Origin of the sequence: Enterococcus malodoratus ATCC 43197 (assembly GCF_000407185.1) — a bacterium.
In the GTDB taxonomy this organism is placed as follows: Bacteria; Bacillota; Bacilli; order Lactobacillales; family Enterococcaceae; genus Enterococcus_A; species Enterococcus_A malodoratus.
Genome location: NZ_KE136483.1, coordinates 1 through 115,343, shown reverse-complemented (window position 1 = coordinate 115,343; position 115,343 = coordinate 1). Strand labels below are relative to the sequence as shown.

The 115,343-nt window shown below is 40.9% G+C and carries 91 protein-coding genes, 25 tRNA genes, 1 rRNA gene, 1 other RNA gene, 1 riboswitch and 1 other annotated feature (1 of these 120 running past the window's edge); of the genes, 23 read left to right on the top strand and 95 right to left on the bottom strand.

Annotated elements, in window-relative coordinates; translation table 11 throughout:
- On the bottom strand, positions 1 to 672 hold the 5' end (the start) of the coding sequence (locus tag I585_RS16035; protein WP_010740997.1) for a vWA domain-containing protein. Its footprint begins 1,155 nt before the window's first position; the window shows 672 of its 1,827 coding nt (coding positions 1-672); it begins with the start codon at positions 670 to 672; its stop codon lies beyond the left edge, outside the window.
- Between the two features lie 487 nt (positions 673 to 1,159).
- On the opposite strand from I585_RS16035, the gene I585_RS16025 reads away from it, so the two are divergent.
- On the top strand, positions 1,160 to 2,461 hold the full coding sequence (locus I585_RS16025) for an IS1380 family transposase (RefSeq protein WP_010740998.1): 1,302 nt from the start codon (positions 1,160 to 1,162) through the stop codon (positions 2,459 to 2,461).
- 389 nt (positions 2,462 to 2,850) lie between these two features.
- On the opposite strand, the gene I585_RS16020 is transcribed toward I585_RS16025, so the two are convergent.
- From I585_RS16020 to I585_RS15985, 8 genes are all read right to left on the bottom strand, one after another.
- Positions 2,851 to 4,344 (bottom strand): AcpB/EbpR/MafR family transcriptional regulator, encoded by a 1,494-nt coding sequence (locus I585_RS16020; RefSeq protein WP_010740999.1) that lies wholly within the window; start codon positions 4,342 to 4,344, stop codon positions 2,851 to 2,853.
- Between the two features lie 686 nt (positions 4,345 to 5,030).
- The gene (locus tag I585_RS16015) at positions 5,031 to 8,276 is read right to left on the bottom strand and encodes a SpaA isopeptide-forming pilin-related protein (RefSeq protein ID WP_010741000.1); all 3,246 of its coding nucleotides are present in this window, start codon (positions 8,274 to 8,276) and stop codon (positions 5,031 to 5,033) included.
- A 316-nt stretch (positions 8,277 to 8,592) separates the two neighbouring features.
- Complete coding sequence (locus I585_RS16010; protein WP_010739320.1) at positions 8,593 to 9,912, bottom strand: IS1380 family transposase; 1,320 nt, start codon at positions 9,910 to 9,912, stop codon at positions 8,593 to 8,595.
- A 960-nt stretch (positions 9,913 to 10,872) separates the two neighbouring features.
- A complete protein-coding gene (locus tag I585_RS16005) occupies positions 10,873 to 12,396 on the bottom strand; it encodes an AcpB/EbpR/MafR family transcriptional regulator (protein WP_010741001.1) in 1,524 nt (507 codons plus the stop codon).
- 369 nt (positions 12,397 to 12,765) lie between these two features.
- The gene (locus I585_RS16000; protein ID WP_010741002.1) at positions 12,766 to 14,259 is read right to left on the bottom strand and encodes an AcpB/EbpR/MafR family transcriptional regulator; all 1,494 of its coding nucleotides are present in this window, start codon (positions 14,257 to 14,259) and stop codon (positions 12,766 to 12,768) included.
- A gap of 1,261 nt (positions 14,260 to 15,520) precedes the next feature.
- Complete coding sequence (locus tag I585_RS15995) at positions 15,521 to 18,745, bottom strand: vWA domain-containing protein (RefSeq protein WP_010741003.1); 3,225 nt, start codon at positions 18,743 to 18,745, stop codon at positions 15,521 to 15,523.
- Positions 18,746 to 19,280: 535 nt separating this feature from the next.
- Complete coding sequence (locus I585_RS15990; protein WP_010741004.1) at positions 19,281 to 20,711, bottom strand: 6-phospho-beta-glucosidase; 1,431 nt, start codon at positions 20,709 to 20,711, stop codon at positions 19,281 to 19,283.
- Between the two features lie 21 nt (positions 20,712 to 20,732).
- The gene (locus I585_RS15985) at positions 20,733 to 22,124 is read right to left on the bottom strand and encodes a 6-phospho-beta-glucosidase (RefSeq protein ID WP_010741005.1); all 1,392 of its coding nucleotides are present in this window, start codon (positions 22,122 to 22,124) and stop codon (positions 20,733 to 20,735) included.
- A 220-nt stretch (positions 22,125 to 22,344) separates the two neighbouring features.
- On the opposite strand from I585_RS15985, the gene I585_RS15980 reads away from it, so the two are divergent.
- Positions 22,345 to 23,262 carry a MurR/RpiR family transcriptional regulator gene (locus I585_RS15980; RefSeq protein WP_010741006.1) on the top strand — a complete coding sequence of 306 codons (918 nt, stop codon included), beginning with the start codon at positions 22,345 to 22,347 and terminating at the stop codon, positions 23,260 to 23,262.
- A 40-nt stretch (positions 23,263 to 23,302) separates the two neighbouring features.
- Here I585_RS15980 and I585_RS15975 read toward each other — a convergent pair whose 3' ends face one another.
- From I585_RS15975 to I585_RS15965, 3 genes are all read right to left on the bottom strand, one after another.
- Positions 23,303 to 25,204, bottom strand: coding sequence for a beta-glucoside-specific PTS transporter subunit IIABC (locus tag I585_RS15975; protein WP_010741007.1), 1,902 nt, complete (start codon positions 25,202 to 25,204; stop codon positions 23,303 to 23,305).
- A gap of 133 nt (positions 25,205 to 25,337) precedes the next feature.
- The gene (gene licT, locus I585_RS15970) at positions 25,338 to 26,180 is read right to left on the bottom strand and encodes a BglG family transcription antiterminator LicT (protein ID WP_010741008.1); all 843 of its coding nucleotides are present in this window, start codon (positions 26,178 to 26,180) and stop codon (positions 25,338 to 25,340) included.
- A 391-nt stretch (positions 26,181 to 26,571) separates the two neighbouring features.
- Complete coding sequence (locus I585_RS15965) at positions 26,572 to 26,769, bottom strand: hypothetical protein (RefSeq protein ID WP_010741009.1); 198 nt, start codon at positions 26,767 to 26,769, stop codon at positions 26,572 to 26,574.
- Positions 26,770 to 26,923: 154 nt separating this feature from the next.
- On the opposite strand from I585_RS15965, the gene I585_RS15960 reads away from it, so the two are divergent.
- Positions 26,924 to 27,436, top strand: a complete 513-nt coding sequence (locus I585_RS15960; RefSeq protein ID WP_010741010.1) for a type 1 glutamine amidotransferase domain-containing protein — start codon at positions 26,924 to 26,926, stop codon at positions 27,434 to 27,436.
- Between the two features lie 82 nt (positions 27,437 to 27,518).
- Here the strand turns inward: I585_RS15960 and I585_RS23455 are convergent, their stop codons facing one another.
- The 7 genes from I585_RS23455 to I585_RS15930 all read right to left on the bottom strand — a co-directional run bounded on the left by I585_RS23455 (position 27,519) and on the right by I585_RS15930 (position 37,865).
- Positions 27,519 to 27,668, bottom strand: a complete 150-nt coding sequence (locus I585_RS23455) for a hypothetical protein (protein WP_167545846.1) — start codon at positions 27,666 to 27,668, stop codon at positions 27,519 to 27,521.
- Between the two features lie 140 nt (positions 27,669 to 27,808).
- On the bottom strand, positions 27,809 to 28,651 hold the full coding sequence (locus I585_RS15955; RefSeq protein ID WP_010741012.1) for a class C sortase: 843 nt from the start codon (positions 28,649 to 28,651) through the stop codon (positions 27,809 to 27,811).
- A 16-nt stretch (positions 28,652 to 28,667) separates the two neighbouring features.
- Positions 28,668 to 30,572 (bottom strand): pilin N-terminal domain-containing protein, encoded by a 1,905-nt coding sequence (locus tag I585_RS15950; RefSeq protein ID WP_010741013.1) that lies wholly within the window; start codon positions 30,570 to 30,572, stop codon positions 28,668 to 28,670.
- A gap of 4 nt (positions 30,573 to 30,576) precedes the next feature.
- Positions 30,577 to 32,052, bottom strand: a complete 1,476-nt coding sequence (locus I585_RS15945; protein ID WP_010741014.1) for a SpaH/EbpB family LPXTG-anchored major pilin — start codon at positions 32,050 to 32,052, stop codon at positions 30,577 to 30,579.
- Positions 32,049 to 36,200 (bottom strand): SpaA isopeptide-forming pilin-related protein, encoded by a 4,152-nt coding sequence (locus I585_RS15940; RefSeq protein WP_244266012.1) that lies wholly within the window; start codon positions 36,198 to 36,200, stop codon positions 32,049 to 32,051. Before I585_RS15940 ends, I585_RS15945 begins: the two co-directional genes overlap by 4 nt.
- Positions 36,201 to 36,994: 794 nt before the next feature.
- Positions 36,995 to 37,477: a hypothetical protein gene (locus tag I585_RS15935; protein ID WP_010741016.1), complete on the bottom strand. Its 483-nt coding sequence runs from the start codon at positions 37,475 to 37,477 to the stop codon at positions 36,995 to 36,997.
- A gap of 82 nt (positions 37,478 to 37,559) precedes the next feature.
- Complete coding sequence (locus I585_RS15930; protein ID WP_010741017.1) at positions 37,560 to 37,865, bottom strand: hypothetical protein; 306 nt, start codon at positions 37,863 to 37,865, stop codon at positions 37,560 to 37,562.
- A gap of 188 nt (positions 37,866 to 38,053) precedes the next feature.
- Here I585_RS15930 and I585_RS15925 point away from each other — a divergent pair, with 188 nt between their 5' ends.
- Genes I585_RS15925 through I585_RS15910 form a run of 4 tightly spaced genes read left to right on the top strand, consistent with a single transcriptional unit; the run spans position 38,054 to position 40,905 of the window.
- The gene (locus tag I585_RS15925; RefSeq protein WP_010741018.1) at positions 38,054 to 38,644 is read left to right on the top strand and encodes a TetR/AcrR family transcriptional regulator; all 591 of its coding nucleotides are present in this window, start codon (positions 38,054 to 38,056) and stop codon (positions 38,642 to 38,644) included.
- Complete coding sequence (locus I585_RS15920) at positions 38,644 to 39,501, top strand: ABC transporter ATP-binding protein (protein ID WP_010741019.1); 858 nt, start codon at positions 38,644 to 38,646, stop codon at positions 39,499 to 39,501. The genes I585_RS15925 and I585_RS15920 overlap by 1 nt, the downstream gene beginning before the upstream one ends.
- Positions 39,498 to 40,211 carry a hypothetical protein gene (locus tag I585_RS15915; protein ID WP_010741020.1) on the top strand — a complete coding sequence of 238 codons (714 nt, stop codon included), beginning with the start codon at positions 39,498 to 39,500 and terminating at the stop codon, positions 40,209 to 40,211. The genes I585_RS15920 and I585_RS15915 overlap by 4 nt, the downstream gene beginning before the upstream one ends.
- Positions 40,195 to 40,905 carry a hypothetical protein gene (locus tag I585_RS15910; RefSeq protein WP_010741021.1) on the top strand — a complete coding sequence of 237 codons (711 nt, stop codon included), beginning with the start codon at positions 40,195 to 40,197 and terminating at the stop codon, positions 40,903 to 40,905. The genes I585_RS15915 and I585_RS15910 overlap by 17 nt, the downstream gene beginning before the upstream one ends.
- An 87-nt stretch (positions 40,906 to 40,992) precedes the next feature.
- Here I585_RS15910 and metG read toward each other — a convergent pair whose 3' ends face one another.
- The gene (gene metG, locus I585_RS15905) at positions 40,993 to 43,002 is read right to left on the bottom strand and encodes a methionine--tRNA ligase (protein ID WP_010741022.1); all 2,010 of its coding nucleotides are present in this window, start codon (positions 43,000 to 43,002) and stop codon (positions 40,993 to 40,995) included.
- A 168-nt stretch (positions 43,003 to 43,170) separates the two neighbouring features.
- Here metG and I585_RS23275 point away from each other — a divergent pair, with 168 nt between their 5' ends.
- Positions 43,171 to 43,320, top strand: a complete 150-nt coding sequence (locus I585_RS23275; protein WP_155856981.1) for a hypothetical protein — start codon at positions 43,171 to 43,173, stop codon at positions 43,318 to 43,320.
- Between the two features lie 554 nt (positions 43,321 to 43,874).
- On the top strand, positions 43,875 to 44,957 hold the full coding sequence (locus tag I585_RS15895) for a hypothetical protein (protein ID WP_010741024.1): 1,083 nt from the start codon (positions 43,875 to 43,877) through the stop codon (positions 44,955 to 44,957).
- 241 nt (positions 44,958 to 45,198) lie between these two features.
- On the opposite strand, the gene I585_RS15890 is transcribed toward I585_RS15895, so the two are convergent.
- The 12 genes from I585_RS15890 to I585_RS15835 form a co-directional block, all read right to left on the bottom strand.
- Positions 45,199 to 45,615 (bottom strand): hypothetical protein, encoded by a 417-nt coding sequence (locus I585_RS15890; RefSeq protein WP_111945211.1) that lies wholly within the window; start codon positions 45,613 to 45,615, stop codon positions 45,199 to 45,201.
- Positions 45,616 to 45,730: 115 nt separating this feature from the next.
- The gene (locus I585_RS15885; protein ID WP_010741026.1) at positions 45,731 to 46,075 is read right to left on the bottom strand and encodes a DUF2200 domain-containing protein; all 345 of its coding nucleotides are present in this window, start codon (positions 46,073 to 46,075) and stop codon (positions 45,731 to 45,733) included.
- 15 nt (positions 46,076 to 46,090) lie between these two features.
- Entirely contained in the window at positions 46,091 to 46,606 is a 516-nt protein-coding gene (locus I585_RS15880) for a helix-turn-helix domain-containing protein (protein ID WP_010741027.1), read from the bottom strand.
- Between the two features lie 109 nt (positions 46,607 to 46,715).
- Entirely contained in the window at positions 46,716 to 47,885 is a 1,170-nt protein-coding gene (locus I585_RS15875) for an NAD(P)-dependent malic enzyme (protein ID WP_010741028.1), read from the bottom strand.
- The gene (fumC, locus tag I585_RS15870; protein WP_010741029.1) at positions 47,869 to 49,254 is read right to left on the bottom strand and encodes a class II fumarate hydratase; all 1,386 of its coding nucleotides are present in this window, start codon (positions 49,252 to 49,254) and stop codon (positions 47,869 to 47,871) included. Before fumC ends, I585_RS15875 begins: the two co-directional genes overlap by 17 nt.
- Positions 49,255 to 49,289: 35 nt before the next feature.
- Positions 49,290 to 50,249 carry an IS30 family transposase gene (locus I585_RS15865; RefSeq protein WP_002330482.1) on the bottom strand — a complete coding sequence of 320 codons (960 nt, stop codon included), beginning with the start codon at positions 50,247 to 50,249 and terminating at the stop codon, positions 49,290 to 49,292.
- Between the two features lie 221 nt (positions 50,250 to 50,470).
- A complete protein-coding gene (gene dtd, locus I585_RS15860; protein WP_010741030.1) occupies positions 50,471 to 50,917 on the bottom strand; it encodes a D-aminoacyl-tRNA deacylase in 447 nt (148 codons plus the stop codon).
- A 40-nt stretch (positions 50,918 to 50,957) separates the two neighbouring features.
- Positions 50,958 to 53,165 (bottom strand): RelA/SpoT family protein, encoded by a 2,208-nt coding sequence (locus tag I585_RS15855; RefSeq protein ID WP_010741031.1) that lies wholly within the window; start codon positions 53,163 to 53,165, stop codon positions 50,958 to 50,960.
- A 74-nt stretch (positions 53,166 to 53,239) separates the two neighbouring features.
- Positions 53,240 to 53,983, bottom strand: coding sequence for a 16S rRNA (uracil(1498)-N(3))-methyltransferase (locus tag I585_RS15850; RefSeq protein ID WP_010741032.1), 744 nt, complete (start codon positions 53,981 to 53,983; stop codon positions 53,240 to 53,242).
- A gap of 1 nt (position 53,984) precedes the next feature.
- The gene (gene prmA, locus I585_RS15845) at positions 53,985 to 54,932 is read right to left on the bottom strand and encodes a 50S ribosomal protein L11 methyltransferase (protein WP_010741033.1); all 948 of its coding nucleotides are present in this window, start codon (positions 54,930 to 54,932) and stop codon (positions 53,985 to 53,987) included.
- Between the two features lie 103 nt (positions 54,933 to 55,035).
- Positions 55,036 to 55,512: a DUF3013 family protein gene (locus tag I585_RS15840; protein WP_010741034.1), complete on the bottom strand. Its 477-nt coding sequence runs from the start codon at positions 55,510 to 55,512 to the stop codon at positions 55,036 to 55,038.
- A gap of 2 nt (positions 55,513 to 55,514) precedes the next feature.
- Positions 55,515 to 56,141, bottom strand: coding sequence for a DNA-3-methyladenine glycosylase (locus I585_RS15835; RefSeq protein WP_010741035.1), 627 nt, complete (start codon positions 56,139 to 56,141; stop codon positions 55,515 to 55,517).
- A gap of 270 nt (positions 56,142 to 56,411) precedes the next feature.
- On the opposite strand from I585_RS15835, the gene I585_RS15830 reads away from it, so the two are divergent.
- Positions 56,412 to 57,689 carry a replication-associated recombination protein A gene (locus I585_RS15830; RefSeq protein WP_010741036.1) on the top strand — a complete coding sequence of 426 codons (1,278 nt, stop codon included), beginning with the start codon at positions 56,412 to 56,414 and terminating at the stop codon, positions 57,687 to 57,689.
- 12 nt (positions 57,690 to 57,701) lie between these two features.
- Here I585_RS15830 and I585_RS15825 read toward each other — a convergent pair whose 3' ends face one another.
- The 4 genes from I585_RS15825 to I585_RS15810 form a co-directional block, all read right to left on the bottom strand.
- Complete coding sequence (locus I585_RS15825; RefSeq protein WP_010741037.1) at positions 57,702 to 59,120, bottom strand: MDR family MFS transporter; 1,419 nt, start codon at positions 59,118 to 59,120, stop codon at positions 57,702 to 57,704.
- 388 nt (positions 59,121 to 59,508) lie between these two features.
- Entirely contained in the window at positions 59,509 to 59,976 is a 468-nt protein-coding gene (locus I585_RS15820; RefSeq protein WP_010741038.1) for a MarR family transcriptional regulator, read from the bottom strand.
- Positions 59,977 to 60,105: 129 nt separating this feature from the next.
- Positions 60,106 to 62,826, bottom strand: coding sequence for a hypothetical protein (locus tag I585_RS15815; protein ID WP_111945213.1), 2,721 nt, complete (start codon positions 62,824 to 62,826; stop codon positions 60,106 to 60,108).
- The gene (locus I585_RS15810; protein ID WP_010741040.1) at positions 62,729 to 63,649 is read right to left on the bottom strand and encodes a hypothetical protein; all 921 of its coding nucleotides are present in this window, start codon (positions 63,647 to 63,649) and stop codon (positions 62,729 to 62,731) included. Before I585_RS15810 ends, I585_RS15815 begins: the two co-directional genes overlap by 98 nt.
- 120 nt (positions 63,650 to 63,769) lie before the next feature.
- Between I585_RS15810 and ssrS the strand changes: the two genes are divergently transcribed.
- From ssrS to I585_RS15800, 3 genes are all read left to right on the top strand, one after another.
- A non-coding RNA gene (gene ssrS, locus I585_RS22980) (6S RNA) lies at positions 63,770 to 63,963 on the top strand.
- Between the two features lie 66 nt (positions 63,964 to 64,029).
- Positions 64,030 to 64,314, top strand: a complete 285-nt coding sequence (locus tag I585_RS15805; RefSeq protein WP_010741041.1) for a hypothetical protein — start codon at positions 64,030 to 64,032, stop codon at positions 64,312 to 64,314.
- Between the two features lie 58 nt (positions 64,315 to 64,372).
- Complete coding sequence (locus tag I585_RS15800; RefSeq protein ID WP_010741042.1) at positions 64,373 to 64,843, top strand: universal stress protein; 471 nt, start codon at positions 64,373 to 64,375, stop codon at positions 64,841 to 64,843.
- A gap of 44 nt (positions 64,844 to 64,887) precedes the next feature.
- Here the strand turns inward: I585_RS15800 and fucO are convergent, their stop codons facing one another.
- The 7 genes from fucO to I585_RS15770 all read right to left on the bottom strand — a co-directional run bounded on the left by fucO (position 64,888) and on the right by I585_RS15770 (position 71,790).
- Entirely contained in the window at positions 64,888 to 66,042 is a 1,155-nt protein-coding gene (gene fucO, locus I585_RS15795) for a lactaldehyde reductase (RefSeq protein ID WP_010741043.1), read from the bottom strand.
- A 162-nt stretch (positions 66,043 to 66,204) separates the two neighbouring features.
- Complete coding sequence (locus I585_RS23450; protein WP_010741044.1) at positions 66,205 to 66,363, bottom strand: hypothetical protein; 159 nt, start codon at positions 66,361 to 66,363, stop codon at positions 66,205 to 66,207.
- A 121-nt stretch (positions 66,364 to 66,484) separates the two neighbouring features.
- A complete protein-coding gene (gene rhaM, locus I585_RS15790) occupies positions 66,485 to 66,796 on the bottom strand; it encodes an L-rhamnose mutarotase (RefSeq protein ID WP_010741045.1) in 312 nt (103 codons plus the stop codon).
- Positions 66,793 to 67,626, bottom strand: a complete 834-nt coding sequence (rhaD, locus tag I585_RS15785) for a rhamnulose-1-phosphate aldolase (RefSeq protein ID WP_010741046.1) — start codon at positions 67,624 to 67,626, stop codon at positions 66,793 to 66,795. The genes rhaM and rhaD overlap by 4 nt, the downstream gene beginning before the upstream one ends.
- A gap of 59 nt (positions 67,627 to 67,685) precedes the next feature.
- Positions 67,686 to 68,963, bottom strand: a complete 1,278-nt coding sequence (gene rhaA, locus I585_RS15780; protein ID WP_010741047.1) for an L-rhamnose isomerase — start codon at positions 68,961 to 68,963, stop codon at positions 67,686 to 67,688.
- A gap of 53 nt (positions 68,964 to 69,016) precedes the next feature.
- Positions 69,017 to 70,474 carry a rhamnulokinase gene (gene rhaB / locus I585_RS15775; RefSeq protein ID WP_010741048.1) on the bottom strand — a complete coding sequence of 486 codons (1,458 nt, stop codon included), beginning with the start codon at positions 70,472 to 70,474 and terminating at the stop codon, positions 69,017 to 69,019.
- The gene (locus tag I585_RS15770) at positions 70,471 to 71,790 is read right to left on the bottom strand and encodes an MFS transporter (protein ID WP_010741049.1); all 1,320 of its coding nucleotides are present in this window, start codon (positions 71,788 to 71,790) and stop codon (positions 70,471 to 70,473) included. Before I585_RS15770 ends, rhaB begins: the two co-directional genes overlap by 4 nt.
- 111 nt (positions 71,791 to 71,901) lie before the next feature.
- On the opposite strand from I585_RS15770, the gene I585_RS15765 reads away from it, so the two are divergent.
- A complete protein-coding gene (locus I585_RS15765; RefSeq protein WP_034709332.1) occupies positions 71,902 to 72,879 on the top strand; it encodes an AraC family transcriptional regulator in 978 nt (325 codons plus the stop codon).
- Positions 72,880 to 72,905: 26 nt separating this feature from the next.
- Here I585_RS15765 and I585_RS15760 read toward each other — a convergent pair whose 3' ends face one another.
- Both I585_RS15760 and crcB read right to left on the bottom strand, forming a co-directional pair.
- Positions 72,906 to 73,259, bottom strand: coding sequence for a CrcB family protein (locus tag I585_RS15760; protein ID WP_010741051.1), 354 nt, complete (start codon positions 73,257 to 73,259; stop codon positions 72,906 to 72,908).
- Complete coding sequence (crcB, locus tag I585_RS15755) at positions 73,256 to 73,636, bottom strand: fluoride efflux transporter CrcB (protein ID WP_010741052.1); 381 nt, start codon at positions 73,634 to 73,636, stop codon at positions 73,256 to 73,258. The genes I585_RS15760 and crcB overlap by 4 nt, the downstream gene beginning before the upstream one ends.
- Positions 73,637 to 73,773: 137 nt before the next feature.
- Between crcB and I585_RS15750 the strand changes: the two genes are divergently transcribed.
- A complete protein-coding gene (locus I585_RS15750; protein WP_010741053.1) occupies positions 73,774 to 74,448 on the top strand; it encodes an HAD family hydrolase in 675 nt (224 codons plus the stop codon).
- Positions 74,449 to 74,495: 47 nt separating this feature from the next.
- Here the strand turns inward: I585_RS15750 and I585_RS15745 are convergent, their stop codons facing one another.
- From I585_RS15745 to I585_RS15730, 4 genes are all read right to left on the bottom strand, one after another.
- Entirely contained in the window at positions 74,496 to 75,041 is a 546-nt protein-coding gene (locus I585_RS15745) for a cysteine hydrolase family protein (RefSeq protein WP_010741054.1), read from the bottom strand.
- 79 nt (positions 75,042 to 75,120) lie between these two features.
- Positions 75,121 to 75,813, bottom strand: coding sequence for a 5'-methylthioadenosine/adenosylhomocysteine nucleosidase (locus tag I585_RS15740; protein ID WP_010741055.1), 693 nt, complete (start codon positions 75,811 to 75,813; stop codon positions 75,121 to 75,123).
- Between the two features lie 104 nt (positions 75,814 to 75,917).
- Positions 75,918 to 76,202, bottom strand: a complete 285-nt coding sequence (macP, locus tag I585_RS15735) for a cell wall synthase accessory phosphoprotein MacP (protein WP_010741056.1) — start codon at positions 76,200 to 76,202, stop codon at positions 75,918 to 75,920.
- A gap of 396 nt (positions 76,203 to 76,598) precedes the next feature.
- The gene (locus tag I585_RS15730) at positions 76,599 to 77,177 is read right to left on the bottom strand and encodes an NUDIX hydrolase (protein WP_010741057.1); all 579 of its coding nucleotides are present in this window, start codon (positions 77,175 to 77,177) and stop codon (positions 76,599 to 76,601) included.
- A gap of 331 nt (positions 77,178 to 77,508) precedes the next feature.
- Between I585_RS15730 and I585_RS15725 the strand changes: the two genes are divergently transcribed.
- Complete coding sequence (locus I585_RS15725) at positions 77,509 to 78,165, top strand: 5-bromo-4-chloroindolyl phosphate hydrolysis family protein (RefSeq protein WP_010741058.1); 657 nt, start codon at positions 77,509 to 77,511, stop codon at positions 78,163 to 78,165.
- A gap of 68 nt (positions 78,166 to 78,233) precedes the next feature.
- The gene (locus I585_RS15720) at positions 78,234 to 79,424 is read left to right on the top strand and encodes a toxic anion resistance protein (protein WP_010741059.1); all 1,191 of its coding nucleotides are present in this window, start codon (positions 78,234 to 78,236) and stop codon (positions 79,422 to 79,424) included.
- A 34-nt stretch (positions 79,425 to 79,458) separates the two neighbouring features.
- Here I585_RS15720 and I585_RS15715 read toward each other — a convergent pair whose 3' ends face one another.
- The 10 genes from I585_RS15715 to I585_RS15670 form a co-directional block, all read right to left on the bottom strand.
- Complete coding sequence (locus I585_RS15715; RefSeq protein ID WP_010741060.1) at positions 79,459 to 80,322, bottom strand: GRP family sugar transporter; 864 nt, start codon at positions 80,320 to 80,322, stop codon at positions 79,459 to 79,461.
- A 75-nt stretch (positions 80,323 to 80,397) separates the two neighbouring features.
- A complete protein-coding gene (sapS, locus tag I585_RS15710; RefSeq protein WP_010741061.1) occupies positions 80,398 to 81,420 on the bottom strand; it encodes a two-component system sensor histidine kinase SapS in 1,023 nt (340 codons plus the stop codon).
- Positions 81,421 to 81,488: 68 nt separating this feature from the next.
- Entirely contained in the window at positions 81,489 to 82,160 is a 672-nt protein-coding gene (gene sapR / locus I585_RS15705) for a two-component system response regulator SapR (RefSeq protein ID WP_010741062.1), read from the bottom strand.
- Positions 82,161 to 82,289: 129 nt separating this feature from the next.
- Positions 82,290 to 82,643 carry an iron-sulfur cluster biosynthesis family protein gene (locus tag I585_RS15700; protein WP_010741063.1) on the bottom strand — a complete coding sequence of 118 codons (354 nt, stop codon included), beginning with the start codon at positions 82,641 to 82,643 and terminating at the stop codon, positions 82,290 to 82,292.
- Positions 82,644 to 82,817: 174 nt separating this feature from the next.
- Positions 82,818 to 84,311, bottom strand: coding sequence for a phosphohexomutase domain-containing protein (locus I585_RS15695; protein ID WP_010741064.1), 1,494 nt, complete (start codon positions 84,309 to 84,311; stop codon positions 82,818 to 82,820).
- Positions 84,312 to 84,543: 232 nt separating this feature from the next.
- Complete coding sequence (locus I585_RS15690; RefSeq protein WP_010741065.1) at positions 84,544 to 86,964, bottom strand: HAD-IC family P-type ATPase; 2,421 nt, start codon at positions 86,962 to 86,964, stop codon at positions 84,544 to 84,546.
- A gap of 172 nt (positions 86,965 to 87,136) precedes the next feature.
- A complete protein-coding gene (locus I585_RS15685; RefSeq protein ID WP_010741066.1) occupies positions 87,137 to 87,646 on the bottom strand; it encodes a GNAT family N-acetyltransferase in 510 nt (169 codons plus the stop codon).
- A gap of 63 nt (positions 87,647 to 87,709) precedes the next feature.
- Positions 87,710 to 88,654: a 3'-5' exoribonuclease YhaM family protein gene (locus I585_RS15680; protein ID WP_010741067.1), complete on the bottom strand. Its 945-nt coding sequence runs from the start codon at positions 88,652 to 88,654 to the stop codon at positions 87,710 to 87,712.
- A complete protein-coding gene (locus I585_RS15675; protein WP_010741068.1) occupies positions 88,651 to 91,281 on the bottom strand; it encodes an ATP-binding protein in 2,631 nt (876 codons plus the stop codon). The genes I585_RS15680 and I585_RS15675 overlap by 4 nt, the downstream gene beginning before the upstream one ends.
- A complete protein-coding gene (locus tag I585_RS15670; protein ID WP_010741069.1) occupies positions 91,271 to 92,452 on the bottom strand; it encodes a metallophosphoesterase family protein in 1,182 nt (393 codons plus the stop codon). Before I585_RS15670 ends, I585_RS15675 begins: the two co-directional genes overlap by 11 nt.
- A 317-nt stretch (positions 92,453 to 92,769) precedes the next feature.
- On the opposite strand from I585_RS15670, the gene I585_RS15665 reads away from it, so the two are divergent.
- On the top strand, positions 92,770 to 92,952 hold the full coding sequence (locus tag I585_RS15665) for a hypothetical protein (protein WP_010741070.1): 183 nt from the start codon (positions 92,770 to 92,772) through the stop codon (positions 92,950 to 92,952).
- A gap of 50 nt (positions 92,953 to 93,002) precedes the next feature.
- Here the strand turns inward: I585_RS15665 and I585_RS15660 are convergent, their stop codons facing one another.
- The 3 genes from I585_RS15660 to I585_RS15650 form a co-directional block, all read right to left on the bottom strand.
- Entirely contained in the window at positions 93,003 to 94,151 is a 1,149-nt protein-coding gene (locus I585_RS15660) for a serine hydrolase domain-containing protein (RefSeq protein WP_010741071.1), read from the bottom strand.
- Positions 94,152 to 94,397: 246 nt separating this feature from the next.
- Positions 94,398 to 94,739 carry a YlbF/YmcA family competence regulator gene (locus I585_RS15655; protein WP_010741072.1) on the bottom strand — a complete coding sequence of 114 codons (342 nt, stop codon included), beginning with the start codon at positions 94,737 to 94,739 and terminating at the stop codon, positions 94,398 to 94,400.
- A gap of 69 nt (positions 94,740 to 94,808) precedes the next feature.
- Positions 94,809 to 97,010, bottom strand: coding sequence for a PBP1A family penicillin-binding protein (locus I585_RS15650; RefSeq protein WP_010741073.1), 2,202 nt, complete (start codon positions 97,008 to 97,010; stop codon positions 94,809 to 94,811).
- Positions 97,011 to 97,261: 251 nt separating this feature from the next.
- Here I585_RS15650 and I585_RS15645 point away from each other — a divergent pair, with 251 nt between their 5' ends.
- Complete coding sequence (locus I585_RS15645; RefSeq protein WP_010741074.1) at positions 97,262 to 98,113, top strand: RluA family pseudouridine synthase; 852 nt, start codon at positions 97,262 to 97,264, stop codon at positions 98,111 to 98,113.
- Positions 98,114 to 98,578: 465 nt separating this feature from the next.
- Here the strand turns inward: I585_RS15645 and apf are convergent, their stop codons facing one another.
- Both apf and I585_RS15635 read right to left on the bottom strand, forming a co-directional pair.
- Complete coding sequence (apf, locus tag I585_RS15640) at positions 98,579 to 99,223, bottom strand: aggregation-promoting factor (RefSeq protein WP_010741075.1); 645 nt, start codon at positions 99,221 to 99,223, stop codon at positions 98,579 to 98,581.
- Positions 99,224 to 99,631: 408 nt separating this feature from the next.
- Entirely contained in the window at positions 99,632 to 101,275 is a 1,644-nt protein-coding gene (locus I585_RS15635) for a putative polysaccharide biosynthesis protein (RefSeq protein WP_010741076.1), read from the bottom strand.
- A gap of 128 nt (positions 101,276 to 101,403) precedes the next feature.
- Here I585_RS15635 and I585_RS15630 point away from each other — a divergent pair, with 128 nt between their 5' ends.
- Entirely contained in the window at positions 101,404 to 102,900 is a 1,497-nt protein-coding gene (locus tag I585_RS15630; protein ID WP_010741077.1) for a UDP-N-acetylmuramoyl-L-alanyl-D-glutamate--L-lysine ligase, read from the top strand.
- Positions 102,901 to 102,940: 40 nt separating this feature from the next.
- Here the strand turns inward: I585_RS15630 and I585_RS15625 are convergent, their stop codons facing one another.
- Together I585_RS15625 and leuS are read right to left on the bottom strand one after the other, a co-directional pair.
- Entirely contained in the window at positions 102,941 to 103,852 is a 912-nt protein-coding gene (locus I585_RS15625) for an NAD(P)H-dependent flavin oxidoreductase (RefSeq protein WP_010741078.1), read from the bottom strand.
- A 135-nt stretch (positions 103,853 to 103,987) separates the two neighbouring features.
- A complete protein-coding gene (gene leuS / locus I585_RS15620; RefSeq protein ID WP_010741079.1) occupies positions 103,988 to 106,501 on the bottom strand; it encodes a leucine--tRNA ligase in 2,514 nt (837 codons plus the stop codon).
- A gap of 119 nt (positions 106,502 to 106,620) precedes the next feature.
- Positions 106,621 to 106,812: a binding site (T-box leader), on the bottom strand.
- Positions 106,813 to 106,949: 137 nt separating this feature from the next.
- Between leuS and I585_RS15615 the strand changes: the two genes are divergently transcribed.
- The 3 genes from I585_RS15615 to mnmM are packed head-to-tail and all read left to right on the top strand — an operon-like array spanning position 106,950 to position 109,125.
- Complete coding sequence (locus tag I585_RS15615) at positions 106,950 to 107,606, top strand: phosphatase PAP2 family protein (protein ID WP_010741080.1); 657 nt, start codon at positions 106,950 to 106,952, stop codon at positions 107,604 to 107,606.
- The gene (gene mnmL, locus I585_RS15610; RefSeq protein WP_010741081.1) at positions 107,607 to 108,587 is read left to right on the top strand and encodes a tRNA modification radical SAM protein MnmL/YtqA; all 981 of its coding nucleotides are present in this window, start codon (positions 107,607 to 107,609) and stop codon (positions 108,585 to 108,587) included.
- Positions 108,562 to 109,125: a tRNA 5-(aminomethyl)-2-thiouridylate-methyltransferase MnmM gene (gene mnmM, locus I585_RS15605; RefSeq protein ID WP_010741082.1), complete on the top strand. Its 564-nt coding sequence runs from the start codon at positions 108,562 to 108,564 to the stop codon at positions 109,123 to 109,125. The genes mnmL and mnmM overlap by 26 nt, the downstream gene beginning before the upstream one ends.
- A gap of 55 nt (positions 109,126 to 109,180) precedes the next feature.
- Here the strand turns inward: mnmM and I585_RS15600 are convergent, their stop codons facing one another.
- The 29 genes from I585_RS15600 to rrf all read right to left on the bottom strand — a co-directional run bounded on the left by I585_RS15600 (position 109,181) and on the right by rrf (position 115,318).
- On the bottom strand, positions 109,181 to 109,969 hold the full coding sequence (locus I585_RS15600) for an alpha/beta hydrolase (protein ID WP_010741083.1): 789 nt from the start codon (positions 109,967 to 109,969) through the stop codon (positions 109,181 to 109,183).
- 22 nt (positions 109,970 to 109,991) lie between these two features.
- Entirely contained in the window at positions 109,992 to 111,452 is a 1,461-nt protein-coding gene (locus I585_RS15595; RefSeq protein ID WP_010741084.1) for an MDR family MFS transporter, read from the bottom strand.
- Positions 111,453 to 111,604: 152 nt separating this feature from the next.
- Positions 111,605 to 112,795, bottom strand: a complete 1,191-nt coding sequence (gene metK, locus I585_RS15590) for a methionine adenosyltransferase (protein ID WP_010741085.1) — start codon at positions 112,793 to 112,795, stop codon at positions 111,605 to 111,607.
- Positions 112,793 to 112,876, bottom strand: a riboswitch (SMK box riboswitch). It overlaps the preceding gene by 3 nt.
- Positions 112,877 to 112,988: 112 nt before the next feature.
- A tRNA-Glu gene (locus tag I585_RS15585) sits at positions 112,989 to 113,060 on the bottom strand.
- Between the two features lie 17 nt (positions 113,061 to 113,077).
- A tRNA-Ser gene (locus I585_RS15580) sits at positions 113,078 to 113,165 on the bottom strand.
- Between the two features lie 23 nt (positions 113,166 to 113,188).
- Positions 113,189 to 113,262: transfer RNA gene (locus tag I585_RS15575), tRNA-Ile, on the bottom strand.
- A gap of 20 nt (positions 113,263 to 113,282) precedes the next feature.
- A tRNA-Gly gene (locus tag I585_RS15570) sits at positions 113,283 to 113,353 on the bottom strand.
- Positions 113,354 to 113,362: 9 nt separating this feature from the next.
- Positions 113,363 to 113,435: transfer RNA gene (locus I585_RS15565), tRNA-Phe, on the bottom strand.
- Positions 113,436 to 113,440: 5 nt separating this feature from the next.
- A tRNA-Asp gene (locus I585_RS15560) sits at positions 113,441 to 113,513 on the bottom strand.
- Positions 113,514 to 113,530: 17 nt separating this feature from the next.
- Positions 113,531 to 113,604, bottom strand: a tRNA-Met gene (locus I585_RS15555).
- Positions 113,605 to 113,618: 14 nt separating this feature from the next.
- Positions 113,619 to 113,708 (bottom strand) — tRNA-Ser (locus tag I585_RS15550).
- A gap of 11 nt (positions 113,709 to 113,719) precedes the next feature.
- A tRNA-Glu gene (locus I585_RS15545) sits at positions 113,720 to 113,791 on the bottom strand.
- A 9-nt stretch (positions 113,792 to 113,800) separates the two neighbouring features.
- Positions 113,801 to 113,874 (bottom strand) — tRNA-Ile (locus I585_RS15540).
- Between the two features lie 16 nt (positions 113,875 to 113,890).
- Positions 113,891 to 113,961, bottom strand: a tRNA-Gly gene (locus I585_RS15535).
- Between the two features lies 1 nt (position 113,962).
- Positions 113,963 to 114,038, bottom strand: a tRNA-Asp gene (locus tag I585_RS15530).
- Positions 114,039 to 114,055: 17 nt separating this feature from the next.
- Positions 114,056 to 114,129 (bottom strand) — tRNA-Met (locus I585_RS15525).
- 14 nt (positions 114,130 to 114,143) lie between these two features.
- Positions 114,144 to 114,233: transfer RNA gene (locus tag I585_RS15520), tRNA-Ser, on the bottom strand.
- Between the two features lie 15 nt (positions 114,234 to 114,248).
- Positions 114,249 to 114,322, bottom strand: a tRNA-Ile gene (locus I585_RS15515).
- A 14-nt stretch (positions 114,323 to 114,336) separates the two neighbouring features.
- Positions 114,337 to 114,410, bottom strand: a tRNA-Met gene (locus tag I585_RS15510).
- A 12-nt stretch (positions 114,411 to 114,422) separates the two neighbouring features.
- Positions 114,423 to 114,495, bottom strand: a tRNA-Ala gene (locus tag I585_RS15505).
- 15 nt (positions 114,496 to 114,510) lie between these two features.
- A tRNA-Pro gene (locus I585_RS15500) sits at positions 114,511 to 114,584 on the bottom strand.
- A gap of 3 nt (positions 114,585 to 114,587) precedes the next feature.
- Positions 114,588 to 114,661 (bottom strand) — tRNA-Arg (locus tag I585_RS15495).
- A 14-nt stretch (positions 114,662 to 114,675) separates the two neighbouring features.
- Positions 114,676 to 114,761: transfer RNA gene (locus I585_RS15490), tRNA-Leu, on the bottom strand.
- Between the two features lie 22 nt (positions 114,762 to 114,783).
- Positions 114,784 to 114,855 (bottom strand) — tRNA-Gly (locus I585_RS15485).
- A 4-nt stretch (positions 114,856 to 114,859) separates the two neighbouring features.
- Positions 114,860 to 114,932: transfer RNA gene (locus I585_RS15480), tRNA-Thr, on the bottom strand.
- A gap of 22 nt (positions 114,933 to 114,954) precedes the next feature.
- A tRNA-Leu gene (locus I585_RS15475) sits at positions 114,955 to 115,036 on the bottom strand.
- Between the two features lie 9 nt (positions 115,037 to 115,045).
- Positions 115,046 to 115,118: transfer RNA gene (locus I585_RS15470), tRNA-Lys, on the bottom strand.
- 3 nt (positions 115,119 to 115,121) lie between these two features.
- A tRNA-Val gene (locus I585_RS15465) sits at positions 115,122 to 115,194 on the bottom strand.
- Positions 115,195 to 115,202: 8 nt separating this feature from the next.
- Positions 115,203 to 115,318: ribosomal RNA gene (gene rrf, locus I585_RS15460) — 5S ribosomal RNA — on the bottom strand.
- Between the last annotated feature and the right edge of the window lie 25 nt (positions 115,319 to 115,343).

Below are 115,343 nucleotides of genomic sequence, written 5' to 3'. Positions count from 1 at the left end.
GGTATAGCGATTGATTCCATAGGTTCCCGCACGTTGAACGGGAGATGGAAGCGCCGCATTTGCAATCTGTGACCCACTAATCCGAGGTCCTTCTTGCTCTTTATCAGTTTCTTTGGATGCTTCTGTTTTTTTCCTTTTTTCATTTGAAGTAGACGTTGCTGAATGCTCCTGTTTGTCTTCTTTTCTATCCTGCAATTTCAAAACAAATGGTTCTGTTGTTTCAAGAATGTCTTTCCTTATTTCATCCTCTCCTTCTTCACTATGTAGTTGTTGCTCATCTAACTGGACATACAATAGAAGGCTTTTTTGTTTTTCAGAAAGTTTAAAGGTCATTTCCCGTTTTTCTGACACTGTAAACTCTTGATCAACCAACCATCCTTCCTGTACTTCCATTCCTTTGATTTTTGGATAGTCAATTTCCTTTTTCTCATCCGTCAACACTTTCACTTTCAACCTTTGCCTTTGAGCATCCGATTTGCGTTTTGTCTTAATTCGCCAAACATTGTTCCCCTTCAATGACTCCGTCTCAAACGAAACCTGTAATTGATCTGTATCAATCAAAGAGGTTTCTTCTTTTTTTTCCGCAAAAGCTTGGAGCTGCTTTATTGGTAAAATATTAATCAAACAAGAGAAAGCCATGACGAAGGTCAACCATTTTCTCAACCTTTTCATTTTCCACACTCCTCCTTATTTCTTTTCTATTTCTTCTTGCATACATATTCTAACGAATTATTTTAATTGTCGTTTTTGCGCTTCTGGTTATTTTTATCAATTCCAAGCAAAAAAATACGCTTATTTGACCGAAAATATCAAAAAACTAGTTTCGGAATTCGCTCATTTTTTTTCATTTTCAAATAAAACGCCAAATTCATTTTTTATAAATTTAGAAAAAAATGAGTATCTTAAAAATGATTCTTTTTTTGCTCAAAAAAATCCGCTATCCATTGGAGAACTTTTTCCGTTTCCGATTATTATCTTTAATTCAAAATTAAGAAAAGAAACATTCACCTGAATAATTCATAGAATTTCTGAAACTCTATTAAAAGCTTATTAACGCACGGTTCTTCTTTTCTTTTACCGCACCCTTTGGGTGTACAAAAAGAACCCCAATCTGCTATGGTTAAAGTGTCTAAACTAAACCAAGAAAGGGGTTCTCTCAATGGCTACATTACAGGAAAAACACGTAAAATTCAACTCTAAAATGGTGGTGTCAAACACCGGTGGTAATCTTTCGTCAGATGCCGGTCTCATCTTGGTGAAGGAATTCATGAATTCGCTTGGATTTTATTCGTTCGCGAAGCAATTCCTCCACTTCAATGAGGACCGTATTTATTGGACTCATGACAACATCTCCCTGCTCGAACAGCTGCTCTTCCAGTTGATTGCCGGATATTCCGCAGATTCATCCGCCAATCTCTTGAAGGAAGATCCCATTTTTCGGTTGGTTTTGGATAAGGAAGCCATCGCCTCCCAGGCCTCGCTATCCCGCTTCTGGGACCGGATCAGCGAGGAGAACATTGCACAGTTCCAGGAACTGAACCAAGCCATGCTGGACAAGGTCCGCATGGAACGGAACAATACCCAAATGATCATCGATTTAGATTCCACACATTCGGATACGTTCGGGAATCAAGAAAAGACTGAGCACAATGCCCATTACGGCACACAGGGCTATCATCCGTTGGTAGCCTTCGATGGCCTTACGGGAGACTTTCTGAAAGCAGAACTTCGTTCTGGAAATGTGTATACGTCAAAAGGTGTAAAAGATTTTCTGGCACCGATGCTCACACATTACCGTCAAGTCCTTCCCTGCACTGATATTTTGGTCCGGGGAGACAGCGGCTTTGCGACGCCCGAGGTCTATGATACGTGTGAATCCAACGAAAGTTTCTATGTCATCCGCCTGAAATCAAATAAAGTCGTGGAAAAACTAGCGGAAACCTTTGTCCTGGTTGGGGACGACCATCCCTGGGAGGAAAGGGAAGTCCACTACTATTCCGCGTTCTATCAAGCCAATAGCTGGTCCCAAAAACGTCGAATCTGTATCAAATCGACTCGGGAATCGAATCAGCTGGTGTTCAGTCACGAGTACGTGGTCACTAATTTTCACGAGGAACTATCCGCGAAAACCATCTTCCAGATTTACCATAAACGCGGCACCATGGAGAACTTCATCAAGGAAGCAAAAAATGGGTTCTATTTCGACAAGACGGATAGCTCAAGCTTCTTGGAAAATCATGCACGGATGATGGTAAGCCTGTTGGCTTACAACCTGGTCAACTTCATGAAGACCATATGTCTACCTGAAAAGGAAGCGACATTCCAAGTCGACACATTGCGGCTCCGCCTGTTCAAGGTCGCGGGTAAATTAGTCCGCAGTGGCCGTAGATTGCTTTTACGGATGAGCTCCTCCCATGTCTATCAAGACTTGTTTTATCAGTTACTGGACAAAATCCAGTAACTCAGTTGGCAAGTGTAAAATAGCAATCAGCTTTTAAAAAGACATGGAATCACTAAGGGATTCGTGCGCCCAAAAACAGCTCCAGATTCCCTATCTTCGTTAAAAAAACAAAAGGAAATCTGTTTTCGCAAGTACAAACCGGTTGAAAAAAGAAAATTCAACTCAAATCGATGTATAAACGTTATTTTCCCAAAAAAATTAGATCTATGAATTATTCAGGATTCATAAAGTAATTTTAAATTTAAGTATATAAATGTAAGGTAGTAACAAATCCTAAGAAACCATGATTTCAATTTGTAGACTCTCTAAAATGCCGCGCTCGCAAAAAAAGAAGACCTTCCGAATCAAACGATTCGAAAGGTCTTCTTCTATTATCTATTCAATCCTTTTCAGCCAGACAGATCACTAATCAGCTGCTGCAATTGAACAATATTTTGACTGGTCAAGAAAGGATCAATGATCACAGTCGGGTAATCATAAGGGACTTCCTCGACACTGCTAGAAGTGATCAAGGCATCGTATTTTGCCAATTCATGCATATCGATCCGAGCATCTCGGGAACGTTCTTCTACAAAATGTATCTTAAAGTTTCCATAGATTCGTTCTTCGATTTGCTCTGCTAAAAAAGTTTCCTCTGTCGGCGACAATTCAGAAAGCAGCAAAATCTTCAGCGGCTGATCGTTGCTTGCCAAGAGATTCAGGCTTTGCGGTACCATCGTAATCAGCAAATAAGCGTAATTCCATACGAAATCATTCTCTTGGTAGATTCGATATTTTTTGACAAAGGTCTCTGCGATCTTTAATACTTTCTTCACTGCTTGATAATGGGTCTCAATCATTTTCTCTAAGAAGATCCCCCGTTGCCGATATAAAATATCGATATAGCGGCCCTTTGGCGAGTACATCCGCTGATCGTTAACTAAAACAATCGTCAGTTCGCTTCGTTCAAGTTCATCAAGCGAAAGTCCGATCAAACGATTAAATTCTTCTACTAATTCAAAGTGCTTTTGATACAAATCACGGTAGGTTCTGCTTTGTTTCATAGCAGACTTCCACTGATCTTCACTGAAAATCAGCATATCGGCATAAGAAAGCCATAAACAATCCTTGATTTGTTCTTCGGATAGACGGACACGGAACACCTCTAACGCCATCCGCTCGAAGGATTCCAATGTTTCAGCATCCGGTAAACTCAATGGGCTTATCAGGTCGCTTTGCATATAGTGACGGCCATTTTTAATCCGCCACAAACTAATGTAGATGTTGTAACTTAGGCGTTTCCTAAAAATATGACGGTTCTCTAAATGATTCACCTGGATAAATTGATCTACTAAATCAGTGATCGCTTTAATCTGGTAATCCTTCAAATCAATAAACAACGATTCTAAACGATCTGATTTTTCCAAGAAATAGCGATAGTAGAAATGCCTGATCACACTCTCTTTTCCTTCAATTCGCAATGGACGATAATCCAATTTGATGCCGGCCTTTTTGAACGCCATTTCGATTTTTTTCAGATAACGTTGTGTATTTGAGGCGCTTAAATATAGTTTTTCAGCAAGATCGCTGATGCTTGAACATTTTTCATATAATAATTCTTCAATAATCTGAAACTCTGGTGATTGCTGAAGAACATCTGCATATAAACGGTTGATACTTACATGTGGTTTTACTTGAATTTGATAAAGTCCTTTGAATTTTTCAATGTGAAAGTCGTCCTGCTCATCATTGATAAGCTTAACGTCTTTCAACAGGATAGGCAATGAACACTCTAGTTCTTCAAGCAGCTGATCGCTTGGCAAGCCGACTTGACTCGCATAGAGTAGTTCAACAAAGCGTAGACGTCGCAAACTGCTTGCTCCCAAAACCTCTCTAAAATCCATTTCCTCATCCCCTTTTCTTCCATACTCCTTCTGGTGCGTAACAAATTATCGTGCCTTACTAACCTAAAAAAGCATTAGTATCAACACATTGAACATGTACCGATCTAATTTTCCCCTACCAACTGTGTCCTCTCGTTTATCCATTGTCCGAGATGCCCCTACATCTCCCGACAAATTCATAAGAGACACTTTTTTAAAAGAAAGTCCGCCTCTTTAGAATTACCTTTGCTTATTTTTAAATTTTTGGTTCTAAAATCCTCCGATCTGTGGCTAATTTGAATCATTTTCCCTTACTAACCTATGTATTTAATTTTTTTGAAAAAAGATTGTTTAATAAATATAATATTCTTGTTTTATTTGCTAATTGATATAAGAACGATCCAATTTTTTAACTATTTTTCTTTATATCTACATCATAGCGAATCTTATTTTTTGACGCTTTTTTATTAATATTCTGTTTATTGTTATTGAAAATACTTAGAAACCTATTAAATAATAAGCTTTTGATAACTTGTCGTTATTTAACTCGTTTTTTTTATAAGACATAAATTTTATAAATACTCAAATTACAGAGATTTAATAAAACATTTGAATATATTTTTTTAAATTGCGCAAAAAAAAGAGTCTAAAGGCATTTTTTGCTTTTTAGACTCTTATATTTAATAATATTCTTAATCGAGTAATTCTTAATTTTTTCTTCTATTAAGATAGAGAGAAGTTGTACTTAACAGCACACCAGCGATTACCAATATTCCTGCAGCTAAAAAGAAGCCTCGAATTCCGAATGCGCCTGTTCGCGGTAAAACTCCTTCCTTTACTTTCTTGTTCGTTACTTTTAAATCAATGGTATTCCTTCCACCATTAATTCCTCCTGAACCACTAGCATTCGGATGGTCAGAGATTGCGACGCTTCCATCTACCTTAATCTCAAAAATGATTGGTTCACGAATCCGCTCATAGCCGTTAGGATTATCTGTCTCTGTCAATGTATAGATCCCAGGCCGTAAGTTAGTGAAGTTAAAGACTGGCCCATTGATTTTTATTTCTTCGTAGTTGGGACCTGTCAATTTGAACGTTGCGCCTTCAAGCTGTCCGTCATCCATATCAACCTTCTCGACACTTAGTGAAAAGTCCTTCAATTGATTGCTCACATGATAGTCGCCCGAATTATTATTTACCTCAAATAGAAGCGATGTTGGTGGATTATTCTCTGTAACATTGACTGTAAAATTCGTCATTTTTTGGAAACCTTGCGGAACATAGGTCTCTTCCACGATGTAATTTCCTATTGGAAGACCATTGACTGTGACTTTTCCAGAATTATCTGGGGTTAGATTTTCCACTAAGATCTTTCCATCCTCGCGTTTCACTTGGAACTTCGGCAAATCACTGTCAAACTTCGTTGTCCCATCACCCATAAATTTCCAAAATGAATAATCGCCTCGCAGAAGTTCATTGGTGATTTTCACTCCTCCGGCAGCCAGTGTTTCCGAGGTAAAACTGGATTGATTTACACTCGGTTGTTTATATCCATTGGTTCGATCCGATTCAACCACTCGATACGCGTGTTCTGTTCCACCTTCAACAGGGGAAAAGTTTCCTTTCCAATTGTGCTCCTTGTCTAAATCGATCGATTCGACAGCTACCCAATTTGTTCCATCATTTTTTTGTAAGGTCGCGGTAATCTTTTCTGGTCTCATTTCCCAATAATTTTCCGTTCCTTGATGCTTATCAGACCAAACCTTTTCCACAGGAATGACAAAATCATCTTTTTTGAATTTTACAGAAGGAATCCCAAATTCAAGCTTGTCAGTCGTTCGTTCTGGTGTAGGTTCCAAAAAAGTTTCCCCATTTGCCTGATACCATTTTCCAGATTCAAAGGAAGAATCGGTCGTTTTTAACCGGACGGTGTATTCCAGTTGTATTTCTTGATTTTTCGATAGATTGATATTATTCACTTTGATCAAACGACGATTATTTTCTACGGAAATCTCTGGTTCATCAAGTCGTTCAATTTGCGGGTTTCCATTATTGACCTGACTCCAGGTAGGTTCACCCACCAACTCAACCATTTCCCCCAATGGATCGGTGATCACGCCTTTATCAACGGTTCGAATGATCGTGTTATACCAATTTTTAAAATACTCAGTTAAATCATCCCCATTAGACACATCATAAAAATGAAAATCAGAAGCGACATCTTCGTTGGGCCCATTGGTCGCATTCGCTTTTTTCGTTGACATTTTATACAATCCGCGAATTTGTTTATCACGGCTGCCAGAGGGTTCTTCAGGATGAACCATTAGTTTTAAAGCAATCGTATGAATTTCAATCCCAGCATTCTTTAAATCCATCGCTGTTGAATTGGTTGTTGTCATGTGGCTGGGGATTACATTTTTATAGGGTGGATTAATTGCCGTTGTCATTTTTTCCGTATTTGAGTTTAACGACTTTCCTCCATTATAGTTCCCTTTAGTTCCCTTAACGAAATTTGTGAAATAGCGTTGATCGGGGTACATATCCAAATTTTGGGTCCCCGAATCATTTGTTTCCCAGCTGCGGTTCGGCGCACCATCAGTTAGAACGAACAATAATTTATGACGATCTGGACTGGGGGACGCATCAAAAATATCTCGTGCTTCTTGTAGTCCTCGCTGCGTAAAAGTTACCCCGCCAGGAGTTGCTTTAGTGTATTCACTCACCATCTTATCCCAATCCGCCGTATTTTTAGATAGTTTAAAGGTGCGAGTCTGTTTGGGATCTGAACCACCGCCCCATGATTGGTACCTGGAATAGTCAGAAAAAATCTCCGCACCTATCCGAATATTTTCTGCTGCTGGTTCATTGTTTTTTTTCAGCTCGTCTACGATCTTCTGGAGAGCCAAATTTGCATTTGTTTTTCTAAGGGCTTCGCCAGTTGCTAACCCTGTAGTAGATTCCATTGATTGTGAGTTATCCAATAGAAAAACGATATCTACTCCCGGTTTATAAGTCGTATTCCCTTTAACATTCAGCTTAATTTTGAACTTCTCAGGATCGGATGTCTCTTGTGCATATTTTCTTATTTGAATATTTGAATTTGAGTCGCCATCTCCATAATTGATATAGGATTTAGAGTAGTTATCACTTGCAACATTCCAACTGGTCTCACCGTCCCAGCCGGCCTTTCCGGCAACGCCACCTTGATGATTGATAACATTTGTTTGCCCATCTGGCTGCCACGAAAACTTCGGATGCCTCCCTCCATCAGGATTATATTCGGTCACCTTATTTTCATATAGTGCTGCATACATTCGGTTTGCTGCTGCTGTCACTATAGAATTATTTTTTTGCTTTTCCTTTTTCGGACCTACAAATTTTTCTGAACTAATAGTTGTCTTTCCTACTTCTTCTTTGATATATACTTTTTCTGAAGAGGTTGTTATCTCTTTATTCGCTGCTTGGTGTGTCTCAAGAACAAATGGTTCTTTTCTATCCAAAATGTTTTTTTCGATTTTCGGTTCATGTTCGTTATCTGCTTTTATTGCTTTCTGCTGATCTATTTGTACGTATAAATTTAATTTCTTGATTGACTTGGACAGATCAAATTTCAGCTGGCCTTCTTTCTTCACTGAAAACTCCTTTTCAGTCAGCCACCCGTCTTGTTCAGTCATACCCGTTATTTCTGAATACTCAATCGTCTGATTTTGCTCATCAGAAATTCGTATCTTCAGTCGTTGATGATAGCCTTCTTCCTGACTCTGGCGATTGAAATTTACTACCCATTGATTCGACTCTTTGAGTTTTTCACATCTATAAGAAAGGTTCAAAAACTTCTCATCAACCAGTTGAATTGCATTCGTTTCTGCTCGAGCAATCATTACCGCAAACGTTGCTTGAATCATACTCAATAAAGTCACCATGACAAGCATCAGGATACCTATTCTTTTCATGTTATCTCCCCCTGTTTCTATAAAAAATAATCTATAAATACCCTACATACTTTCATTCATCTTATGAGACAACCATTTTTATTTTTTTGTTTACTCATAGATTATTTACTTCTTCCTGAATAATTCATAGATCTAATTTTTTTGGGAAAATAACGTTTATACATCGATTTGAGTTGAATTTTCTTTTTTCAACCGGTTTGTACTTGCGAAAACAGATTTCCTTTTGTTTTTTTAACGAAGATAGGGAATCTGGAGCTGTTTTTGGGCGCACGAATCCCTTAGTGATTCCATGTCTTTTTAAAAGCTGATTGCTATTTTACACTTGCCAACTGAGTTGCTGGATTTTGTCCAGTAACTGATAAAACAAGTCTTGATAGACATGGGAGGAGCTCATCCGTAAAAGCAATCTACGGCCACTGCGGACTAATTTACCCGCGACCTTGAACAGGCGGAGCCGCAATGTGTCGACTTGGAATGTCGCTTCCTTTTCAGGTAGACATATGGTCTTCATGAAGTTGACCAGGTTGTAAGCCAACAGGCTTACCATCATCCGTGCATGATTTTCCAAGAAGCTTGAGCTATCCGTCTTGTCGAAATAGAACCCATTTTTTGCTTCCTTGATGAAGTTCTCCATGGTGCCGCGTTTATGGTAAATCTGGAAGATGGTTTTCGCGGATAGTTCCTCGTGAAAATTAGTGACCACGTACTCGTGACTGAACACCAGCTGATTCGATTCCCGAGTCGATTTGATACAGATTCGACGTTTTTGGGACCAGCTATTGGCTTGATAGAACGCGGAATAGTAGTGGACTTCCCTTTCCTCCCAGGGATGGTCGTCCCCAACCAGGACAAAGGTTTCCGCTAGTTTTTCCACGACTTTATTTGATTTCAGGCGGATGACATAGAAACTTTCGTTGGATTCACACGTATCATAGACCTCGGGCGTCGCAAAGCCGCTGTCTCCCCGGACCAAAATATCAGTGCAGGGAAGGACTTGACGGTAATGTGTGAGCATCGGTGCCAGAAAATCTTTTACACCTTTTGACGTATACACATTTCCAGAACGAAGTTCTGCTTTCAGAAAGTCTCCCGTAAGGCCATCGAAGGCTACCAACGGATGATAGCCCTGTGTGCCGTAATGGGCATTGTGCTCAGTCTTTTCTTGATTCCCGAACGTATCCGAATGTGTGGAATCTAAATCGATGATCATTTGGGTATTGTTCCGTTCCATGCGGACCTTGTCCAGCATGGCTTGGTTCAGTTCCTGGAACTGTGCAATGTTCTCCTCGCTGATCCGGTCCCAGAAGCGGGATAGCGAGGCCTGGGAGGCGATGGCTTCCTTATCCAAAACCAACCGAAAAATGGGATCTTCCTTCAAGAGATTGGCGGATGAATCTGCGGAATATCCGGCAATCAACTGGAAGAGCAGCTGTTCGAGCAGGGAGATGTTGTCATGAGTCCAATAAATACGGTCCTCATTGAAGTGGAGGAATTGCTTCGCGAACGAATAAAATCCAAGCGAATTCATGAATTCCTTCACCAAGATGAGACCGGCATCTGACGAAAGATTACCACCGGTGTTTGACACCACCATTTTAGAGTTGAATTTTACGTGTTTTTCCTGTAATGTAGCCATTGAGAGAACCCCTTTCTTGGTTTAGTTTAGACACTTTAACCATAGCAGATTGGGGTTCTTTTTGTACACCCAAAGGGTGCGGTAAAAGAAAAGAAGAACCGTGCGTTAATAAGCTTTTAATAGAGTTTCAGAAATTCTATGAATTATTCAGGTTCTTATATGCAACTTAAGAGTAGCAGAATTTATTTTTTATTCATTTTTACTTTTTTATTAAAGTCTAGTTATTAGAAATCAAGAGAATACTCCAATCGACGCCTGTTTCCATTTACATAAAACGTTATTAAGCTCGATTATTTTACTTATTTTTAAATTAATAAATCCTCAAAATCACAATTCTGAATAAATCATTCGAATTCTTTTATATTGTGATCAAAAACAATTAGAAACTATTTTTAAGTTCAAAATACTTCAATTCCCCGCTGTTTTCTTCATTGATAATCAAATTCGTTATTTGATCCACTGGCTACCGAGCAACGGCATAGTACGTTCCTTTTTTGATTGATTTTATATTGTGGTTCTTTATTAGAATAGATTGGTTCGTAAATTCTTTTATTCTACTAGTCAATGCTCTCTAAAATTTGTTCATCATTATTCTCACTCTCGAGTGCTTCAGTCTGTACGATTTCGATCGGTCTCAATGAATTCAAAAATTATTGAAATAAATAATACCCAATCAACAATCGGCTCTTTTTCATCTTTTATTCCTTTCAATGCTCGTAATCATTTGCTGCTACAGCATACAAATTCGTCATTTCCATAAAATATGTTGTTAATTTCATTAAGGTCTGAATAAAGCTGGTATATAGGTAAAAATGGGCTTCCTCATTTTAATTATTCTGTTTGTTTGTCACTAAAGATTTCAATACTCAAAATTATACTTTTTCGTTAAACCTAAGAATATTTCGCTCGAAAAACTGCAAAAAAAGAGTACGGCAGTTTGCCGCACTCTTCTTTGACTCGTTATTCAACTATCGTTACTTGATCTTTCTTTTCAGCAATCTGACTGATCATATCTTGGATTAAACTAGTACTTTGCGCAGTCAAAAACGGATCGATTACAACTACCGGGTAATCCTCCGGCAATCCCTCAGAAGAACCCGTCGTAATTAAACAATCGTATTTTTTTAATTCATCCAACAGTTGCGCATTTCCCACTAATAATTGTTCAAAAAGAACGATTGAAAAATTTCCATAGACATAATCATTGATTTGCTTCGCTAGAAAACTTTCTTCCGTCGGCGTTAAATCAGACAGCAGCAGTACTTTCAATGGATGATCTTGCTTCGACAACCATTCCAAACTGTTTATTTCTGTTGTAATCAGTAAATATACGTAATTTAAGATGAAGTCATTTTCTTGGTACATCTGATATTTTTCTACAAAACGTTCAACTAATGATCGAACCTTTTGCAGACCACGACCGTATACCTTCGATACTTCCCGTAAGAAAACAGTCCGATTCCGCCACAATATCCCAATGTATTGACCTTCAGGATTATACAAATAGAAGTCATTGCATAAAACCGTCGTCAAATCGATCCTATCTTGTTTAGAAAGATGGTTTCCCGTCATTTCATCGTACTCTTTAGCTAATTCGAAGTGCCGCATGAATAGTTCCTGATACCTAGGATTGTCCGTCATCGCCAGTTCCCGGTGAGGAATACTAAAGACGATTGAATCAGAAAATATTGACCACAAGCAATCCTGCAAAATCACTGGACGCAGATCGATCCCGGCAATTTCTGTCACAACTCGTCTCAATTCCTTATAGGAAGCATCAAACGGGAGTTTAATTCCCAGCGTGCGCAGCTCCTCTTTAGGAAAAGGATGGTTATTCTTGATTCGCCATAAACTAATAAAAATGAGGTAGACTAAATATTTCTGAAAGACATATTTCTTCCAGATAGTATTCACTTCCACAAATTCTTTTACGTAGGCTTCAATTACATGATACTGCTCCGGAGTTAGATTAGGCAGCGTACTTTCAAACGCATCCTGACGCTCACTATAAAAGCGGTAATAGAACGTTCGAATCTCGCTCTCATTTCCTTCAATTCGCAAGGGCCGATAATTCAAAGTCATGCCTGCTTCAGACAACGTTTTCTCGATTTTTTTTAACGCTCGTTGTGTATTCGACGTACTTAGATACAGTTTTTTCGATAACGTTGTGATACTGTCGCATTTTTCATATAAAAGCTCTTCAATGATCTGAAACTCTGGGCTTTGATTCAAAATATATGCATAGACATTCCCCAAACTAACCTTCTGATTCATCTCTAGACGATATAGACCCTTCACTTTGATGATCTGATAGTACTCGTGACGTTCATTGATCCACTCGATATCATTCAACAAAATCGGTAATGAACATTCCAACTCACTCAATAATTCATCACTTGCTATGCCATCCGATCGATAATACAGTTTCTCTACTAATGCTAATCGTCGTGTATCACTTGTTCCTAAAATTGATCGAAAGTCCATATTGATCCTCCCTAATCTAACCCAACCACTGTCTGATCAAAATAATAATTATCCCTTAAAACACCTAACAACTTTTCAATAAATTCAATATTTGAAAACGTCTTCTTAATAAAAATAATAAAGCTAATAATAATCGAGGACAAGTAAAAATTAGAAATACAGTAAAAAAACATTCGTTCAATAGTAGTAAAACATTTTATGAGCTCTTGACGAACAAAAATCTAGCAAATTCCCCAGAAAAAAAGTACGCCTTCCTTATCAGAAAACGCACTTCCTTTATGTTGTTAAACTTAACGCTGCAGCAGTTTCTTCTATTATAAGTAGTAAGTTAGATGTTTTGTAATTATCTTGCTAAAAGACTCACTTCAATCAACCTGCCAGATTGCTGACCAGGTGCTGCAATTGAACAATGTTTTGATTCGTCAGATATGGATCAATGATCACTGTCGGATAATCATATGAAATCTCTTCAACGCTGCTTAGGGTAACCAGCGCATCGTACTTTCTCAATTCCTTTTTTCCAATTTTTATATCTCGCAGACGTTCTTCCACATAGTAGACTTTAAAATTGCCATAAATCCGCTCTTCGATTTGTTCTGCCAAAGAGGTCTCTTCAGTTGGCGATAGTTCTGATATCAGCAATAATTTCAATGACTTGTCATAACTGGCCAGCAAGTTTAGACTTTTAGGAACCATCGTGATTAATAAGTAAGCATAGTTCCAAACAAAATCGTCCTCTTGGTAGATTCGATAATACTTAACGAACTCTTCTGAGATTTTTAGAACCTTTTTTACAGCCTGGTAGTGCGACTCCATCATTTTTTTCAAAAAAATCGTTCGTTGACGATATAAAATATCAATGTATCGCCCTTTAGTTGGATAAATTCGTTGATCATTAATTAAAACGACCGTCAGCTCACTTTTCTCTTCTTCTTTTAAAGTATTACCAATTAAACTATTAAATTTTTCTACGAGACCATAGTGTTTTTGATAAAGATCACGGTAGCTGCGACTTTGCTTCATCGCTGATTTCCATTGATCTTCCCCGAAAACTAACATGTCCGCATAAGACAACCACAAGCAATCTTTAATCTGTTCTTTTGAAAGACGGATCCTAAAAACTTCTAGTCCCACTTGTTCAAAAGCTTCCAGTGTCTCATCATCCGGCAAGGTCAGTGGGCTGATTAGGTCTTCCTTAGGATAATAGCGGCCGTTTTTAATACGCCATAGGCTAACGTAAATATTAAAGCTCAATCGTTTTCTAAAAATATGTCGATTTTCTAAATGGTTCACTTGAATAAATTGATCCACCAAATCGGTGATTGCCTTAACTTGATAACCCAGCAGCTCACCAAATAATGATTCGAGGCTGTCTGATTTTTCTAAAAAATAGCGATAAAAGAAGTGACGAATCACACTTTCATTTCCTTCTAAACGTAAAGGTCGATAATCCAACTGAATCCCGATTTTTTTTAGAGTACCTTCAATTTTCTTTAGATAGCGTTGTGCATTTGAAGAACTTAAAAAAAGCTTGTTAGCTAAATCGCCAATACTCGGATATTTTTCATACAGTAATTCTTCAATAATTTGAAATTCAGGGGATTGCTGTACTACTTCAGAATATAAACGGTTTATACTAACATGCGGTTTAATCACTAATTGATAAAGGCCTTTATATTTTTCAATGTTAAAATTATCCTGTTCATCATTGATGAGTTTGATATCTTTTAACAGAATGGGTAACGAACAATCTAATTCTTCAAGTAATTGATCACTAGGCAACCCAACTTGGCTCGCATAAAGTAATTCAACAAGTCGTAAACGCCGTAAACTACTTGTTCCTAAAATCTCTCTAAAATCCATTTCCTCATTCCTTTTTCAGTTAATTTGAACATTTGCCTTGTGTACTTTTCTCTGTCAACAAAAATTTGACCCTCACACCTGATAACCTATCATTTATTGTTTATCCGCTACATGCTTGCAGCAATCATTCGTAGTCAACAATTTGATTGTACTGCTTACCGTTTGATCAATTATTCACATATAAAAAGAAACCTTTTTAAATTACCTTGTAACAAAAAAATAAATACAAACAAAGCTTTTAAACTAGAATATATCAATATTTAATTCCAATAATCTTTAAAACCTAATTTCTTACTATTTTTCCTTTACAAATATATAATATCCAAACTTTTTTTTTAAAGTTATCCAACAAGTATTCCATTATCAGTTATTTAAAAAGCGTATTATTCCTTTTAAATCGGGTTTATTAAATAAACATTGCGTTATTCACACCATTTTCTTTATTTGATTTTAAGAATATTGATACTCAATTTCAAAATAATTGTTTAAAAAATTGATTTTTTAGTAACTTTCAACAAAAATTCATGAAAATTAAATTTTAAAAACTACTATTATAATTGAATACAAACAAAAACGGCTTTTATTTTGATATAAACGGAAATTAACTCTACCTAGTAGAAATCCTTTTTCCTTAAAGTACACATACAAATATTCTTTATAGCAACAAGACAAAAATGAACAATTTGCAACGAACACTTGATTGTCCGGACATAAATAAAGGAAGTCATCTGTATTATTTAGGACATTCAACAGCTCTTCTTTTTCAGAAAAAATTCTGAAAATTTGAAAGTTGCTCGGATTATACGCAAAATAAATGGGAAAATCGAAAAAAAAAGTACTGTATTCTAAATTTTTAATTACAGTATTGCTTAAATTACAATTAAGAAAAATTAATCAAGCCCAGAATATTCATATTTGAAAAGTTTCCGTTTGTAAATTTACTTAAAACAAAAGTTTCTAGAGAGCTGATTCCAGTTTATTTGAAAAAAAGACAAATTCTATCAACTCTGCTAATCCAATAGCTCCACTAGTATTTGGTTTAACAAGAAAAAAGGCGCTATCTAAAGGCTGCCCGCATAACGGTTCAACTTCAGATAACGCTTCGTAAAACGGAGAGTGGTTGTCATTTATTGTTCTACGTCTTTAGCTACTTTATACTTGTTCGCAAAACGGATCTCTCTAGTTTTCTGCTTATTTTAGTCACTAACTACCCATTTTATTGCGTTGAAAATTTTAGAATGTTTATTGAGCCGCTTCCGCTTTAGCTTACATACTTATCACGATATAAGTAAACGACACTCACTACGATCCCAGCAATGACTAATATCCCGGCTATAAGGAATAGACTGTGAATACCCACTCCTCCAGTACTAGGTAAAACTCCCTCTTTCACTTTCTTATTTGTTACTTTCAAACTGATGGTATTGCTTCCCCCATTTATCCCGCCTGATCCACTAACATTTGGGTGATTTGAAATTGCCACCGTTCCATCCACCTTGATTTCAAAGTTGATCGGGTCTTGGATTCGTTCATAGCCATTTGGATTATCGACCTCTATTAATGTATAGCTTCCCGGCCTCAAATTTGTAAAATCGAAAATGGGACCACTAGTTATTGTTTTTTCATAATTGTTCGGTCCTATCAGCTTAAATATGGCACCCGAAAGCAGCTTTTCATCTGGATCAACTTTTTCGATCTTTAAAGAGAAATCCTTTAATTGATTAAGCGCATGATATTCTTCCGCTTTGTCCTTCACTTTAAAAACCAGCGTTGTTGGCGGATTCCCTTCTGTAACTTTGATCTCAAAATCGTCCATTTTTTGGTATCCAACCGGAACATAGGTTTCTTTAACTATATAGTCGCCGATTGGAAAATCTTTAATCGTGACTTTTCCTGTATCATCGGGCGTCACATCTTGCGCTAGAATCTTTCCATCACTGCGTTCTACCTGAAACTTCGGCAGATCGTTATCGAATGTTGTCGTTCCATCTTCCATGAATTTCCAGAATTGGTAATCCTCACGCAGAAGTTCATTTGTAATTTTGATCCCGCCATTGATCATTGTCTCCGAGGTGAAACTACTCTGATTTAGGCTTGGTTCCTTATACCCCTTTGTTCGCTTCGACTCTATGACACGATACGTATTTTTTTCACCACCTTCTACCGGTGAAAAAGTATCCCTCCAATTATTTCCCGGATTCAAAACTTTGGATTCGATATCTTGCCAAGTTGCCCCCTCCGCTTTTTGTAAAGTAACCGTGATATCATCAGCTCTCAGGCCCCAATAATCGGTTTCTTCTCGATACGTATCTGACCAAATTTTTTCAACTGGAATCACAAAATCTGGCTTTGAGATTTTTACAGAGGGAACACCGAATTTGACTATATCATTCGTTCTTTCTGGCGTAGGACGCAAAGTCGTCGTCTTATTGGCTGGATACCAATAATTAGAAACAAAGGATGCGTCGGTGGTTTTCAAACGCACAGTGTACTCTAACTCAATTTCTTGCTCCTCAGTCAAGTTGATATTATTGACTTTGATTTGACGACGGTCGTCAGCAATCGAAATAACTGGCAGATCATCATTCTCGATTTTAGGCGCACCATTATCAATTTGCCTAACTTTTGGTGTTTTCCCCGCATCAGTGACTAGTTCAACCATATCCCCCAATGGATCGATGACTTCTCCCTTATCGACTGTTCGGGTAATCGTTTTATACCACTCTTTAAAATAATTGGTCAACTCATTCAAGTTCTGTACATGATTGAAAAAGTAATCTGACTGCGTATCTCCTGTCGCATTTGCCTTTTTACTTGACATCCTGTACAAGCCCTTAATTAAGTCGCTTTGCGGATGATCACCAGTAAGTGCACCTACCTGAACACCTAAACTATGGATCTCGATCCCACGATTTTTTAATCGATAGGCAGTCGAATTGGTTATTGTCAGATGACTAGTAAGTGTTTGTTTATCTACCACTATACGAGTGTCAAATTTTGTCATGGTTCCTATTGCCCCTAGTGTGCGCCCTGGTAGATAATCTGGTTTTTCACCCGTATCAAAACTTGTGACTAGTACGGGATTATAGTAAAACTCACTATTGCCTACTGCCGTCAACGGTTCCCAGCTCAAATTTGGCGCGCCATCTGTTAAGATAAACAATAATTTCTGTCGTTCCTCGCCTAAATCTGTAGTTGAATCATCAAAAATATCTTCGGCCTCCTTCAATCCTCTTTGGGTAAAAGTCATTCCAGCCGGCAAAATATTTTCATAAGAAGTTTTAATTTTTTTCCAATCCGTTGGGGCACTCGACAGCTTATGGTGCGTTCTTTCCCTAGTCCAGACTGAAGGTGTCTCAATGCCTTTTTCATAACTAGCAAAAATATGTCCTCCCACTCGAATCGCATTCGAGGATGGATTAGCAATTTTTTCCAAATCCGTGATAATTTGATCCACTGCAGAAATACTTTTAGTTTTTCGATCACCTGCCATTGACCCTGTATTATCCCACAAAAATACAATATCAACACCAGGCTTATACGTGACACTACCGCGAACATTCAGCTTAACCTTGAACTCATCTTCTTTGTCAGTTTGTTGGGCATACTTTCGTAAGTGAATATTCGGGTTACTTTGATCCTCTCCATACTTTATATACGATTGCTTATGTTCATCATTCGCAACATTCCAACTCGTCACATTGTCCCAGCCTGATTCTTTCTCAAATCCGCCTTGGTGATTGATCACATTGGTCTGTCCTTCTGGCTGCCACGCCATAGTGGGATAAGTTACCGTTCCATCTGTCGTGTATTGTGTTTCCTTATTTTTATACAACGGATTGTACATTTGACGGAGTGCTGAACTCGTTTCGTTTGAATCAACATTCTTAGTTGATTGTTTAGGTCCAATAAACGCTTCTGAATTCGCTGTTGGTAAAACTTCCTTAAGCTTCAAGTTCTCTGAGACAGCATGTTCACTTTGCTTCTCATCAGAGGTCTTTGATTCAAGAACAAATGGTTTCTCTTGTTCCAAAATATCTTTCTGAATCTCCTCCTCTGCAGAAGCAGTATCCGACGACAGCTTCTGTTGATCCATTTGAACGGATAGGTAGAGCTTGTCAACGGAGGAATCAGATTCAACTATTAGCTGTTCATCCTTTTCAACTGAAAAGTCCTTCTCTAAGAACCAGCCATCTTCTTCTATCATATGATCTATCTCTGGATAATCGATCACTTGCTCCTTTTCGTCAGTAATTTTAAACTTTAATTGCTGACGAAACGCCTCATTCTTAGCTTGTCTTTTGAACATTATCCTCCATTGATTTTTGTCTCCTTCTTTTTTATAGCTATATTCAAGCTGCAAAAAAGAGTGATCAACAAGTTTTGTTCCAGTCGTTTCAGCTCGAACAGTTATAATTGGCGAAATTAACTCAACGACAATTGAAAAAAATAATAATCCTAACACTAATACCATGATCTTTTTCATCATATTTTTCTCCTTTCAAATTAGATTGATTTAGAAACGACTCCTAGTTCTCCTACTAGCTACTCTGATTTAAATAAAAAAGAGAAAAAACCAAAAAATCCATATAATAAATTTTGACTAATTTCCTAATATTTCAGTAACTAAAAACGATCAAATATTATGAGTATTTCTACTTTCAATACTTTAAATCATGATTCGTGACTTATTGGAACCTAAATAATAGCAGACATTATTTTTTTAATTTCTTCAAATTATTTTTTTGTTAGAGTTATTGAAAAAGGATAAAATACTGCTATAAAAACACTTATAATACAAAATGCGTTATTTACTTCTTTTAGTTAAAAAAAAATTAAATATATTGGCTACCATTATCGAAATACTAGATAAACTATTTGATTTCTTGATGTTTTAATTTTTTCCTTTCATTAATTACATAAAAAAATCCGAGTGAAAATACCACCCGAATTAGCTTTCTATTGGAAGATAGAACAAAAAAAAGACCAAGACTGTATTTCTACTAGTCTCGGTCTTCAAATTAGTTGCTTAAGTCTTCACCATTTGTTTCGATTACTTTTTTGTACCAATCAAATGATTTTTTCTTGCTGCGTTTCAAGGTTCCGTTCCCTTCATTGTCGCGGTCTACGTAAATGAAACCATAACGTTTCTTCATTTCACCCGTTCCGGCAGATACAAGGTCGATACAGCCCCAAGTCGTATAGCCTAATAGATCTACGCCGTCTTGCTCTACAGCATCTTTCATCGCTTGAACGTGCTGTGCTAGATAGTCGATACGATAATCGTCTTCTACATAGCCGTTTTCATCTGGGGTATCGATAGCACCCAGACCATTTTCTACAACGAACAATGGTTTTTGGTAACGGTCATACAGGTCATTCATTGTGATACGCAGACCTAGTGGATCAATCTGCCATCCCCATTCACTTGATTCCAAGTATGGGTTCTTCACAGAAGCGAAGATATTACCGCTTGTTTGCTCTAATAGTCCAGGATCTGTTGTTGCTACGCGAGATGAATAGTATGAGAATGAGATGAAATCAACTGTGTGAGCTTTCAATAGCTCTTCGTCGCCTTCTTCCATCTTCACTTCGATCCCTTTACGTTCCATTTCTTTCACCGCATAGGCTGGATATTCCCCACGCGATTGTACATCAATGAAGAAATAGTTTTGACGTTCTTCTTGACGACCAGCCCAAACATCGTCTGGTTTTGGTGTATATGGATAGTAAGAACCTGCCGCTAACATACAGCCAACTTGGTTTTCAGGATCCACTTCATGAGCGATTCTCGTTGCAATCGCTGAAGCGACTAACTCATGATGCGCTGCTTGATATTTGACTTGTTCTTCGTTTTCGCCTTCTTCAAAGTAAAGCCCTGCGCCCATAAATGGTGCGTGCAAGATCATATTGATCTCGTTGAAGGTCAGCCAATATTTAACTAGTCCTTTGTAACGATTGAAAATCACATTACATAAGTTTTCATAGAAACCAACTACTTCACGGCTGCGCCATGCCCCATATTTTTCAACTAAGTGCATTGGGCAGTCAAAGTGAGTGATCGTTACTAATGGTTCGATGCCGAATTTTTTACATTCTTTGAAGATATCTTCGTAGAATTTCAACCCTTCTTCATTTGGCTCTTTTTCGTCGCCTTTAGGGAAGATACGACTCCACGCTAAGGATAATCGATAGGTTTTGAAGCCCATTTCCGCAAATAGCGCGATGTCTTCTTTCCAATGATGGTACATATCGATCGCTTCTTTGGCTGGATAAAAATGCTCATCATCAAATTCAAACATTTTCTTTTTCCCTGCAATGACTGCAAAACGATCTTCACCAACTGGTGCAAGGTCTACGTTTGCTAACCCGCGTCCGCCTTCGTTATAGCCGCCTTCACATTGATTGGCCGCTGTTGCGCCGCCCCATAAAAAGTCTTTTCTGAATCCCATACTTTCCCTGCTTTCTTTGTTCTATACTTTTTCTAAATCTAATTCACGTGCCACTTCGTCTTGTACCTCGATGCCGTCTTTTTCTAGACGAGCAATCGTTTCTTTGAAGTTTGGCAAATGATCTTTATGTGCGATAAATAATTCGTCCATGATCCGTTGCGCCGTTTTACCCGAACGAACCATCGGATTGATCGTGAATGCTTGCAATGCTGTATCGTAGTCTCCAGTTACAGCCGCTTCGATCGTTAGTAATTCCATCGCTTTCATCACTTGCAGCCAGCCGCGTTCTGCTACTGGCAACTCGCCAAATGCGACATTACGAGCACCTTGTCCGCCGATATAAGCAGAAACTTCCACTACGCAATCTGCTGGAAGATCTGGTACAGCACCATCATTTTTAGTAGAAACAACTAATTGCGTGTTCTTGTTCGCATAAATAGAAGCGATTGATTCGCACGCTGCATCAGAATAATAAGCGCCTCCGCGTTGTCCTAATTGTTCTGGTTTGTAATCTAAGTTTGGATCTTTGTACAATTCAAACAATTCTGTTTCCGTTTGCTTCACTTGCTGCGCACGCGTACCGATTGTTTTGTACTCTTCTAACGCATGAGCAAGTGTTTCTTCTTCTTGATAGTAATAATGATGGTAGCCGCAAGGAATCATCTTCATTTGTTCTAAAATTTCTCTTGGGAATGGAATATCATGGATATTTTTCGGCATACCTGTCTCGTCGCCTGCGTACATTTTTTCGACGATATCCATCGTCACATCTTTGCCCTTAAGATCTGTCACTTTATGCCAGTGGAAATGGTTTAAGCCAGCAAACTTGTAGATCAATTCATCTGCTTCTTTGCCTAATAATTCAGGTTCGATCATTTGTGCCATTACTGGTACATTACATAAGCCAATGACTTTGTCCCATTTGCCGTAACGAACGACAGCTTCAGTCACCATACCACTTGGGTTAGCAAAGTTGATCAGCCAAGCATCTGGACATAGACGTTTCATGTCTTCGACGATTTCTAAAATGATCGGAACAGTTCGGAAGGCCTTGAACATTCCGCCGGCACCGTTGGTCTCTTGTCCTAGCATGCCATAATACGCGGGAATACGTTCATCTTTGATCCGAGCTTCTAATAAACCAACACGGAATTGAGTTGTCACAAAATCTGCGTCTTTCAAAGCTTCTTCACGATCTAAAGTGATATGAACTTTAACATCATAAGGGGATGCATCCCACATACGCTGTGCCATTGCACCAACGATTTCAACTTTTTCACGACCTGCTTCAATATCGACTAACCAGATTTCACGAACTGGCAATTCATCGTAACGTTTGATAAATCCTTCCATTAATTCTGGTGTGTAACTGCTGCCTCCACCAATTGTGGCGATTTTTACTCCTGCTGACATTCGATCGACTCCTTCTGTTTTTATTTACAATTCAATTATCCATTACGTAAAATCTTAATTCAATCCGTTTACAAGCTATTCCATTCTTATTTACAAATCAGTAGAAGAAAACGGTTTATTTTGTAAATGTCGGTGGATTATTTCTCTTTTTTTCTACATTGATCCACAAAAGTGTTTACAAATAATCTATACTATACGTAAACGATCAGGAGGTGCTTAAATGCTCTTATCAGAAAAAATGAGACAAACTGATTTTTCTAATGCAGAGGCTGCCTTAGTCAATTACGTTTTAGACAAAGGTATCGAGATTGAACCTCTGACGATCAAAGAGATCGCGGAAGCCAATTTTGTCCATCCATCCACTTTGATCCGAGTGGCAAAAAAATTGGGGTACAAAGGCTGGTTGGAACTACGAACAGAATTTTTAGCAGAACAAACCTATCTGCAAACATATTTTGAAGATGTCGATGCGAACTTTCCTTTTCAAACAAACGACGGCCTAATGACTATCGCCAACAAAATTGCTTCTTTAGAACGAACCACAGTTGATGATACCTTGAGCTTGTTAAATCATGATGATCTGCAAAATGCCAAACAGCTTTTATTGAATGCGAAACAGATCAAAATATTCGGCAGCAATGCCAACCTGCTGATCTCGCAAGACTTCGCTTTAAAAATGCGCCGCATCAAAAAGAATGTCGTGACGAGTCAAACAATGGGCGAAGATACCTACGAAGCCTTCAACAGTCAGGAGGATACCTGCGCCATCTTGATTTCCTATACAGGAGAGAATAATTTCATTTTACGTCTCGCGAAAATCCTGCGAAAACAAAATATCCCTGTCATTGCCTTGACCAGTATTGGTGATAACACTTTGGCATCGATAAGTCAGGCTACTTTGCGAATCACGACTCGCGAGCGTCTCTATTCAAAGATCGCCAATTTCACGATCAATTCATCCATCTGTTATTTGCTGGATGTACTGTACAGCTGTGTCTTTGCTGAAGACTACCAGAAAAACTTGAATCATTTGATTGCTATCGGCGAATTGGCCGATACACGAAAGACTAGTTCAGAAATCATGGCTGAATCACCAGAATCCATGATCCAGATCAGCGAATCCTTTCGACCAAATTAAAGTTCGGGACAGTGTCCCGAACTTTAATTTTTACCCTAATTTAGACTAGAACAGTCAATAGTTCATCACTATTTCCAACATCTGCTTGTTGATCTGCCTCTATAATATCAAGGTAGTCTGCCGAGTTGGTCACAATCACCGGTGTTTCTACACTATAGCCCGCTTCTTCAATCGCTTGGATATCAAAACTGACTAGCTTATCGCCGCGTTTTACTTTTGCCCCCTGCTCAACATAGGCTTCGAAATATTTTCCGTCTAATTGAACGGTGTCTAACCCAATGTGAATCAATAATTCTAATCCGTTGTCTGATACTAAACCAATCGCGTGCTTGGTTGGGAACATCGTCATGACAGTCCCATCGAATGGTGCGACTACTTCCCCAACCGTCGGGTGAATGACTACTCCTTTGCCCAACGCGCCTTGCGCAAATGCTTGGTCTTTCGCCGTTTCTAATGGCATCATATTGCCTTGTACAGGAAATGTCACGATTTCTTTGCGAACACCCATCTCATTTTGAACCTCTGTTTTTTCTGTTACTTCATCATCTTTCCAGAACAGCATCGTTGCTACAAAACTGAAGACCATCGCTACACCGACCGCGATGAATTGAGTGATCATATTGCTAATATCGCTATTGGCTGTATCGATATGATTAACAAAACCAAAGATACCTAAACCGCCCATGATAAAGCTTCGAGCCCCAAATAATCCAGTAATCAAACCACCGATTGCTGCACCGATCATTGAGATCAAGAAAGGTTTTTTCTTTGGCAAACTCAATCCGTAAATCGCTGGTTCAGTAACTCCGAATAGTCCAGAGATAACTGCTGGAATCGCCAATTCTTTTAATTTTTTGTCTTTTAGTTTGAAGAACATCGCCAAAACAACTGCGGTTTGAGCAAAACTTGCTGAGAATGAAGCAGCCAAGATCGTATCGAAACCTAGTGTTGAGATGTTGATGATCGCCAATGGAATCAAGCTCCAATGTAACCCAAAGATTACCAGTGCTTGCCAGAAGAAACCAACCGTTACACTCATCAAGACTGGTGAGAATTCGTACAATGCTGTGAATCCGCTGCCTAACAAGTTTGTCAAGAAAGTAATTACCGGACCGATAATCAAGAAACCAAAGAATACTGAAATCAAAATCGTAAACATAGGTACTAAGAAAGTTTGCAGCATTTCAGGAATTAAACGTTTCGCCAATTTTTGAATACGACTCGCAAACCAAATAACTAAAATAACTGGAACCACACTACTTGTATAGTTGTTCGCAATAATCGGCAGTCCAAAAACTCTGATGAATACAGGACTCTCCAAGATCGTATTGGCAAACAACGTCATGATCGGTTTTCCAGCGCCCAAAGCAGAGGCTTGAATCGTTGGATAAACCATCGCCATCCCAATCGCAAGCCCTGTAAAGTCAGCAACCTTGAACTTGCGAGCTGCGGTTAACCCAATCGCTACCGGCATGAAGTAGAAGATACAGTCGCCGACTGCAGTAAAGAATAGGTCTGTTCCAGCTCCAGCTTCATACAATTTGAGATATAAGAAGAGTGCGTTAAACCCTTTCAGCATACCGCAGGCTGTCAAAGCGCCCAAGAAAGGCTGGAAACAGCCTGAGATCAGATCAATCAGACGGTTAAAAATATTGCCCTTTTCACCTTCGTCATCGTCGCTTGCTTCACCTGTAATCCCTGCAACTTCTAACACATCAGCATAAACTAGCGGTACATGATTCCCAATAACCACCTGGAATTGTCCCCCGCTCTTCATGATCGTTACAACACCATCCATGTTTTTCAAGACATCTTCATTTGCCTTTGCTTCATCTTTCAATTTGAAACGCAAACGCGTGATACAATGTGTCACACTATTGATATTTTCTTTTCCGCCTACATTTGCGATAATTTTCTCTGCTAAATCCTGATATTTACCCACTCGTTTTTCCTCCTAATTCAATTTACTGTATTCATCTTAAAAGAGTTCTTTTTAACAACATTTCATTCTTTATAATGTATACCCTTTCACTAAGCAACAACCCGGGATTCATGTGCAAAGCAGGCGGGTAATTCTATTGATTTACTTTTTGGACTAATCGTGCAATATGGATCGTTAAATATAACTTTTCATCATTGGACATTTCGTAATGATACTTTTTGCTAATAAAATCGGCAATTCTTTCCACACATTGATAGGCATTTTGGTACTTCTTTTGAATGATCAAAAGAAGCTCATCATCCGTCTCATCAGTCAGCTGCCGTTGATTCATGATACGAGAAGCAAAGAAACGCAAATGCGTTGTAAAACGATAGAAGTAGACAGATTCTTCATCCAATTGAACTTTAAAATAATAGCTGGTAATTTGAATAATCTCTTGCATCAATTCTGCCATCAGATAAGCATCTTCGTTATCGCTTTCCGTTTGAGCATTTACTAGATGCAATGCAATATTTCCGGCTTCGTCTTCCCCTAAATCAATTTTGAATTTACCTTTGATTTTCTTTACGGCACTTACCCCGACTGAAAATTCGTCTGGAAATAAACGTTTGACATCCCACAATAACAAGTTCCGCACCCGCACGCCTTCTTTAACTCGTTGGATCGCGGCATATAAATGGTCCGTGATTGAAATATAAAGCGAGTCATTCAACGGATTTTTCAATGTGACCTTTGCCTCATCAATAATGTCATTGGCAATTTCTACATAGCTGATTGGAACATCTACTAACAGTTCTTGAAATTTAAGGAACAAATCACTATTCGCAAGGTGATAGGTTTTATCGATCGCCGTCTCGGCTATCTCATCCCCTATTTTTTTCTGAAAGGCTAGACCACGCCCCATCGCGACGATCTCGTTATTTTTTTGATCAGTCGTGATGACTACATTGTTATTCAAAATCTTCTGAATCTGCATCCAATGCTCCTCCGTTCTGTGACATTCGCTACTAAAAATCGCTTCCACTGACTTCGTTCACTTAAAATGATAGATATCTTTGTAATCGTTGTCAAACCCAAGTTTGTTGTTTTTTATAAAGCCACCTCCTGTTTTAGAGCAACAAAAAAACCCAATGAGGGCACGACAAATAACTCGTACACATCATCAGGTTTAGCTTGTATTAAAACAATCACTATCCATCATTTGGTCTATTTAATTCAAAATCAGCTTAACAAATAGAGAAAGCGCTGTCAATAGATTTTACAAAAAGAATTTCTTTATCCCCCTTTTTTGTAAATCGAATATTGACCGCTTTATAAAAAATATTTCTGAATCTAGCAGCAATACAATTGGTCCCTAGTGAATTCAATTAGAAGCCAATATTACCTGTAAAGAAGTTGAAGGCGAGCGCCAAAAAAATAATTGCCATAACTAAACTACTCCACAAACTAAACATCACGAAAGGAGACGTATTTTGATTGCCACTCTTTTTCAGACTAGTAAACGACCGTTTAGTCATCCATAATTGCCACACCCCAAGAATTAAAAAAGCCACACCGATTATCATATTCTTTCCCCCTCTTTCCTAGATTTTACCTCAAAAGTAGGTATTAACATACTCAAACGGAAAAAGTGTTTCAACTATCGGCCAAACAGATTAATTGAAATCTCAGTATTTATCCTTTAGGGTTAAAGTAACGAAAAGAAAGGATGAACATTCAATGACTAAGAAAATTGCAGCAATCGTCACAGATCTGGTAGAGGATGTTGAACTATCCTCTCCGAAAGAAGCACTGGAAAAAGACGGCAACGAGGTAACGATTATCAGTTTTGAGGCCGATCAAGAAATCACTGGTAAAAAAGGTACGAAGTTCAAAAGTGATAAAGGAATCGATGAGGTGAAACCTGAAGAGTTTGATGCTCTGTTAATTCCAGGGGGATTTTCTCCCGATCAATTACGCAGCGATGCACGGTTTGTCTCATTTGTGACTTACTTCCTAGATAAAGAACAGCCTCTGTTCGCGATCTGCCACGGACCGCAGCTGTTTATCCAAACAGGCTTGACCAAAGGCCGGACAATGACCGCCTATACAACCGTTCGACCGGATGTTGGGTACGCCGGAGCGATCGTCAAAGATGAACCAGTTGTGGTAGATAACAAACTGGTGACTAGCCGTACGCCAGATGATCTGCCTGATTTCAATGAGAAAATCGTCGAAATTTTACATGCGTAGATTGAAAGATAAAAGGACTAGATTTTTTCTAGTCCTTTTTGCTTTATTCGATTCTGCTATGCTAACCACTAAAGTATTCGGCTTATCTTACATACCCTACCGCTATGCAATTCAGTCCATTCGATCCTACAAAGGCATTGATAACCGTCCCGTTTTGCGGAAGATACCCATCTTTTTCTTTATTCTTATTGAAATCCTTGATTGAAAAAACCACAACCTGTTTAAAATTCATAAACTCTATTCCTCCCATTACTACTCCATTTTTTTAATCTATCAATTAGTCTAGCAAAAATAGAGCGAAATGTTAACGGTATCAAGGATTTTCTGAGTTCAAAGGCAGAATAACATTTTTGCTAAGTGATCGTACCGTTCTTAACGTGCTTTTAAGGCCTTGATACGCTTAAAAACTACGCCGATCAGCCCGGTAATCAGCAAAAGACTGAAAATTAGAATTGCCAGAGACATCTTTCGACGGACGTGATCAGCCTCGACTAGCGTTTTTTTCATACCGTTATCAAAAGGAATCCTTGTTCCTCGGACCAGAAGTCGATGGCTGTTAACACCATAAGGCGTGCAGGTCATCAACGTTGCGTAGTCTTTGTCCTCAACGATATTCAATGACTCAACCTCAGTCGGCTCGATCGTTTGAATTTTATCTACCTCGTAAGCAAGTGTCTGATTTTTGTATTCCAGATAAAATTGATTGCCCTTCTTTAATTTAGGCAGATCACTGAATAAGCGAGCTTCTTTTAAGCCGCGATGGGAAGTAATCACCGTGTGCGTATTTTTGCCGCCGTTAGGATAAGAAGTTCCTTCCAGCAAGGCCGCCCCGCGTTTTAAAAAAAGAGAGTCTGTCTGATCAAAGACGGGTAACGCAACGTTGATTTTAGGAATTCGTACAACAGCAATTGTATGCTTTTGATAATAATCTTTCTCAATTTTTGTGACCTTAGGTTTCTTTTTCGTAAATGGATCGCTGCCTGGAATTCCCATCTTGGCAATTTTTTTATTTTCATCTTTAATTCGTTTTTGTTCCTGCTGGATCGCTTGCCGATTTTCAGTATTCGATTTTTCTTGATAATAATTGATGACTTGCTGATTCCAATAACTATTCAATGCATCGCCTACGAAGGGGTAAAGCAGCGCTCCCGCCCCGCCGAGCATCACCGCAAACATAAGAATATCTATAAATGAATATCTGCGTTTTTTCTTCATCGAACCACCAATTTCTCTATTTTTCAGTCAATCGATTTCGTTTTTTAAAGTAGGTGACTCCACTTGCCAAACCGAAGATTCCAATGACAACCAATCCTGTGATCCCCCAACCTCCAGTCATCGGAAGGATTCCTTTTGTCTTGTTTTCAACACGCAGAATTTGAGCATCTCCTGCTCCGTCTGCTGTAAATTTCATTTCTTTTAATTTGACATAGCCATCAGGCGCTTTGGTTTCAACTAAGGTATAGTAGTTCTCCTCATTTGATCCAAGACCGTAGATTCCAAAATTCCCATCTTTATCAGAAATAAGTTTTGTGGCATCCTTTTCAGCTGCGACCCAATTGACAACATAGTCTTGAGCACAACCTGTCACTGATTCAACAAATTTCCCATCTGATTCTTGCGCCAAGCTCATAAACTCGCCGTTTTTATTTTTTATCGCAAATTCCACACCTTCTAGCTTTTTATCTGTTCGGCTATCTACTTTGACAAAGCGTTTCCCATATGTTTGTACACGCTCCTCATCCTTGGAATCCCGGAAGCTATTTTCGAAAAGAACATCATTATCAATATCTTTCAAATCAGTTCCTGCTTTGACCTTCATCGTCGCGCTAAAGGATAATGTTTTTGTCGCGTGCTGCGCTAAATTAGCAGGTGTGAAGGTTAGGCAAAATTCATTCGTCCCAGGACCCATAGAAAATTTAGGAGACAATCCCGTGGGTTCTCCATCATTTATTTTGATACTCTTTATAATTTTTTCCTCATTGCAGCAGAGTTCCAATCGTTTATCAAACGTATCGATCAGTTTGTACATCGAATAATTTCCGACATCCTCAGGAATTTTTTTCGAGATGGTGTAAGTGAGTTCTTGACCATTTCGGACGTCTGAATCATCCACCTCTTTTTTTACATTCGGTACTTTGAAATTGTAGGCCTCCGCTAAATTGTCGCCAAATGGTGCATTTAATTCTTTTGGCTGAAGTTTTTGATCATAGTAATTATACTTCGTCACTTTCCACTCGTCTGATACAGTGAAAGACACTTTTGGATTGATCAAAAAGTGATATTTATAGTTGTTATCCGGATTAGTATCCTGTTTTTCGGAGGTGGCAACGTCGCTTTCAATCTCATAAAACTCGTAGATTCCCGGTGATAACACCAACCCTTCTGCTTTCACAACACCTTTATCATTGGATAGGAACACCGCCGCCTGTTCTTTATCTGTTTCTTCGAGATCAAATTCGTTGGTAGTAGAATTATAGTAATTGCCGTCTTTTTTCCTCAAAATAAATTTTGCGTCTTTTAAAACGGCTTTCCCTCCATCGGAATCAATCCCATATTTGATAAATTTCACATCATTTGTCGGCATTTCATTTTTGGGATAAACATGCACTTTCTCTCTTAAAGTCCCAGTTTTATCATGAGAAGGCAAGCCAATCACAAATGGTTCTGATTTAGCTGGAACGACTCCAGCCGGAAAGCCGGTCTGCTTAATTAAATAAATGGCACTTCCCGTCTTAGCTTTTATCGACAATGCTAGTTCAGCTAAGCCATCAGTATTTGTTTCTGGAAATTCTTTTCCATTCATCGTTGAAGTATCTACTTTTTTTGCCGCCTTGATAGCCGCGGTTTCTTTCGCTAGGTGTTCACCGCTCGCAGCATCATAGGCATCCCAATAAACACTCGTTACATCATAGGCTGTGAAGGTTGACCCCGCCAATGGTTCGCCGGTAAAATCGGTCATTTCATCTCCCGTATTTTGAATCTCACTTGGTAATTTATCATAGGTTAGATTATGGATCACGACTGTCTGCTCGACATCCCTGTCGGCTTCTGCTGTCCTGGCAAAACCAAACAAACCTTGGGACACTACCGCTGCTAATAAACCGATCATCAGAAATAAACTTTTTTTGATTTTCATTGGATTATTCACTCCTCTTAGTTTTGCGTAGAAATACCAGCACAATGACACATACAACGAGGCTTCCGCCAACTACGATGAACCATAAGTTTCGGCTATCATTCATTTTAGGATACTGAGCAAGCGGACCAGCAGCCGTTTGTTTCTTCGTTTGAGCTGGACTAGGTTTATTGGGCTGTTTGCTTGTTGAAGTCGTTTTTTGATTGACCACCTGCAGGATTCCCTTGGAAAAGGTGTAGCTGTTTTCCGATATCTCGAAGGAAACTGCTTTTTCACTTAAAAGATACCCAGCAGGGGCGTTCACTTCTTCTAATGAATAGCTGCCGTAACTTAGGCCGTTGATTTCAAAGAATCCATCTTTATTCGAAGTTAATTTAACTACGTCCGTCTCTTCTTTTTTTGCGGTCCAATAATAGGCATTCTCTCCCCCCTGCAAATACTGTCCTTTCGCATTTTTGACCACAAATGAGGCACCCGCTAATGTTTGATTCTTTTTTAACGCATCGACCTTAATAAATTTTTTCCCGCCTGTCTTGACCTTGCGTTCCCGAATGATCTTATCAAAATCGGTTTCAAGTTCAGCACGATTAATGATTTCGTGATCGATCCTATTTGTATCCTGCAAGGTCATAGTGTAGGATATCGTAACGTTTTTTCCAGCATGTTCTTTTAGCTTTGTCAGGTCAAAAAGCAATCTAAAGCCATGGTCCGAACTTTCTAACTGATAGTCCTCATACGGTCCATCCGCAATTTGGACCTTGATCGATTTGGCATCTAGCAATAAACTCGGATCCGCTTGATCGGAAATGCGGTACTTGCTGTAAAGTGATAAATTGGATGGCAATCTAGTTTTTAGCTCATACTTGATCGGATCTCCTAGCTGATAACTCAACTGCTGATCAAGGACCTCTTTTTCAAAACGAGGTTGCGTAATCTCATTTTTGGGATACAAATGAATCGGACCTTCAAGGAAATCGCCAGCAGCATCGAAGGCAGGTAAAGCTACGATCATATCCGCCGCTTTACTTTTTACATCGCTAGGTGCGGCACTCTCCCGAAAAAGATAAACAGCATCCTTTCCTTCAGAAAACTTTGGCAATAGAAAAGTGGCAATACCGTCTTTATCGCCTAGTGTCGCTGTAACTTGCTGCGCGATCATATTTCGATTGGAAACATCCATGTTTTGCAGCTCTGACTGAACCTTTTTAGCATCTTGATCGTCCGATTCATCCAGCAAACGATTAAAATCTGCCGTCACATCATACACATCGAAGGTCACACCATTCAACCCGTCATAGTCCTTCAGACGTTCATCGCCGTCGTTCTGACTCGCTTCAGGTAGTGCATTTTCTGGAAACACCAGTTTGTGTAAAGTAAAGGTTATCGAATCTGTCTCGGCTGCAGCAACACGACCGCTCATTCCCAAAACAGTTGAAAGAAGAACCGCAAGCAGCATTATCAGCCTAACGAGCTTTTTCATGACAATCCCTCCTCTTTCTTCAGCGGAAAGTGATACCACAGTCCAACCAGCAAACCAATAAGTCCGAGCGTTATCAGCAACGCTCCGCCAGCACCACCTGTTTTCGGTAATGGAGTTCGCGGATTGTTTCTAGCCGTGAACTGAATTTGAGTATTCTTTCCTTCCTCACCCTTTACGATGCTTACATCTTGTTCGTCAAGCTCATCGCCATCGTACGTCACAATGATTTCTCCTCGTTTGGAGATCGAAACAGTAAAATCGCCCTTCAATTTGACAAAGCCATCTGGCGCTTTTGTCTCTTTGACAATGTAAGTTTTTCCTAATTGAAGCAGATAAGGATTTTCTTCGTCATCTATAAATTTTCCGATTCCGTTTTTCTCCGTTGTCGCTGTCGCCAGAATCGGTTCTTCTCCAGCCGCATTTAATGAAAATTCTCCGCCCTTCAACAGTCGTTCACCGACCATGCTTTTCTTCAAGATTGATAGCTCAAACGGTTTGAGCCGATGATTCTTGTGTTCGTGAAGATATTCGTGGTTCGGTGTCTTGTCATCAATGGTGAATTTATGGATAGTATCATCTAGTTCATACCCATCTGGTGCGTTAATTTCCTGTATCGCATACTTTCCGTAACGAAGATTCGCGATTTTCTCAAGATCAACCGTTTCCCCCTCGCCGATTTGAACGATTCGATCTTTCTTCACCTTGATACTTGGCAGAAAATCATGCAGCTCTTCATCTTTATCTACGCGAAAAACCGCAAATTCGGCAGTACCGTCAATCAGTTCACCTTTTTCGTCTACCTTTCTGATTTTTAATGCGCCGTCTACTCCACTGGAAGTTCCTGATCCTTGGGTAGACTTGATTTCCACCCGTTCGACCGTTTCGGTAATTAGATGGCCGGCTCCAGAAAGTGAGGCACTATTTGTTATCTGAGTTCCATTTCTGATTGCCGGATCAATATTGGTGTAGTAGGTGATTATATAAGGTTCCGAAATAGAGTCACCTAGGACAATCGTCAGCGTTTGCTTCCCCGTTTCAAGACTATTGGTGAGTTTTACTGAACGCCCGCCCGTACTTAAATCAACTTCTTCCCCTTTTTCATACTGCCCATTTCGTTTGATTGCTTTATGGGCCTTTACCTTTACTACTCCATCCTCTTGCTGAAAGGTCTGCTCGTTGATTGTCACTGTATCGGTAATAATCGGATCATTGATCGTCCGGCTATCTTTATTCAATACGATTTCATAATTTGCCTGCAGCTTGGCTTCTGAGTCGTTCATTTCTTGACTGCCGCTTTTAGTGAGCCAATTTCCTTTATAGCTCTTTTCAACAAAGGCTTCAATTTCGAGCCTTTCATCCTCAAAGTCCATATAGGCTTTATTTTTATACTTAAAGGTATCTTCATCAGCCTTTACCTTGATAAAAAGCGCAAACGGTTTATCGATATCTTTCAAAAGTTCGATTTCGAAGTCTTCAGATCCGTCTTTGCTCGGGATAAGCTGGTAATCATCGTTCTCCTCAAGTTTGCGCCCATATCCTGTTAGTCCATATTCAGGTCGTCCGTATTCTACTTCGTATATTTTGATATCCGGGTTTGATTGCCCTTCATGAATATCCTCTCGTATCATCGTTCCGGCTTTTAAGTTCAATCCCCATGAATTTAACGGGACAGTCCAGTAAACAGAATCCTCAGAAGGCTTTTCCCCCGCAAAAGGACTGACTTGATTTTTGTATTCCTCATCTTTTGCTACAAATGCGCCATATTTCCAGCCATTCTGACTCATTTGGGCATCGACCCAAACTTCGGTTTCATCTGAATCGTATCCATATCCTTCTCCGTGTTCATACTGATAGGTTACGATCGCTGAGTTCGTAAAGTGATTGCTTTTCCCTCGGGAATACTCGCTTTGATCTTCCATCTTAAAATGTGTATTATAACGAATCTGTAAAGTTTCGCTCGTACTTGCGTAATCCCCGATCAGTCGAATCACAAAACCATCTTTATAGTTCTCGCCTTTAGATTCTAAAGTAAAATCTGTCCCTTTTTTTAATTCTCGGGAATAATCAATATCGTTGTCATTAGCTGGTTTTTCTTTCAATGGATAGATGTGAAGAGTCTTCACATTTAGTCGCAGCGCACACTTGTTGTTGCCGTCGACTCTGCTGTAGCGATCCTCGATCACGGCATTTTTCATCACGATTTGATTCTTATTGATGGAGGTCCACCAGGATAGTTCACGTTTCATGTAATCGGTTCCCGCATGATATTTGGTTACGCCTAACAGATCATCATCATCGATGCCGCTACTGCCGTTATATTTTTTTCCTTCGACCCATAGATAATTCGCGATTTCCTCATCAAGCGGTAGTGGCAGCTCGAAGGCTTTCGTTTGATAGCTGAGATAATAAGTTCCCGCTTTAGCAAATTCGATGCCGAATCGAATGATTTGATCAGTACCAGACTCATCCTTCTTTGTTTTCTCTTCTTTCTCAAGAAACTTCCATTGATCCTTCCCAAGTGTATCTCCCTTTGCATCTGTGATTACAAGCTTCGAAGGCTCCAAATAATGCAGCGCCCCTTGCGGCCAACCATCCGTTTTATACATCTGATCGATGATGTTGCCCCCGTTATTTTCGATTGTCGCCTTGACGCGCCAATCAAGGATACCTTTTTCAAATTGGGAACCAAGTAAGAATTTATAGCTAGGAATATTTTTTAAGGCCACAGTCGCCGATGTACCATTTTCTCTAAAATTTGTCCCTGCGATCTTAACTGTATTCTCGTAAGCATTCGCCTTGCCTCCATCCGTAATCTTTGAACGAACGGTGAATTTTACAGGATGTGTCAGCTTCTGTTTTTTCTGATTCAAATCGGGAAAGCTTAATTCAAAGTAAGAACGCTCTCCCTCTGGCCTGAAGTGCAAGCAATGATAAAAGCCGGATTCGGCTTCTTTCCAACCGCCATTTCCATCAGGAACCTCACATTTAGTACTCAGGAATTCGAGATTAGCCTGCAAATTATCAGTAACTTTGACATTTGACAGCTTTCGACTATTCCCGTTGATAATGACTTCCCAAGTGATGATATTGTCCGTACCAATTGAGCCGGTTTTGGTAATCTCGGCTTGAGCAATAGTGACCTTTATCTCTCCACTTGTAGTACCATCCTCATTGATTTCTTCTTCCGTAATTATTTCATCAATATACTGTTCCACATCTAACTGGGTCACAATTTGAATCGTTCCCTTACGTTCGCTTACCGCTGTCGCCTTATCATTAAACGTAATCGTCATTAATCCATCCAAACTTACATCAAAACTGCCTAACGATTCACCACCAGGTGTTTCATTTTTCAATGGTTCATTCTTTATCGCTTGGTGCACTGCAAAATAATCCGGCAGCTGATAGGTATAATAATCACCCGCTTGAATCTCTGCCTCATTGTCCAGCAGCCAATCAAAATCGATTTGGATGTTATCATCTCGGGTTGGTGGTTTTTCTTCCGAGAATTTTTCACCATTCTCGTCTGTCACTTTCATACTACGCAGCACCCAAGTTCCTAAATCATTTAAATCTCGTCCCGCCTCTTGCAAGATTTCCCTCTTACTCTCGGTTTCAGCTTTTGTTTCGATGAAGAGTGTTTTGATTACTTGATTGCCAAAATCAAGTGATACCTCGGACAAACCTGTTTTAGGTATTTCCGCCTGGATCGTCACACTACCTTGATAGTGTCTGACAGATTGATAATCCGGCATTCGTTCGTCAGGCATCATTTGATAATTTTGAGAGAAAGTAAATTGAATCCTGCCGTCGCTGACTTGAAAGCTGCCCATCCCATCTGGCAAGGTGCCGCTTTGTTCGCTGTAGGCCAGATCTTTCGGCAGTGTCAATTCTCGCGTCTCGCCCTCTTCAATCAGACTTGGATCAGTCATTTGCCACGTAAGATCGATCGTCACTAGTTCCAACGCATTAGCCCGAGTATCCGGTGCGTTCGTTTCTCCTACTGAATTAAAAATTGTTGCATCCGTTACTCGAATGTCACTCTGAACGTCCAAATTTTCAGCACGGCTGCTTGCATTTATTGGAACTAAACTAAAAAGTAAACTAACCACTAGCAGCACACTTGTCATCCAACCTGCTTTACGCATATTCTTCATCTCCCCCTCAAAAAATCAAAAACAAAAAATACTATAAACAAATCGTCAAAAATTAATTATAAATATTTCTAACAAGACAAATATAATAAAATACATCTTAATTAAATCCTAACAACAAACTTTTCATTCATCAAATTAGTGTAATAATATTAAAATGCAGTCAAAAAGAATATTCGTATGTAATTTAACGAGGCTATTTTCCTATTTAAATTAAGAATGCCTTTTATTTAATGTTATGAAAAAATTGTTTTCTAATAATAAAAATCATTTTTAATAAAAAAGGCTCTCTAAATTGATTCAAACCTACGACTAACAGTCTTTAATCCTTGATAAATCAAGCTTTTCTAAATTTTTAGGTTATAAAAACAGCAATCAGATATATCCCATTTTTTTTCAAATCCATAATGATAATTAATCAGAAAAAGGCCTCAGGAGCTTGCTACTTGGCAACAAGCTCCTGAGGCCTTGAAAATGAACGATAGCCCGCTCAATCAAGAGCGGGCTATCTAACTAATCAATATTTATTATTTTAAAGTTGTGGGTGTTACTATTACTAAAAGTTAACTATTTCTCGTTTAAACGATGTATTCCCAAATCCTTCTAATACATCCTTGTAACCCTATAGTTACGCCAGTTTGATTAAATTTCATCAAAATGAGTTAAAGTGTCGCATAAAAATATTTTTCGTATTTATTAACTATAGCATACCTTTCAGCTAAAGAAAAATAGTAAAATTGATTATTATCAAAATCTTTATTATTCAGTTCCCTGGCTTCACTATACTATTAACCGGCCAGCTCTTTTAACTTAATTGGAATAAAATTTTCCATTTGTGACCATCCCTGCTGCTCAATAATTCTCTTGGGTGTGATGATGTGTCCCATCATAAAACGTGTTTCCGAGATATCCAATTCAAGCGAATCTAATTTTGCAATATAGTCCTTTGCTTCTTCAAACAATTCACGACGAGTTTTCTCGTCTCCATCCTTATAGACATAAGTCAAAAAATAGCCGCCTTCAACATCAATCACGTCAAAATCACCCGCATCGATTTCCTCAGATAAAGCATACAGCCAGACCATTCCGCCATTTACCGCGTCAAAGAATAAAAAATCTCTAGGCATAAATGAATCCCGCGGACTAAGTGTAAGCGCCGAAAAGTAAGCATTAAATTTTCCGAGAGTGCCCTTTTCAGAAAAATCAAAGTTTGAATCTACCCCTGATGAAGCCGCCTTAAAAGCTGGAAGCTCGATTATTCTAAATGTCATTGATCCACCTCACGTGTTGTAGTCCTTTCATTTTAGCATTACGGAAATGGACAATACAAATAGCGATTCAATCGTGGCAGAATTAAAAGCCTGAGAACACAATATCATTGATGCCAAAATAGTTGAGTCCGTATAGAAACAAGGCAATTCCGTTGAGCACAAATGAAATCACAATGATTCCGTAGCGAATGGTTAAGTATGAGTATCCCTCTGGACGGAAGCCAGAATATTTCTTGCCATGATAACCGATCATGATGATCAGCAATAAAACGGTCATGATTGTTTGGAAAATCAAGCCTAGCAAATAAAGCGTGGGGCCGCCATTATTTAACTGAAGAAAATAGCCTCCAAGTGTTATTAAGTCGATCAAGATTGCAATAAGTGGCATTAAAATCACTCCTTCATAGATATCTTTACGTTGAGTATACCTGAATCCTAAAGAATCCCCTGCTAAAAAGCACTGGCAAAACTTAGCCGGTTTAACCCGATAAGGATTGACAGTGATGAAGAAACATCGTAGTATTTATATGACCAATAAATATATTTAGTCATATAAATAAATTCAAGAGGTGAATTATGCCAAAATTTAGTGCACACGAGCGTCAAGTTATTGCAGAAAAAATTGTTGCTGTTGCAGAAGAATTATTTTGTGAATATGGCTTGAAAAAAGTCACGATTGAAGAAATCGCAAAGGCCTCCGCAATTGCCAAAGGCTCATTTTATGCCTTTTTTCCCAGTAAGGAAGAATTGTACTTCTCCATTTTAGTTGACTGTCAGAAAAGAATGTGGCTGCAAATGGAAGTCTACTTAGCTGAAAATCAACAGTTAGCTCCTCGAGACTTGGTAAAAAAGACACTCCTCTTTATGTTTGAATTAATGGATCAGTACCCATTAATTCAGAATACAGATAGTGAGACCATGGCACTATTGCTGCGGAAACTTCCACCTGAAGCAGTCGAAGCTCACTCTGGTGAAGATGCTGCCGCACTACAATTGTTTGAACCCTATGGTATTCGATTTACTCAACCGATCGACGTCGTGACCAAAGTTTTCCAAGCTCTTTATGGTGCTCGGGTTATGATGGAAAACGAAGAAAAGCAAATGCTCGATCAAGTCATTTCAGTAATGTGCGAGGGATTAGTGAACCAATTAGTGGAGGAAAAATAATGATCAAGGTGGAAAAGCTCTCTTATCGCTATCCTAAAAATGAACAGGACACATTGAAGAATATTAGCTTCGAAGTGCGTAAAGGAGAAATTTTCGGTTTTCTCGGACCTTCCGGCGCTGGAAAAAGTACGCTGCAAAATATCCTCACGGGGACGCTGCTGGGCTATCGCGGTAAGGCCTCTGTTCTAGAGACTTCAGTAAAAGAACGTTCAAAAGATTTCTATGAAAAAATCGGTGTTGATTTTGAATTTCCTAATTTTTACGGCAAGTTCACTGCAATAGAGAACCTACACTATTTCTCGTCTTTATATTCAAATGCTACACTTGATCCCAACCCTTTGTTAGAACGAATGGGACTGCTACAGGATGCGGATAAACAGGTCAATCGTTTTTCCAAAGGAATGAAGGCACGTTTAGGTTTTATTCGCTGTTTACTGCATGACCCTGATCTCTTATTTTTAGATGAACCGACGAGCGGCCTCGACCCTGCCAATGCGATGATTTTAAAAGAAATGGTAAGAGAATTGCAAAAATCTGGGAAGACGATCATCCTCACGACACATAATATGCAAGACGCGGAAGAGCTTTGTGATCGCGTGGCTTTTATTGTTGATGGTGAGATACGTGCGTTAGATACTCCGACGGATTTTCGTAATTCAAAACAAGAAAAGCGCATCATTTATACGTTTCAAAATACACGAAACTTGGAGGAAGAACGGACGATTCTTTTACATGCGCTGGGTTCAGATACTCATTTTTTGAACATGGCTAAGTCGGAAAAAATCACGCGGATCCATTCAGTAGAACAAAGTTTAGAAGATGTTTTTATTTCACTAACAGGAAGGCGGCTGCAATGAGACTTCTGCCAACGATTAAAAATGATGTCTGTTACCAAATAAAATATGGTTTCTATTTGATCTACAGTTTGCTAACAATTTTATATGTATTGATTCTTCAGCAAATAACCGATCCAACACTTAAAAGTACGGCGGGCAGTCTAGTAATGCTCAGTGATCCAGCTGTGTTGGGCTATTTCTTCATTGGCGGTATCTGGCTATTGGAAAAGGATGAGTCTTTGCATAGTTACATAGCGGTCACGCCATTAAAAACGGCTGAATACGTATTGAGTAAAATCTTTTCTTTAGGTATCGTATCCACACTTTCTGCGACGATTATCGGTTTCCTTGCGATTCCATTCGTTCACGCTTTATTATTAGCAGCTGTAATTTTTCTCTCTTCTTGCTTTTTCACCTTACTAGGATTGATTTTTGCTACCTTTTCTAAGACACTCAACGGCTACCTATTAGCCAGCGTTCCTCCTGCTCTGTTGCTTTTGACACCAGCGATTCTTACTATTTTAGGAATTCAGCTACCTTTTACGAATGCGATTCCTGGAACGATTGTATTCAAATTGATTAACGGTACGTTGTCAAATGATCCAACAAATTTTTTGATTTATTTCATCGAATTGTTCCTTTGGACAGGCGCGGCATTTATACTTGCTGTTCGTTGTGTTCAACGTGAAACAGAAGCAAGAGGGGAGAAAAGGCATGCGATTAACACTTAAAATTTTTTCCATCGGTATGCACGTTGTTTTACGCGATGCAATCATGCTATTCTTGATCCCTGCTCCACTCCTGGTCGGCATCGCTTTTCGTTTTTTGCTGCCATGGCTGAATCAACTTCTCTTAGTGCGAAGCAGCTTTTCTCTCGAACCTTGGTATCCAATTACAGATGGACTGATGATTATTTTAACACCCACGCTGCTAACTATGTCCAGCGCCTTTTTACTCTTAGAAGAATGTGATGAAGGTCTCGGAAATTATTATCAGATCACACCCGCAAGTCATTTACAGTATCTTTTTGCAAGAATCGGTATTCCGGCGATTTGGGGATTTCTTTGCGCTATTGTGATTACTCGCTGGTTTGCCCTTTCCGATATTTCGCTGCTTACCACTATTTCAGCATCTATTATTGCTACTTTATTCGGCATCGCAGTGGCTATGATGATCGTTTCTTTAGCTTCTAATCGCGTCGAAGGTCTAGCTGTTTCAAAATTGACGGGCATCACCTTGATGGGATTGATTGTCGCTGGACTCGTCTCCGACTCTTGGCGCTGGTTCACTAGTATTCTTCCCAGCTTTTGGGTTGGCCAACTGATTTTTGAGAAAGATCTTTGGCCCACACTTCTGCTCGGGACTCTCGTTTGTTTGTTTTGGTTCATTCTTTTTACGAAACGATTCATTAAAAAAATCAGCTAGCTAGAGACAATCAACTGCCTATATTGGTTCATAAACAAAAAAAGGTCGAAATCCCTTTACTTTGGATTTCGACCTTTTGATTTTCTATTATCCGACAATCGCGCCGTTTGGCATGTCGTTTGGTGCTTCCACGACTTTCAATGTGCCGTCAGGAGCTTCAGCAGAAAGGATCATTCCTTGGCTGATTTCTCCGCGCATTTTGCGTGGCTTCAAGTTCGCAACGATGATTAGTTTTTTGCCGACTAAGCTTTCTGGGTCCGCATAGAATTCAGCGATTCCGGAAAGGATTTGACGATCTTGTTTATCGCCTGCATCTAAACGGAATTGTAGAAGTTTGTCTGCACCTTCGACTTTTTTACATTCCATAACTTCCGCAACTTTTAATTCAACTTTATCAAAAACATCAAATTTGATTTCTTTATCCTTGACGGAAACAAGCTCTGTTTCTTCTGGATCCCATTTGATTTTTTCTTCTTCCGGCTGACTGCCTTCAGACATTTTAGCTTTGATATAAGCGATTTCTTCGTCCATATCTAGACGAGGGAAAATTGGTTTGCCTTTTGGCGTCACCTTGGTATTTTCTGGAAACTCGCCAAAATGAATCGTTGATAAATTCATCATTTCAGCATTTAAGCCCAATTGTTCAAAAATACGTTTTGGTGTCTGTGTCATGATTGGCTGCAATAAAATCGCAACGATACGCAGACTTTCCGCTAAGTGAACCATCACGCTGTCTAATTCAGCTTTGCGTTCTTCATCTTTAGCCAAGACCCAAGGCTCTGTTTCATCGATGTATTTATTCGCACGAGAAACCAACGTCCAAACCTCTGCCAACGCATTGTTGAACTCCATTTTGTCCATGGATTCACGGTAACGACTAACCACATTGGCTGCTGTCGTTGATAATTCGCTATCGAAGTCTGTTACTAAAGATTTATAAGCCGGTACAACTCCATCACAGTATTTATTGATCATAGCAACTGTCCGGTTTAATAAGTTTCCTAAGTCGTTAGCCAAGTCATAATTCACCCGAGCCACAAAATCCTCTGGTGTAAATACGCCATCTGAGCCAAACGGGATCGCCCTTAATAGGTAGTAACGAACCGCATCTAAGCCATAACGCTCTACCAGCATTTCAGGATATACGACATTGCCCTTAGATTTAGACATTTTGCCGTCTTTCATCATTAACCAGCCGTGACCATAGATTTTCTTCGGCAATGGTACTTCTAGTGCCATTAACATGATTGGCCAATAAATCGTATGGAAACGCACGATTTCTTTTCCGACCATTTGAACATCCGCGGGCCAGTATTTTTTAAATAGGCTGTCATCATCCGAATCGTAACCTAAAGCAGTGATGTAGTTCGATAATGCGTCGATCCAAACGTAAACCACGTGTTCAGGATTCGCATTGACTGGAATTCCCCACTTGAAGGTCGTCCGTGAAACGGCCAAATCTTCCAAGCCCGGTTTAATGAAGTTGTTGATCATTTCATTTTTACGAGATTCCGGTTGAATAAATTCAGGATGTTCCTCGTAGTATTCCAATAAACGATCCGCATATTTACTCATACGGAAGAAATAGGATTCCTCGCGCACCAATTCGACCTCGTGACCACTTGGCGCTTTCCCGCCGATCACGTTGCCTTCTTCATCACGATACACTTCAGCTAATTGCGTCTCAGTAAAATATTCTTCATCAGATACAGAATACCAGCCTTCGTATTCCCCTAGATAAATATCCCCTTGTTCCAACAACTGATCAAAGATTTTTTTGACTGCTGCTTGATGATAATCATCTGTCGTCCGAATAAATTTGTCATAACTGATGTCTAACGTCTTCCATAATTTCTTGATATCCGTTGCCATCTTGTCCACATACTCTTGTGGGTCTACGCCAAGTTCATCGGCTTTCTTTTCAATTTTTTGTCCGTGTTCATCGACTCCAGTCAAATAAAACACATCAAAGCCCATCAAACGTTTGTAACGAGCAATCGCGTCACAGGCAATCGTTGTATAAGAATTCCCAATGTGCAGTTTGCCACTTGGATAATAAATTGGCGTTGTGATATAAAATGTTTCTTTCTCTGCCATGAGGCTCCTCCTTTAAAAATAGATTCCTACGTAGTATACCACAAAAGGTCTTTGCTTTTAAGAAATGGATGGTTACTTATCAGCAATTGTTTTTTGTTAAAAATGATCGAGGCACTCTTTAAAACATTCCAATCCCTCGCTAATCCGAAAATCGGCAGAGATCTTAAAATGTTCAATATCGAATTAGTCAATCACTTCTTATATCGCCAAGAAAAAATTTCCATCTTGTATCAAGTTGATGAAGTGAATAATGCAATTTTGATCTTGCGGATATTTTCCAATAAGGAGGATATAATTAGAAAGATTGAGAATAACTAAATTGGAGATAGTTCGATTTGAAAAGTGAGAAGCTTAATTAATCACTCTCTCCGTGTTTTGATTGACTGATCAAAACTATGCTTTCTAATTACTTAATCATTACACTATAGGATATAAACGCAAAGAAGAGATGCTCAAAATTAAGCATCTCTTCTTTGTAAGCATACTTTTGAGAAATCATGATAATCCCCCACCTCAAAATGTTTCTTTTCACCAGTAGTCGCGGTATAGAAATGTTCATCTGAACTGGTATTGTATAGATGATACATAACCCCAACATTTGCTTCTTCTCCAGAAACAACGAAAATTGAAAAACATAGAAACAATGCCAAGAAAACAAGCGAATCAATCTTTTTTCATTATTCGTATTTGCTTATTGTTTTATATATTGAAGTTGTTAACTATACCACTCATATACTCAAATTTATTCATTTTAATTAAAAGATAGAGTATTTCTAAGGCTATTTTTAGTTTATTCTGATGTATCATAAAAGTGAATTTAAAAACAGAGATCAAAAAAAATAATAACTTTAAAATAGAAGGAGAGCACACTTATGCCAAAAACATTGTCGCAAATCACACTTTTTACCATGGGAAAAACGAACCTTGAGAAACGTATTTTGAAAGCGCACACAGAATCGTCGGATGCAGATACCACCATTCAATACCTTGTGGCTGTGCTGATTCGTCAATGTTTGTGCGTAAGTGACTTTGCAGGAATCTGCAACGACTTAATCAGAGAAATCTTTCTATTTGCGGAGCCGACAGAGGTGTTGCGCAAATTTTGTCCACTATTTCGCGATGCTTTTGAAAACGAAAAGGAATGGGACCAAGTCCTCAAACGTTTCTACAAAAACTCAAAACAAATCCACCGTTACAACAACCGTTTAGGCGACGGCAAAAGATACTTACTTGAAAAAACGACACCTGTTGAAGCATTAGAAGGTCAGCAATATAAAATTGTCTCGACCTTTGAAGATGCGATGGGAAAGGTGCACACGTGGAGTTTGCGGGATGCCGATCCGAATTCTTCAGCAACCAAAATCGATTCCGTATTAGAATTGATGTCTTCTTTGACTATTTTTGAAAAGGATGACGTTCGACGTTTTGTTAAATTGGAGAACTCCGAGATCGACAACTGTACCCGCGATATCAAGATCAGAAAAGGGAAAATTGTGGAGGCAACTGATCTAGTCAAGGAACTTCAACCAGAAATGGGAGTGTCGCCAGAAGTTGATTTAGATGATTTAACGGAGGAAGAAAAGCTGGAAATAGTAAAATTACTTCTACCTGAGGGCATTGTTTTGACCGATACTCGTATGGAAGAACTCAAAAAAGAAGACTCGGCAAATGATTCGGACATTAATTCACCAGAAAAGTCGATCGCCGCTACAGCCCCAAAAGCTGAATCAATCAGTGGTTCAACCACATCCGCTGTCAAAGAACCGCCAAAAGCCGAAGCCAAGAAACCCGCTGCACAGAAACCGATGGCACTTTCCGCAACAGAGAAAAGCCCCTATGTAGATTATAAAAAACCGAAAAGTAAGAAGCAAAAGCAGGTAGAATCCCAAGCTGAACTGTTTAAAAAGACCCCAGAAGGCAAACGCGCCTCGCATAAAAAGAAGAAAAAACGATGAGTCCAGAGTAGTGTTATATTGATAAAGTGATCGATAGAACCCCCTTCTCCTATAGGGCTTTATTTGTCATGCAAAAAATGAATTCAATGGTAGAGTTTATATGTATGTTTTACCGTGAATATTTAAAAAGCAGAACAAGCACATTATCATGAACTGTAGTGTGTTTGTTCTGCTGTCCGTTTTTTGCTCATTAAGGTGAAAAATTTTTGTCACAATCCTGTTGATCAATTAAACTTTAGCATCAATTACCATCCTTCAACAAATGGTGTTTCTGTGCAAACTTTCTCCAAATTTTCGGAGCGATAAACTGGATAAAGATCACATATCCAATTAAAAAAATTCCTGATAAGAACGCTCCATAGATTTCCTTCTTCGTTTTATATTGGCTGGGCGTGGTCGAGATACGATAAGGTTTATCCCTCTGATAATAAATATAAACCTGTTCGCCTTCTTTGCGACCCTCTCCATCCAACGCTACACCGTAGCTATTTTCTGGAAAACTAACCGTTTCGACGCCCCGCTCAACATGTACTGTCCCAAGCGACCGTCCTTTGCTGCTATGAATAAATTCTTGATTACTTTGCCAATTATCATAAGAACAGTAGAACATTAATAAACCAACTAGAATAAATAATGCACCACTAATTTTCTTTATCATTCCTCGCATCCCCTTCATACCTCGTTTCATTCTGGCTGACTTTATTCTATCATCCGATCGTTAGATAAAGAAGGTTATAAAAAAACAGCAAGTCTTCTTAGACTTGCTGCACTGATTATTTGCGTAAGATTTTTTCCATCTTTCTGCCTTTGGCTAATTCATCCACTAACTTATCCATGTAGCGAATCTTTTGCATCAATGGATCTTCAATATCTTCGACACGATACCCGCAGATTACACCTTTGATCAAGGAAACATTTTCGTTTAATTGGGGAACCTCCGCGAAAAAGGTTTCCATATCGACACCATCATCTATTTGTTTTTGCAGGCCTGCCTCATCGTAGCCTGTCAGCCAATAAATAACTTGATCGAGCTCTTCCTTGGTGCGATCTTTTTTCTCAACCTTTTTCACATACATAGGATAAATTGAAGCGAAACTCATTTTGAAAATTTTACTCATTCAAAGCCCTCTTCTCTACATAAAATGCAATACAATTAGAACGATGCATACGAATACGACCATTGCTGTTCCAACGATTTTCATTTGTCTCATCTCTCGCTGAAACTTTTGTTCTTTATTTCTTAGCCGATCGATATTTAGCTTAAACATGCACATAGTAATAAAATTTGTCAGTAACGCAGCAGTGATTAGGTACAATGATCCTTCTTTACCCAACGCTGAAGAAAAATACATCATTCCCATCAGAATCAATCCCGTCAACACTAGGCCAACATAATAAATAATTGATAGATTCGTGAGTTCTTCCTTCCGCTTGATTTCCTTTACTATGGCAGAATCTTCTACTAGTAAATCGTCTAAAGACAACTTAAATATTTTTGCTAACCGAAGAACGCTCTCGATGTCAGGGACTGTCTTTCCTGTCTCCCAATTCGAAATCGTTCGCTTCGATACAAAAATTCTATCCGCTAATTGCTCCTGTGTCCATTCTGCGGTTTGACGTTCTATTTTGATTCGTTGTCCGATTTCCATGTGATCACCTTCGATAGTCGTATTTGCTTCCAAACTACTGTATCAGCATAAAACTGTCGATAGAAAATCCTTTCCACCCTTGATCTATCAAGGGTTTTAGCGTATAGAATTAGCGTGTCACACCATCTTCTCTGGCAGCTTCTGCGACCTTCATCGTGATCAAATCCACCACATTTTCATCAAACGCTGAGGGAATAATATAATCAGAATTCAATTCTGAATAAGGGATCGAATCTGCAATTGCATAGGCACAAGCCAACTGCATCGCAGGGGTGATTGTCGTCGCTTCAGCTGCGAAGGCTCCGCGGAATAGTCCTGGAAAAGCCAACACGTTATTGATTTGATTTGGAAAATCAGAGCGGCCTGTACCAACAACTGCGGCTCCGCCAGCCAATGCTTCTTGATACGTAATTTCTGGTTCAGGATTGGCCATCGGAAAGACGATGTTTCCTTCATTCATTGAAGCGACCATTTCTTTCGTCACTAAATTTGGTGCCGAGACACCCACGAAAACATCTGCGCCTACAAAGGCATCCGCCATTGTTCCAGTAAAATCTTTCGGCGTGATCAACGCTAGGATTTCTTTTTCAACAAAAGTCGCGGTCGTCATCGCTTCGTTCAAGGCGCCGTCCTTATTGAATGCAATGATATTCTTAACGCCAAGATCAATCAGCATGTGGATGATGGCACTCCCCGCAGCACCAGTACCGGAAATGACTACTTTTAACTCATGTGGTTCTTTTTTTACCAGCTTCAACGCATTGATTAATGCCGCCGTCACCACAACCGCGGTGCCATGCTGATCATCGTGAAAGACAGGGATATCTAATTCTTCGATCAACGCTCGCTCGATTTCGACACACCGAGGCGCGCTAATGTCCTCTAAATTGATTCCGCCGAATGTCGGTGCGATTGCTTTAACAATTTGGATGATCTCTTTGGGATCTTTAGTATCTAAACAAATCGGAACAGCATCAATCCCAGCAAATTCTTTGAAGAGCAGCGCTTTTCCTTCCATTACGGGCAGAGCAGCCTCCGGACCAATATCGCCTAAGCCTAAAACGGCAGTACCATCCGTCACAACTGCCACGCTATTGCCCTTCCAGGTATAGTCATAGGCTTTATTTTTGTCTTCAAAAATCTTACGACAAGGTTCTGCCACACCAGGTGTATATGCTAAAGATAAATCATCTTTATTCTGGACTTTGGCCTTACTCGTCACTTCGATCTTGCCACGCCATTTTTCATGTGCTGCTAATGCCTCATCGTAGATAGTCATTGTCATTGTCTCCAATCATTTTTTCTGGTCTGACCCAAGCATCGTATTCTTCTTCCGTTAGATAGCCTAGAGTCAAAGCGGCTTCCCGCAAGGTTGTTCCTTCATTGAAGGCTTTTTTGGCGATTTCCGCGCCTTTATCGTAGCCAATATGTGTATTCAATGCAGTTACTAGCATCAATGATTTGTCGAGTAATTCCGCCATTCGCTCTTCATTGACGACGATACCCTTCAAGCATTTATCCGTAAAAGAATGCAAGGCATCGGTCAGCAAGCGGACGCTTTGTAATAAATCAAAAGCGATCAGCGGCAGATAGACATTCAATTCAAAATTCCCTTGGGATGCCGCAACACCGATCGTGGTGTCATTGCCCATCACCTGAACAGCCACCATCGCCAGCGCTTCACACTGGGTCGGGTTGATCTTGCCGGGCATGATCGAACTTCCCGGTTCGTTTGCTGGCAGCGTGATCTCTCCTAAACCGCTGCGGGGGCCACTAGCCAACCAGCGGATGTCGTTAGCCATCTTCATGCAGTTAGCCGCCAATGCTTTTAATGCGCCGCTGACAAAAACAACCGCGTCACGGTTGGCTAAAGCGTGGAATTTATTGCTTTCACTAATAAAATGAATCCCCGTTTCCTCTTTCAACGCTTCGATAAATGATTCTTCATAGACTCTTGAAGCATTCAGGCCGGTACCGACAGCTGTTCCGCCAATGGCTAACTGCCGCAATTCAGCGAGACTGTTGATCAGCATATTCTCATTGTGCTCAAGCGCCGAACGCCAGCCGCTGATTTCTTGTGCGAAAGTAACCGGCGTCGCATCCTGTAAATGCGTTCGACCGATCTTGATGACGTGCTGATTCTGTTCTTCAAGCTCCTCTAACATACCAATCATCTCATGGATGGCCGGCAGCAGTTTTTGTTCAATCGCAAAAGTCCCGGCAATATGCAGTGCAGTTGGAAAGACATCGTTGGAACTCTGCGACATATTCACATCGTCATTCGGATGGATTGCTAAATCCTTTTGACTTGCCAGATGTGCGATGACTTCATTCGCGTTCATGTTCGTTTGCGTTCCGCTGCCGGTCTGCCAAACGACTAATGGAAACTCTTGCCAGTTCTTTCCTTGCAGCAGCACGTCCGCCACCTTTTGAATGGCTAAAGCTTTCTCCGCATCTAGTTTTCCCGTTCGCTGATTCGCAATCGCTGCCATTTTCTTGACTAAAACTAACGCATGCAATAATTCCGGCGGCATTTTTTCTCCGCCAATTTTAAAATTTTGGCGACTGCGCTCGGTTTGCGCTCCCCAGTAGGCTTCTTTTGGCACCTCGATCGGTCCCATTGAATCTTGTTCTGTTCGTGTTTCCATCTATTCGACCCCTTATAGTTATATTATCTTAATTGTCAAATTAAGTTAGACAAATCATCAATACTTACGTAACTCAAAAATACTTCCAAAGGTGTTCGATAATCCAGTGATTTTCTAGGAATATTATTTCGTTTAGATGTGACAGATTGAATAAAAGATTCATCTACTGAATTGAAATCCATAGATTTCAATAAACCATCTCTACGTAACAATCCGTTAGAATTCTCGTTTAGGCCTCTTTGAGACGGCGTTCCTGGATCAGCGAAATAAATGGCAATATCATTGGCATTACTGATTTGTTTCCAATTTGAAAATTCCTTTCCACAATCAAAAGTGATGGATTTGAATAGATTTTTCGGTACAGATTCAAACCAATGATTTAATTTTTTTTCAATATCAATCGCTTGTCTACCACACGGTTTCAATGTGATGATAACTTTTGATAATCGTTCAACTAAGGTAATTACAGCACTTTTATGTTTCAGACCTACGATAGTGTCACCTTCAAGGTGACCAAACTCATTTGAGAATTGGCTATAATCTTTTTCACGTTCATGAATAGAGCGGCGGAAAGCTTGTTTTCCACGCCTTTCTTGATGTCCATTCGGTTTACGCTTGCCTTTCATCGGTAAGTCAGAAGGATTAAATAGCCCCTTTTTGAACATACGATAAATGGTACGAGCAGAACAACGAATAGGAAACGCTGCACGACCAACAATCACATCGGGTGTCCATCCTTGAACAACCTTTCTTTGAATATATTCTGATTGTTCCTCGGGTAAAACAAGCGGGCGTCTACCACAGTTTGATTTGTTTTTCTTATACTGTTGATAGTATTCTAAGGCTGATTTTCCTTGCTTGAAGAATAGGTATACTTTATGGATCGTTTGTCTTGAACGATTCAAGCAATGCGCAGTTTTCGCAACAGATTGATTTATTTTGAAATAAGACTCTATCATTACAAGTTCATCCGTTGTAAGATGGGTATAGGTCATTTGTACTCACTCCTTATAATTCTTTGGTCAGAACTATTTTGAGTGTAGCACAAATGGCTTTTTTAGTTGTCTAGCTTAATTTTACAATCGGCGTTATTAGATACCCTTTTCCCTGCTCAGTTGTCCGGTATCCTGCATTCATTTTGTTCAATTATCCCTCATTTGATGGGAAAAGGGTAGAAAAAAAGGACAAAAACCCGTAGATTTTTGTCCTTCGTTCGTTATTTATCCCGTGTATCAAATAAGATCGTTACTGGCCCGTCATTGATCAGCGCCACATCCATGTCGCCGCCGAATTCTCCGGTTTCGACCGTCAAACCTGCCTGGCGCAAGCCTTCATTGAAGTATTCATATAAAGGGATCGCTGTTTCTGGTCGTGCGGCCTTCACAAAACTAGGGCGATTGCCTTTTTTCGTATCTGCATACAAAGTGAATTGCGATACACTCAAGACACTGCCGCCAACATCTTGCAAGGACTGATTCATTTTCCCTTCTGCATCTTCAAACACTCGTAATAAAGGGATCTTCCGAATCAAATAATCCGCATCTGCTTGCGTATCCTCTTCATGAATACCTAGAAGAATCATAAAGCCGCGGTCGATCTTACCGATGATTTTGTCATCAATTGCGACACTTGCTTCGCTCACTCGTTGAATTACTGCTCGCATAAAAACCTCCAGAAAGTTATTGTCATTTTAGTTTAATCTTCTAGCCTTTCGTTCGTTTCACACTGTACACATCAGGAACCGTTTTGATCTTATCCACGATCGAATACAGGTGATTCAAATTCTGGATCTTGAAGGTCAGATTGATCAGTGCTAAGCGATCCTTCGTCGGTTTTGCTTCAACGCTAACCAATTTCTTAGTCATACCGCTAACGATATTCAATACATCATTCAATAAGCCATCACGATTGAAGCCGTAGATTTCCAAATCAGCATTGTAATCCTGAACCGAATTGGTCGTATCTTCCCATTCCACTTCGATCAGACGCTCTTGGATATCTTTTTGCTTTGTGATGTTCGGACAATCCGAACGATGGATAGAAATCCCGCGGCCTTTTGTAATGTAGCCAACGATGCTGTCCCCAGGAACCGGATTACAGCAATGACTGATCCGAATCAACAAGTTTTCGATCCCTTGGATCACAATTCCGCCTTCGTGGCGAACCTTGATTTTTTCCGGTTCTTTCGGACTGCTGACCATCTCATCCACAGCATCCCGCTGTTTTTGCTTCATTTGTTCGCGGCGTTCTTTTTCCGTCAGACGATTGGCAAAGGTCAGTGCACTCATTTCGCCAAATCCGATTGCTGCATACAAATCTTCTTCGCTATGGAAATTGAATTTGTCCAAGACATCAGAAAGCTTGTCCTTCGTCAGCATTTCTTTCGGCACAAAACCTAAGTCATTAATACACTTAACGACTGCATCATGGCCTTTTGACACATTTTCTTCACGATCTTGTGTTTTGAAGAAGCGTTTGATTTTATTTTTCGCTTTGCTGGTTTTCACTAGATTCAACCAGTCGCGACTTGGTCCAAAGGAATTAGCCGAGGTCATAATTTCAATAATATCGCCGTTCTTCAGCTTGTAATCTAATTGCACCATCTTGCCATTGACCTTGGCACCGGTAGTTTTATTTCCGATATCCGTGTGGATGCTGTAAGCAAAATCCAACGGACCTGAACCTTTTGGCAGCTCGGTAACATCGCCCTTAGGTGTAAACACATACACTTTATCACTGAAGATGTCGCCTTTAACACTCTCCATAAATTCGGATGCATCATAGCTTTCATCTTGCAATTCGATGATTTCACGGAACCAATCCAACTGTTTGTTGTCTTGATTCGTCTCTTGTTTATCGGTTTTGCCTTCTTTATACGCCCAGTGAGCCGCAACCCCGAACTCAGCGATCTGGTGCATTTCATGCGTACGAATCTGAACTTCGATCGGGTTCCCGCTTGGTCCAATGATCGTCGTATGCAGTGATTGATACATATTCGTCTTTGGCATCGCAATATAATCCTTGAAACGACCGGGCATTGGTTTCCATTTAGTATGGATCGCTCCCAACACGGCATAACAATCCTTAATAGAATCCACGATTACACGGATCGCCAGCAGGTCATAGATTTCATCGAATTGTTTCTTCTGATCCCGCATCTTGCGATAGATTGAATAAATATGTTTCGGTCGACCATAGATATCTGCTTCGATCCCAAGTTCTTTCGTCGCTTCCTTGATCTCATTGACGGATTTCTCAACAAATCCTTCCCGTTCGTCACGCTTGCTGCGCATTAGATGAACGATGCGATAGTATTGTTTTGGATTCAAATAGCGCAGTGCTGTATCTTCCAACTCCCACTTGATCCGGCTCATCCCTAAACGATCAGCCAATGGGGCATAGATTTCCAACGTTTCGCGCGCAATTCGCCGTTGTTTATCGTCGCGCAAATATTTCAAAGTCCGCATGTTGTGCAGACGGTCGGCCAGTTTGACCATGATGACACGTAAATCCTGCGCCATCGCCAACAACATTTTGCGGTGGTTTTCTGCTAATTGTTCTTCGTGTGACTTGTATTTGATCTTCCCTAATTTGGTTACTCCGTCAACTAATGAAGCGACGTCTTCCCCAAATTCAACTTTTAAATCATCTAACGTAACCGGTGTATCCTCTACGACATCGTGTAAAAAGCCTGTCGCAACAGTGTGAGGATCCATATGTAAATCAGCCAAAATACCCGCGACTTGAATCGGATGGATAATGTATGGCTCACCTGATTTACGAATCTGGGGCTTATGGGCTTCATAAGCAAAGTCGTAAGCCTTTTGTACAAACGCCACGTGCTCTTTTCCCATGTACGTACTAACCATCCTGATGACGTCAGGACCGGTCAATTCAACTTCTTTTGCCATGCGACGTTTCCCCCTTTATTTTCTGAAAATGATTGCTCTTATTATACAAACTATAGTAAGCTTTTTCAATCAAATCAGTGCTGCAATTCATAATAGAAGCTCGCCGCGCTCAAAAGATAAAACGGTGCGGTTTCTGTTCGTAAAATCCGCGGCCCTAAACCGCAAAGTTTCGCACCAGCTGTCTGGAAACTTTCAATCTCCTTAGGCGTCAATCCACCCTCTGGACCAAAGACGACCAATAGTTTTTGTCCCGCCTTTAATTGCTGAAAGGTTTGAACCAATTGAGCCTGTTCTCCCTGCTTCGCTGATTCTTCGTAAGCGATCAAAACCGCATCGTAGTCAGTAAAATGTGCGATCAATTCTTTTTCTGAAGCAAAATTCACAGTCGGCAAAACTTGTCGATGGGATTGCTCGGCTGCTTCTTGCGCGATTTTATTTAAGCGCTGCTGCTTTTTCTGCTGCTTCTTTGCATCCCATTTCGCCACCGAGCTTTCGCCAGGAAAAGCGATAAAATCATGAGCACCCAGCTCTGTCCCTTTTTGCACGATCAGCTCCAGCTTCTCGCCTTTAGGAAAGCCGCTGGCAATTGTAACGTCAATAGGTAGTTCCCGCTGCAAGTCATCTTTTTCGACCTCTTCCAGTGTCACTTGCTCATTATCGATTGCCACGATTTTCGCTTTAACAGCGGTTTGGTCATTGAAAACAAGAAAAACCTGATCATCGACAGTCATCCGCATTACCCGCGACATATGATGATGCGCCTCACCGCTAATTTCTACTGACGGCTGGTAGGCCTGATCTATAAAATAGCGCTGCATCTTAATCTTCCTCTGGTTTCTTCAAAATAATCGCAAACCAATCCTTTTGTTGGAAGATTCGATCGACTTCAAAACCTTGTGCATACATTTCTTCCAGCACCATATCTTTTTTGTCTTCGATGATCCCTGAAACAATCAATGTCCCTTCTGGTTTCAATAAACGCCAAGCGTCTTCGACCATCAAAACAATGATATCCGCTAAAATATTGGCGACGATCACATCGGCCTCTTGCTCCACACCGACTAACAAATCATTCGCGGACACATGAATATTTTCAGTATTGGCATTTAGATCGACGTTTTCTTGTGCCGAACGAACCGCTACTTCGTCCAAATCATATGCATAAATATCTTTCGCTCCATAAATAGAGCTGGCGATACTCAACACACCAGAACCTGTTCCCACATCTAAGACCGTTTCACCGCCTCGCAAAACAGTTTCCAATGCCTGCAAGGTTAGATTTGTCGTTGGATGTGTGCCAGTTCCAAAGGCCATTCCCGGATCTAGAGTAATGATTTTTTCATCCTCATGCTGCCCCTCGTATTTTTCCCAGCTGGGAACGATCGTTAAATAGCGCGTTACACGAACCGGATGATAATATTTTTTCCAAGCGGTCGCCCAGTCGCTCTCTTCCACTTCACTTACTTCCACGATATTTTTCCCGATATTCAATCCGAACTCCGGTAATTTTGTGATGTTGGCTTTAATGAACGGTAAAATTTCCGGCAAGAAAATCGTTTCTGGGAAATAGGCCATCACGACAGCTCCCTCAGCTAAGCTAGAAAAAGTTTCCTTATCCAATAATTCGCCGTATTGATCCTCTTGATAATTTTCAAAATCCAAGGCATCTTCGATCGCAACACCCGATGCGCCAGCTTCCATTAAAATATTTGAGACAGCTTCAACTGCCTCACTTTCCGTTGTTACTTTGACTTCATTCCATTTCATATTTTTCGCCCCTCCTAGTTCCTAGCCATGATTTCACTTTTCAAAAAAAATTATGACCTTCACCGCGTCTATCATTCATTCTATTTATCCTTATCCGACTCATTTAATAACTTGGATACGGCAGATAGCTACTATCTGTTGGCTTGATGGTCGCCTTGAAAACTGCATCGTCCCATTTCATTTCAAAAATAGCGTCTTCACTATCGTCTGCTAAGAAATCTAACAAGTCGCTTTGACCCTCTTCGATCACATCTTTCAAGTAATCAACGACAGCGATCAATTCATTTTTCTTCATGCCCTTTTTTCCTTCATAAGGAATGACTGCCAAAAAGTCTTCTGGGTCATAAACTGATTTTTCAGGATCAACTAACAAAATCCCGTCTTCAAATTCAATGATTTCTTCTTCGGTCGCTACACCATCCACATCATCGATTTCAATTTGTCCTTTGTTCTCCCCGTAAATACGAAAAGCGATCTCAAAACTGCGGTTACGCGTGTCCCAATCCAACGCTAATTCATAATCGGGAATTTTCTTGTTTAAGTAACTGTCCAAATAAGTAATCATGGTTTCTTTTGCCATTATTATTTCTCCCATCCATTGTTTTCTTCTATTAAAGACTTTCGTTGATTCGTTATGTAAGGATTTCCCCGAACGACAACCCGTAAAGGGCGTTCCGTCCAAACTCCTTTATTAGGAATTCCGATACGCGGAAGTTCCTCGATTGTTTTTGGTATTCGACGTTTTTCAGGGACCAGATGCAATGAACTCGAAAAAATCGATTCCCCATATAATTCACGCTCAATACCTAATGCCTCGACCAATTTTCCCGGTCCATCTGAAATCGCCGCGCCTGTTCTGCCATGACGATTAGCAATCATTTGGTCGACCCCTTCCACCGGCTCGAATCCGCGAATCATCACACCTTGGGGCAGACCTTCTGGTTGTGTGATCATATTTAAAATCAAATGCGTATGCATCGTATATAGATAGATCGTCCCAGGTTTTTCGTACATCGCTCGGACACGCGGAGTCTTGCGCATACCGTAGCTGTGCGCCGCTTCATCGTCGGGACCCAAGTAGGCTTCACAATCAACAATATAACCGCCTAATCTTCCTTCAGGCGTTTCGTGTTCCAAATACATACCCAGCAAATATTTTGCGATATTCTCGGTTGTTTCCGTATTAAAATAATTGATTACTTGCTCCATTTTTCTCACCTTCTCCATGATACACAATAATCCTGCCGCATGCTACGCCCAGCAACCAAAACTCAGTAATCCCGAATGTTTGACTGGCTCGCAAGTCCTTCGTTTAATTATTTTGCCGCCGTTATTAATCACCCTGCCACGTCTTCTCCTTTCTAACAAATGCCAGCTAGATTTTCAGAACCAGCAAAAAGTTGCGCGGTTAAAGCAAAATAGATGTAAAAATGCTATAATGAGAACATATATTCTGATTGTTAATCAAGGAGGTTTCTTATGCAGCAGCCACTAGCTTATCGCATGCGTCCTCGCAACCTAGATGAAGTTGTCGGACAACAGCATCTGGTCGGTACTGGAAAGATTATTCGCCGCATGGTGGAAGCTAGGATGCTTTCTTCCATGATTTTGTATGGACCGCCTGGTACCGGGAAAACTAGTATTGCCAGTGCTATCGCGGGTTCAACGAATTATGCTTTTCGCATGTTGAATGCCGCCACAGATACAAAAAAGGATTTACAGATCGTCGCCGAAGAAGCCAAGATGAGCGGCACGGTCATTCTATTACTTGATGAAGTCCATCGCTTAGATAAGACCAAACAAGATTTTCTGCTTCCGCATTTAGAGAGCGGACGCATCATTATGATTGGCGCGACCACGGAAAATCCATATATCACGATCAATCCCGCTATTCGCAGCCGGACACAGATTTTTGAAGTGAAACCGCTGGATGAAGAGGACATTATCACCGCGGTCAAATCTGCCTTGGAAGATAAAGAACGCGGTTTAGGGGACTACCCGGTTGAATTGGATGAAGAAGCGTTGAGACACTTGGCCCGTGCCACCAATGGTGATTTGCGGAGTTCGTTGAACGGTTTGGAGCTGGCTTCCAAGTCCACACCAAAAAATGAGGACGGAAAGATTCACTTGACTCTTTCAATCATCGAAGAATGCGTGCAACGCAAAGCCTTGACTCATGACAAAGACGGCGATGCCCATTACGATGTGATCTCAGCTTTTCAAAAATCCGTCCGCGGCAGCGACGTGAATGCCGCACTGCATTACTTGGGTAGACTAGTCGAAGCGGGGGATCTGCCGATTATTTGCCGCCGTTTAATGGTAATGGGCTATGAAGATATCGGCCTTGCCAATCCGGCAGCCGCTGCCCGAACTGTTCAAGCTGTCCAAGCCGCAGAAAAACTTGGCTTTCCCGAAGCGCGCATTCCTTTAGCAGATGCCGTTGTAGATCTCTGTTTGTCGCCTAAATCTAACTCGGCCTACGTAGCCTTAGACGCAGCAATCACAGATATTCGGGCAGGAAATGCTGGCGAAGTTCCAGATCACTTGCGGGACAGCCACTACAAAGGAGCCAAAGATTTGAACCGAGGTATCGGCTATCAATATCCACACAGCTTTGAAAATGCTTGGGTCGATCAACAATACTTACCTGACAAAATCAAAGATGCGCATTATTATGAACCAAAAACAACTGGTAAATATGAGCAGGCACTCGGACAACAATATCAACGAATCGAAGAGTGGAAAAAGAAAAAATAAGCACAGTCGAAATTATTCGACTGTGCTTTTCGTTTTATTCGTTAGAAAGATACTTGGAATGAAGATCAAGGCTAGTGCGATGACAGAGAACAGAAAGCCCGCATGATAGGCGGATAACTCGTGAGTAATCGTTGGCTGCACTCCTTGCAAGACAGTCGCAACGACCGTAGCGATTATTGCCGAGCCAAAGCTGGAGCCGAGATTCTCGATAATGTTGATTCCAACACCTGCATCCGGCAATTCTTCATCCGCGAGTCCGGTGTAGGCATCGCTGGTTAACGGCAGGTTGATACCGCCAAAGCTTGTCCCGCGAATGAACAAAACCAACGCGATCCAAACCATGCTGGTTTTGTCTGTGACAAAAACCAAAGGAATAGTCCCAATCAAGGAGATTATCAAACTGACGATCACGACATATTTGGCTCCTAGCTTATCAATCAGCTTACCGATCAACGGTCGCGTCACCAGCATGCCAAGACCTTGAGGAATCAGCGCAATCGCTGCCTCCATTGCGGAAAAATGACGGAAGTTTTGGAAGAACAGCGGCAAAATCAGCATTGGTCCCATAATCGCGATATTGGCAAAGAATAATCCCACGCTGGATGCCTTAAAACTCCGATGGGAAAAGATCGTCAGCGGTAAAACGGTGACATGCTGCTTGCGATAATCATAGACAATATAGACAATCAGAAATAATAGACCAAGTCCTGTCCAAATTAATGATTCACTATTCTTAAAGGTCGCGTGATCCGCCGCTTTAGTGATGCCATAAATCAGAGCCGCACTCATTGCAGATAAATCGAGAATACCAAAGATATCCAATTTACTCTTGCGGTTAAATGGTTCAAAGTTCGGCAATGTCCGCATCATCAAAGGCGCCGCGATCAAAATAATAAAGACATTGATGAAGAAAATCCAGCGCCAAGAGGCAGCTTGAATGATAAATCCGCCAAGAACCGGACCAAGGATTGGGCCAAAGATCATGGGCGTACTGACGATCGCCATTACTCGGCCAATATTTTCTGGTCCTGCAGTTTTAACTAACAGAGTAGACATCAATGGTGTGATGATCCCCGCTGTAAAGCCTTGAAGTAAACGAAAGACAATGAAGCTAGTGACATTCCAACTGATTCCGGCAAGAACAGAGGTGACCCCGAAAAGAATCACAGCCCCGATGAAGATTTTCTTGCCGTCGAAGCGGTTCATCAACCAGCCAGCAATCGGTACAGCGATTGCTAACGCTAACACGTAACCCGTAATCGCCCATTGAATGATGGATAGTGTCGTATGAAAGTTTTTGGTTAATTGATCGATGGCGATATTCACCATCGTAGAGTCGAGCATTGGTGCGATGGCGCCAAGGGCGATCGCCCAAGCTGCCGATAGAACCTCTTTAGGTAGTTTATTAGATGTATTAGATGTTTGAGTCATGAAGAACTCCTTTCTCGGTATTAAGGATTTATTTTCCTAAGAGGAAAATATAGATTCTCGAGCCGTATACCATTCCACTAAACAAGTTGAAATCTATTTTCTCTTACTAAAATCGAGCGGTCTTCGTTTGAATTATTCTGCGAAAAGTGGAACTGGCATCCTTTCTCGGTATTAAGGATTTATTTTCCTAAGGGGAAAATATGGATTCTCGAGCCGTATATTATTCCATACGGTGTTTTAAAACTATTTCATTTCTAGAATCGTTTTCGCTGCAGTCGAAGAACAACTCGTTTTTTAGTTTCCTAGGAAACAATATAACTATTTTGTTTCCGTGTCAACAAAAACTGATTAAGTAAAAAGCAGCCTCTTTTTGAGACTGCTTTCATCCTTATTTGATTGTCAGATTTTGTTTTTTGATTTCTTGATCTAGATGCTGGTTATAACGTTCAAGAAAGTTTAGAAAGGCGTCGTATTGTTCGTTCTTGATCGGTTCAAAAACGGCTTGGTCACGATTTTCAAACTCTTTGTGCAGCTGTTCGTGAATTTCAAAAACTTTTTTTCCTTCGGCGGTCAGTTTGAAATAAATTTCTTTCTTATTATCCGCTTTTTGATAACTCTCGATATACTGCTTCTTCAGCATTTTTTTTGTCAACTTACTGATGGCTCCCCGCGTCATATACATTGATTCAGCCATTTTCGTAACATTTGGATCTTTGTGTTTGCCGATAAACTCGATGCAGTGAACTTCTGAAGCCGCATATCCCGCTAAAGCCTTCTCCATCTTGACTTTGTCCAACCAAGCTCGCTTATTAAACACTTCGGCAAAGCCTTCAAGAACTTCTTCTTTTTTGTTCATGCGTTCCCTCCTCAGGTATTTTCCACCTTGTATGGCCCTATTCTAAAGAATTTTATGAACCATGAGTAACCAAACACTCCAACGAGCGCAAGACCATTCTAGGGTATTTTTGTTTCTTTTTCAACAAAATTATTCGACTTTAGTACTCAACGTCCAATGAAAGGTCAGCGTATGTTCACCACGCTTCTGTTTTTCTTTTGGAACAGACAAGAAGATTCCTTTTGTTTCATCCCAGTCATCGAAGTTTGTTTGCAATGACCCTTTTTGCATAAATAATGGAACTGCCTCCTCCAATGAAACGATTTTCCCATCCTCTTGAAAGTACAATTCTCCGATCTCTGAAGATTCGGCTTGAAGGGTCAATTGCCACGGAGCGCTCTCAGGTCGCTGATCTTCTACGATCAGTTCGCCAGATACTCTAGGAAAGAAGGAACTTCTTTTTCCTATTGGCTGCTGACCAAAGTCAAATTGCTCAGGCACAGAAAGCAGCTTTAAACTGCCTTCTGCCTTTTGAAAATCAGCTTGGATCTGATAATGATAATGGTCTGTTGGTTGCCAAGTATTTTCTTTTAATGCATTCTTCTCGCCGTTACTCACAGTCAACTGGGCTTCTTTAAAAGAAAACTGATCGGTCTCAATAAATCTTAGGATCGGAGTGATTTTATTCTCAGCAGGAATAATCAACTTTCCCTTTTTACGATCAGCAATCCCCCAAACCTTCAACGGCAAAGGATGATTATTCGGCCGCAAAGACAGATCATGAGTAATTTCGCCTAACGAACTTTCTACTTGATAGTCAATAATTGTCGCGGCAACTGCCAATCCGATACTGGCATTCATGTCCCCCGTATAAACATGTCCCGTCTCGTCATAGCCGATAAAATTTTCCGGCGACAATGTGCTTTCAGCTCCAACGAGTGTCAGGACGGAATAACCTTTTTGCTCAGCAAAATAGTTTCCTTCAACTATTTCTTGCTCTTTTAGCCTTAACAAATGCCAATTTAGTTTTTCCTCTGACAATAAATCTCGCAAAAAAATATTCTCGGCGTCAGCTGGCGAATGCAGTTCTGTTTTTTTAGCGGCTGTAAGACTGCCAGTTTTTAATTTTTCAACAGTCAGAGATGCTCCTTCTTCTAAAGAAAGATCGCCGAACCGATGATACTCTTGCGCAAAATTATCCTCAGCTGCTCCGTTGCCGTTCAAAATTGATTTTGCTGATACCTTGTTTCCGATAGTTAATTGTGTAAAATTATCAATCGTTTCGAATGAAATCTCTTTCTGAGCTCCCCCGATCGTTAAGGCGATCTTCGCCGTGCTGTTGGCGATCAGGCGATTCGTGAAACTTGTCAGATCACTGCCGACAAGTTTTTTGATTCCCTGAGCCGCTTGGATGTCTAGCGCCAGGTCATGGGTCAATTTTCCAGTATAGCCATTTTTGATCATTCCTTGAATCAGAGCAAAACTTCCCTGTGGCGCATTGATTTCTAAATTCAGTTTGGGTGTATAGAGCGACGTAGGGTTTTCGCCCCCGTCTCCTAATACCTCAAGTTCAGAAAAAATTTCTTTTGTCGTTAATTCGAAACCAATTTGTTTATCTGTACCTCCTAAACGATTCAATAGGCTGGCATTTCTTGGACGGGCTGCCGAAATACCGATTCCCGCAGCAAGCTTAGGCTCCCCTGTTACTTTCAGCGAAACATTGCCGCTGATCATTCCATTTTTAGCCAATCCGCCCATTATTTGAGTCGCATCATTACTTTTTGTAAAAGTTCCACCGCTAACTATAGTTTCAACATTTCCATCAATCATATGATTCGAGCGCACGCCATAGGACGCTGCTAGCAGCCCTAGAAAAGTGCCGCCAGAGATTTCCGTCCGGGCATTGCCGAACATTCGCCGATCCTGATTGCTTCCCGCTACCGCATATCGTTCCACTTTTCCACCTGTGACTTCAAGCATACTATCCCCATAAATTCGGTAAAATCCGCCGCCTGCTCCACAAACTCCGCTGCTTTGACCACCAGATAGACGCAACCGACAATTTCCTTCAAGCATCCCGCTGAAACTGCCGCCGTAAGCATAACTTAACAATGCCTGGTTGATGCTCATTTCTGTTTCTCCTTTGATATAAAGAGCATTCTCCCAAAAATTTTGGCTATCCCCGCCACCTGCAGCTGCGCTAAATCCATAATTAGAACCCAGATTGTCCTCATTCGGTAAGCAGTTTGGATCAATTCCTCTTTCTTGAGCAATCTGTCCCCAACGCTTGCTGTAAACTAGCGTTTCTTCACCTAAAACCAAGTGGATCTTGCTTTCAATTACCCCAGCATACCCAGCCCCGCTAACATTATTTTCAACACCCATTCCGCCACTGACGCATCCGCCCAACAAACGCGTGGTGACATTTCCTTCAACTAAGAAACTAGTCTGATCTTTTGCCCATGCCAACCGTTCCACTGGTGTTAGTTGATCGTAATGGAGTTCTTCTGCGGTCCGTTTTTGCGGATCCGTCAAATGGACCTCCGGAACCAAATCAGGAGAATTTGTCAGGCTCGCTTTCTGTACGTCCATTCCCGCACCCCCATCAATCCGCTTGAAAGATCCGTGATCGGCTTTTCCAGCATAAATGAGATTTTCGATTCCACCATGAATCACACCACTGTACTGATTTCCGCCGACAAAACTCCTTTCGCCTGCTTTAAATTGTCTAGTATCGATAGCCGTTGTGATGGCCTGATTTTTTCCAAAGATTTCACCTGTTTGGGAACCACCGATTAAAATCCCCGTTGGCGAAAATCCGCCAGTTCCGTTGATTGTTGTATTGATAGGTCCAGTCTTTCCGTGAGCCACGCCACCGAAAAAAATTTCCCAATGTAAAACTAGCTGAACTGGATGTCAATTGATTATTTACTTCACCTGTTACTTCGGCGATATTCCCTTCAGCCCCAATTCCGCCGCCATAATAATTACTCAAGGTTCCATTAAGACTTCTGATTTCAGTTGTAGGACTTCCAATAATTTTCCCAGCCAGCGAACCACCGGACAGTTGATTAATGTCTCCTGTCATATCAAGTATTTGTATCATCGGGTTTCCTGTCAGCGTTCCGGACTCGTTTCCGCCATAAATTTCCCACGTTCCGCCAGTAACTTGCTGAAACATGAGTTTAGGATTCTCTATCAGATCACGGTCGCTGCCGCCAAACAATTGAGTCGTTTGGACATGCTGAATCTCTTCAAAGGAAAGCTGATGCCCATTGCCGTAAATTTTTTCTGCTTGCAAAGTCAATTCTCTTAAACGAATATCTTGTCCGAAATAGCAATGACTTGGCAAATACAACTCAGTGTCAGGACCAGTCCCTTCGAAGGTCAGTTTTGCTGGCACACTTCCGAACGTAATCGTTTCAAGTGTAATATCAGATGGGACTTCATCAGTACCAATAGTTGTCTGACTAAGATCAAGCGTTCCGTCAATTTGAATCGTATAACTAGTTTCGGTTCCAAATTGATAAAGATCAAAAAGCAGTTTTTTAAATCCTTCAACATTTAAATCATAGTTTGTTTGTTGATTGATCGGTGGAAGAAGTTCTAAAGAGGCGGCCTCAGATCCCGCTGTAAAAGGGACAAATAAAAAAATGAATAGATAGACCAAAAAATAAGCAATTTTTTTTGACATATGCGTCTCCTTTTTTATACAATATACGTATAGAAGACATAAATATTTTGGGTCGTTTCAAGTTTAGAGATAGAGACCCATTCGTTGCGTCTCAATAATGACTGTGCTATGATTGAGATGGAAATTCTGTGATGTGCGCGTTGCCTATTTCAGTGTTGACCGAACATTTTTATTGATATCTTGGGATCCGTCTTGTGTCAAAGTTGGTAACATGCCTTTTCATTTGGTAGTTCGATGCTTAGACCATGGAACCCACCTGCTAGATTTTGCGGGATCAATACTATCGGGTGAATAACGGCATCGACGGAATTTTCCATTTTTTATGGAATGAAAGCAATTTGCGTACTGCAAATTGCTTTTTATTATATTGGAGGAAAAAAATGATCCGCATTTTATTATTTTTACTAGCACTTGTCTTATTAATCTGCAGCTATTATTTGATAAAAAAACCGCAAGGACTTTTAGTGCTCTTTAGTAAAGAATCAAAAGATGAGTCTCGCAGCTTTTTACGTCAATTCGGCTATGTCTATGCACTTCTCGGAATTGTTAGTATCGTTGTCGGCATCATCAATCAACGAACGTATTCGATGATGTACTTAGTCATCCTTTTAGTGGTTGCGGCCATCTTCGCTTTATTAATGGGATCAAAAACAAAAAAAGGTTAACAGTACCATTTTTAAGAATTTTGATTTAAAATAAGGATGAGAAAAGGAGTTGGAAACGATGGATCAAGAATACAGTAAAATCATGGTGGCAGTCGACGGTTCTAATGAAGCAGAATTAGCATTCAAAAAGGCAGTAAATGTTGCAAAGCGAAATCAAGCGGAATTACTACTCGCTCATGTCATTGATACACGTGCGTTTCAAACAGTTTCTTCTTTCGATAATGTTCTAGCAGAACAAGCTACCGATATGGCGAAACAAACGTTAGACGATTATGAAGCTGACGCAAAAAGTGCTGGTGTCGAACACATCAGTAAAGTCATTGAATATGGTGCGCCAAAAGTGATGATCGCCAATCAAATTCCAGAAAATAATCAAATCGATTTGATTATGCTTGGTGCAACTGGCTTAAATGCGGTTGAACGTTTATTTATCGGTTCAGTTTCTGAATATGTCATTCGCAACGCTGCTTGTGACGTTTTAATTGTTCGGACAGACTTAGACAACAAAGTTCCTGAAGAGGACGAATAATTTAGCTCATTAAAAAAAGCCAACCTCGCGAGGTTGGCTTTTTCTTATAGCATTGACTTATATAGCGCGATAATCTCGTCCACCGTCGCATCTCGTGGATTCCCCGGCGAGCAAACATCTCGAAAAGCATCTTCAGCTATTTGCTGAACATCCGCTTCCTTCATTCCGATTTCAGTCAGGCTTTGAGGAATCCCAACATCGATTCCTAATTGCTTCACAGCTTGAACAGCGGCATCGCGAACTTCTGCTAACGACATTTCCGCTGCTCCTGCTACGTCCATCGCAATAGCAATTTCCCGGTATTTTTCACCGGTATATTCCTTATTGAAGTCCATGATCAATGGCAGTAATGTCGCACAAGCAACTCCATGAGGTGTGTCATACCAAGCCGATAATGGATGGGCCATTCCGTGAACTAAGCCTAAGCCGACATTAGAGAAACCCATACCAGCGATATATTGTCCTAAAGCCATTTTTTCTCGCGCTTCCTGATTTTCCGCAACGGAGTCTCTCAACGCATGACTGATAATTCCGATCGCCTTAATGTGAAGCATATCGCTCATTTCCCAAGCACCCTTGGTGATAAAGCCTTCGATCGCATGAGTTAAAGCATCCATCCCGGTTGAAGCGCATAATCCTTTTGGCATCCCCATCATCATATCGCTATCAACAAAAGCAACGACTGGAATATCATGGGGATCGACACAAACAAATTTGCGATGATTGTCAGCATCGGTAATTACATAATTGATCGTCACTTCTGCTGCTGTTCCAGAGGTAGTTGGTACTGCCAAAATCGGCAAAGCCGGTTTTTTTGTATCGGCAGGACCTTCAAGACTGATCACATCAGAGAACTCAGGATTTGTCGTAATGATTCCAATCGCCTTGGCTGTATCAATTGGCGAACCGCCGCCGATTGCCACGATATAATCCGCTTCGGCCGCCTGACAGGCTTTCACTCCGGCCTGAACATCCTCAATTGAAGGATTAGGTACGATGCCGTCAAATATCTCATAACTCAACTCTGCATCATCTAAAATCGCGGTGACTTTCGTAGCTACTTCAAATTTCAATAAATCTTTGTCTGTAACGACCAAAGCTTTTTTGAATCCGCGCTTCTTGGCTTCATTTGCTACCTCTTGGATCGCGCCCTTACCAAAATAAGATGTTTCATTTAAAATCATTCGATTGACTACCATTGTATTCTCTCCTTTATTGTGTTGTATTTCACAATTGATTATCCCATAAAAAGAAACCGCTTTCTGTGACTTCTAATTGTAAATTCTTGTCATAAAAAACAACGTCCATTATAAAAAAAATATTTTGACTTGCTTGTGTTTTATTTCTATTTATTCTATCTGCTAAAACTTAAATTTATTAATGACTTCCCCCTGCCGAATGATTTTGCTGAATTTGAGGTGGACATAATTTGTTGCACAACACAAAGCCTCGCGATAATTTTGAAAATCCTTTTCTTGTTTTTCCCCAGCAAGTGTTTCAACCTGTACAAGATATTTCATGTTCCTCTCCCTTTCCAATATTCGGCAGGCTTTAACGAGTCATCTATAAACGCATTCGATCTCGACTACGTTTGCACACAATTTCACATATATGTGTAAAAGAAACTGTTGCCAGTCTCTTTTACAGCTCAAATACTTGTTCTAGGTCTACCGCTACGGGTGAGTGGTCCAGATTTGTATCCATGACGTCTTCCATATAATCCCACCATTTACGATTGATTTCTGTGTCGGCTGTTTGAGCCCATTTCTCTTCATCTTCGATTTCCAAATAACCGAAGAGAAAATCTGTTTCAGGATCGAAAAAGATAGAATAGCTTTTTGCTCCATGTGCTTTCAACATTTCACGCATTTCAGGCCATAAATCATTGTGGCGTTTTGCGTATTCTTTTTTTAATCCAGGATACAACTTCATTCGAACCGCTTTTTTGATCATGCGTTAGGCACCCCGGCTTCAAAAAAAACTGGATTTGGTGTGATGCCGAATTGTTTAGCTAAAGCAATAAAGTTTTCATCACTAATCGTTTGACGCACACCACCTTGCGCCTGAACATAGGTATAGACTTGTGCCGCTTTTTCGGCCGTTTCAATCAAGCCGAAAGTTTCATCCATCGTACGACCGGCTCCATAAACACCATGAAATGACCAAAGCACTAAACGAGCTTGCTTCATTTTTTCGGCCGTCGCTTCACCAATCTCATTAGAGCCTGGAATCAACCATGGCAATACTTGAACACCTTCAGGGAAAACGACCATACACTCAGTACACATCTCCCAAAGTGTTCGTGTGATAGCTTTCGCGGTCATTTCATGGCTGAAAGTCATTGCCAATAAATGAGTCGCATGGCAATGCATTACGATCCGATTTTCAGGATCAACTTCTAAGCGGGCGATATGGCTCATCAAATGAGCAGGCAGTTCACTCGTTGGAACTCCGCCATCTGTATACCCCCAAAGTAAATCCACGCTTTGTCCGTCTTCAGCTACTCGCAAAATACCAAGATTATTGGCGGGATCTTGAGTCACATTTTTAAAATATTTTCCCGAACCGGTTACGATGAAATAATTTCCTTTAAGCGCTGATCCGTCAAAATCCATCGGAATATTCCGCAGTACATTTGCAGTATCCAAGTATTCTCTGACGTCCGCTTCCTCTAATAGATAAGATACGTTGCCGCCATTCCGTTCATCCCAGCCTAGTCGATACAGGTTGCTGGTTACATCTACCATTTCTTTGACAAAAGGTGCTTCTAAAATATTTTTCACGATTGATTCCTCCAAGTTTTATCTAACAAGGCAGGGAGGCAAGGCCCCCCACCAATTCATTATGCGTGTGCGAACTCTTTGTCTCGCGCTGATAAAATATCTCTTTCATAATTCATGACTTCTTCATACCAATCCATGCCGACTGGAGCATTGTTTTGTTCACAGAAGTAATTCCAAACATCAGCATAAGGGAAATCTTTTAATTCTTCGGTCAAAGCCATGCGTTTCGTATAATCAAGATCCAATTCAATGGTCTTCAAGTCTTCGATCGGTTCCAGCATGGCTTTCAATAGAGCTTTTTGAGTATTACGAGTACCGATGACCCAAGCAGCGATCCGGTTGATTGTGGCATCAAAGAAATCTAGGCCGATATTGGTCTTTCCTAGAAGATCATTGCGAACGATTTCTTTACCAATTTCTTGTAATTCATCATCCATAATTACAACATGGTCAGAATCCCAACGAACTGGGCGAGAAACGTGCAGCATAATTCCTTTAGAGAACAGCGCCAGTGAGGTCAATTTGTTTGAGATCACTTCAGTTGGATGGAAATGGCCAGCATCTAAGCAGATCAGTTTGTTTCTGGTTAAGCCATACCCCATATAAAATTCATGGGAGCCAACTGTATAAGCTTCAGCGCCAAGGCCAAACAGCTTGCTTTCAACAGATTCTTGGGTATATTCCTCATTCAAATCTTCCGCAAAGATTTCATCTAGTGATTCCATCATCCGTTTCCGAGGTGTATAACGATCAATCGGATTATCCTTCATACCATCTGGCATCCAGAAGTTGTCGATACAAGTTTGTCCGGTTTCTTTGCCTAAATATTCAGCGATTTTACGGCTGCGTTTGCCGTGTTCAATCCAAAAATCACGAACCTCTTTATCTGGGTGAGCTAAGGTCATTCCGTCTTTCATCATTGGATGAGAGAAGAAGGTTGGGTTGAAGTCCAAGCCAACACCTTGTTCATTAGCCCAGCTGGCCCATTTTGCAAAATGCTTTGGTTCAATTTCATCTAAATCGACAGGTTCATCGGTATCTAGGTAGATGGCATGCAAATTCAATTTATGGCTGCCTGGAATCAATGAAAAAGCCTTCTCAACATCTTGACGTAATTGATCCGGAGTGTGAGCTGCACCGGGATAATCTCCGGTTGCCATGATACCGCCGGTTAATTCACCATCGGGATTTAAGAATCCTTTTACATCGTCCCCCTGCCAGCAATGCATTGAGATTTTTACATCTTGTAATTTTTTCAATGCGGCATCCGTATCGACACCGATTTCTGCGTAACGCGCTTTTGCGTCTTCATAACGTTCTTCAACTGTTTTTGTCATTTCGTTTCTGCTCCCTTTTCTTTCTATTTATTCATTAAAATGATGAATCATTTTTATACGAATGATTTTGTTAATGATTGGTATTTCTCAATAGCACACTGGTTGTCTATCTGTGGTTGAAATTCTTTCATCGGAAAGGATTTTTTGATCCCTTCGCGTCCTTCTGCCAGTGTTCCGAAACCTTTTGTTGCGACCATTTGCACGATGATATTGCCGATGGCGGTTGCTTCACCCGGTCCAGCCAGAACATTGATGCCGCAAGCATCCGCGGTCAATTGATTTAAGAAATCATTGTTCGAACCGCCTCCCACGATATGCAATTGAGTAATCGTGCGGTCAGTAATTTTCTCAAGCTTTTCGAGTTCCACCGCGTAACACAGAGCCAAACTGTCATATATACAACGTGCCAGCTCCCCTGCCGTCTTCGGTATTTTTTGGTCCACTTCTCGGCAATAAGACTGAATCTCTGTGATCATATTTTTAGGATTCATAAAACGCGAGTCATTGACATCGATTAAACTGACGAATGCTTCTTCTTGGCTCGCCAGTTCAGCCAACTCAGGATACGAATACTGATAATCCTGCATTCTAGCTACTTCTTGGATCAACCACATCCCCATAATATTTTTCAAGAAACGGATCGTCCCTTGAACACCCCACTCATTGGTGAAGTTTGCCTCAAACGCTTCTGGAGTCGAAATACCTTCTTCGATCTCCACGCCCATCAATGACCAAGTCCCTGAACTAATATAAGCCCAGTTGTCACCTTTGCCCGGTGTTCCTACAACGGCCGACGCCGTATCGTGAGAAGCAATCGTGATGAACGTCGCATCTGGCAAATCATATGTCGGAAATTTTTCTTTTAAGATCGGACCTAAGATAGTTCCCGGTTCTACCGGGTTCGGAAATAATTCTTTTACAACATCGATCGCTGTTAATACATCCTCATCAAGCTTCCTAGACTTCAAATTCATCAACTGCATGGTTGATGCATTGGTCTTTTCTAACACCGCTTGACCAGTCAGTACGTAGCCCAAATAATCCGGCATCAATAATAACTGTTTGGCGTGAGCCAATTTTTCCCGATCTTCCTTGAACAATTGGAAAACCGTATTGAATGGCTGAAGCTGAATTCCGGTTTTTTGATAAAGCATTTGCAATGAAAATTGCTGATCAAATTCTTCCATCGCCTGCTTTGTTCGATCATCGCGATAGCTGACAGGTTGACTTAATGCCTGACCCTGCTTGTCCAGCAAACAGTAATCAACACCCCAAGTGTCGATACCGACATAGCACTTTTCAACGCCGCGTTGCTTCACTTTTTCCAAGCCAATCAAAATTTCTTCAATCAAATGATCCGCGTTCCAATAGTCTGTGCCGCTATTATCAGAAAAACCATTTTTGAAGCGATGAACCTCTTCCAAAGAAATTTTGTTGAAGGGATTTTTTTCTGAAAGCATCAATCGTCCGCTTGATGCACCAATATCTACTGCTATATAGGTTTCCGTCATTTTGTTACCTCTTGGCCATGAGGCAGATCTTCAGTTGCTTCTTTTGCAGCTTCGACACTGTCTCCATAACGCTCTTTCGTAATTTGTTCTAATGTTTTCCCCTGTGTTTGCGGTGTCCATACGGTTCCAATCACTAATGATACAATCAGCAAACCGATCATAACTGTCCCAGCAACGGTAAAGCCTAAGCTGGCTAAGATCATAGGGAAGATGATTGACCAAACACCGCAACTGCCGCGAACTAAGAAGAACATGATTCCTTGTGCCCCGCCGCGGAATTTAGTTGGAAATAATTCTGACGCCCACAAAGCATAGAAGGCTTGGGCCCCAATCCCTGCTGAGAGTCCCCATAAAACTACGAAAACTCCTAAGCCTAACCAAGACATCCCAACGAAGGTTAAGACGACCCATGAAACTACCGCCATTAAAGCGCCTACAAAATAGAATTTACGTTGATCAACTTTGTCCCCTAATTTGGCAAAACCAAAATACGAACCAATTGAAGTCAAAATCCACAAAGCTGCTTGCAGCATATTAGCTTGCGAATTGGTCAATCCGCCGACTGTTTCATAAACAAATGGCATGAAGAATCCCATCGCACCTGCTACTAAGTTCCAAAATAAATACACGCCCACTAAGAATAGAACTGATTTTCTATTCACAACATTTGAAAACAGCTCTTTGTAAGGATGAGCCTTTTCTGTTGTTGCTGCTTGTCGCGCATTTTCTGCTTCCCAGTCTTTCGATTCTTCTAATTGACGTTGCAAAATCCAAGCAATCAGTGCAACTACTACTAACGAAACAAACAATAAACGACTTCCAAGCAGACCTAATGGTGCCAAAATTACACCTAGTGTGAAAATGATCGCAGGCCCTAATGACCAGGCCAATTGAGAGATGCCGATATTGTGTGCCCGTGAATCAGGGTGGGCCATTTCAGCAATATAAGACCATGATGCGGGAACTCCAGCACCAACAGACAATCCCATAATTAAAAATCCTGCTAAAAGCATCGGAAAATTCATTGCAAAAATAATAAACAATGCGCCGAACATATAAATCAATAAGTTATAGGTATAGATGAATTTTCGTCCATACTTATCCGATAAACGCCCGCCAATTAGCGCACCAATCGCGGCACCAAAAGCATTTGCACTCAATGCTCCTAATAATCCAACCGCGAAACTACTTAGACCAAAATGCTGAGCCCATAAGGTCAGCCCGCTCGCACCTGCTACGATACAGCCAGAATCCAAATAGTTCGTTAAAGAAACTGCAATCGTTTCTTTTTTTCCTCCACCGCTTTGTCCGCTCATGTCTTACTCGCTCCTTAAATTTATTTACATGTTTATTATCGGAATTTATGGTTGCGTTTTCAATGTCGTGGATATAGAATGATTGTGACGAAATTACAGGGATGTGTTGACATGCATAAAATCGTAAAAGACTATTTACAGAACCATAATCAAATCGAAGAGGCGCAATTAAATAAGAAAAAATTCGTGATTGATATCCCCTCAAGATCCTTTCAAACGGCAGAAGACAACATGGTTTTACTCAAAGAATACTTTCTAAAAAATAATTCGATTTACATCAGTAAGCACCCGCGGTTTGCTCCGTATCCAGAACACAGTCACCACTTTTTAGAATTGAATTATGTCTATTCAGGAAAATCTGTCCAGTATATCAATGGCAGACGCGAAGTGATCAAGCAAGGAGAAATTTTACTGCTCGATCGCGGCTCTTCTCATGCTTTAGGTGAACATGGAGAAGAGGACATTCTGATCAACATTATTTTCCCAAATGATAAAGTCGATATCGATTGGCTGTCTAGTTTGAATGATAAGAATAGTGTGCTCTTCAATTTCTTAGCTCAGACGATGGCGACCCGTTCACGAAAGGAATATTTGATTTTCCGCTGCTCCCAAAATGAGCATGTTCAAATGATCCTCGATCAAATGATCGATAAATATTTCACCGAACCGATCTTTGCGAATGAGATCATTTCTCTCTACATTCCGATTTTATTTACAGAATTGATTGGCAATTGCACCTATGATTTTTATGAAGAGAAAAAGGATAAGACCAACCATCAGGTCGTCATTGACACCTTAAAATTAATCGAAAAGGAGTATGCCAGCCTCTCTCTGGAAAACGCCGCTCAGCAACTCGGCTATAACAAGAACTATTTAAGCAATATCATTAAGAAAAAGACTGGCGAAACCTTTTCCGAACTACTATCAAAACAGCGAATGAAGCAGGCCAAGTTTCTAATTGAAGGCTCCACGCTGCCAATCAGCTCGATCGTTGAATTGGTGGGTCTCAAAAATCGCAGTCATTTTTACAAACAGTTTAAAGCGGCCTATGGCGAGCTGCCAAATACTTTCAGAGAAAATAAAAAATGAGCCACAGAATTTCTGTGACTCATTTTTTATAGTTTTGAACCGATCACTATTCCGATAAAGCTTAACAGTAACCCTAATCCATATGATCCAAGGAGATAGCGATAAAACATCGGCCGATCCTTTTTCCATAAGACAAACAATTCAAAATTATAGGTAGAAAAGGTCGTGTAACCGCCCATAATTCCCGTGCCTAAAAATAAATAGACTGGATCAGACAGATGGAGACCAAAGAAAATTCCTAATAGCAAGCTTCCAGTCAAGTTGATGAAAAAAGTCGCTCTCGGCAGACGTTTGGTCTGAGGTTCAAAATAATTATTCAAAGTAAAGCGCAGCATGGCTCCAATTGCGGCACCGCTGCCTGCCAATAATGTCTCGATCATGGCTCTACCACCTTTCTGTGATAGATCGCTTCACCGAGCACGGTCATAGCCAAGCCGCCGATAAATGACAGCAGCAGGTAAAGAAAAGCGAATCCGATTTGTCCCGCCTGTACTAATTTCATCGTGTCTAAAGCAAACGAAGAGAACGTCGTCAGGGCTCCGCAGAATCCAACGCCCATCCCCAAAACTAAACGAGCGGAAACATCGCTATCATTCAAAATATGTTTGACGATCCAACTAAAGATGAAACAGCCTAATAAGTTAACCAGCAGCGTTCCTAATGGAAACCCGCCTACCGCCGGAATCCAAACGCCTAACCAATAGCGCGCGGTCCCTCCGACAAATGCAAAAAGTGCAATGACCAAGTAGTCTAACATATATTTCAACTCCATTTATTTCATTCTTTCTCACTATAAAACGATTGATTTGAAGTTGCAAATAATACTTTCTTTTTCATCAATTGTTTTCAAAAAGTGCTAAACTAAGACTATCTTGGAAAAAGTGAGGGTTATGTATGAAAGGTATCATTTTTGATTTTAACGGGACAATGTTCATGGATTCTGATCTCCATGAAGCCGCTTGGCTATATTTACTCCAAAAATATTCAGAGAAAGAATTGACTGAGGAAGACATTTTAAAGAATCTTCACGGCAAAACCAACGACGTGATTTTACGCAACTTTATTTCAAAGGATCTGACCGATGAAGAGGTTCAAAAATTATCTGATGAAAAAGAGACTTTCTATCGCAAATCAGTTCTAGAAAGTTCTAACCATAAAGATTTTACAAAAGGCCTGCGAGATGTGCTAGATTACTTGAAGGCAAACGACATTCCTATGACGATTGCTTCGGCATCACCGAAGATCAACATGGATTTCTATTTCGACTACTTAAATCTAGGCAATTGGTTCGATTACGACCAGATGGTTTGCCATACTGGCAGTTTCCCCGGAAAACCCGCGCCAGATATTTTCCTGATCGCAGCAGAAAAAATCGGTGTTGAGCCAAAAAACTGTCTGGTAATCGAAGACTCCTATTCTGGATTACAAGCTGCTCACAATGCTAAGATCGGTACGATCGTAGCCATTGATCCCGATGGAAAAAACCGTGCCGTTCTTGAAGCCGAGGGTCTAGCAAAAGATGGCGTCATTGAAAATTTCACAACATTCATCTCCGACTATTTGAAATAAAAAAAACCGCAACGATAGAAAATCGTTGCGGCTTTCTTTTTTTCTTTTTAGACGATTTTTGCTCCTAAAGTATTCTTGAAATGATTCAACGCCCAAGTATGCCCTGTTGCATCAAAACTTGCGACAGCCTTTTCTGGGATTATCAATTGATACCCCAAGTTGTAGGCATCCACAGCAGTATGCAAGACACAAATATCTGTACAAACCCCTGTCAAACAAAGTTCTGTAATACCGCGTTCGCGTAACCGAATGTCTAGGTCCGTCCCGCTGAAGGCTGAATAATGACGCTTGTCAATCCAATAAACATTTTTCTTCGCTTGATTTGCTTGATAAAAATCAGCCAGCGAACCATATAAATCACGACCGCTCGTTCCGATCACATTATGCGGCGGGAAAAGTCTATTTTCGGGATGGTATTGATCACTGGGATCATGCCCATCAATCGCGAACACGATGAAATCACCTTGTTGAAAGTAACTTTCAGTCATAGCGACGATCTCTTGCTCAATTGCCTGACCCGCTTCCCCTGTGGTCAGCTTGCCGTCAGTTGCTACAAAATCATTAGTATAGTCAATCGAAAGTAATGCACGCATGAAATGTTCCTCCTCATTATTCAGTTCTTCATTGCTATTGTTTCATTTCAAGAAGTAAATCGGGTAAGTAACAAATTAGTTAGACTAAGTGATTTACAAATTCAATCACTAATTGTGCAGATAATGTTCCTGTACGATTAACAAATTCTTCGTGTGTTTCTGTTGCTTCGCTGTCAGCCGTGTCGCTGATTGCTCGCACGATCAAGAATGGAATGCCAAATTGAGCAGCCGTATGCCCAATTGCTGCCCCTTCCATTTCAACAGCCAGCGCATCAGGAAATGCCGCTTTAATCTCATAAATTTTTGATGGGCTGCTGACAAAGGTATCGCCTGAAACGATCAAACCAACATGTGCGGATTGATTCATTTTTTTGCTGGCTTCCAGCATCTCACCTTTTAAGTATGTTGAGCCTTCATAGTAAAGAGGCATCCCGGGAACTTGTCCAATTTCATAGCCAAACGTCGTCGCATCCACATCAAAATAGGCAACTTTGTCTGCAATAACTAAATCCCCGATTGAAAGACCCGTTCCGATTCCGCCAGCGGTTCCCGTGTTGATGACCATATTGACCTTATATTGTTGAATCAAAACAGAAGTCGTGATCGAAGCCAAAACTTTTCCGATCCCTGATTGCACAACAATCACTTCATGATTGCCCAGACTTCCAGAAATGAACAATGCGCCTGATTGCTCCCAAGATAATGGATGTTCCAAGCTTTCTCGTAATGCTTTAACTTCTGGTTCCATGGCACCGATAATACCGATTTTCATAATCATTCTCCTAGTTCAATTAATAAAATTATTTTTAGTTAAATACATTCGATGACTCCTACGTGTTTCGCTAAATAAAACACATCCGTCCGTTTAATGCATAACTAAATAAAGAATACAGCTAACATTACCACGATCAAAAGTAATAGAACAAAAATAATCGCCTTATTTAGTATACTACCACGTTCTTTTTGTTTCACGCGTTCACTGCTGCGAGACTTCGTGACTGGTTTATTCTTCTTTAATTCTTTACGATAAACGTTACTGATTTCTTTCTCTCTTTTTTCATACGTTCGTTCAGCAGCTTTTCGTTGTTCCTCTGCCAACCGCTCTTGCTCTTCTTTTCGTTTTCGCAATTCGCTGCGCGTCACCAGGGGTGATTGGCTCATGCGTGATCCTCTCCTTATTCATATAAATGTATTCATTTTTCTTGAGGAAAAATGAGTCTGATTTTCATGCCGTATATCATTCCTCTATACTTTGCCTGACGTTTTTAAACAAATCAGAACATTTTGATATCCAATCCAATGATCCTACTAAAAGAGGAACTGACATCCTTATTCTTATAAATGTATTCATTTTTCTTGAGGAAAAATAAGTCTGATTTTCATGCCGTATATCATTCCTCTATACTTTGCCTGACGTTTTTAGACAAATCAGAACATTTTGATATCCAATTCAATGATCCTACTAAAAGAGGAACTGACATCCTTATTCTTATAAATGTATTCATTTTTCTTGAGGAAAAATGAGTCTGATTTTCATGCCGTATAAATAGATAACCTTTAGGAATTGGCTTGTTTATTTTTTAATTGCAGCAATTCCCAATAATTTACTGCGAAAATGGTCTTCGCATCGCAAATCAATCCATCTTGGATCGCTTGTTTTGCTTCTTCCATCGTTAACTCGTAAAGTTCTAAAACCTCATCGTCATCTTGCGGTCGCGGATTTTCAACTTTGACCAAATCGGTCGCCGCGTAAATGTATAATTTCTCGTTTGAAAATCCTGGCGATAAATACATTTCATTTATGTACGTTAATTTTTCGGTACGATAGCCCGTTTCTTCCTCTAATTCACGCATCGCTGTTTTTTCTGGATGCTGACCTTCGCCGGGATCAATTTTTCCAGCAGGAATTTCCATGACAACCTTTTCTAGCGGTTTCCGAAATTGTTTGACCATGATCATTTTATTTTCTTTAGTGATGGGAATGATTCCAACGCCCCCATGATGGAAAACTAACTCCCTCTTAGCAGTTCCGCCCATTGGCAAGGCGACATCATCCAAATAAACATCAATGATCTTTCCTTTAAACAATTCTTTCCGTTCAATTGTCTTCTCTTCAAAATCTTTATACTCTAACATTACGACACCTTTCCCCCTTTTTCCTATCAAGAAATTAATTTTTCAAGTCGTATACCATCCCAAGAGTTTCTTAAAACTTTTCAGCCTAATTACGTAACCTATCTTCTCCCAATAATAGCTGCGAAAATGGCCTTGGCAGCCCGAGTAGCTGTAGCCCGACGGTTCTGCCTTATTGTATCACAGAAAATTCTTATGTTTTTTCTAAATCTGAAAAATCCATCTTTAGTCCGATACTATTTCTATAGAAATTCATGCTATGATGAGCGTGTAAAGAAATCAAGTAATTTGAATGAATAATGTGATGGGTTATTACTAGACTAGGAGGATTATTATGCGAAGTAAAATATTCCCAATCATCATCGCAGCAATCGGCATCCTCTCCTTTTTTGAAGGGGACTTCGGCGATTATATCGTCTTTTTAATGTTGGTCGTTGGCTTTTGGTTGATCTATCGTGGATTTAAAGGAAGAAAAGTACGTCCACAGAAAAAAGAGGAATTACCATTTCTGACAAAAGAAAAAGAAGATTACTATAAAAAATTGGGTATGAGCGAACGTGAGATCGAATTGTTCCGTGAAACAATGAATATTTCTAAACAGCAAGTTTTATCTTTGCAGCAAAATATTCAAAAGAATGCCAAATTGAAAGCAATCGATTTACGGCATGACATGCTGAAGGCAACGAAAGCATTATTCAAAGAACTCGTAAAAGAACCAACTCGTTTACCTGAAGCCAGCCAATTTCTTTATACGCATCTTCCAAACATTGTTGATTTGACTGATAATTATGTAGAAATCAATGGACATGAGGTCAAGTCAAAAGAAGTTTATGGTAAACTAGAAGAAAGCGCTCAGATCATTGATCAAATGGCTGATTTAATCGTGAAAGATTATCAACAATTCGTTTCTGAAGACTTAGATGATATGGATGTTGAAATTTCAATCGCGAAAAAAAATCTTGACCATGATCCTGATTTGTCCACAAAATAAAAAAACAAAAATAGCTAAACAAAAAAATCTAGCTTGAGCTAGATTTTTTTCGAACAGGAGGACTCACAGTGGAACCAGAAAATAACTCACAAACCAAACCGGTAGACAGTACGTTAGACGATCTACTAAGCAACCCATTTGGCACCGATGCTTTAACCCCCGTTCAACAACAAGAAATCTCCCACTTGCAATCACAAGAACAGGCCGATCGCTTAGTGGATAAATTACCAGCCGAACGACAAGCACAAGCGCGAGAGCTATCGAAGAAAATCGATGTCAATGACTCGCAAGCCGTTATCAGTTACGGTGCGACTGCTCAAACCAAGTTGAGCGAATTCTCTCAATCAATGTTGAATTCAGTCTCTTCACAGGATATCGGTCCTGTCGGTGATTCATTGAATCAGCTGATGTACCGTTTGAATGAAGCCAATCCCGATGAACTACGCGTTGGTGAAGGCAATATTTTCCAAAAAATGTTCGGTAAAGTGAAACAATCGATATATGAGATCACTACGAAATACCAAAAAATCGGTGCTCAAATCGATAAGATCGCTACAAAATTGAACGTTGAAAAAGATGGATTGTTGAGAGACAACCAAATGTTGGAAACTCTTTACTCCAAGAACAAAGACTACTTTGATGCGTTAAATATTTATATCGCTGCAGCCGAATTGAAGATCGAAGAAATGAAGCTGACTACGATTCCTGAAGCAACCGAAAAAGCCAAAGCTTCCGGTGATCAAATGGACGTCCAAATCGTCAATGACTATACACAATTTTTGGATCGTTTAGACAAACGAACTTACGATTTAAAATTGGCACGTCAAATTACGATCCAACAAGCACCGCAAATTCGTTTGATCCAAAATACGAACCAAGCGTTGGCTGAAAAGATCCAAGCCTCAATCAACACGGCGATTCCTTTATGGAAAAACCAAGTGGCGATCGCTTTGACACTATTACGTCAAAAAGATGCTTCTACAGCACAACGTCAAGTATCTGAAACAACCAATGATCTATTAAAGAAAAATTCAGAGATGTTGAAGATTTCAACGATCGAGACCGCCAAAGAAAACGAACGCGGCATCGTCGATCTAGATACGTTGCAACAAACACAAAACGACCTAGTCGAAACACTAGAGGAAACATTGCGGATTCAAAAAGAAGGCCGCGAACGCCGCCAAGCAGCCGAGATCGAAATCGGTCATATGGAAAACGACTTAAAACAAAAACTAATGGAAATAAATTCCGGACAATAAAAAAATTCGCACACCATCAGGTGTGCGAATTTTTTTATGCTTTCATATATCCTAATACGACACCGCCGACAATGATCAGCAGACAGCCGATAATGACATAATACAATTCTTTTTTAGTTTTGCGTTCGCCCAGCAGGAAGATTCCTCCCAATGTCGAAATAATGATCCCCATCTGAGATAATGAGAAACCAATCGCTAAACCGATATTTTGGACACTCAACAGCATACAGACATTCCCGATCCCCCACAATAAACCAGAGGCCATATTCCGCCATACATACCGATCAACTTTCGTTTTACGGAATGCGAAGAAACTGGCACCAACCAGCATACCGATACTTTGCGGTAAAATAATCGCTAACGGATCAAGCCCAGCCCAAGTGATGATAATCGTATAGACACCATAGCCAAAGGTTGAGAAAATCAATGCACGTAAACCTTTGCCGAAGTTTAACATGCTGTCGTCGGTTTGTACGCCGCTATCATCATCTTTGCGTGCCGTTAAATATGCACCTAAGACCAATAAAGCTAACGCAATAAAACCTAAGACAAAATCTTTCGTCTTGGTCCATTCATGAAAGAACACTGCACCGGCGACGGTATTCAAAATTAATTGAAACCCGGTTGAGATCGGCAAGCCGACCGACACTCCCATGAATTTCATCCCGTGGAACTGACCGTTTTGTCCAACTGACCAAAAGAGACCTGACAAAAAACCAATTAATAAAATCCAACTACTCATTGCCGGTTGAACGATAAAATAGGTCACTAACGCAAAAACGAAAGCACCCATCGTCATTCCTAAGGTTTGCTGATTGGCGTCTCCGCCTAATTTCCCGCTCACCAAAGCAATGCTTCCCCATGCTACCATCGGTATTAGGGCAATCAAAATACTCATAAACTTACTCCCTTCAATTCACAACTGGAACAGTTTAGCGAAAAAAAGGAATTTTGGCAATCAAAAACTGAAAATTTACCGTTCTTCATGATAATAATCTAATCGAGGGAAAAATAAGGTCATCGTCGTTCCCTCATTCATCGTTGACTCTGCTGATAAAACCACGCCAAGCTTCTCTGCTAAGGTTTTAGCTAAATACAAACCGAGTCCGGTAGAATGCTGCTGCGCCTTGCGACCATTTTCACCAGTAAAACCTTTATCAAAAATCCGCCCTAAATCCTCTGGCGGAATGCCCATGCCGTTGTCTTTTAAAATCAACGCAACACCGCCGCTTTTCGTCTCAAAGCTGATATTGATCTGACCATGATCGGGCGTATATTTAATCGCGTTGCTCAATAATTGCCGGAAGATGAACTCGATCCATTTGGCATCCGTCAGAACTTTGGCATCCTCTTCAGCCAAAGTCAGCTGCAAGTTTTTTTGGATAAAGTAGTTCGCCTGACTGCGTATAATCGGTTGAATAATTTTTTTCAAAGAATACTCTTGAATCAAATAGTCATTCACAAATTCATCCGAACGGGAATAATATAAAATCTGCTCGACATATTCATCGATTTGTTGGACCTCATTTTGCAATAAAACAAATTTATCATCTGGAATATCAAATTCAATCGAATTCAAAATCAGATCCACCGCTGCCAACGGCACCTTGATCTCATGAATCCACGAATCTAAATAATCCTTCTGATCTTTTTGGCTATTTAATAATTGCTCCATCATTGAGTGATGTTCTCGAACTTGCTGGTTCACGTATTCTTGAATCATACGTTCTTCGTTGTTCGTCGCGGCCTCAACAAAATGTTGGAGATGGGAATCTTCTTCGGCATTAAAAGCCTTATACCATTTTTTTCGCCGATAATAATCGATTGTGAAAAAAAGAAAGACCAAAAACAATTGCAGAATCAATAAATAACCGAGATTATCCCAAAAATTATGCAGATCCGGTGTCAACCAAACCATAAAGATCAACAGTAAACTCAACACCGCCCAGCCCAATAAGACGAGCAATCGATCTTTTAAATACTTAACAAATGTCATACTTACTCCTTTTTGACCATAGATGATTTCACGAAATTATCAAGCTATCAGATATAGTGGCTTTAACATTATGGAACAATATACCCCTGTCCAACTTTCGTTTGAATATAATCATCAATTCCCGCCTGCTCGATCTTGCGGCGCAGACGATTAATATTTACCGTCAATGTATTATCATCCACGAAACGTTCGTCATCCCACAGCGCCCGCAATAATTTGTCACGGCTTAATATTTTGCCGTGCTGCTTCATCAAAATGAATAATAAGCGGTATTCGTTTTTGCTGAGGTCCACAACTTCTTCCTTAATAGTCATGCTGCTGTTGTCGATATTCAAGGTGATGCCGTTATGTTCCAGCTCCTCACCGCTTTCGGCGTAGTTATAAGAGCGACGCAATAAGGCATTGATTTTTGCCACCAAAATATCAACTTGGAACGGCTTCGTAATATAGTCATCCGCACCCATATTCATCGCCATGATTTGATCCATGTTAGTGTTTCGGGAAGAAATAAAAATAATCGGAACCTTGGAAACCTCACGAATTTTTTGACACCAATAATAACCATCAAAGACCGGTAGATTAATATCCAACAAAACAAGCTGTGGCGCAATCTGTTCAAACTCCTCAAAGACTTGATTAAAGTCCGTTGTTTGGTAAACGTCGAATCTCCATTTCGTTAATTCCTCACCGATCAATTGACGAATCACCGCTTCGTCTTCAACGATCATGATTTTTGCCATTGTATTCCTCCGCCTTCTTCTATTTATCTGACTTCACGAACCAGCTTAAATATAATAGGCCAGTTCGCAACGTCATTTTTACCATCATATCAAAGAACCGGTAAAAACTGAAAGACGATCCTTATTAAATTAATTTTTAGTAAAATCAATAAAGCCCAGATTGTCATCAATCATGCCACCTTCACCTGATAAGCTAAAGGTACTTAAACGCGGATTAAATTTGATGCGCATTTCTGCTTGCAAATCTTCTTTTGAATAGCCCTTGATCCAAAAGTCACCGATCTCTGATGGGATTTTTTCATCGTAATCGGCTTTTTCCATCTCATTTGAAATGACGTTAATGGAGAATTGCGTTTGCATATGGATCATGGCGTGTTGCGAATAGGGTCCTACGCCATCTTCAAACGTTAGCAACAAAATTTTATCTGCCCCTAAATGTGCGGAAAGTCTTTCTTTAGCTGCTTCATCTAGTGTAATATTCATAACTATCTCTCCTAACTCGTTTTAGTAGATCCTTTTCTTTAAAAAATAGTTCCCAGGTTTTTACTCTTACCTCTGACAAATTCCAATCGCTCAAGTCTTCAAAATTTGGCCTGAGAGAAAGCCCCTTCATCTGATTCTTATCATCAGACGAAGAGGCTCATTTTGCAAGTATTCTTACTTATTTAATTGCTGATCAAGTTTAGTTAAATCAATTTGCGAATCCTGCGCTAAAAGTTTGCGGAAGATCGGTAATTGTTTTTGAATCTGATCGGTTTGATCATTTTCCACCTGCATGACTAATAAAGGTTCATGCAAACTCAAACGCAGCAGCATCCAGCCTTTTCCATAAGGATCATTCACAGAGAAACGCACACCTTCTTGGTTTTCAGGATTTTCTGAGAAACCAGTTTGCTGCGGCAATTCTTTACGGAATTTTTCGATCATTTTTTGACCCGCTTCTTTGTAATCCTCGCCTGCAATCGTATAGCGAATTTCCAAAGTTTCCAGCGGTTGTTCTAACTCCGCCATCAAATCGGTCAGCTCTCGCTGCTCTTCTTTTAATTTCGGCAGCAGCATCAACACCTTCGCAATCACATACGCACCATCGTCTAAGAAATAATTTTCTTTAAAGGCTGCGTGAGAACTAGTTTCGATCGCCAGCTGACAATCAATCCCCTCTTCATTTAATTCGATCGCTTTGTTGATGACATTCCGATAGCCTGAAATGTAACGATATTGTTTACCGCCTTTTTCCTCAATAAAGCGTTTCAAGTGATCTGATGTTGGAGAGTTGGTAACAATCGTGCTGCCAGGGTATTCTTTTAAGACGATCGCCGATAGCACAGCGATCAAATTATTCCGATTGATCATTTGCCCATCTTTCGACACGATCGCTGAACGATCGACATCTGTATCAAAAATCACGCCAAGATCGGCTTGGTTATCCAGCACAGCCTGCTTGATACTTGCCATCGCTTCTTTATTATCAGGGTTTGGAATATGATTTGGAAAATTGCCGTCAGGCTCTAAAAACTGTGAACCGTTAGTATCGGCACCCAAAACTGCCAAAACCTTATCCGCGAAATATCCTCCGGCGCCATTTCCAGCATCGACGACAATTTTCATGCCCTTCAATGGCTGTTCACTACCGCTGCCGCGTTGGATTTTTTCAACAAGATCGGCTGCATAACGAGATAATAAGTCCGCTTGCTTCACACTTCCAACCGCTTTTTCACCAGCTTCAGTATGAGTCAAAATATAGGCGATATCACTTTTTTCCGCTCCGCCAGTTTGACTGAAGATCTTGATGCCATTGAAATAAAATGGCAAATGACTAGCTGTCAGCATAATCCCGGCATCACAAGCAAACTCTTCAAATTGCGTCGCCATAAATAGTGCTGGTGTCGTGGCCAAGCCAAAATCCAACACTTCACAGCCAGCTGATTCAAAAACTCCTATCATTGCAGTTTTTAGTTCTGGTCCGGTCAAGCGGCTGTCATGTCCGATCCCAATCTTAAACGGACGCTCCACACCCTTGTCTGCTAACCAATTAAGAATTCCCTGAGCGATTAATTGAACTTCTTCTGTCCCTAAATTCTTTACTTTATCCTCAGCTGTGATAGCGATTCCACGAATATCTGAACCGTTTTGCAATTTTGTTAACTCCATTGATCATTTCCTCCTTATGCATATTAATGTGTTTATTCTTTTCAGCTTACCTTTATACTGCGTACCATCCAACTACGTGATATTTCGATGCACTTTCTATTTCACTAATTAACCAGTCTGAGAAAAGTTGGACTGGCCTACTTCCATTCTACTTTTAGTCTATTATACCAAAAATCCCGAAAAAGAAAGCCTTTTCGGGAAAGTTTTATTCATTTAAGTAAATTTTACTATTTTAAATAACTCGTGACTGCGGGTTCTTTTTTGCCTCGCGTTTCTTTTGCCAGCGAATTCGCCAATCGACCAATTTATCCATTACAAAGGTCAATCCCTTGAATAACCAATAAATTCCAAAGGTCAAAGGAATAACGAAAAACAAATTACGATTCCAAAGCTTATCAAAATCGAAGAATGTTCTAAAGAATAGATAACAACTTAGATAAGCGCTGCTCAAAACTGCAATCAACGCAATTTTCTTCTTATCCAGAGGGAATGAAACCTTATACAAGACCAGCAAACCAACGCAACCAGTTAAAAAGACCGACATTGTCGATGTCGCTTGATAATCTAACTCAAACAAAACATCAGCCAATTGAATAATCATTACGGCACTAACGACCGTCAAAGCTCCTGGCAAGGAGACTCGTAAAATATTATTCAAGAAATCCCCTTTGATTCGTTCATAACTTGGTTTCAATGCCAAGAAGAAGGAAGGAATTCCCACCGTTAACGCATTGATCGGTGTCAATTGGACTGGTTCAAAGGGATACGGACTTGCGATGATCATAAAGATGACCGCCAACATTAACGAATAGATCGTTTTGACTAAATACATAGAAGCAACACGTTCAATATTATTGATCACGCGGCGCCCTTCATTCAAAACATTTTGCATCCGGGCGAAATCGGAATCCAATAAAATGACATCCGACGCGGCCCGTGCGGCACTACTTCCGTTAGCCATGGCAACGCCAATATCGGCTTCTCGCAAAGCAAGTACATCGTTAACGCCATCACCTGTCATACAGACTGTGTGATTTATTTTTAATGCTCGAATCAGAGATTGCTTTTGTTTTGGGGTAACACGGCCAAAGACCGTCGTGTGATTGACTAACGCCGTATAATCAATCGGTTCATCTAAACTAGACATATCGACAAACGTCTCGGCGTTTTTAATTCCGGCTTTTTGCGCGATTTTTGAAACGGTCAGCGGATGATCTCCTGAAATAACCTTCAACTCCACATCTTGTTGGGCGAAATAGCCAAATGTCGCCCGTGCATTTTCCCGTAAATTATCCGAGATAATCAACGTTGCAAGCAGACGCGGCTCATAGGTCATTTCTTCCTCCAACATTCCTGGATACTCTACTAATACAAGTACCCGCTGCCCAGCCTCCAAATAAGGCTGAAGCTTATTCTGCAGCTCGTCCGACATATTCTTAAATATAAATTCTGGTGCACCGAAAGCAAAGCTCCCTTGATCCTTAAATGTTGCCCCGCTCCATTTGCGTGCTGATGAAAAGGGAACAATTTTTTCTGCTTGCCAATCGTCAGCAGGTGGAAAAGCTTCACGTAAAGCTTTTGCCGTCGCGTTCTGATCTTTTAAATGATGCAGTAACGCGCCCATGATCGTGTGTAATCGATCGTCTGAGATATCTTCCAATAATGCATTTTCAAATTTCAACGTTCCATCAGTGATCGTACCGGTCTTATCCAAACAGATCACATCGACTCGAGCCAGAGTTTCGATTGAAGGTAAAGCTTGAACCAAAACTTTTTTTCGAGCTAAATTTGCCGCACCGACCGCAAAGGCCACGCTTGTTAACAGCATCAATCCTTCTGGGATCATACTAACCAATGCAGCAACGGTTCCTAAAACTGCTTGTTTGATTGAATCTGATGCCTGATACTGACTATAAAAAAGACCTAATCCGACTGGGATGATGACGATCGTTAAGACAGCGATCATCCGGCTCAGTACTTTAGTTAATTCTGAACTGCCGGTTTTCTTCGTTTTCGCTTCACTAGTTAATTGTTCGGCAAAATTATCTTTCCCTACAGCCGTTCCTTGATAAAAACATTCGCCCGCTGTCACAAAGCTTCCGCTGAACAGCTTATCTTGCTTGTTTTTTTGTACGCGATCCGCTTCACCTGTCAGTAATGACTCGTCCACTTCTACGCCAGCTCCAGCTAGTAAACTGCCGTCGACCGGCACCTGATCGCCATTTCGCAAATAGAGAATATCCCCTAAAACGATTTCCTCTTGATCGATCTGCTGCAAGCGGCCATCCCTCAATACAACTGCCTTGGTTTTAGCCAAGACCGATAATTTATCGATCGTGTGTTTTGCCCGCAGCTCTTGGATGATCCCGATTAATGTGTTGATGACTACTACTCCGAAAAACAATGTATTCTTCGGCGAACCTACTAGCAATACCAGTACTGCCAATACCAAATTAAGAATATTAAAAATATTGATCGTATTCTCTTTAATAATTTCCTTGTCGGACTTCAATAAATTGTCTTCCACTTGATTGATCTGCCCTTGTTCCGTTTTTCGCTGAACCTCCGAATTGGTTAATCCTTTTAGTTCTGCTGGAATCTCGACTTCATCAAAATTTTCTTCCACCGTTTGAACTTCTTCTTTTTTCTTCATCCGGTTTCACCCCATCTCATTTGTAACAAACGCTGTTTTTACAGCGAAAAATGTATTTATTACTCTATGTTTATCTTACCACGACTTGCATTTTAAGTCGGTGTTGAGCATTGAAAGCTATCATCTCTTAAACTATTTATGGATAAACAAAAAAGCCGCAGCAAGCCGCGACTCATTTTTTAACAGAATATACGTAATGGGGCATGGTGACTCCGCGATAATGTTTAACGAATTCGCCGCTGCGGGTCATCCCATTTCGTTCGGCGACTTTTTGCGAAGCTGTATTTGTATCACGAATGATCGAAAAGACTTCTTCCGCGTTTAATTGTTCAAAAGCATATTTTTTACAGGCTTCGGCTGCTTCGATTGCATATCCGTGATGCCAAAATGCTCGTTGAAATAAGTAGCCGATCTCTAAAACCTTCTGACCAGCAAAATCTTGCCAAGTCAATCCACATTGCCCAATCATTTCATTGGTTTCTTTTAAAACGACCGCCCACAGACCAAAGCTCTCGCGTCGATAATTATCAAGCTGTTTTTCTAACCAGCTTTGAACCTCCGTATCATCGAAAGCTCCTTCATAAGCAACCATCGTTTGTTCATCCTGCAGAATTTTACTCAGTGAATCCAGATCCGATTGCTGCAATTCACGCAAGTAAAGTCTTGCCGTTTCGATAATCATTCTCTGCCTCCTAACATGACCCAACAAAAAACATGCCGCAGGTAAACCGCGACATGTTTGGTTTTAAATATCTTTCGGTACGTAAAAACTGCGATTATCCATTCCAAAAATACGCTCGGTGTACGTTCCCGGATCTGTATTTTTTACAGCGCTGGAAATCATTTGCATCGATGCATCGATGTTATCGATTTGATGTAAAATCTCTGCTTCCATGATACGCGGCCGTACAGGTGAACCGTACTCTAACAATCCGTGATGGGACAAGACCATATGACGCAAAATCACGACATCTTCGTCCGCATCATCGATCTTCAATTCGGCACAGGCTTTGGTAATTTCTTCATCCACTAAAACTAGATGGCCGACCAGATTTCCGACTACTGTATATTCGGTCGAAGAAGGACCCGTCAACTCGATTACTTTACCTAGATCATGAATGATGATCCCTGCGTATAGCAATGAAGCATTTAATTGCGGATACTCTTTCGCGATCGCTTTGCCTAGTCGCAGCATCGTTAATGTATGGAAAGCCAAACCGCCGGCAAATGCGTGGTGATTTCGTTTGGCTGCTGGAAACTCGAAAAATTCTTTTTGATATTTATTCAATAAGAAACGAACGATTCGATTCCAATGCGCATTGGTAATCTCGAACAGCGTTTGATTGATTTCTTCTTCCATCTCTTCGCGTTTGATTGGTGCGCGCTCCATGTACAACGCAGGATCATTTGGTTCCTCTGGTTTTGTGGTACGAAGATGAATGATCTTCACTTGCGGATTGCCTTGATACATTTCTCGCTTACCATTCAATAAAACGACTTGTCCGGCTCTATAACGTTTGATTTCTTCTTCGGACGCGTCCCAAAATTTACCATCGACCGTTCCAGAAGTATCTTGGAAAGTAAACGCGATAAATTTTTTGCCATTTTTAGCTAAACGAACATCGGCATTTTTGATCAATACATACATTTCAAATTGCTCATCGACCGTTAATTCTTTGATTTTTTTCATCGTTGGACTCCCTTCAATTCCCAGACTGGCTGGTGAAGCTCTTGGTAATAGCTTACCATTTCTTGGTCAGATGACAAACAAATGACCTGATAATTTTGACTAAATTGCTGTAATAATTTAGCAAACTGATATTTCCGCTGATGATCGTAGTGCAGCCAGCCATCGTCAATGATTACCGGACACAGCGGATGTTTCTGCTGCAAGGCCAAATAAGCAAAACGAAAGGCCATCATCACCTGATCTTTGGTTCCCGTCGAAAGATTATAAAGACTCAGCTGATCAACGGTCAAAAGACCTTCCGAAAAGTCTAAACGGCTATGCGCATTGTTCGTCAACTCTTGGAAATAGCTTGTCGCCTGTTTCAGGAGTTCCGGTAATTGCTGCTCCGATAATTCTGTCGCGATGTCTTGCAGCAGTTGATTCTCCAACTTAGCCACCGCGTAATCTGAAGTCAATTTTTCTACCAGCGCCCGTTGCTGACTGACTTGCTGATAAAGATTATCCAGCGTCCCGTCAGCCTGCATTTGTTGAATTTGCAAGCGTGAACGCTGCTCTTGTTCCTGTGATTGATGGAGCTGCTGTTCACCCGTCTGAATCTCCTGTTGTAAGATACGTAAGGCATCATCAATTTCTGCCAGTGTCGTTTCTTTTTCAAACAACGGAGCGACGCTCTCGGTTAATTCGTTCAAACGCTGCTGCCTTTGTTTCACTTCTGCTTCTCGTTGTAAAAATGCTGGAATCTCTGATGGGTACGCCAGCCGGAATTTTTCTAATAATGATTGCTGCTGAGTTAAAAGCTGTTGCTGCTGCTTCTGTGTTTCGTGAATCCGCTGCTGCAGGACGGTATTTTCTTGGTAGGTCTGAGCAAAACGAATCTGCTCCATCTCTTTGGCAAATTGTTCCAAAATCCGCAATTTATCCGACAGATTTTTTTCCTGCAATGGCAGCCATTCTGCTAAAAACTCAAAGCGCTGTTCTTGCTGCATCAATTTTTGCCGCAAATCTAATTGACGTTGTTGCAATTCTTTATTCGTCTGACGCTGCGCTAAATAGTTTTGCGCACATTGATTTTCTTGGACTACCGCAAACTCATTCCCAGCTTCGGATAAGTTTCTTTGCCGTAATTCCTTTTGAATTTGATCAAACAGATGCTGTACCTTACGCTGACTTTGTGTGGTTTTTTCGGACAGCTCTGCGACTTGTCCTTCATAAACATCCATTTGTCCCAACTTCTCTTGCCAAGCATCCTTATCCGCGGGTTTGTTTTGCCTCAGCACACCGCCGATCACACAAGCGACTGCTGCCGCCAGCACAATATAGCGCAAAGGTACCGGCAATAAGAAGGCCAGTACTAATCCTACCCCTGCTGCGATAAACAACCATGGGGGATTCTTTTTATGATTGAAGAGTTCTGGATGTTTCTGTTCGTAGTCATTCAAGCCGGCTTCTGCTTGATCTCGTTGTTCTTTGACTAATCCTAATCGAATCTTTTGCTCCGCCAAAGCTTTTTGCTGTACCTGCAGCGGCTCAAAAAGTTTTTGAATCGCTGGTTCATCTGCAAATGGTCGCGGCGGATTTTGCTGCCACTCTGTTGGTGTATCCTTCGTTTGGGCCAAATTGACGGCAATCCGCTGATCCTCATCCAACATTCGGGTAATCGCTACTTTTTCATCTGCTAATTGCTGGATACGCGTTTCATTTTCTAAGTAGAAGTAATAGCGCGCAGATTCCTGATTGCCGCTATGTTGCTGCAGTGCCGCATGTAATTTTTCCTGTTCCTTCATTAATTGTTGATATTCCTGATAAAAGGTTTGGAGTTCCGTTTGTTCAGCGTCACTGGCCAGCAAATGCAGATCCATTTTTTGTAACTCTAAGAATTCTGCATAGCCTGACCAATTCAAGCGCTGTTGTTCGAAAGTCAATCGCTGTTCTTGCAGCTGTCGATTTCTAGCCGCCTGCTGTGTTACCTGCAGTTTTTCTTCATCCGCTTGACGAACTAACTGCTGAAAACTGGCTTCTCGCGCTTCCTTCTCCTTAATCTTCTGCTGCAAATCCTGATAATTTTGCAGCGCCTGATTTAAAGGTTGCTTGCGTCCGCGCGGCCGATAAATTCCTTCATAATTATTCTTCAATTGTATCCGCTGCTCAAATAATTCATTGCTGCCGGATAATCCTAAAGAAATCAGCGCTTCATGTAAGTTCTCTTCACTTAACGTATCTAGCTGCTGCAGCTGTTCTTGTTGAAAAGTGAAAACATGCCGGAAAAGCTGCAGATTCAATGGATAAAGAATCTTTTCCAGCAGCTCTTCTTCTCCTTGCTGCCCATCCTCAAGCCAAACTTTGGCCTTGCCTTTATTTTTTGCCTTGTAGCGCTCGATCGTCACCGATCCATAAGTCGGATGAACAATAATTAAGCGACCGCCAAATCCGCTGCCGTCATTTGGTGTGTAATCTTGCCCTTTTTTTCGTTTTGCAGAGAAGCCAAATAAGATCGCTTGAATAAATTGATAGAGCGTCGATTTTCCGGCCTCATTCAAACCATAAACCAATTGATTTTTCGCTTCAAACAAAAAAATTTGCTGACGCCACTTGCCAAAGCTCGTGATTTCTGCTTTTTTAATCCACATCGGCGTCCCTCCTAAATCGATAACTCTGAATCATTTTTTCTTTTAACGACGCTACAGTATCCACCCTAAACTCTCGGTCCATCAAGCTATGCAGTTGAGGATTTTGTTCCAACTCGGCCAATAACTCGCTAAAAATTTCCGGTGTTTGATACGTCGTGACTAGCTGGTCAACTAGATCCTTATTTACTGCAAGATATGGCCGTTCTGTCGGTTGTTCGGCTAATGTCAATTGCCATAGAAAAATATCCTGTGAGACTTCCTCCTGCAAGGCTTCCAAAAGTTCTCCTGAAGCTACTTGATAAGCCAGTTCTTCGCCCAAGCCTTCCGTGTCGCTAAATTCTAAATGCAATAGAGTCGGCAGATCCGCAGACAAGTTCCGCACTAAAGGAAAAAGCTCACGCGGTTGACGAAGGTTCTTCAAAGAAACGATTCGTTTTTCCCAGCGAATCACTTCAACTGGGATTTTCTTAGGAACCAACAGATTGCCTTCACTTTCAACCAAGGTCACACCAGCCAAATTTGTTTCTTTTTGCGTATGACCCTGCGGCGTACCGGGATAGATCACAAAAGGACGTTCCGCTAAAACTTGCGGTACATGAATATGCCCTAATGCCCAATAATCGTATCCTTTTGCTGACAACTCCGTTAATTGAAACGGTGCATAAGGCATCTGTCCGCCATGATACATCCCAATCTGAAAATCAACGGCACCCTTATACGGAAATTTCTCACTCATCGCTGTTTCAATTGTCGGATGCTGGTAGCTGAAACTTGTAATGGCGATCTTTTCGCCCGCTTTCGTAACAAAATTCTTTGTCTCCACCTGTTCATCAACGAATAATTGAATATTATCTGGAAAAGCAAACCAATAACGATCGGCTTGATAAAAATCATGATTGCCAAAATTCATAAAAACGGGAATTCCCGCTTCATTTAATCGCGCCATTTCTTGGAAGAAATAGCGTTGCGTCTTTAACGTGGGGCGATTCTGATGAAAGGTGTCCCCAGCCAATAAAATGAAATCGACCGCTTGTTCAATCGCATGATCAACGATCTTTTGCAGCATTTTTTGGTTGGCTGTCAGCACGTGCTTTTGAAAATGCTCAGGCACACTTGTCAGACCTTCAAAAGAGCGATCCAAATGCAGATCAGCTGCGTGTAGAAATTTCATTTTCTTTCCTCCTAATCAGCGCGTTAGTTTTTAATAGAACTTCTCTTTATTGAAAAATGAAAAGAAATCATCATTCCAATCCCGTATATTTTACCATAAAAAAACGAAAACTTGTTCGTATTTCTATGAATCTTCCTGCTGTTTATTCAAAAAAAAAGAAAGAAAAGACAGCTTAAATTAGGTCTGCTTAGTTCTTTTCAAAATGTTTCACCAAGATGGTTTGATGAATGTTGATATTGCCTATTGGCCGAGTATTATCCCTCGTCAAGACAGCGCAAATAGTATAAACTATTGCTGTAAAAAGAGAGGGTGCTTGGATGAATAAGGATGAGTTAATCAAAAAAGCTAAAGAATTAATGAACGAAGGCAATTTTGATAAAGCCAAAGAGTTTGTTGAGATGCACAAAGATGACCTTGGCGAGTATTATGAAAAAGCTAAGGCATTACTAGCATCTGATAAGATCGATGGTTTAATGGATAAATTCAAAAAATTCTTTTAACAAAAAAAGTTAGAAACGCCGCTCATTTGAGTCGCCGTTTCTAACTTTTTTTATTCCATCTGATTCAGCACTTCATAAATGTGATCTGATGTTTGCCCCAAAGACTGAACCTGATTGGTATTCGCTAATAGAATGATATATGTCAGTCCCGTATGGGTAAAGGTATTGATCGTATTAAAGCCGCCAAGAACCCCATGACTGGAATAGCTGCCCGGATTCACATAAAAACCCATTCCATACGTTGAAGAACTGCCCGCAGTCATCATCTTGCTTTTTTCAACATCATTGATTAATTTTCCTTGCATCAATGCCTGATCAAATAGATAGAAATCTGTTGCGGTCGTATAGATATCTCCTGCACCGAATAATTGTGTAAGATTTGGCAGCTGCGCCTTTTCTAAACGGCCAGTCTTTTCTCGATAGCTTTCTGCCAAGTTGCTTGTTGGCGTATCGTTTTGATAAAAATTCGTATTCTGCATATTCGCCGGTTTGAAAATATGTTCTTGAATGTATTCTTCAGTATTTTGCTGACTAACCAATTGGATAATATAAGCCAGTACAGCATAGTTACTATCTGAATAGTGCCAAGTCCCAACCGCTGAATTGCTGCCGGCCGCCTCGATTTCCTGGATAATCTGCTGCGGGAGAATCTCTTTGCTTCCCTCAGTACGGCCAGTCAGTCCGCTCGTGTGATTAAGTAAATTCTTCAAGGTGATTTGCTGCCCATTAGGAAAATCTTTTATATAGTTTGTGACAGGGTCTTCAACCTTCAGCTTTCCCGCCTGTTCTAATTGTAAGATCGCTGTCGCGATAATAGCCTTTTGCGCGGAACCAATATAATAACGAGTTTCCGGAGTATTTTTCAACTGTTTCTCCTGATCGGCCAATCCGTACGACTGATTAAGAATCACCTGACCTTTGCGAACGACTAAAGCAGTCCCTGAAAAATGCTGGTTCGCTAAATAAGTATCCAACTCTTGATTAGCGGTTACTGGTAAAACGACGGCTGCCTTTTTCTCGGGCGTTGTTTCCGATGTTTCTGTTTTCTTAGTTTTCTTTTTCGATGAAGTCGTTGTCGACTCGATTTTTGTTTTCGGTGCTTTCTTAGCGTGGAAGTCCAGCGATTGCATATGCCATGCTAGCAAACAGCCTGCCAACAGCAGCAGTATCCCGCCGCCTCCAATAACAATTTTTTTCATCCTTTATTCGCCATCCTTATGGCTTGAAGTATAGCAATTTTCTAAAGAAAAAACTGCGATTTATTCTTATCTATCATTTTTATTCGTGTCTTGTAAGATTTTTGTAAGATAGTTCTTTTTATAGAAATCATTTTTTTGAAATCTACTAAAAATGAGATCGATTTGGAATTATTCCTTTACTTCCCACAAAAAAATGAACATGCAAAAAGCTGCGACGCAAATTTGCATCGCAGCTTCTAATTCTAATTAACCTTCGTATAATTCACGGATTGGCGTCATGATAATACGGTTCAAGTCATTGATGATTACGCTGAAAGCTTGTTCTTTCACCATTAATTCATTGATCAATTCTTCTTGTTGAACCTTTTCAGCTAATCCTTGTGCTTGAGCAGCATCTTCATCGCTGAAGTCTTCACCGCGCATTTGTTTTTCTTGCAGGCTTTGTTGGAAAGCTTGAAAGTCTTTAAAAGCAGCATAAGCTGTTTCATTTTTCTTTAATTCTGCAAAAGCTTCTTCTAGTGATTTAAATTCTGGTAGTTCACGGATTTCGCGTTCCAATCCGTTCGCTGAATCGTAAATGTTTGCCATTTTTTTATTCCCTCATTTTCTATAAAAGTTACTTTTCTATTGTAACATGAATGGAAACGGGTTCAAACCCTAATTTCCTGGTTGATATTGCTGCCACAATTCTTGGCCCTTTTCCTTCAATTTATTGGCGCCTTCTTTGGCCTTCTCAAAGAAATTGGCTGCTCCTTCGCTAGCTTTGCCGCCAATATCCTTCAGCTCTTCACGCCATTTGCTTTGATCCGAATCTTGAGCTCCTTGATTGACCTCATCAGCCGCCACGACTTTACCGCCTGTTGCATAAGCATCCGCTACCTCAAAGGAGTATTGTCCAGCATAAGGCATAATCGACTCAGCCTCGGCTTTGAAGACCTGCCCTACTTCTGATCCGCTGGTACCGCTCAAATAGTGGGTCTCACTAACTTTTTCAAAGCCTAACCAGGTTGAGATTACAATATTTGGTGTATATCCAATGATCCACTGATCATTGACCTTGTTAGCATCAAAGTTGGTTTCGGTCGTTCCAGTTTTACCAGCAACGGTAAATCCAGCCGGTGCCGCTTGTGCCGCGGTTCCGTTTGAAAAAGTACCTAACAGCATGCTGGTCATTTCATTTGCCACTTCTTTTGAAATCACTTGTTCATATTTAGGTGAACTGTTGTCTTCGATCACAGCACCTGTTGAATCGATGATCTTCGTAACCAAATGCGGCTGATACATTTTTCCTTCATTCGCAAAAGCACCGTAAGCCGCTGCCATTTGCATTGGAGAAGTTCCTTTTTCTAATCCACCTAAAGCTAATCCGTAATATTTATCCGATTTACTCAATGGAATCCCAAACTCTTCGGCTTTGTTATAGCCTTTATTCAAACCGAGCTCATGCAGCAGCCACACTGCCGGCAAGTTCAAACTTTGTGCCACCGCTTGATACATCGGTACTTCCCCTTGGAAGGTTCCATCATAGTTTTTAGCTTTGTAATAAGACTGCGGTTCATCTTTTAGAACACTGTCGGGTTTATAACCTGCTTCTAATGCCGACGAGTAGACACTCAATGGTTTCATTGTGGAACCTGGCGAGCGCTGCATTTGCGTCGCAAAGTTATAGCTGCGGAAAATATGCTCTCCGCGTCGTCCGACCAATGCTTGGACACCGCCTGTTTTTGGGTCCATTGCGACCGAAGCCGATTGCGGCATCGCGCCATCCGCTGCATTTGCAGGGAAATTCGCATTGTTTTCGTAAACGGCTTCCATTTGCTTCTGGTAATCCTGATCCAATGAGGTGTAGATTTTATACCCTTTATTCAGTAGATCCTTCTCAGATAGTCCGTAACGCTCCACAGCCTCATCAATCACCGCATCAAAGTAAGATGGGTAACGATAACCTGCATCAGCTGACGAGTATGTGTCATTTAGTTCTGAACCAAGATCGGTAGCCTTTTCTTGATCCTCTTGCTCTTTCGACAGTTTGCCATTTTCGACCATAACCGAAAGTACCGTATTTCGACGATTTACAGCATTTTCCAAATTATCGATTGGGTTGTAAATACTTGGCCCTTTCAACATCCCGACAATAGTCGCCGCTTCGCCGATACTCAATTGATTGGCATCCACACCGAAATATTTTCTAGCCGCGTCCTGAACACCCCAGACACCATTACCGAAGTAAGCATTGTTCAGGTACATCGTTAAAATTTGATCTTTGTCATATTTCTTTTCTATCTCGATCGCCATAAAAATTTCTTTGGCTTTTCGTTCTAAGGTTTGGTCAAGACTCAAGTACGCATTTTTTGCCAACTGCTGGGTTAAGGTACTCCCCCCGCCGGTAATATGACCAGAGGTTACCAGACCTAAAGCCGCCCGTCCGATCCCTTTGATGTCAAACCCATGGTGATTATAAAAATTCCGATCTTCCGTAGAAACTACCGCATCTTTTAAATACGGAGAAATTTGATCGCTTTCTACATAGGTCCCTTTTTGTCCGTAGAGGGTTCCTGCTTGTTCATTCTTTTCATCATAGATAACCGTCGATTGTTTCAAGCTGGACTGCAGCGTCTCCACATTGACTGATTTCGCTAAGAAAAATAGATAGACACTCATCACTAAAACACCCACGAGTGTTAATAATAGCAAGATTTTATTGATATGATATTTTTTCCAAATACGTTTGCGCCAATGGTGAAAACGAATCAAGTAGGGCTTGATCCATTGCCAAAAAGTTTTTGTGCCGCTGCGAAACTTTTGCCAAAAAATTTTTGCACCACTTTTAAATTTGCGCCAAATTTCCTGAAAATCCATTTTTTTGATCTCCATTCTATACAAAATTCAGACACAGTGTATCACAGATCGCCTATTTAAAGCTTGGGGCTCGAGACGGATACACACTTGAAAATATTCTAGCATGGCTTCTCAAGGAAAAGCTGATTTTTTTCTTAAATATCCGTTAAAAGTGATACAATAGGCCGGATGAATCCTTTATTTAAGGTAAAAAATGAAAGAAATCAGTCCGACTATACTCAAATAGCGAGAAAATAAGAAGGAGCAATTTAATGAAATTTACTATGACTCTGCCCGATCAATCTGCCGAGATGTCCGTCAATGACCTCTTAGAGCAAGAATGGTTAGTTCCGCGAAAGGTGCGCCATTTTATTCGAACTCGCAAAGGAATCTTGATCAATGGCGAGGTCAGTCCTTTTCACGCGCTAGTCCATCCGGGCGATCAAATCACGGTCATGATCGAAGACGGCGATTATCCCAAACGCAATATTTTGCTTGGAGACAAACGATTGGTTGATGTGCTTTACGAAGACCAGCATCTGATCATCGTAAACAAACCTCAAGGCATGAAGACCCATCCTAACCAACCAGATGAACAAGGAACTCTATTGAATCATTTAGTCGCATATTTAGCACCTGATTTTCAGCCCCACGTCGTCCATCGATTAGACAAAGAGACCAGTGGTGCGATTTTATTTGCTAAAAATCCTTTTGTGCTGCCGATTTTAGGTCGACTATTAGAACAAAAACAAATTTATCGCCGCTATCAAGCAATCGTTCATGGCAGCATAAAACAAGACTTAACGATCAATAAAAAAATCGGCCGAGATCGGCATGATCGCAAAAAACGACGGATCGATCCTAAAGGTGGCAAACCCGCAATCACCCACGTCACAGTCGCGAAACACTTAACGAATCAAACGGCGGTCTTTTGTCAATTAGATACTGGCAGGACCCATCAAATTCGTGTCCACTTAGCCAGTATTGGACATCCATTAGTTGGCGATCCTTTATATAGTAAGCATCCTAATGGTCGGTTGATGCTGCATGCCTATGAACTGCACCTGCTGCATCCATTTACGAATAAAGAAATAGCTGTCCAAGCACTTCCAGGATTGTGGTAATTTATTGAGGAAGCACCTTTTATTTAAGTAATCATTTTTCCCAAAAACGTAAAAATGATTTTGTCTGTCGTTACGCATATCATTCAACTAAACGACTTGTCTATTTAAGTTTGGAAAAATAGTTAAGATTCATCTCATTCAAAATAAACTGCGAAAAGTGCAGACAACTCCATTAATAGGAACATTTGAATCAAATTTTTATCATCGTTGACATACGATTCCACTAATTACTCTAAAGAGTAAAGTGGAACTCGCAGCTAACTCCTATTAAGGGAATCATTTTTCCCAAAAACGGAAAAATGATTTTGTCTGTCGCTACGCATATCATTCAACTAAACGGCTTGTCTATTTATTGGGGAAGAATAGTTAATATCCAACTCATTCAAAATAAACAAACTACGAAAAGTTGAACTGACAAAAAAAGCCCAAGTCGCAATGACTTGGGCTTTGAATTTATGCTTAATCTTAGTACCAGCCGTTTGATTGCCAGAAAGCTTGAGCGCCTTCCCATGAACCATAACGAGAAGTTACATATTGGTCAGCTACACGTTCTTGGTTAGCTTCAGAGTAATCACCATTTAGGTAAGAAGATGATAATTGGTAGCGTCCGATATATTGGCCGTTTGTTGCTGAGTAAGAACCGCCTGATTCGCGTTGAGCAATCCATTCTTTAGCTGAAGAAGTTGTTGCTGCAGTCGCTGCAGGAGCAGTTTCTTGAACTGGTGCTGCTTGTTGTTGAACTGGAGCAGCTGCTTGAGTTTGTTGTACTGGTGCTGCTTCTTGAACTGGTTCTGCGTGTGTTGATTCTTGAACAGAAACAGATTCTTGAGCTGGAGCTGCTTCTTTTGCAGGAGCTGCATTAGCTTTAGCTTCGCCATCAATTGTTAATTCTTGACCAGCAAAGATCATATTTACGTTAGAGATTTTATTTGCTTTTGCAATTGCGTTTACTAAGCTGTCGTTACCTGCAAACTTGTGAGAGATTGTTGATAAAGTATCTCCCGCTTCAACAGTATACGTTTCTGATGCATGTGCATCTGTAGCTCCCATCGCTAAACCTGCACCTGCTGCTAATACTGTACTAAAAAGAAATGTTTTCCCTAATTTCATTATGTAACTTCCTCCAAATTTTCTTATGTATTTTTCTTCTGTCTTCTTGACTACGAGAGTTACTTTACCATCCTTTTGTATTTCATGGGTAATAATAATGTAACAGTTCATTACAATAACATGAAACAATGTAACAAAACCTCGGCTCGTGTGTCACTTTGAAATATATTACATTTTTCTCATTCGGCAAAAAGCCTGCTACAAGCGGACTCAATCAAATGTAACTGTTTTAGTCTTGTATTACAAAAATTATTTTTAGAAACATTGAAATCTTTTTGTAAAGAAAAAGATAGGAATACACTTGTTTTTTTTAAATTATTTTGCAAATAATTTCTATTGAATTTGAATTTTTACGTTGGTTTATAACAAAAAAATACTTCCACTCTCGATCAAAGAGTAGAAGTATCTTTATTTTATTCTCAGGCGTCGCCGCCATTTCATCGCCTGTGGGCCTACGAGTTTATCTACTAGTCTAATCTTCAAACTTAGGTAGAAATAGACACCGCCGCCAACACCTGCCGTCAATAAACAGATCACTAAAGCTGATAAACGGGATGAAGGATCAAACGCAAGATAACTCAATTGCCGCACAATTACAGCTACAACCAGCATCACTAGTGTTAAGATCAAAATCAATACACAGCGGCGGAGAGCCAGCTGGTAGTTTGCGCGAACAACTCTTCGCAGCTTCCATAAACAAAGACCGCAAGTTAGACTTAGACCGAAGAACGTTGCCACTAAAGGACCATAAACTTCTAGCAGTTCAATCAGTGGTATTTGAATCACTGCCTTTAATAATAAACCGGCTAGCAAATACTTTACCGCGATACGACTATGGGATACTCCTTGCAGAGTCGTGGACAGCATCATGAATAAGGCGGAGACCAGACCTGACCAACAAGCAACGATCAAAACTCGACTGCCTAAAACATCGGCCGAATAAAAAACAGTATTCAAAGGATAGGCCAATAGAATCATGCCAAAAACTGCTGGCAACATAATGAACGCAAAAAGTTGGATATTTGTATTCACCAGTTTAGCCAGTTCAGGTCTGCGTCTTTGAGTAAAAAGCTCCGTCAGCATTGGCAGACTTGTCAATGCGAGCGATGTTCCTAATGCAACTACCACCATCGTCAATTTATCTGGATTCGCACTGAAAAGCGCATAGAGATCAACCAACTGATCATGACTATAATTCGTATTAGCATCCATTGTGTGAATAAAAGTGACCTGATCAATCAATTTATAAAAGGTAATACCGCTCCCTAGTAAAATAAACGGAATCGCCTGTCTGACGGTTTCAAATAATAGCTTTTTTGTATCAATTGCTGGCGCTGCTTTATTTAAACTGTAGGCCATTTGATGATCACTGCGTTTGCGATCCTTAAACCAATAAAATAGCAGTACACCATAGGAACCAATCATCCCGACCGAAGCTGCGAAGGTTGATTGGATCACTGCGCTCAAATAATCGCCCTTCATAACCTTCATAATAATGAAAACACTTATAAGCATATACAGCACTCGAAGCGCTTGTTCCACTAATTGTGAGATTGCAGAAGGCCGCATATCCTGCTGCCCTTGAAAATATCCGCGTAAAACGCTCATACAAGGAAACGCCACAACCGCGATACTTAACGCTTGAATGACTGGAATCAAAGCGCGTCCACCACCGGATAGACTGGCCAGCAACGGTGCCGTTAGAAACATCACTCCACCAAAGAAAATTCCTAAAATAGCTGTCGCCTGCAAGGCTTTGATAAATAGGCGCTGACTTGTTCGATACTCGCCCATTGAGTTGTAACGGGCGATCTGTTTAGCAATAGCGCCTGGCAAACCCGCCGTAGAGATCATCATGAACAATGCGTAAAATGTGTACCCCATATTAAATAACCCATTAGCCGTCCGAGCATTTTCTCCCATCCAGGCATACCACGGGATAATGTAAATCGCACCTAGCAGTCGCGAAAAAATGCTTCCGATCGACATCCATGCCGAACCTTGAATCATTTTTTCTTGATAGGTCAGATCACTTGGTTGTGTCTCTTTCATGGTCTCCTCCTTCAAAATCGTTACCCTTATAGTAAAGCTAAATCACACTTCTGACAATCACTCTTTACTTTTTCTACTACCGATCAGCTATGCTATAATAGCCTAGACTATATATTGGAGGTCTCGATATGCTGACAATTACCCAAATCCAACAGATCCTTGAAAAAGAAAATTTATTAAGGGAATTCATTACGCCAACGCGTTGGACGTTGACCGCTCCTTTTGACAAGGACTTTAAAAAAATTTCTTATGACTCGCGTGAGGTCGATGCCGACACACTTTTCTTCTGTAAAGGCAATAATTTTCAACAACGTTTCTTGGAACAAGCCCTAGCAGAAGGCTTGACCTGCTACATCGCAGAGCAGCCGTATGAAGTTCCAGCAGAATTAGCGATCATTGTAACGGATATTCGCAAAGCCTTGGCCGTATTGAGTATGGCCTTTTATGATTATCCTCAAGAAAAATTGAAATTGATCGGAATCACCGGAACGAAAGGCAAAACAACCGTTGCCTATTTCACGAAACAAATTCTAGATATCACAACAAATAAAAAGACTGCACTTTTATCTACATTAAATACAACACTAGATGGCGTGACTTTTTTCAAATCAAAACTTACGACGCCGGAATCACTAGACTTGTATCGGATGATGGCAGAGGCCGTTGCCAACGGCATGACTCACCTTGTCATGGAGGTTTCTTCCCAAGCATATAAAGTGGCCCGGGTTTACGGCTTAACTTTTGATGTAGGGATTTTTCTGAATATCTCACCAGACCATATTGGACCGATCGAGCATCCAACTTTTGAAGATTACTTCTATTGTAAACGACAATTAGTTGCCAATTCTCGTCAGGTTATTTTGCAGCATGAAATTGACCACTTTGATCTATTAAACGAATTAGCGGAAAAACAAACGATTCCTGTTATCACATACGGCAATGCACCCGCTGATTATCAAGTAAAACCGTTGGAACATCCATTGGCCTTTGCGTTATCAAGCACAAAAGATCGTTTCAACTTAAATGGAGATTATGAAATTCTATTAGCTGGCGATTTCAATAAAGAAAATGCCGCAGCCGCTCTGATCGCTAGTGCTTTAGTTGGTGCGGATCAAGCCGCTGGTCGCCAAGGTTTAGCTAAAGCATTGGTGCCCGGTCGGATGAATTTACTCTTAAAGCCGAATGGCGCACACATCTATGTCGACTATGCTCATAATTATTTAAGTATGAGATCACTGCTGGCATTCGCCAAAGAACAGCACCCTGACGGCGAACTCCTTGTGATCACCGGTTCGACTGGTAACAAAGCAGAGTCGCGCCGAGAAGGATTAGGCCAAGCGATCGGTGAGTACGCCGACGTGGCCGTTTTAACAAGTGATGATCCTAATTTCGAAGATCCGAAAAAAATCGCTGCTGAAATTCAGCAAGGAATCCAAAACGATCACGTTCGTGTCCTTTTCGAAGTTGATCGCAAAAAAGCAGTCAAAGATGCCATTCACCAAGCGGGACCAAAAGATGCGATCATCTTGGCCGGCAAAGGGACGGACAAATATATGACTGTTAACGGTGAAGACCTTCCCTACGAAGGCGACTATCAATTGGCCGAAACATTTATTAAAGACTAACGGGACCTCCCGTTAGCCTTTTTTTTATCTTCAAAAATCCTTACCTTAAAACTATCTTCTGACTGACAGCTTCCGCTTCAGCATAAACTGCTTCAATCAGCTCTTTAGCTGGCCGCACTTGCGTTAGCATTCCTGCAATTTGGCCCGACATAACATTGCCTTGCTGAACATCGCCATCATCCGCCGCCCGTTGCAAGGCTGCTAAAGAAAAGACCTCCCCTGATTCATTTTTGGAATAACCTTCCAATAGTTCATTCCTTAATCCGCGAATCGCTCCGCCTTTTTCCTTATGAATAACCACGGTCGCCGTATCATTGGCTTGTAGGATCGCCTGTTTATAATTTTCGTGGATCGGACATTCTGTTGTTGTTAGAAAAGCCGTGCCCATCTGAACACCACATGCGCCTAATACAAACGCGGCTGCCATTCCATGTCCATCCCCGATACCACCGGCCGCAATCACAGGTATATTTACAGCTTGTGCGACTTGCGGTATTAATGTCATGGTCGTTGTTTCACCAATGTGTCCGCCGGCTTCCATCCCCTCAGCGATCACACCGTCCACACCCAACTGTTCCATTTTTTGTGCTATTTTTACTGAAGGAATCACAGGAAAGACTTTGATCCCAGCTTGCTTTAGTCTTTCCATATACGGTTTTGGTGTCCCTGCGCCAGTCGTTACGATCTTAATATCTTCGGCGATCAGCACATCGACCTGCTCCGAAATATTTTCCATCTGCAGCATCAAATTTACAGCGAAAGGGTTCTTTGTACGTTTCTTAGTCTCTCGAATTTGTTCCCGCAATTCCTCTCCGCTTAAACCTCCTGCCGCAATAATCCCTAATCCGCCTGCCTCAGAAACCGCACTGACCAGTGGATAGCGGGCTATATGAGCCATCGCTCCTTGAAAAATCGGATATTGAATTTCTAACAGTTCAGTGATCTTTTCCATGAGATCTCCTCATTTCCTTTTTCTTCATCCTAGCATATTTGAATAGTGCGCTTGCTACTATTTTAAATAAAAAAACTAGCACGATATTCCCCCACACAAAAAAGAACCCCGCAAAAATTTGCGGAGTTCTAACTATTAATTAGCGACAATATTGACTAATTTATTTGGCACAACGATTACTTTACGGATTGTCTTGCCTTCAATATTACGTTGAATATGTTCATCAGCCATCGCAAGTTTTTCCAGCTCGTCTTTAGCTAGATCCACAGCGACCATTACTTTTGAACGCACTTTGCCGTTAACTTGCAAGATTACTTCAATTTCATTTTCAACCAAGGCTTCTTCGTCATAAACTGGCCATGCAACATAAGAAATGTCTTCATCATGTCCTAAGATCGCCCAAAGTTCTTCGGCGATATGCGGCGCGATTGGTGCTAGTAATTGCACAAAGCCCTCCACATATTCATAAGTTAATGCTTCTGCTTTATACGCATCATTTATGAAGACCATCAGTTGAGAAATAGCGGTATTCAAATGCAGGTGTTCCATGTCTTCGGTTACTTTTTTAACCGTTTGATTGTAAACCTTCGTCAATGAACCATCGTTAAAGGTCGTGATATGGTCACGCATTTTACCTTCTTCATCGACAATCAGGCGCCATACACGATCCAAGAATTTCCGCGAACCTTCAAGACCGTTTTCGCTCCAAGCAATCGAAGCGTCCAATGGACCCATGAACATTTCATACATCCGCAGCGTATCTGCACCGTATTTGTCCACCACATCGTCAGGGTTTACGACGTTCTTCAATGATTTACTCATTTTGGCAGGTGCTTCTTCTAATTCTTCACCAGTTTCAATGCTGAACCATTTACCATCACGTTTTTCTACCATGTTGGTTGGTACAAGTGCTCCACGGCTATCCCGGAAGCTTTGACCCAAAATCATTCCTTGATTGTATAATTTTTGGAATGGCTCATTGGTTGGCACCACACCGATATCATACAAGAATTTATGCCAGAAGCGTACATACAATAGATGCAATACTGCGTGTTCCGCTCCGCCAATGTAAAGATCTACCGGCATCCAGCGTTTCAATTTATCATAATCAGCTAAAGCCTCTTTGTTATGCGGATCGATAAAGCGCAAGTAATACCATGAGCTGCCGGCCCATTGCGGCATTGTGTTGGTCTCACGGCGACCTTTTTTACCTGTAATCGGATCAACGACATTGACCCAGTCTTCGATATTGGCTAATGGTGATTCGCCAGTACCGCTTGGTTTGATATCTTTGGTTTTCGGCAATTCCAATGGCAATTCGTAATCAGGTACTAAACCAGTCGTACCATCTTCCCAATGAATCACAGGGATCGGTTCGCCCCAATAGCGTTGACGAGAGAACAGCCAATCGCGTAAACGATAACTAATTTCTTTTTTACCATAGCCGTTTTCTTCCAGCCAAGGCACCATTTTATCGATGGCATCTTGTTTATTCAAGCCGTCCAAGAAATCTGAGTTGATGTGCTGACCATCGCCAGTGAAGGCTTCTTTTTCTACATCGCCGCCTTCAAGAACCGGAACGATCGGCAAACCAAACGTTTTCGCAAATTCATAATCTCGTTCATCATGAGCAGGAACCGCCATGATCGCACCTGTTCCATATGATGCTAGAACATAGTCCCCGATCCAGATTGGCATTTTCTCACCGTTGACCGGATTGATCGCGTAAGCACCTGTGAAGACACCGGTTTTTTCTTTTGCTAGATCTGTCCGATTCAATTCTGATTTTTTCGATGCTTCATCAATGTAGGCATCTACCGCTGCTTTTTGTGCAACCGTCGTAATTTTTTGAACCAATTCCAGCTCTGGCGCCAAAACAGCATAAGTAGCACCAAATAAGGTATCAGGTCGTGTAGTAAAAACAGTGAATGTTTCTTCGCTGCCTTCAATCTTGAAGCTGACATTCGCACCGATCGAACGGCCGATCCAGTTGCGCTGCATCTCTTTGATGCTTTCAGGCCAATCAACCGTTTCTAGATCATCCAATAAACGATCCGCATAAGCAGTAATTTTCAGCATCCATTGACGCATTGGTTTGCGAACAACATCATACCCGCCGCGTTCACTCTTGCCATCAATCACTTCTTCATTAGAAATAACTGTTCCAAGTTCTGGTACCCAGTTAACCGGAACTTCTGCTTCATAAGCCAACCCTTTTTCATACATTTGTTCAAAGATCCATTGGGTCCATTTGTAATAGTCCGGATCTGTCGTATTTAACTCACGATTCCAGTCATAGCTGAACCCTAATGAGTTGATTTGGCGTTTGAATGTTTCAATATTCTTTTTCGTAAATTCCGCTGGATCATTCCCAGTATCCAAGGCATATTGTTCCGCTGGCAGACCAAACGCATCCCAGCCCATCGGATGCAAAACATTGTATCCTTGTGCTCGTTTCATCCGTGAAATCACATCCGTCGCAGTGTAGCCTTCCGGGTGACCTACGTGCAACCCTTGTCCAGATGGATAAGGAAACATATCTAAGGCATAAAATTTTGGTTTTTCAGGATCATCTTGGGTATTGAATACATGATGTTTTGCCCAATATTTTTGCCATTTTTTCTCAATCTCTTTGTGATCGTAACTCATGTTGCTCCTCCTAATATATGAACTTATTTTGTTTACAATAATAATATAGCCGAAGTGGTTAAATTGAAACTAAAAGCCTGTTGGTAAGAAAAAAAGCCCTACGAAAGCTCTAAAAACTTTCATAGGACGTTAATAACGTGGTACCACCTATTTTCATCTGCCACATGACAGACCTCAAAGGATGTAACGGTCCTTAACCGGATCGATTGATCATGCTCCAAGGTAAGTTCGAATGTTCCGCATGCACACTTTCAGCACCGTGCGCTCTCTGAGATGCGTTCGTTTCTACTACTCCTCTTCCGGGCAATAATATTCAAAGTAGTTTCATCTTAGCAGATTCCAAAATAGAATTCAATTGAATTCCCCTTAAGAAAGCTTTGAAAAAAATTGTCCAGCAGATGAAACATGATATAATACTTCTGTTTAGAAAGGATGATTCATAAAAACAATGAAAAATAAACCCATCTACCAATTAATCGGCAGCTTCACTTTGCTATTTTTTGCGGCACTGTGTTACATTATCCGGTTTTATCCAGAAACCTTAGTCGGCTTTGATCGAGGAATCATTCATGCCGTTCACCAGCTATACCCACAGATGAATAGCTACTTTTTATGGGTAACAAAATTTGCGAACCCAATCACTGTCGTTCTTCTGTCCTTTGTTTTTGTCGGTTTATTCTATTTTAACAAGCAAAAAATCACGGCGCTTTGGTTGGCGCTCAGCATGGCACTCGTCAGCGGCGCCGGTAATCATTTATTGAAAATATTCTTTCAGCGCGCGCGCCCAACCATCTTGCCCCATATGGTAACTGAGCACAGTTTTAGTTTTCCCAGCGGCCATTCGACCGCCAGCACGCTATTATTTGGCACATTGATTTTTGTTATGGGACTATTTTTCAAAGAAAAAACGCCGCGTTTGATCGCCCAAATCGTGGTAGGGCTCTTGATCGTAAGTATCGTAATCAGCCGCATCTATCTCGGTGTTCATTACCCCAGTGATGTGCTTGGCGGAATGCTGTTTGGCAGTAGTTGGCTGTTCTTTACTTATCCCTACTATAAACAGAAAAAATTGGCTTATGATCTAAAAATGATTAGGAGAAAATAAATGACTTTTCAATATAGTGATGATGATACCAAACGCTACCATTCATGGAATTACGCATTGCGTCAGCAATTCGGCGGGAAAATTTTTAAAGTTCCCGTCGATGGCGGTTTTGATTGCCCTAACCGTGACGGCACCGTTGCTCACGGCGGCTGTACTTTTTGCAGTGTTTCTGGTTCTGGTGATATGATCGTGGCGCCCAGCGACCCTTTGCCGCAACAATTCCACAAAGAAATCGACATGATGCACCAGAAATGGCCCCATGTTGATCAATACATCGTTTATTTTCAAAACTTTACCAATACCCATGCTCCCGTAGAAGTGATTCGCGAACGTTTCGAGCAGGTCGTCAACTTGCCTGGTGTCGTTGGATTATCCGTTGGTACACGTCCCGATTGTCTGCCGCCGGAAGTCGTGGAGTATTTAGCTGAACTCAATCAACGGCTCTATTTGTGGGTCGAGCTGGGTTTACAAACTACCTATGAATCAACCAGTGATAAAATCAACCGCGCACATGATTATCCAACTTATGTTGATGCTGTAGCGCGGCTGCGCAAACACAATATCAATGTCTGCACACATTTAATCAACGGTCTCCCCGGTGAATCGTTAGAAATGATGCGGGAAAATGTTCGCCGGACAATTTTGGATTCCGACGTGCAAGGGATCAAGCTGCACCTGCTGCATTTGATGCGCAACACAAAGATGCTGCGGGATTATGCCGAAGGGCGTTTGCAATTAATGAGCAAAGACGATTACGTTTCTGTTATTTGCGATCAATTAGAAATGATTCCGCAAGATATTATCATTCATCGTCTAACTGGCGACGCACCGTGGGATTCATTGATTGGTCCAATGTGGAGCCTAAAAAAATGGGAAGTTTTAAACGCAATTGATCAAGAATTGATTCGTCGCGACTCCTATCAGGGGAAATTTGCTTTAAGAAAGGAATTTGGTCATGTTGCTACCGGCATTACGCTTTAGCCACCAACTACTAAAAGAAATCGTCTCTGAAGGCGACCATGTGATCGACGCTACCATGGGAAATGGCAACGACACACTTTTTTTAGCTGAATTGGTCGGTTCAACTGGACATGTCTATGCCTTTGATATCCAAGAGCAGGCTGTTGAAAATACTCGCAAAAAATTAGCAGACTACACTGATCGTTCCACCCTTTTTCTCGCAGGACATGAAACGATCGAAGAAAAAATCGCGAGCGATCAACCAATTCGCGCTGCGATTTTTAATCTCGGATACTTACCCAAAAGTGACAAGCAGATCGTCACCTTACCTGAAACGACCAAACAAGCCATGACTGCCATCTTGAAACGCTTGAGCGTCGGCGGACGCATGATTGTTGTCATTTATTATGGTCATGAGGGCGGCGAAACCGAAAAAAATGAGGTTCTGAATTTTTGCCAAAACTTGCCGCAAGAAAAATTCAGTGTGCTAAATTATCAATTCATCAACCAGAAAAATAACCCACCAATTTTATTGTGCGTGGAAGCCCTGAATCATTAAGGCATTCAATCGTACTACTTTGGTTATATAGATACAAAAAAAGAGCGGCTGATGATCAGTCGCTCTTTTCATTGAACCATTCCAATACGCGCTTGATCCACGCATCCCAAAATACCCAATCATGTTTTCCTGGACCTTCTTCAAAGGTCACATCAAACTTTTTTTGTTCCATTTTATGAGCCATATATTGACTGGCCGGATACAAATCATCTTCCGTCCCACAAGCTAAGAAGAACCGTGGTGCCGGCTCATTGCTCGCTGCTAGCTTATCTAGTAAATACAGCGGATCATTCTCCGATCCTTGGAGTTGATCTAATGGACCAAAAATTCCTTGCCAATACGCCTCGCTGCGGACCAATAATAAACTTTCCACATCCGCTAAGACCACTGCTCCAGAAAGAGAAGCCACTGCGGCAAAATTTTCCGGCTTGGCTAAGCCTAACTTCAATGCTCCGTAACCGCCCATTGATAAACCCGCCGCAAAAGTTTTTTCACGTTTGTGAGTGATTTGTGGGAAAAGCTCGTGAACAATCGTCGGTAATTCCTCCGAGACAAACGTCCAATAGTTCATATCATAAGTCGTATCCGTGTAAAAACCAAGATCCGTCGAAGGCATTACAACGGCCATTTGATACTCGGCCACATAACGTTCGATCGATGTCCGGCGTTCCCATACGCTGTGATTCCCGCCCATACCATGTAACAAATACAAGACAGGTACGTCTTCCGTTACACCAATAGTTTCAGTTCCTATTTTTTTGTAAGTCGTTTGCGGCAAAAGTACGTTCATCGCTACTTCCATCTGCAAAACATTCGAATATACATTTACTTGTAAAAAAGCCATTCAACTAGATCCCCCAGTTCTATTATTCTTCGTTTAGTTTAACACTTCTCGCTTGTTTGCCAACCATAAAGCTGAATACTAACGCGAAAATGATTAACAGCAAGCCTGCAAAATAGACCCAATGCAAACTGTCAAAGAGAATTTTTCGCAACTCAGCGCGCAAACCAGCTTCAATTTGCAAAGCAGTATGGGGATTGATCAGTCGATTCATAATATCCAGATCAGTAATTCCAGCCTTAACTAATTGCCGTCCATTTGCGACATTCAAAATAATCCCAAAAACTGAGACCATGACCGTTTGACCAATCGTACGAGACAAAGTATTGAATGAAGTTGCTACACCGATTTCCTCTTTCGGTACGCTGGCTTGAGCCTCGACTGTCGTTGTCGTGACAGACAGTCCGTAACCAATACCTAAGACGCCCATAATAATGAAAAACAGCCAGAAAGGACTTTGTTGCGGCAGTGCCAGCAATGTTCCACCGCCAGCTAAAATAATGATCAGCCCAATAATAATGATCCATTTTGCCGAATACTTGCGTAATAATTGACCTGATAGAAAGGATCCGTACATCCAAACGATCGACATTGGTGCTAACACTAACCCGCCGAGTCCCGCCGGTTTTCCCAACACTCCCTGCATCCACATAGGAATGTACACATCTAATCCCATCAAAAAACCACTGATCAGAGCTGCAACTACGTTCACACTGGCAAAGGTTTGATTGCCGAATAATTTTAGATTGATCACAGGATCTTCCGCACGCTTTTCCGTGCGAATAAACAACATCAATGAAAGAATACTTAAAATAAATAAGGCCGCAACAGGTAACGATACTCCTTCATCACCCAACAATTGGAAGCCTAACAATAAACTTACTAACGTTGACATTAAAAACAAACAACCGAAAATATCCATTTTCTTCGCTTGACGAACCTTTTTCTCTTCAATAAAGAAATACTGCAACAAACCAATCAATCCCAATCCAATCGGTACATTGATAAAGAAAATCCAATGCCAACCAATCGTATCAACAATCAATCCGCCCGCCAGTGGGCCAAAAACACTAGCAACGCCCCATGCCGCACTCGTCAATCCCAAAACTTTAGCGCGTTTTTCAATATCATACAGATCCGCAATAATCGTTAATGATACCGGCATAATTGCCCCGGCACCGATTCCTTGAATTCCGCGAGCAATGATCAACGTCATCATTTCATTAGACATTCCGCACAAGGCCGACCCTAATACAAACAATAGAATCCCAACAATAAAAATCGGTTTTCTTCCAATCTTATCCGCTAACTTCCCATAAATCGGTGTGATCATAGCATTGGTCAATAAATAAATTGAAAAGACCCAATTCATAATTTCGATACCATGCAAGCTACCAACAATGGTCGGCATGGCAGTCGTCACGATTGTTCCTTCAATCGCTGACATAAACGTCGCGATAAAAATCCCCGCTGTCACAACCTTCACATTCGTTTTTCTTCACATTTTTCCCTCCAAATTTGTATTGATTTTCCTATCTGCTATTTAATTGGCAGAGTCCGCAAAAAAGACGGCTCCATCGATCTAGGACCAATAGAAACCGCCTCGTGAACTCCATAAACTACTTATGTCTGTACGATTTATGCTAAATTCAAACTCTTTTTCAACGCATCTACTTTATCGATATGTTCCCAAGGTAGATCTACATCTGTTCGGCCAAAATGACCATAAGCAGCTGTATCACTGTAAATAGGACGTAATAAATCAAGCATTTCGATGATTCCTGCTGGACGTAGATCAAAGTTCTCGCGAATGGCACTGATCAAAGCACCCTCGGAAACTTTTGATGTACCAAAGGTATTCACAGAAATCGAAACAGGTTGAGCCACACCAATCGCGTAAGCAAGTTGTACTTCAACTTTATCAGCTAGACCAGCAGCAACAATATTCTTGGCAATATAACGAGCCGCATATGAAGCCGAACGGTCAACTTTCGTTGCGTCCTTCCCAGAGAAAGCACCACCACCATGACGTGAATAACCACCGTAAGTATCAACGATAATTTTACGTCCAGTTAAACCAGCATCACCTTGAGGTCCGCCGATAACAAAACGTCCAGTTGGATTGATGAAGTATTTTGTTTTCTCATCAAGTAATTCAGCCGGTATTTCGTGCTTGATTACCTTTTCCATAACGTCTTTTTGGATGGTTTCGTTGTCCACTTGGTCGTTATGCTGTGTACTTATAACAACTGTATCTACACGTAAAGGTTTACCATTTTCATCGTATTCAACCGTTACTTGAGATTTCGCATCTGGACCAAAATAAGCCACTTCGCCTGATTTACGCAAATCGGCCAAGCGTTTTACCAAATGATGGCTCAACGAGATAGGCAAAGGCATTAATTCAGGTGTTTCATTCACTGCAAAACCAAACATAAGCCCTTGGTCCCCAGCACCGATATCATCCAGCAACTCTTCTTTTCCACGAGTTTCCAGCGCATCATCCACACCTTGTGCAATGTCAGCTGATTGCTCATCAATCGCCACTAAAACAGCAACATTGTCTCCATCAAACCCAAATTTTGACTCTGTATAGCCAATGCGTTTGATTGTTTCGCGTACAACTTTTTGGATATCTACATACGCCGAAGTAGAGATTTCCCCAAAAACTAAAACAAGTCCAGTTGTTACGGATGTTTCACACGCAACCCTGGCTTTTGGATCCTTTTCTAAAATCGCATCCAAAATCGCGTCACTGATTTGGTCAGCAACCTTATCCGGATGTCCTTCTGAAACAGATTCAGATGTAAATAAACGACGTTCTTCCATTATAAATATTCCCCCTAATTTTTATTCGGTTACAAGGAATCTCTGAGCTTTTCCAGAGCCTATCGGGAACTTGCAACGACTCGATTATAACAGAAAAATAGCGTCTGTCACTAACAAAACCATCAATAAATCTGAAAACTTACAAAAAAGTCTTTTCTACACAAAAAAAGAGACGTTCGAAAACGTCTCAGGATGACCCGTACGGGACTCGAACCCGTGTTACCGCCGTGAAAGGGCGGTGTCTTTACCGCTTGACCAACGGGCCATAATAATAAAAAAAAACGGAGAAGGAGGGATTTGAACCCTCGCGCCGGTTTCCCGACCTACACCCTTAGCAGGGGCGCCTCTTCAGCCACTTGAGTACTTCCCCAAAAAACCAAAAAGATTTTTTAATGGGCCTAAATGGACTCGAACCATCGACCTCACGCTTATCAGGCGTGCGCTCTAACCAGCTGAGCTATAGGCCCTTCATAAAAAAACTAAAAGAAGCGGGTGACGAGAATCGAACTCGCGACAACAGCTTGGAAGGCTGTGGTTTTACCACTAAACTACACCCGCAACTATTGATGGCGCGGGACAGAATCGAACTGCCGACACATGGAGCTTCAATCCATTGCTCTACCAACTGAGCTACCGAGCCAGAAGCGGTCCCGACGGGATTTGAACCCGCGATCTCCTGCGTGACAGGCAGGCATGTTAACCCCTACACCACGGAACCGTATTTTTTAGTTTTAATTGCGGGAGCAGGATTTGAACCTACGACCTTCGGGTTATGAGCCCGACGAGCTACCAGACTGCTCCATCCCGCGATAATAGTATTAAAAGGAGGATAAGGGATTCGAACCCTTGCACGGTTTTACCCGCCTGACGGTTTTCAAGACCGTTCCCTTCAGCCGGACTTGGGTAATCCTCCGAAAAAACAAATGACCCGTACGGGACTCGAACCCGTGTTACCGCCGTGAAAGGGCGGTGTCTTAACCGCTTGACCAACGGGCCATGTTTTGATGGGCCTAAATGGACTCGAACCATCGACCTCACGCTTATCAGGCGTGCGCTCTAACCAGCTGAGCTATAGGCCCTTCATAAAAAACTAAAAGCGGGTGACGAGAATCGAACTCGCGACAACAGCTTGGAAGGCTGTGGTTTTACCACTAAACTACACCCGCATGGCGGTCCCGACGGGATTTGAACCCGCGATCTCCTGCGTGACAGGCAGGCATGTTAACCCCTACACCACGGAACCGTATTTTTTAGTTTTAATTGCGGGAGCAGGATTTGAACCTACGACCTTCGGGTTATGAGCCCGACGAGCTACCAGACTGCTCCATCCCGCGATAATAGTATTAAAAGGAGGATAAGGGATTCGAACCCTTGCACGGTTTTACCCGCCTGACGGTTTTCAAGACCGTTCCCTTCAGCCGGACTTGGGTAATCCTCCATAAGAGAGTCACAATGGACCTTGTAGGACTCGAACCTACGACCGGACGGTTATGAGCCGTCTGCTCTAACCAACTGAGCTAAAGGTCCTGGCTCGAATGAAATCGCGGCGGAGGGGATCGAACCCCCGACCTCCCGGGTATGAACCGGACGCTCTAGCCAGCTGAGCTACACCGCGTTATTAATAAAATGGAGCCTAGCGGGATCGAACCGCTGACCTCCTGCGTGCAAAGCAGGCGCTCTCCCAGCTGAGCTAAGGCCCCATAATTTTGTTTCTATCGGGAAGACAGGATTCGAACCTGCGACACCTTGGTCCCAAACCAAGTACTCTACCAAGCTGAGCTACTTCCCGAAATGCACCCGAGAGGACTCGAACCTCTAACCCCTTGATTCGTAGTCAAGTACTCTATCCAATTGAGCTACGGGTGCGTATGTTGTTTTAATGCCGAGGACCGGAATCGAACCGGTACGGTGATCACTCACCGCAGGATTTTAAGTCCTGTGCGTCTGCCAGTTCCGCCACCCCGGCGTTTCTCCCTGATCTTCAGGAAAGCGGAAAACGGGGTTCGAACCCGCGACCCCCACCTTGGCAAGGTGGTGCTCTACCACTGAGCTATTTCCGCACGATGCCGGCTAAAGGACTTGAACCCTCGACCCTCTGATTACAAATCAGATGCTCTACCAACTGAGCTAAGCCGGCAACAAAAACAAAAAAATAGAAATGCGGGTGAAGGGACTTGAACCCCCACGCCGTAAGGCGCTAGATCCTAAATCTAGTGCGTCTGCCAATTCCGCCACACCCGCATATACTTATGAGCCGTACTGGGCTCGAACCAGTGACCCTCTGATTAAAAGTCAGATGCTCTACCAACTGAGCTAACGGCTCAAATGGGGGTTAACGGGTTCGAACCGCTGACCCTCTGCTTGTAAGGCAGATGCTCTCCCAGCTGAGCTAAACCCCCATAAGTTCGCGTGGCGACGTCCTAATCTCACAAGGGGCAACCCCTCACTACAATCGGCGCTAAGAAGCTTAACTTCTGTGTTCGACATGGGAACAGGTGTATCCTTCCCGCTATCGCCACCACACTAGTAATCTTTTGAGTAAACTTCG

Excerpts from the sequence above, each read along its gene's own strand:
- I585_RS15985 (WP_010741005.1), bottom strand. The coding sequence starts at position 22,124 with ATGTCAGCAGGAGTAAAAATCGCCACAATTGGTGGAGGCAGCAGTTAC.
- I585_RS15945 (WP_010741014.1), bottom strand. The coding sequence starts at position 32,052 with ATGAAAAAGCTCGTTAGGCTGATAATGCTGCTTGCGGTTCTTCTTTCA.
- I585_RS23455 (WP_167545846.1), bottom strand. The coding sequence starts at position 27,668 with ATGAATTTTAAACAGGTTGTGGTTTTTTCAATCAAGGATTTCAATAAG.
- I585_RS15630 (WP_010741077.1), top strand. The coding sequence starts at position 101,404 with ATGCTGACAATTACCCAAATCCAACAGATCCTTGAAAAAGAAAATTTA.
- I585_RS15675 (WP_010741068.1), bottom strand. The coding sequence starts at position 91,281 with ATGTGGATTAAAAAAGCAGAAATCACGAGCTTTGGCAAGTGGCGTCAG.
- I585_RS15725 (WP_010741058.1), top strand. The coding sequence starts at position 77,509 with ATGCGAAGTAAAATATTCCCAATCATCATCGCAGCAATCGGCATCCTC.
- mnmM (WP_010741082.1), top strand. The coding sequence starts at position 108,562 with ATGTTGCTACCGGCATTACGCTTTAGCCACCAACTACTAAAAGAAATC.
- I585_RS15745 (WP_010741054.1), bottom strand. The coding sequence starts at position 75,041 with ATGCGTGCATTACTTTCGATTGACTATACTAATGATTTTGTAGCAACT.
- I585_RS15895 (WP_010741024.1), top strand. The coding sequence starts at position 43,875 with ATGCCAAAAACATTGTCGCAAATCACACTTTTTACCATGGGAAAAACG.
- I585_RS15875 (WP_010741028.1), bottom strand. The coding sequence starts at position 47,885 with ATGACTATCTACGATGAGGCATTAGCAGCACATGAAAAATGGCGTGGC.
- I585_RS15925 (WP_010741018.1), top strand. The coding sequence starts at position 38,054 with ATGCCAAAATTTAGTGCACACGAGCGTCAAGTTATTGCAGAAAAAATT.
- I585_RS15685 (WP_010741066.1), bottom strand. The coding sequence starts at position 87,646 with ATGATTATCGAAACGGCAAGACTTTACTTGCGTGAATTGCAGCAATCG.
- I585_RS15680 (WP_010741067.1), bottom strand. The coding sequence starts at position 88,654 with ATGAAAAAAATCAAAGAATTAACGGTCGATGAGCAATTTGAAATGTAT.
- I585_RS15850 (WP_010741032.1), bottom strand. The coding sequence starts at position 53,983 with ATGCAGCGCTATTTTATAGATCAGGCCTACCAGCCGTCAGTAGAAATT.
- metK (WP_010741085.1), bottom strand. The coding sequence starts at position 112,795 with ATGGAAGAACGTCGTTTATTTACATCTGAATCTGTTTCAGAAGGACAT.
- I585_RS15655 (WP_010741072.1), bottom strand. The coding sequence starts at position 94,739 with ATGGCAAACATTTACGATTCAGCGAACGGATTGGAACGCGAAATCCGT.
- I585_RS16020 (WP_010740999.1), bottom strand. The coding sequence starts at position 4,344 with ATGGATTTTAGAGAGGTTTTGGGAGCAAGCAGTTTGCGACGTCTACGC.
- I585_RS15615 (WP_010741080.1), top strand. The coding sequence starts at position 106,950 with ATGAAAAATAAACCCATCTACCAATTAATCGGCAGCTTCACTTTGCTA.
- I585_RS15770 (WP_010741049.1), bottom strand. The coding sequence starts at position 71,790 with ATGAGCGGACAAAGCGGTGGAGGAAAAAAAGAAACGATTGCAGTTTCT.
- I585_RS15855 (WP_010741031.1), bottom strand. The coding sequence starts at position 53,165 with ATGGCAAAAGAAGTTGAATTGACCGGTCCTGACGTCATCAGGATGGTT.
- I585_RS15885 (WP_010741026.1), bottom strand. The coding sequence starts at position 46,075 with ATGAGTAAAATTTTCAAAATGAGTTTCGCTTCAATTTATCCTATGTAT.
- I585_RS16005 (WP_010741001.1), bottom strand. The coding sequence starts at position 12,396 with ATGGACTTTCGATCAATTTTAGGAACAAGTGATACACGACGATTAGCA.
- I585_RS23450 (WP_010741044.1), bottom strand. The coding sequence starts at position 66,363 with ATGAAATATCTTGTACAGGTTGAAACACTTGCTGGGGAAAAACAAGAA.
- rhaM (WP_010741045.1), bottom strand. The coding sequence starts at position 66,796 with ATGATCAAAAAAGCGGTTCGAATGAAGTTGTATCCTGGATTAAAAAAA.
- I585_RS15865 (WP_002330482.1), bottom strand. The coding sequence starts at position 50,249 with ATGACCTATACCCATCTTACAACGGATGAACTTGTAATGATAGAGTCT.
- I585_RS15890 (WP_111945211.1), bottom strand. The coding sequence starts at position 45,615 with ATGATAAAGAAAATTAGTGGTGCATTATTTATTCTAGTTGGTTTATTA.
- I585_RS16015 (WP_010741000.1), bottom strand. The coding sequence starts at position 8,276 with ATGAAAAGAATAGGTATCCTGATGCTTGTCATGGTGACTTTATTGAGT.
- fumC (WP_010741029.1), bottom strand. The coding sequence starts at position 49,254 with ATGGAAACACGAACAGAACAAGATTCAATGGGACCGATCGAGGTGCCA.
- I585_RS15690 (WP_010741065.1), bottom strand. The coding sequence starts at position 86,964 with ATGAAGAAAAAAGAAGAAGTTCAAACGGTGGAAGAAAATTTTGATGAA.
- I585_RS15965 (WP_010741009.1), bottom strand. The coding sequence starts at position 26,769 with ATGATAATCGGTGTGGCTTTTTTAATTCTTGGGGTGTGGCAATTATGG.
- I585_RS15800 (WP_010741042.1), top strand. The coding sequence starts at position 64,373 with ATGGATCAAGAATACAGTAAAATCATGGTGGCAGTCGACGGTTCTAAT.
- I585_RS15825 (WP_010741037.1), bottom strand. The coding sequence starts at position 59,120 with ATGACTCAAACATCTAATACATCTAATAAACTACCTAAAGAGGTTCTA.
- I585_RS15730 (WP_010741057.1), bottom strand. The coding sequence starts at position 77,177 with ATGTTAGAGTATAAAGATTTTGAAGAGAAGACAATTGAACGGAAAGAA.
- macP (WP_010741056.1), bottom strand. The coding sequence starts at position 76,202 with ATGAGCCAATCACCCCTGGTGACGCGCAGCGAATTGCGAAAACGAAAA.
- prmA (WP_010741033.1), bottom strand. The coding sequence starts at position 54,932 with ATGAAATGGAATGAAGTCAAAGTAACAACGGAAAGTGAGGCAGTTGAA.
- I585_RS15740 (WP_010741055.1), bottom strand. The coding sequence starts at position 75,813 with ATGAAAATCGGTATTATCGGTGCCATGGAACCAGAAGTTAAAGCATTA.
- I585_RS15980 (WP_010741006.1), top strand. The coding sequence starts at position 22,345 with ATGCTCTTATCAGAAAAAATGAGACAAACTGATTTTTCTAATGCAGAG.
- I585_RS15940 (WP_244266012.1), bottom strand. The coding sequence starts at position 36,200 with ATGCGTAAAGCAGGTTGGATGACAAGTGTGCTGCTAGTGGTTAGTTTA.
- I585_RS15625 (WP_010741078.1), bottom strand. The coding sequence starts at position 103,852 with ATGGAAAAGATCACTGAACTGTTAGAAATTCAATATCCGATTTTTCAA.
- I585_RS15880 (WP_010741027.1), bottom strand. The coding sequence starts at position 46,606 with ATGGAAATCGGACAACGAATCAAAATAGAACGTCAAACCGCAGAATGG.
- I585_RS15805 (WP_010741041.1), top strand. The coding sequence starts at position 64,030 with ATGATCCGCATTTTATTATTTTTACTAGCACTTGTCTTATTAATCTGC.
- I585_RS15990 (WP_010741004.1), bottom strand. The coding sequence starts at position 20,711 with ATGGGATTCAGAAAAGACTTTTTATGGGGCGGCGCAACAGCGGCCAAT.
- I585_RS15765 (WP_034709332.1), top strand. The coding sequence starts at position 71,902 with ATGCATAAAATCGTAAAAGACTATTTACAGAACCATAATCAAATCGAA.
- I585_RS16000 (WP_010741002.1), bottom strand. The coding sequence starts at position 14,259 with ATGGATTTTAGAGAGATTTTAGGAACAAGTAGTTTACGGCGTTTACGA.
- licT (WP_010741008.1), bottom strand. The coding sequence starts at position 26,180 with ATGCAGATTCAGAAGATTTTGAATAACAATGTAGTCATCACGACTGAT.
- I585_RS15695 (WP_010741064.1), bottom strand. The coding sequence starts at position 84,311 with ATGGAGTTAACAAAATTGCAAAACGGTTCAGATATTCGTGGAATCGCT.
- rhaB (WP_010741048.1), bottom strand. The coding sequence starts at position 70,474 with ATGACGGAAACCTATATAGCAGTAGATATTGGTGCATCAAGCGGACGA.
- I585_RS15840 (WP_010741034.1), bottom strand. The coding sequence starts at position 55,512 with ATGGCAAAAGAAACCATGATTACTTATTTGGACAGTTACTTAAACAAG.
- mnmL (WP_010741081.1), top strand. The coding sequence starts at position 107,607 with ATGACTTTTCAATATAGTGATGATGATACCAAACGCTACCATTCATGG.
- I585_RS15935 (WP_010741016.1), bottom strand. The coding sequence starts at position 37,477 with ATGACATTTAGAATAATCGAGCTTCCAGCTTTTAAGGCGGCTTCATCA.
- I585_RS15955 (WP_010741012.1), bottom strand. The coding sequence starts at position 28,651 with ATGAAGAAAAAACGCAGATATTCATTTATAGATATTCTTATGTTTGCG.
- I585_RS15650 (WP_010741073.1), bottom strand. The coding sequence starts at position 97,010 with ATGGATTTTCAGGAAATTTGGCGCAAATTTAAAAGTGGTGCAAAAATT.
- sapR (WP_010741062.1), bottom strand. The coding sequence starts at position 82,160 with ATGGCAAAAATCATGATCGTTGAAGACGAAGCGGTGATTCGTCAATTG.
- I585_RS15950 (WP_010741013.1), bottom strand. The coding sequence starts at position 30,572 with ATGAAAATCAAAAAAAGTTTATTTCTGATGATCGGTTTATTAGCAGCG.
- I585_RS23275 (WP_155856981.1), top strand. The coding sequence starts at position 43,171 with ATGTTCAATATCGAATTAGTCAATCACTTCTTATATCGCCAAGAAAAA.
- leuS (WP_010741079.1), bottom strand. The coding sequence starts at position 106,501 with ATGAGTTACGATCACAAAGAGATTGAGAAAAAATGGCAAAAATATTGG.
- apf (WP_010741075.1), bottom strand. The coding sequence starts at position 99,223 with ATGAAATTAGGGAAAACATTTCTTTTTAGTACAGTATTAGCAGCAGGT.
- I585_RS15810 (WP_010741040.1), bottom strand. The coding sequence starts at position 63,649 with ATGTCAAAAAAAATTGCTTATTTTTTGGTCTATCTATTCATTTTTTTA.
- I585_RS15995 (WP_010741003.1), bottom strand. The coding sequence starts at position 18,745 with ATGAAAAAGATCATGGTATTAGTGTTAGGATTATTATTTTTTTCAATT.
- I585_RS15600 (WP_010741083.1), bottom strand. The coding sequence starts at position 109,969 with ATGGCTTTTTTACAAGTAAATGTATATTCGAATGTTTTGCAGATGGAA.
- I585_RS15830 (WP_010741036.1), top strand. The coding sequence starts at position 56,412 with ATGCAGCAGCCACTAGCTTATCGCATGCGTCCTCGCAACCTAGATGAA.
- I585_RS15960 (WP_010741010.1), top strand. The coding sequence starts at position 26,924 with ATGACTAAGAAAATTGCAGCAATCGTCACAGATCTGGTAGAGGATGTT.
- I585_RS15635 (WP_010741076.1), bottom strand. The coding sequence starts at position 101,275 with ATGAAAGAGACACAACCAAGTGATCTGACCTATCAAGAAAAAATGATT.
- I585_RS15665 (WP_010741070.1), top strand. The coding sequence starts at position 92,770 with ATGAATAAGGATGAGTTAATCAAAAAAGCTAAAGAATTAATGAACGAA.
- I585_RS15715 (WP_010741060.1), bottom strand. The coding sequence starts at position 80,322 with ATGAGTATTTTGATTGCCCTAATACCGATGGTAGCATGGGGAAGCATT.
- I585_RS16010 (WP_010739320.1), bottom strand. The coding sequence starts at position 9,912 with ATGGCTACATTACAGGAAAAACACGTAAAATTCAACTCTAAAATGGTG.
- I585_RS16025 (WP_010740998.1), top strand. The coding sequence starts at position 1,160 with ATGGCTACATTACAGGAAAAACACGTAAAATTCAACTCTAAAATGGTG.
- dtd (WP_010741030.1), bottom strand. The coding sequence starts at position 50,917 with ATGCGAGCAGTAATTCAACGAGTGAGCGAAGCAAGTGTCGCAATTGAT.
- crcB (WP_010741052.1), bottom strand. The coding sequence starts at position 73,636 with ATGTTAGACTACTTGGTCATTGCACTTTTTGCATTTGTCGGAGGGACC.
- I585_RS15920 (WP_010741019.1), top strand. The coding sequence starts at position 38,644 with ATGATCAAGGTGGAAAAGCTCTCTTATCGCTATCCTAAAAATGAACAG.
- I585_RS15930 (WP_010741017.1), bottom strand. The coding sequence starts at position 37,865 with ATGCCACTTATTGCAATCTTGATCGACTTAATAACACTTGGAGGCTAT.
- I585_RS15750 (WP_010741053.1), top strand. The coding sequence starts at position 73,774 with ATGAAAGGTATCATTTTTGATTTTAACGGGACAATGTTCATGGATTCT.
- I585_RS15660 (WP_010741071.1), bottom strand. The coding sequence starts at position 94,151 with ATGAAAAAAATTGTTATTGGAGGCGGCGGGATACTGCTGCTGTTGGCA.
- rhaA (WP_010741047.1), bottom strand. The coding sequence starts at position 68,963 with ATGACAAAAACAGTTGAAGAACGTTATGAAGACGCAAAAGCGCGTTAC.
- I585_RS15910 (WP_010741021.1), top strand. The coding sequence starts at position 40,195 with ATGCGATTAACACTTAAAATTTTTTCCATCGGTATGCACGTTGTTTTA.
- sapS (WP_010741061.1), bottom strand. The coding sequence starts at position 81,420 with ATGACATTTGTTAAGTATTTAAAAGATCGATTGCTCGTCTTATTGGGC.
- I585_RS15670 (WP_010741069.1), bottom strand. The coding sequence starts at position 92,452 with ATGAAATTTCTACACGCAGCTGATCTGCATTTGGATCGCTCTTTTGAA.
- I585_RS15820 (WP_010741038.1), bottom strand. The coding sequence starts at position 59,976 with ATGAACAAAAAAGAAGAAGTTCTTGAAGGCTTTGCCGAAGTGTTTAAT.
- I585_RS15835 (WP_010741035.1), bottom strand. The coding sequence starts at position 56,141 with ATGGAGCAAGTAATCAATTATTTTAATACGGAAACAACCGAGAATATC.
- metG (WP_010741022.1), bottom strand. The coding sequence starts at position 43,002 with ATGGCAGAGAAAGAAACATTTTATATCACAACGCCAATTTATTATCCA.
- I585_RS15915 (WP_010741020.1), top strand. The coding sequence starts at position 39,498 with ATGAGACTTCTGCCAACGATTAAAAATGATGTCTGTTACCAAATAAAA.
- I585_RS15645 (WP_010741074.1), top strand. The coding sequence starts at position 97,262 with ATGAAATTTACTATGACTCTGCCCGATCAATCTGCCGAGATGTCCGTC.
- fucO (WP_010741043.1), bottom strand. The coding sequence starts at position 66,042 with ATGGTAGTCAATCGAATGATTTTAAATGAAACATCTTATTTTGGTAAG.
- I585_RS15760 (WP_010741051.1), bottom strand. The coding sequence starts at position 73,259 with ATGATCGAGACATTATTGGCAGGCAGCGGTGCCGCAATTGGAGCCATG.
- I585_RS15700 (WP_010741063.1), bottom strand. The coding sequence starts at position 82,643 with ATGAATATTACACTAGATGAAGCAGCTAAAGAAAGACTTTCCGCACAT.